Origin of the sequence: Shinella yambaruensis (assembly GCF_022899355.1) — a bacterium.
Classification (GTDB): domain Bacteria; phylum Pseudomonadota; class Alphaproteobacteria; order Rhizobiales; family Rhizobiaceae; genus Shinella; species Shinella yambaruensis.
The window spans coordinates 167222-280628 of the sequence record NZ_JALJCK010000002.1 but is presented as its reverse complement, the minus strand read 5'-3'; the positions used below and the strand labels follow the sequence as shown (position 1 = coordinate 280628).

106 protein-coding genes (2 of these 106 cut by a window edge) are annotated in these 113407 nt (G+C 66.4%); 42 read left to right on the top strand and 64 right to left on the bottom strand.

Annotated features, from left to right (window positions below; all coding sequences use genetic code 11):
• The 3 genes in view from MUU56_RS05255 to MUU56_RS05245 are tightly spaced (at most 7 nt apart) and all read left to right on the top strand, a layout consistent with a single transcriptional unit that may run on beyond the window.
• On the top strand, positions 1-696 hold the 3' portion of the coding sequence (locus tag MUU56_RS05255; RefSeq protein ID WP_244766261.1) for an NAD(P)H-dependent flavin oxidoreductase. It extends 294 nt beyond the left edge of the window; only the last 696 of its 990 coding nucleotides appear in the window; its start codon lies beyond the left edge, outside the window; its stop codon occupies positions 694-696.
• Complete coding sequence (locus MUU56_RS05250; RefSeq protein ID WP_244766260.1) at positions 686-2116, top strand: NAD-dependent succinate-semialdehyde dehydrogenase; 1431 nt, start codon at positions 686-688, stop codon at positions 2114-2116. Before MUU56_RS05255 ends, MUU56_RS05250 begins: the two co-directional genes overlap by 11 nt.
• Positions 2117-2123: 7 nt before the next feature.
• Complete coding sequence (locus MUU56_RS05245) at positions 2124-3704, top strand: GMC family oxidoreductase (RefSeq protein WP_244766259.1); 1581 nt, start codon at positions 2124-2126, stop codon at positions 3702-3704.
• A gap of 12 nt (positions 3705-3716) precedes the next feature.
• Here MUU56_RS05245 and MUU56_RS05240 read toward each other — a convergent pair whose 3' ends face one another.
• The 7 genes from MUU56_RS05240 to MUU56_RS05210 all read right to left on the bottom strand — a co-directional run bounded on the left by MUU56_RS05240 (position 3717) and on the right by MUU56_RS05210 (position 11145).
• The gene (locus tag MUU56_RS05240; protein WP_244766258.1) at positions 3717-4475 is read right to left on the bottom strand and encodes an SDR family NAD(P)-dependent oxidoreductase; all 759 of its coding nucleotides are present in this window, start codon (positions 4473-4475) and stop codon (positions 3717-3719) included.
• A 28-nt stretch (positions 4476-4503) separates the two neighbouring features.
• Entirely contained in the window at positions 4504-6258 is a 1755-nt protein-coding gene (locus MUU56_RS05235; protein ID WP_244766257.1) for a thiamine pyrophosphate-binding protein, read from the bottom strand.
• A 37-nt stretch (positions 6259-6295) separates the two neighbouring features.
• Positions 6296-7573, bottom strand: a complete 1278-nt coding sequence (locus MUU56_RS05230) for an NAD(P)/FAD-dependent oxidoreductase (RefSeq protein WP_244766256.1) — start codon at positions 7571-7573, stop codon at positions 6296-6298.
• A gap of 94 nt (positions 7574-7667) precedes the next feature.
• On the bottom strand, positions 7668-8789 hold the full coding sequence (locus MUU56_RS05225) for an enolase C-terminal domain-like protein (protein WP_244766255.1): 1122 nt from the start codon (positions 8787-8789) through the stop codon (positions 7668-7670).
• Between the two features lie 24 nt (positions 8790-8813).
• Complete coding sequence (locus tag MUU56_RS05220) at positions 8814-9590, bottom strand: amino acid ABC transporter ATP-binding protein (protein ID WP_244766254.1); 777 nt, start codon at positions 9588-9590, stop codon at positions 8814-8816.
• Positions 9587-10246 carry an amino acid ABC transporter permease gene (locus MUU56_RS05215; RefSeq protein WP_244766253.1) on the bottom strand — a complete coding sequence of 220 codons (660 nt, stop codon included), beginning with the start codon at positions 10244-10246 and terminating at the stop codon, positions 9587-9589. Before MUU56_RS05215 ends, MUU56_RS05220 begins: the two co-directional genes overlap by 4 nt.
• Positions 10247-10311: 65 nt before the next feature.
• Positions 10312-11145 carry a transporter substrate-binding domain-containing protein gene (locus MUU56_RS05210; RefSeq protein WP_244766252.1) on the bottom strand — a complete coding sequence of 278 codons (834 nt, stop codon included), beginning with the start codon at positions 11143-11145 and terminating at the stop codon, positions 10312-10314.
• Between the two features lie 169 nt (positions 11146-11314).
• Here MUU56_RS05210 and MUU56_RS05205 point away from each other — a divergent pair, with 169 nt between their 5' ends.
• Complete coding sequence (locus MUU56_RS05205; RefSeq protein WP_244766251.1) at positions 11315-12229, top strand: LysR substrate-binding domain-containing protein; 915 nt, start codon at positions 11315-11317, stop codon at positions 12227-12229.
• 85 nt (positions 12230-12314) lie between these two features.
• On the opposite strand, the gene MUU56_RS05200 is transcribed toward MUU56_RS05205, so the two are convergent.
• Positions 12315-13286 carry a helix-turn-helix transcriptional regulator gene (locus MUU56_RS05200; protein ID WP_244766250.1) on the bottom strand — a complete coding sequence of 324 codons (972 nt, stop codon included), beginning with the start codon at positions 13284-13286 and terminating at the stop codon, positions 12315-12317.
• Positions 13287-13411: 125 nt separating this feature from the next.
• Between MUU56_RS05200 and MUU56_RS05195 the strand changes: the two genes are divergently transcribed.
• On the top strand, positions 13412-13888 hold the full coding sequence (locus MUU56_RS05195) for a RidA family protein (RefSeq protein WP_244766249.1): 477 nt from the start codon (positions 13412-13414) through the stop codon (positions 13886-13888).
• Between the two features lie 57 nt (positions 13889-13945).
• Here MUU56_RS05195 and MUU56_RS05190 read toward each other — a convergent pair whose 3' ends face one another.
• Genes MUU56_RS05190 through MUU56_RS05160 form a run of 7 tightly spaced genes read right to left on the bottom strand, consistent with a single transcriptional unit; the run spans position 13946 to position 21066 of the window.
• The gene (locus MUU56_RS05190) at positions 13946-15238 is read right to left on the bottom strand and encodes an amidase family protein (RefSeq protein ID WP_244766248.1); all 1293 of its coding nucleotides are present in this window, start codon (positions 15236-15238) and stop codon (positions 13946-13948) included.
• Complete coding sequence (locus tag MUU56_RS05185; protein ID WP_244766247.1) at positions 15235-16401, bottom strand: substrate-binding protein; 1167 nt, start codon at positions 16399-16401, stop codon at positions 15235-15237. Before MUU56_RS05185 ends, MUU56_RS05190 begins: the two co-directional genes overlap by 4 nt.
• A 52-nt stretch (positions 16402-16453) precedes the next feature.
• On the bottom strand, positions 16454-17149 hold the full coding sequence (gene urtE, locus MUU56_RS05180) for an urea ABC transporter ATP-binding subunit UrtE (RefSeq protein ID WP_244766246.1): 696 nt from the start codon (positions 17147-17149) through the stop codon (positions 16454-16456).
• The gene (locus tag MUU56_RS05175) at positions 17149-17835 is read right to left on the bottom strand and encodes an ABC transporter ATP-binding protein (RefSeq protein ID WP_244766245.1); all 687 of its coding nucleotides are present in this window, start codon (positions 17833-17835) and stop codon (positions 17149-17151) included. The genes urtE and MUU56_RS05175 overlap by 1 nt, the downstream gene beginning before the upstream one ends.
• A complete protein-coding gene (locus tag MUU56_RS05170; RefSeq protein ID WP_244766244.1) occupies positions 17832-18812 on the bottom strand; it encodes a branched-chain amino acid ABC transporter permease in 981 nt (326 codons plus the stop codon). Before MUU56_RS05170 ends, MUU56_RS05175 begins: the two co-directional genes overlap by 4 nt.
• Positions 18809-19657 carry a branched-chain amino acid ABC transporter permease gene (locus MUU56_RS05165; protein WP_244766243.1) on the bottom strand — a complete coding sequence of 283 codons (849 nt, stop codon included), beginning with the start codon at positions 19655-19657 and terminating at the stop codon, positions 18809-18811. Before MUU56_RS05165 ends, MUU56_RS05170 begins: the two co-directional genes overlap by 4 nt.
• On the bottom strand, positions 19657-21066 hold the full coding sequence (locus tag MUU56_RS05160; RefSeq protein WP_244766242.1) for an amidase: 1410 nt from the start codon (positions 21064-21066) through the stop codon (positions 19657-19659). The genes MUU56_RS05165 and MUU56_RS05160 overlap by 1 nt, the downstream gene beginning before the upstream one ends.
• A 101-nt stretch (positions 21067-21167) precedes the next feature.
• Between MUU56_RS05160 and MUU56_RS05155 the strand changes: the two genes are divergently transcribed.
• On the top strand, positions 21168-22121 hold the full coding sequence (locus MUU56_RS05155; protein WP_244766241.1) for a LysR family transcriptional regulator: 954 nt from the start codon (positions 21168-21170) through the stop codon (positions 22119-22121).
• A gap of 22 nt (positions 22122-22143) precedes the next feature.
• Here MUU56_RS05155 and MUU56_RS05150 read toward each other — a convergent pair whose 3' ends face one another.
• A complete protein-coding gene (locus MUU56_RS05150) occupies positions 22144-22938 on the bottom strand; it encodes a helix-turn-helix domain-containing protein (RefSeq protein ID WP_244766240.1) in 795 nt (264 codons plus the stop codon).
• A gap of 141 nt (positions 22939-23079) precedes the next feature.
• Here MUU56_RS05150 and MUU56_RS05145 point away from each other — a divergent pair, with 141 nt between their 5' ends.
• The 5 genes from MUU56_RS05145 to MUU56_RS05125 all read left to right on the top strand — a co-directional run bounded on the left by MUU56_RS05145 (position 23080) and on the right by MUU56_RS05125 (position 30715).
• The gene (locus MUU56_RS05145) at positions 23080-24663 is read left to right on the top strand and encodes an ABC transporter substrate-binding protein (RefSeq protein ID WP_244766239.1); all 1584 of its coding nucleotides are present in this window, start codon (positions 23080-23082) and stop codon (positions 24661-24663) included.
• Between the two features lie 90 nt (positions 24664-24753).
• Positions 24754-26751, top strand: coding sequence for a CocE/NonD family hydrolase (locus tag MUU56_RS05140; protein WP_244766238.1), 1998 nt, complete (start codon positions 24754-24756; stop codon positions 26749-26751).
• 234 nt (positions 26752-26985) lie between these two features.
• Complete coding sequence (locus MUU56_RS05135) at positions 26986-28308, top strand: caspase family protein (RefSeq protein ID WP_244766237.1); 1323 nt, start codon at positions 26986-26988, stop codon at positions 28306-28308.
• A gap of 23 nt (positions 28309-28331) precedes the next feature.
• Positions 28332-29582, top strand: a complete 1251-nt coding sequence (locus MUU56_RS05130; RefSeq protein ID WP_244766236.1) for a lysozyme inhibitor LprI family protein — start codon at positions 28332-28334, stop codon at positions 29580-29582.
• On the top strand, positions 29579-30715 hold the full coding sequence (locus MUU56_RS05125) for a lysozyme inhibitor LprI family protein (RefSeq protein ID WP_244766235.1): 1137 nt from the start codon (positions 29579-29581) through the stop codon (positions 30713-30715). The genes MUU56_RS05130 and MUU56_RS05125 overlap by 4 nt, the downstream gene beginning before the upstream one ends.
• 97 nt (positions 30716-30812) lie before the next feature.
• On the opposite strand, the gene MUU56_RS05120 is transcribed toward MUU56_RS05125, so the two are convergent.
• Positions 30813-31736, bottom strand: coding sequence for a LysR family transcriptional regulator (locus tag MUU56_RS05120; protein WP_244766234.1), 924 nt, complete (start codon positions 31734-31736; stop codon positions 30813-30815).
• 79 nt (positions 31737-31815) lie between these two features.
• Between MUU56_RS05120 and MUU56_RS05115 the strand changes: the two genes are divergently transcribed.
• The 7 genes from MUU56_RS05115 (at position 31816) to MUU56_RS05085 (ending at position 37992) form a co-directional block, all read left to right on the top strand.
• Positions 31816-32712, top strand: a complete 897-nt coding sequence (locus tag MUU56_RS05115; RefSeq protein WP_244766233.1) for a transporter substrate-binding domain-containing protein — start codon at positions 31816-31818, stop codon at positions 32710-32712.
• A gap of 87 nt (positions 32713-32799) precedes the next feature.
• Positions 32800-33105, top strand: coding sequence for a (2Fe-2S)-binding protein (locus MUU56_RS05110; RefSeq protein WP_244766232.1), 306 nt, complete (start codon positions 32800-32802; stop codon positions 33103-33105).
• Positions 33102-34601 carry an NAD(P)/FAD-dependent oxidoreductase gene (locus MUU56_RS05105; RefSeq protein WP_244766231.1) on the top strand — a complete coding sequence of 500 codons (1500 nt, stop codon included), beginning with the start codon at positions 33102-33104 and terminating at the stop codon, positions 34599-34601. The genes MUU56_RS05110 and MUU56_RS05105 overlap by 4 nt, the downstream gene beginning before the upstream one ends.
• Positions 34594-35754 (top strand): NAD(P)/FAD-dependent oxidoreductase, encoded by a 1161-nt coding sequence (locus tag MUU56_RS05100; RefSeq protein ID WP_244766230.1) that lies wholly within the window; start codon positions 34594-34596, stop codon positions 35752-35754. The genes MUU56_RS05105 and MUU56_RS05100 overlap by 8 nt, the downstream gene beginning before the upstream one ends.
• Positions 35751-36464 (top strand): ABC transporter permease, encoded by a 714-nt coding sequence (locus MUU56_RS05095; RefSeq protein WP_244766229.1) that lies wholly within the window; start codon positions 35751-35753, stop codon positions 36462-36464. The genes MUU56_RS05100 and MUU56_RS05095 overlap by 4 nt, the downstream gene beginning before the upstream one ends.
• Before the next feature lie 2 nt (positions 36465-36466).
• Positions 36467-37159 carry an ABC transporter permease gene (locus tag MUU56_RS05090; RefSeq protein WP_398431016.1) on the top strand — a complete coding sequence of 231 codons (693 nt, stop codon included), beginning with the start codon at positions 36467-36469 and terminating at the stop codon, positions 37157-37159.
• 23 nt (positions 37160-37182) lie between these two features.
• The gene (locus MUU56_RS05085; protein WP_244766227.1) at positions 37183-37992 is read left to right on the top strand and encodes an ABC transporter ATP-binding protein; all 810 of its coding nucleotides are present in this window, start codon (positions 37183-37185) and stop codon (positions 37990-37992) included.
• A gap of 49 nt (positions 37993-38041) precedes the next feature.
• Here the strand turns inward: MUU56_RS05085 and MUU56_RS05080 are convergent, their stop codons facing one another.
• The 6 genes from MUU56_RS05080 to MUU56_RS05055 all read right to left on the bottom strand — a co-directional run bounded on the left by MUU56_RS05080 (position 38042) and on the right by MUU56_RS05055 (position 42643).
• Positions 38042-38716: a 4-carboxy-4-hydroxy-2-oxoadipate aldolase/oxaloacetate decarboxylase gene (locus MUU56_RS05080; protein ID WP_244766226.1), complete on the bottom strand. Its 675-nt coding sequence runs from the start codon at positions 38714-38716 to the stop codon at positions 38042-38044.
• A 94-nt stretch (positions 38717-38810) separates the two neighbouring features.
• Positions 38811-39647 carry an ABC transporter substrate-binding protein gene (locus MUU56_RS05075; RefSeq protein ID WP_244766225.1) on the bottom strand — a complete coding sequence of 279 codons (837 nt, stop codon included), beginning with the start codon at positions 39645-39647 and terminating at the stop codon, positions 38811-38813.
• 26 nt (positions 39648-39673) lie between these two features.
• The gene (locus MUU56_RS05070) at positions 39674-40441 is read right to left on the bottom strand and encodes an amino acid ABC transporter ATP-binding protein (RefSeq protein ID WP_244766224.1); all 768 of its coding nucleotides are present in this window, start codon (positions 40439-40441) and stop codon (positions 39674-39676) included.
• Entirely contained in the window at positions 40438-41190 is a 753-nt protein-coding gene (locus MUU56_RS05065) for an amino acid ABC transporter permease (RefSeq protein ID WP_244766223.1), read from the bottom strand. The genes MUU56_RS05070 and MUU56_RS05065 overlap by 4 nt, the downstream gene beginning before the upstream one ends.
• Complete coding sequence (locus tag MUU56_RS05060) at positions 41187-41894, bottom strand: amino acid ABC transporter permease (RefSeq protein ID WP_244766222.1); 708 nt, start codon at positions 41892-41894, stop codon at positions 41187-41189. Before MUU56_RS05060 ends, MUU56_RS05065 begins: the two co-directional genes overlap by 4 nt.
• The gene (locus tag MUU56_RS05055; protein ID WP_244766221.1) at positions 41891-42643 is read right to left on the bottom strand and encodes an SDR family oxidoreductase; all 753 of its coding nucleotides are present in this window, start codon (positions 42641-42643) and stop codon (positions 41891-41893) included. The genes MUU56_RS05060 and MUU56_RS05055 overlap by 4 nt, the downstream gene beginning before the upstream one ends.
• A 150-nt stretch (positions 42644-42793) precedes the next feature.
• Between MUU56_RS05055 and nac the strand changes: the two genes are divergently transcribed.
• Positions 42794-43705, top strand: a complete 912-nt coding sequence (gene nac, locus MUU56_RS05050) for a nitrogen assimilation transcriptional regulator NAC (RefSeq protein WP_244766220.1) — start codon at positions 42794-42796, stop codon at positions 43703-43705.
• Here nac and MUU56_RS05045 read toward each other — a convergent pair.
• From MUU56_RS05045 to MUU56_RS05010, 8 genes are read right to left on the bottom strand one after another with little or no spacing between them, the layout of a single operon-like run.
• Positions 43702-44904, bottom strand: a complete 1203-nt coding sequence (locus tag MUU56_RS05045; protein WP_244766219.1) for a pyridoxal phosphate-dependent aminotransferase — start codon at positions 44902-44904, stop codon at positions 43702-43704. The genes nac and MUU56_RS05045 overlap by 4 nt on opposite strands.
• A 31-nt stretch (positions 44905-44935) precedes the next feature.
• On the bottom strand, positions 44936-45703 hold the full coding sequence (locus MUU56_RS05040; protein ID WP_244766218.1) for a LamB/YcsF family protein: 768 nt from the start codon (positions 45701-45703) through the stop codon (positions 44936-44938).
• A 9-nt stretch (positions 45704-45712) separates the two neighbouring features.
• The gene (locus MUU56_RS05035) at positions 45713-46705 is read right to left on the bottom strand and encodes a 5-oxoprolinase subunit C family protein (RefSeq protein WP_244766217.1); all 993 of its coding nucleotides are present in this window, start codon (positions 46703-46705) and stop codon (positions 45713-45715) included.
• On the bottom strand, positions 46702-47400 hold the full coding sequence (gene pxpB, locus MUU56_RS05030) for a 5-oxoprolinase subunit PxpB (RefSeq protein ID WP_244766216.1): 699 nt from the start codon (positions 47398-47400) through the stop codon (positions 46702-46704). Before pxpB ends, MUU56_RS05035 begins: the two co-directional genes overlap by 4 nt.
• Positions 47397-47864: a hypothetical protein gene (locus MUU56_RS05025; RefSeq protein ID WP_244766215.1), complete on the bottom strand. Its 468-nt coding sequence runs from the start codon at positions 47862-47864 to the stop codon at positions 47397-47399. The genes pxpB and MUU56_RS05025 overlap by 4 nt, the downstream gene beginning before the upstream one ends.
• Complete coding sequence (locus MUU56_RS05020; RefSeq protein WP_244766214.1) at positions 47851-49218, bottom strand: acetyl-CoA carboxylase biotin carboxylase subunit; 1368 nt, start codon at positions 49216-49218, stop codon at positions 47851-47853. Before MUU56_RS05020 ends, MUU56_RS05025 begins: the two co-directional genes overlap by 14 nt.
• Positions 49218-49697 (bottom strand): acetyl-CoA carboxylase biotin carboxyl carrier protein, encoded by a 480-nt coding sequence (locus tag MUU56_RS05015; protein WP_244766640.1) that lies wholly within the window; start codon positions 49695-49697, stop codon positions 49218-49220. The genes MUU56_RS05020 and MUU56_RS05015 overlap by 1 nt, the downstream gene beginning before the upstream one ends.
• Before the next feature lie 33 nt (positions 49698-49730).
• Entirely contained in the window at positions 49731-49919 is a 189-nt protein-coding gene (locus MUU56_RS05010; RefSeq protein WP_244766213.1) for a hypothetical protein, read from the bottom strand.
• A 219-nt stretch (positions 49920-50138) separates the two neighbouring features.
• On the opposite strand from MUU56_RS05010, the gene MUU56_RS05005 reads away from it, so the two are divergent.
• Positions 50139-51032 carry a helix-turn-helix domain-containing protein gene (locus tag MUU56_RS05005; protein ID WP_244766212.1) on the top strand — a complete coding sequence of 298 codons (894 nt, stop codon included), beginning with the start codon at positions 50139-50141 and terminating at the stop codon, positions 51030-51032.
• Positions 51033-51038: 6 nt separating this feature from the next.
• Here the strand turns inward: MUU56_RS05005 and MUU56_RS05000 are convergent, their stop codons facing one another.
• Positions 51039-53171, bottom strand: a complete 2133-nt coding sequence (locus MUU56_RS05000) for a TonB-dependent siderophore receptor (protein ID WP_244766211.1) — start codon at positions 53169-53171, stop codon at positions 51039-51041.
• A gap of 294 nt (positions 53172-53465) precedes the next feature.
• On the opposite strand from MUU56_RS05000, the gene MUU56_RS04995 reads away from it, so the two are divergent.
• The 5 genes from MUU56_RS04995 to MUU56_RS04975 are packed head-to-tail and all read left to right on the top strand — an operon-like array spanning position 53466 to position 58414.
• The gene (locus MUU56_RS04995) at positions 53466-54458 is read left to right on the top strand and encodes an iron-siderophore ABC transporter substrate-binding protein (protein WP_244766210.1); all 993 of its coding nucleotides are present in this window, start codon (positions 53466-53468) and stop codon (positions 54456-54458) included.
• On the top strand, positions 54455-55498 hold the full coding sequence (locus MUU56_RS04990; RefSeq protein ID WP_244766209.1) for a FecCD family ABC transporter permease: 1044 nt from the start codon (positions 54455-54457) through the stop codon (positions 55496-55498). The genes MUU56_RS04995 and MUU56_RS04990 overlap by 4 nt, the downstream gene beginning before the upstream one ends.
• A gap of 2 nt (positions 55499-55500) precedes the next feature.
• Positions 55501-56535 (top strand): FecCD family ABC transporter permease, encoded by a 1035-nt coding sequence (locus tag MUU56_RS04985; RefSeq protein WP_244766208.1) that lies wholly within the window; start codon positions 55501-55503, stop codon positions 56533-56535.
• Positions 56532-57353 (top strand): ABC transporter ATP-binding protein, encoded by an 822-nt coding sequence (locus MUU56_RS04980; RefSeq protein ID WP_244766207.1) that lies wholly within the window; start codon positions 56532-56534, stop codon positions 57351-57353. The genes MUU56_RS04985 and MUU56_RS04980 overlap by 4 nt, the downstream gene beginning before the upstream one ends.
• Positions 57350-58414: a DUF2218 domain-containing protein gene (locus MUU56_RS04975; RefSeq protein WP_244766206.1), complete on the top strand. Its 1065-nt coding sequence runs from the start codon at positions 57350-57352 to the stop codon at positions 58412-58414. The genes MUU56_RS04980 and MUU56_RS04975 overlap by 4 nt, the downstream gene beginning before the upstream one ends.
• Before the next feature lie 27 nt (positions 58415-58441).
• On the opposite strand, the gene MUU56_RS04970 is transcribed toward MUU56_RS04975, so the two are convergent.
• The 9 genes from MUU56_RS04970 to tauA form a co-directional block, all read right to left on the bottom strand.
• On the bottom strand, positions 58442-58666 hold the full coding sequence (locus MUU56_RS04970) for a hypothetical protein (RefSeq protein ID WP_244766205.1): 225 nt from the start codon (positions 58664-58666) through the stop codon (positions 58442-58444).
• A 179-nt stretch (positions 58667-58845) separates the two neighbouring features.
• A complete protein-coding gene (gene pta, locus MUU56_RS04965) occupies positions 58846-59847 on the bottom strand; it encodes a phosphate acetyltransferase (protein WP_244766204.1) in 1002 nt (333 codons plus the stop codon).
• A complete protein-coding gene (locus MUU56_RS04960; protein ID WP_244766203.1) occupies positions 59847-60884 on the bottom strand; it encodes a YeiH family protein in 1038 nt (345 codons plus the stop codon). The genes pta and MUU56_RS04960 overlap by 1 nt, the downstream gene beginning before the upstream one ends.
• A 72-nt stretch (positions 60885-60956) precedes the next feature.
• Positions 60957-62732, bottom strand: coding sequence for a sulfoacetaldehyde acetyltransferase (gene xsc / locus MUU56_RS04955; protein WP_244766202.1), 1776 nt, complete (start codon positions 62730-62732; stop codon positions 60957-60959).
• A 36-nt stretch (positions 62733-62768) separates the two neighbouring features.
• Positions 62769-64169 carry an NAD(P)/FAD-dependent oxidoreductase gene (locus tag MUU56_RS04950; protein ID WP_244766201.1) on the bottom strand — a complete coding sequence of 467 codons (1401 nt, stop codon included), beginning with the start codon at positions 64167-64169 and terminating at the stop codon, positions 62769-62771.
• Between the two features lie 17 nt (positions 64170-64186).
• Positions 64187-64573 carry a nuclear transport factor 2 family protein gene (locus MUU56_RS04945; RefSeq protein WP_244766200.1) on the bottom strand — a complete coding sequence of 129 codons (387 nt, stop codon included), beginning with the start codon at positions 64571-64573 and terminating at the stop codon, positions 64187-64189.
• A 110-nt stretch (positions 64574-64683) separates the two neighbouring features.
• Positions 64684-65511 carry an ABC transporter permease subunit gene (locus tag MUU56_RS04940; RefSeq protein WP_244766199.1) on the bottom strand — a complete coding sequence of 276 codons (828 nt, stop codon included), beginning with the start codon at positions 65509-65511 and terminating at the stop codon, positions 64684-64686.
• Complete coding sequence (locus MUU56_RS04935) at positions 65504-66316, bottom strand: taurine ABC transporter ATP-binding protein (RefSeq protein WP_244766198.1); 813 nt, start codon at positions 66314-66316, stop codon at positions 65504-65506. Before MUU56_RS04935 ends, MUU56_RS04940 begins: the two co-directional genes overlap by 8 nt.
• Before the next feature lie 84 nt (positions 66317-66400).
• Positions 66401-67420 (bottom strand): taurine ABC transporter substrate-binding protein, encoded by a 1020-nt coding sequence (gene tauA / locus MUU56_RS04930; RefSeq protein ID WP_244766197.1) that lies wholly within the window; start codon positions 67418-67420, stop codon positions 66401-66403.
• Between the two features lie 137 nt (positions 67421-67557).
• On the opposite strand from tauA, the gene pdxR reads away from it, so the two are divergent.
• A complete protein-coding gene (gene pdxR / locus MUU56_RS04925) occupies positions 67558-69036 on the top strand; it encodes a MocR-like pyridoxine biosynthesis transcription factor PdxR (protein WP_244766196.1) in 1479 nt (492 codons plus the stop codon).
• A gap of 36 nt (positions 69037-69072) precedes the next feature.
• On the opposite strand, the gene MUU56_RS04920 is transcribed toward pdxR, so the two are convergent.
• Complete coding sequence (locus MUU56_RS04920; protein ID WP_244766195.1) at positions 69073-70065, bottom strand: AraC-like ligand-binding domain-containing protein; 993 nt, start codon at positions 70063-70065, stop codon at positions 69073-69075.
• Positions 70066-70307: 242 nt separating this feature from the next.
• On the opposite strand from MUU56_RS04920, the gene capB reads away from it, so the two are divergent.
• The 3 genes from capB to MUU56_RS04905 are packed head-to-tail and all read left to right on the top strand — an operon-like array spanning position 70308 to position 75082.
• The gene (capB, locus tag MUU56_RS04915; protein ID WP_244766194.1) at positions 70308-72068 is read left to right on the top strand and encodes a caprolactamase subunit beta; all 1761 of its coding nucleotides are present in this window, start codon (positions 70308-70310) and stop codon (positions 72066-72068) included.
• Complete coding sequence (locus MUU56_RS04910; RefSeq protein ID WP_244766193.1) at positions 71984-73666, top strand: hydantoinase/oxoprolinase family protein; 1683 nt, start codon at positions 71984-71986, stop codon at positions 73664-73666. Before capB ends, MUU56_RS04910 begins: the two co-directional genes overlap by 85 nt.
• Positions 73667-73726: 60 nt before the next feature.
• Positions 73727-75082: a purine-cytosine permease family protein gene (locus MUU56_RS04905; protein WP_244766192.1), complete on the top strand. Its 1356-nt coding sequence runs from the start codon at positions 73727-73729 to the stop codon at positions 75080-75082.
• Between the two features lie 78 nt (positions 75083-75160).
• Here the strand turns inward: MUU56_RS04905 and MUU56_RS04900 are convergent, their stop codons facing one another.
• From MUU56_RS04900 to MUU56_RS04850, 11 genes are all read right to left on the bottom strand, one after another.
• Entirely contained in the window at positions 75161-76462 is a 1302-nt protein-coding gene (locus tag MUU56_RS04900) for an amidohydrolase (protein ID WP_244766191.1), read from the bottom strand.
• Between the two features lie 16 nt (positions 76463-76478).
• Entirely contained in the window at positions 76479-77381 is a 903-nt protein-coding gene (locus tag MUU56_RS04895; RefSeq protein WP_244766190.1) for a DMT family transporter, read from the bottom strand.
• Positions 77378-79168, bottom strand: coding sequence for an adenine deaminase (locus MUU56_RS04890; RefSeq protein WP_244766189.1), 1791 nt, complete (start codon positions 79166-79168; stop codon positions 77378-77380). Before MUU56_RS04890 ends, MUU56_RS04895 begins: the two co-directional genes overlap by 4 nt.
• Complete coding sequence (locus tag MUU56_RS04885; protein WP_244766188.1) at positions 79165-80088, bottom strand: nucleoside hydrolase; 924 nt, start codon at positions 80086-80088, stop codon at positions 79165-79167. The genes MUU56_RS04890 and MUU56_RS04885 overlap by 4 nt, the downstream gene beginning before the upstream one ends.
• 5 nt (positions 80089-80093) lie before the next feature.
• Entirely contained in the window at positions 80094-81122 is a 1029-nt protein-coding gene (locus MUU56_RS04880) for an ABC transporter ATP-binding protein (protein ID WP_244766187.1), read from the bottom strand.
• Positions 81115-81891: an ABC transporter permease gene (locus MUU56_RS04875; protein ID WP_244766186.1), complete on the bottom strand. Its 777-nt coding sequence runs from the start codon at positions 81889-81891 to the stop codon at positions 81115-81117. The genes MUU56_RS04880 and MUU56_RS04875 overlap by 8 nt, the downstream gene beginning before the upstream one ends.
• Positions 81888-82715: an ABC transporter permease gene (locus MUU56_RS04870; RefSeq protein WP_064332813.1), complete on the bottom strand. Its 828-nt coding sequence runs from the start codon at positions 82713-82715 to the stop codon at positions 81888-81890. The genes MUU56_RS04875 and MUU56_RS04870 overlap by 4 nt, the downstream gene beginning before the upstream one ends.
• A 245-nt stretch (positions 82716-82960) precedes the next feature.
• A complete protein-coding gene (locus MUU56_RS04865; RefSeq protein WP_244766185.1) occupies positions 82961-83983 on the bottom strand; it encodes an ABC transporter substrate-binding protein in 1023 nt (340 codons plus the stop codon).
• Positions 83976-85022, bottom strand: a complete 1047-nt coding sequence (locus MUU56_RS04860) for a LacI family DNA-binding transcriptional regulator (protein ID WP_244766184.1) — start codon at positions 85020-85022, stop codon at positions 83976-83978. Before MUU56_RS04860 ends, MUU56_RS04865 begins: the two co-directional genes overlap by 8 nt.
• A gap of 139 nt (positions 85023-85161) precedes the next feature.
• The gene (locus MUU56_RS04855; RefSeq protein ID WP_244766183.1) at positions 85162-86676 is read right to left on the bottom strand and encodes a M81 family metallopeptidase; all 1515 of its coding nucleotides are present in this window, start codon (positions 86674-86676) and stop codon (positions 85162-85164) included.
• Positions 86677-86800: 124 nt separating this feature from the next.
• A complete protein-coding gene (locus tag MUU56_RS04850; RefSeq protein WP_244766182.1) occupies positions 86801-87586 on the bottom strand; it encodes a transporter substrate-binding domain-containing protein in 786 nt (261 codons plus the stop codon).
• Between the two features lie 254 nt (positions 87587-87840).
• Between MUU56_RS04850 and MUU56_RS04845 the strand changes: the two genes are divergently transcribed.
• Entirely contained in the window at positions 87841-88719 is an 879-nt protein-coding gene (locus MUU56_RS04845) for a LysR family transcriptional regulator (protein ID WP_244766181.1), read from the top strand.
• A 2-nt stretch (positions 88720-88721) separates the two neighbouring features.
• On the opposite strand, the gene MUU56_RS04840 is transcribed toward MUU56_RS04845, so the two are convergent.
• The gene (locus MUU56_RS04840; protein ID WP_244766180.1) at positions 88722-89327 is read right to left on the bottom strand and encodes a helix-turn-helix domain-containing protein; all 606 of its coding nucleotides are present in this window, start codon (positions 89325-89327) and stop codon (positions 88722-88724) included.
• A gap of 215 nt (positions 89328-89542) precedes the next feature.
• On the opposite strand from MUU56_RS04840, the gene MUU56_RS04835 reads away from it, so the two are divergent.
• The 11 genes from MUU56_RS04835 to MUU56_RS04785 all read left to right on the top strand — a co-directional run bounded on the left by MUU56_RS04835 (position 89543) and on the right by MUU56_RS04785 (position 100756).
• A complete protein-coding gene (locus tag MUU56_RS04835; protein ID WP_244766179.1) occupies positions 89543-91504 on the top strand; it encodes an oxidoreductase in 1962 nt (653 codons plus the stop codon).
• A 160-nt stretch (positions 91505-91664) separates the two neighbouring features.
• Complete coding sequence (locus tag MUU56_RS04830) at positions 91665-92282, top strand: helix-turn-helix domain-containing protein (RefSeq protein ID WP_064332806.1); 618 nt, start codon at positions 91665-91667, stop codon at positions 92280-92282.
• 42 nt (positions 92283-92324) lie between these two features.
• The gene (locus tag MUU56_RS04825; protein WP_398430802.1) at positions 92325-93398 is read left to right on the top strand and encodes an extracellular solute-binding protein; all 1074 of its coding nucleotides are present in this window, start codon (positions 92325-92327) and stop codon (positions 93396-93398) included.
• A 334-nt stretch (positions 93399-93732) separates the two neighbouring features.
• A complete protein-coding gene (locus MUU56_RS04820; RefSeq protein WP_244766638.1) occupies positions 93733-94590 on the top strand; it encodes an ABC transporter permease in 858 nt (285 codons plus the stop codon).
• A gap of 4 nt (positions 94591-94594) precedes the next feature.
• Positions 94595-95380, top strand: coding sequence for an ABC transporter permease (locus MUU56_RS04815; protein WP_244766178.1), 786 nt, complete (start codon positions 94595-94597; stop codon positions 95378-95380).
• A gap of 3 nt (positions 95381-95383) precedes the next feature.
• Positions 95384-96490, top strand: a complete 1107-nt coding sequence (locus MUU56_RS04810; RefSeq protein ID WP_244766177.1) for an ABC transporter ATP-binding protein — start codon at positions 95384-95386, stop codon at positions 96488-96490.
• A gap of 18 nt (positions 96491-96508) precedes the next feature.
• Complete coding sequence (locus MUU56_RS04805) at positions 96509-97894, top strand: NAD(P)/FAD-dependent oxidoreductase (protein ID WP_244766176.1); 1386 nt, start codon at positions 96509-96511, stop codon at positions 97892-97894.
• A 19-nt stretch (positions 97895-97913) separates the two neighbouring features.
• Positions 97914-98273: a cupin domain-containing protein gene (locus MUU56_RS04800; RefSeq protein WP_244766175.1), complete on the top strand. Its 360-nt coding sequence runs from the start codon at positions 97914-97916 to the stop codon at positions 98271-98273.
• A gap of 95 nt (positions 98274-98368) precedes the next feature.
• Entirely contained in the window at positions 98369-98965 is a 597-nt protein-coding gene (locus MUU56_RS04795; RefSeq protein ID WP_244766174.1) for a DJ-1/PfpI family protein, read from the top strand.
• Positions 98966-98988: 23 nt separating this feature from the next.
• Positions 98989-99339: a ribbon-helix-helix domain-containing protein gene (locus MUU56_RS04790; RefSeq protein WP_244766173.1), complete on the top strand. Its 351-nt coding sequence runs from the start codon at positions 98989-98991 to the stop codon at positions 99337-99339.
• A gap of 394 nt (positions 99340-99733) precedes the next feature.
• A complete protein-coding gene (locus MUU56_RS04785) occupies positions 99734-100756 on the top strand; it encodes an LLM class flavin-dependent oxidoreductase (RefSeq protein ID WP_244766172.1) in 1023 nt (340 codons plus the stop codon).
• Between the two features lie 99 nt (positions 100757-100855).
• Here the strand turns inward: MUU56_RS04785 and MUU56_RS04780 are convergent, their stop codons facing one another.
• The 8 genes from MUU56_RS04780 to MUU56_RS04745 all read right to left on the bottom strand — a co-directional run bounded on the left by MUU56_RS04780 (position 100856) and on the right by MUU56_RS04745 (position 111318).
• On the bottom strand, positions 100856-103051 hold the full coding sequence (locus MUU56_RS04780; protein ID WP_425314243.1) for a TonB-dependent siderophore receptor: 2196 nt from the start codon (positions 103049-103051) through the stop codon (positions 100856-100858).
• A gap of 166 nt (positions 103052-103217) precedes the next feature.
• On the bottom strand, positions 103218-104102 hold the full coding sequence (locus MUU56_RS04775) for an AraC family transcriptional regulator (RefSeq protein WP_244766170.1): 885 nt from the start codon (positions 104100-104102) through the stop codon (positions 103218-103220).
• A 131-nt stretch (positions 104103-104233) separates the two neighbouring features.
• Positions 104234-105739 (bottom strand): tripartite tricarboxylate transporter permease, encoded by a 1506-nt coding sequence (locus tag MUU56_RS04770; RefSeq protein WP_244766169.1) that lies wholly within the window; start codon positions 105737-105739, stop codon positions 104234-104236.
• Between the two features lie 9 nt (positions 105740-105748).
• The gene (locus tag MUU56_RS04765; RefSeq protein WP_244766168.1) at positions 105749-106210 is read right to left on the bottom strand and encodes a tripartite tricarboxylate transporter TctB family protein; all 462 of its coding nucleotides are present in this window, start codon (positions 106208-106210) and stop codon (positions 105749-105751) included.
• A gap of 147 nt (positions 106211-106357) precedes the next feature.
• Complete coding sequence (locus MUU56_RS04760) at positions 106358-107341, bottom strand: tripartite tricarboxylate transporter substrate-binding protein (protein ID WP_244766167.1); 984 nt, start codon at positions 107339-107341, stop codon at positions 106358-106360.
• A gap of 199 nt (positions 107342-107540) precedes the next feature.
• A complete protein-coding gene (locus MUU56_RS04755; RefSeq protein WP_244766166.1) occupies positions 107541-108896 on the bottom strand; it encodes a sigma-54-dependent transcriptional regulator in 1356 nt (451 codons plus the stop codon).
• On the bottom strand, positions 108893-110716 hold the full coding sequence (locus tag MUU56_RS04750) for a sensor histidine kinase (RefSeq protein WP_398430794.1): 1824 nt from the start codon (positions 110714-110716) through the stop codon (positions 108893-108895). Before MUU56_RS04750 ends, MUU56_RS04755 begins: the two co-directional genes overlap by 4 nt.
• 101 nt (positions 110717-110817) lie before the next feature.
• Complete coding sequence (locus MUU56_RS04745) at positions 110818-111318, bottom strand: heme-degrading domain-containing protein (RefSeq protein WP_244766165.1); 501 nt, start codon at positions 111316-111318, stop codon at positions 110818-110820.
• Between the two features lie 147 nt (positions 111319-111465).
• On the opposite strand from MUU56_RS04745, the gene MUU56_RS04740 reads away from it, so the two are divergent.
• On the top strand, positions 111466-112047 hold the full coding sequence (locus MUU56_RS04740) for a LysE family translocator (RefSeq protein ID WP_244766164.1): 582 nt from the start codon (positions 111466-111468) through the stop codon (positions 112045-112047).
• Positions 112048-112049: 2 nt separating this feature from the next.
• Here MUU56_RS04740 and MUU56_RS04735 read toward each other — a convergent pair whose 3' ends face one another.
• Complete coding sequence (locus MUU56_RS04735) at positions 112050-112343, bottom strand: DUF6074 family protein (RefSeq protein WP_244766163.1); 294 nt, start codon at positions 112341-112343, stop codon at positions 112050-112052.
• A 93-nt stretch (positions 112344-112436) separates the two neighbouring features.
• Positions 112437-113407: the 3' portion of a plasmid replication protein RepC gene (gene repC / locus MUU56_RS04730; protein ID WP_244766162.1), read on the bottom strand. Its footprint extends 352 nt past the window's final position; 971 of the gene's 1323 nt are visible here — the last part of the coding sequence; its start codon lies beyond the right edge, outside the window — the gene reads right to left on this strand; its stop codon occupies positions 112437-112439.

Genomic DNA, 113407 nt, shown 5'->3' with positions numbered 1-113407 from the left:
CAGGGCGGGCCGAAGCGCTACCTCGAGCGCTTCAAGGCCATCGGCACCGTCTGCCTGCATGTGGTCGCCGGTGCGGAGCACGCGGCCAAGGCGGCGGCGGCCGGCGTCGACGGCCTCATCGCCGTCGGCGGGGAAGCCGGCGGCCATCCTCCGCCGGATCTCGTCTCCACGCTCGTTCTCGGCCGTGCGATCATAAGAGCCGTGCCCGGCGTGCCGCTCATCCTCAGCGGCGGCTTTGCCGATGGATACGGCCTTGCCGCCGCCCTGGCGCTGGGGGCCGGCGCGGCGCAGTTCGGCACGCGCTTCATGCTGTCCTGCGAGGCGCGCCTGCACGCCGCCTACAGCCAGCGCCTGCTGTCCGCCTCCGTCACCGACACGATGGTGGTCGGCCATGGCCTGGGCATGATCCGCATCCTGCGCAACGACTTTGGCGAACGGATGGGGGCGGCGGAAGCGGAAGGACGGCAATTGGAAGAGCGCAAGGCGCTCTTCGCCGCCGCCTCGCTCAAGGCCGCGGCCTTCGACGGCGATGTCGAGAACGGCAAGGTCGAGGCCGGCCAGAGCGCAGGCCTCGTCGACGACATCCTACCGGCGGCGGACATCGTCGCCGCCATCGCGCGGGACTATGCGGCGGCGCTCGCCGCCCTGCCCCGCCCCATGACACGCTCTCGTGAAGGACTGAGCCATGCTGGATAAACCGCTTCTCATCAACGGCGAATGGCGCGCGCCCGCCGGCAACCGATCGGCCGGGGTTCACAATCCGGCAACCGGCGAGGTGACCGCGCAACTGGCCTTGTGCGAACGCGCCGACCTCGACGCGGCGCTGGAAGCGGCGCAGCAGGGTTTCGAAACCTGGCGCAGGACCACCGCCCTCGACCGCGCGAAGATCCTGCACAAGGCGGCCGCCCTTGTGCGAGAGCGTGCCGAAACCATGGCGCAGCTCATGTCGCGGGAACAGGGAAAGCCGATCGCGGAGGCGCGAGGCGAGGCGAATGCCGCCGCCGAGCACATCGAATGGCATGCCGAGGAGGGCCGGCGTGCCTATGGCCGCGTCATCCCCGCGCGCGTGCCGGGCGCACGCCAGGTTGTCCTGCGCGAGCCCGTAGGCCCCGTCGCCGCGTTCACCCCCTGGAACTTCCCGATCAACCAGCTCGTGCGCAAAATCTCCGCCGCGCTCGCCAGCGGGTGCTCGATCATCGCCAAGCCGCCGGAGGAGGCGCCGTCCACCTGTATCGCGCTTGCCCGCGCCTTCCAGGATGCCGGCCTGCCGCCGGGCGTGCTCGGCATCGTCTTCGGCCCGGCCGCCGAGGTTTCCGAGCACCTCATCGCCTCGCCGGTCATCCGCAAGATCTCGTTCACCGGCTCCGTTCCGGTCGGCAAGAAGCTCGGGGCGATGGCCGCCGCCGGGGTCAAGCGCGCGACGATGGAGCTCGGCGGCCATGCGCCCTACATCGTCGCGAAGGACGCGGATGTCGAGGCCGCCGTCAAGCTCGGCCTGATGCTGAAATACCGCAATGCCGGCCAGGTCTGCGCAGCGCCCACCCGCTTCTATATCGAGGAAGACGTCTACGACGCCTTCCGGTCGGGCTTCGTGGCCGGTGCGCGCGCCATCAAGGTCGGCGACGGCCTGTCGGACGGCGTGCAGATGGGCCCGCTCACGCACGCCCGGCGGCTCGATGCGATGGCGCGCTTCGTGGACGACGCCGTCTCGCATGGCGCCCGGCTGGACTGCGGCGGCAAGCGTATCGGCAACAGCGGCTATTTCTTCGAGCCGACGGTGCTCGGCGACGTGCCGGAAGACGCAGCGGTCATGAATGACGAGCCGTTCGGCCCGCTTGCGGCGCTCGTGCCCGTCTCCGACATCGACGAGGCGATCCGGCGGTCCAACCGCCTGCCCTTCGGCCTCGCCGCCTTCGGCTTCACGCGCTCGCTGGCGACGGCCGACCGGTTTTCGACCGAGCTTGAAGCCGGCATGGTCTCGATCAACCATTTCGGCATCGCCGCCGCGGAAACGCCCTTCGGCGGCCTCAAGGAGAGCGGCTACGGCAGCGAGGGCGGCAGCGAAACGCTCGACGCCTACCTGACGACGAAGTTCGTCAGCCATATCGGCCTGTGAGCGCCCGATGAAAAGCTACGACTACATCATCGCCGGCGGCGGCTCGTCCGGCTGCGTTCTCGCAAACCGGCTCGTGACGGCAGGCAAGAGCGTCCTGCTTCTCGAAGCGGGGCCTGCCGACAACACGCCCTATATCCACATCCCCGCCACCTTCGTGAAGGTTCTCGGCACCCGGCGGACTTTTATGTACGCCACCGAGCCGGAGCCGGGCGCCAACAACCGGGTCCTGCTCGTGCCGCAAGGCAGGACGCTCGGCGGCGGCTCGTCCGTCAACGCGATGATCTACATTCGCGGCCAGGCCGAGGACTATGACACCTGGCGGGACCTCGGCTGCAAGGGCTGGGGATACGAGGACGTGCTGCCGGTCTTCCGCCGTTCGGAGGACAACGAGGTTCTCGCCGACGATTATCACGGCACCGGCGGTCCCCTGAAGGTCTCCGAGCCCCGCTTCCGCCATCCGATCAGCGCGGCCTTCGTGCGGGCCGCGCAGCAGGTCGGCCTTGCCTATTCGCACGATTTCAACGGCGCCCGGCAGGATGGCGTCGGCTTCTACCAGACGACGACAACGAATGCCCGGCGCGGTTCCACGGCGGTGACCTACCTGAAGGCGGTGCGCTGCTCCCCTCTCCTGGACATCAGCACGGAGAGCATCGCAACGAAGATCATCCTGGAGAACGGCGCGGCTGCCGGCCTTGCCTATCGCCGGCGGGACGGCGGCATTTTCGAGGCGCGGGCGAAAGAGGAGGTCATCCTTTGCGCCGGGGCGCTCGCCACGCCGAAAATCCTGATGCTGTCCGGCATCGGCCCGGGCGATATGCTCGCGCGGCATGGCATCCCGGTCATCCGCGACCTTCCCGGTGTCGGCGAAAACTTCCAGGACCATATCGCCGTCTCCGTCTACGGCATCACCGATCGGCCGATCTCGCTGAAGGACCAGGACAAGGGCCTCAAGGCCGTCGCAAACGGGCTTCGCTATCTGTTCGGGCGGTCCGGCCTCTTGTCGTCGAATGTGGTGGAAAGCGGCGGTTTCATCGACACGGGGAGCTGCGGGCGGCCCGATATCCAGATCCACGTCACGCCGACCCTCGTGGGCGATGCCACCCGCGGCCAGATGGAGGGCCATGGCGTCTCGATCAATCCCTGCATCCTGCGCCCTGTCTCGCGCGGCAAGGTTTCGCTGCGCAGCAACCGGGTCGAGGATCCGATCCATTTCGTCGGCAACAACCTGGTCGCCCGGGAAGACGTCGACACCCTGGTGCGCGGCATCAGGCTCTCGCGCGAAATTCTCGCCGCTCCCGCCATGAAGGCCCTCGGCTTCCGGGAACTGGCACCCGGAGACGAGAAGTCGTCCGATGCGGATTTCGAGGCGCATGCGCGGGCCAATGCCAAGACCGTCTACCACCCGGCCGGCACCTGCAGGATGGGCCGCGACCGGCTGTCGGTCGTCGACAACCGGCTGCGGGTGCAGGGTATCCCGCGCCTTCGCATCGCCGACGCCTCGATCATGCCGACACTCGTGAGCGGCAACACGAATGCGCCCTGCATCATGATCGCGGAGCGCTGCGCCGACTTCCTGCTTTCAACGTGAAGAAAGCCGCACCTATGGCAGCAGAAGACCACCGTCGACATGCATGCTTTGCCCGGTGATGTGGCGGGCGTGGGGGGACAGGAGGAATGCGACAAGCGCGGCGATATCGGCATGTTCGCCGAGCGTTCCGTTGGGTGTCACGGCGCGCGCGCTTTCCATGGAGGCGGGGGTGATGGCCCTGTGGCCGTCCCTCGCCTTGCGAACGAATCCCGGCACGACGCAGTTCACCGTCACGCCGTCCGGGGCGAGCTGCGCGGCCAGCGACTTGGCAAGCGCCTCCAGCGCCGCCTTCGCCGCGCCGGTGGCCGGAAAGTGCATGCCGTTGGTGCCGAAGGCATGGGCGACGAAGGAGCTGATCGCCACGACACGGCCTTGCGGCGAGGCGCGCAGGTCCGCAAGGCCGGCCTTCACGAGATGGAAGAACGCCATCGGCATGGTCGCGAAGGCGGCCTGCAGGTCGTCCGCCTCCAGCGTCTCGAAGCGCGCCTGATGCGCCCGTCCGGCGTTGGAGACGATCTGGTCGAGCCCGCCGAAGGCGCCGCGCGCGGCGTCCACCAGCCGCGCCGGCACGGCGGGATCACCGAGGTCGCCCGTCTCCACGGCCACCCTCGCGCCCCTGCCGCGCGCCTCCTCGGCCACGGCCTGCAATCCTTTCCTATTGGCGCCCGTGTGCAGCAGCAGCGCCACGCCCGGCCCGGCGATGTGCCGGACGATTTCCGCCCCGATACCGCCGGCCGCGCCCGTCACGAGGATTGTCGGTCCCTTTGCCATGGTGATCTCCCGTCGTTCGATTTTCGTCTCAGACGTAGCGGACGTCTTCCGCCTCGATGCTGAGCGGGTCCTTGCCGCGCTTGGCCAGCCACGAATAGACCGGCGGAACGCGGTCGGCGATGGATTCGACATGGATGTCGATCAGGCAGGGACCATCCTTATAGGCGAAGGCCTCCGCAAGTGCCGCGTCGAGTTCGCGCGAATTCGTCGCGGTCCAGGCCTTGACGTCGAAGGCCTCGGCGATCGCCTGGCCGCGCGGCGGCAGGAAGTCGACGCCGAAGCACTGGTTGTGCCCCCTGAGGCGATGAAGGCCCTTGATCCAGCCGAAGGTGCCGTTGTTGAACAGCAGCAGGATCGCCGGCACCTGGAGACGGACCAGCGTTTCCAGCTCGCCCACGGACATGCCGAAGGAGCCGTCGCCGAACATGCCGATCGGCCGGCGCTCCTTGTCGGCGAACCACGCGCCGATGGTGGCCGGCAGCGCCGAGCCGAGACCGCCGAAGGCGCGCGGAATGGCAAAGCGGGTGCGCCGGTCCTTCAACTTGAGGAAACGCGTCATATGCGGCGTCGGCGTGCCGGCGTCGGAATAGATGTGCGCCGGCTTGCCATAGGCCTCCAGCGCCTCGTTGAAGCAGCGCACGGCCCGTTCGGGGCGCAGCGGCGCGGCTTCCGAGCCGAGCAGGGTCTCGGCATTCTCCCAGAAGTTCGCCCGCAGCGCATTGAGTTCGTTCACCCAGTCCTGTGTGCGCGCCGCGTCGTTGTCGGCGGGCGCCATGTCGATCAGCCGTTGCAGGACGAACCGCGCGTCGCCCTGCACCGAGACGGCGTTCTCGTAGTTGTTCGCCATGATCTCCGGATCGATGTCGATCTGGGCGACGCGCTTGTTGAGCGTGATCTTCGGGAAGGTCCAGCCGATCGTCACGACCGAGCCCATGCGCGAGCCGACGAAGAGCACGAAATCCGCGTGTTCCAGCGCCCAGTTGGCATGGGGATGGAAACCGTTGTCGCCGATGACGCCGACCGCGAGGCGGTGATCGTCCGGCATCGTGCCCTGCCCCGTCATCGTCGTGCAGACGGGGATGTTGAGGCGCTCGGCAAGGGCGGTGACCTCCGGGCCGGCGCAGGAGCGGTTGACGCCGCCGCCGGACACGATGAGCGGACGCTTGCTGGTCGTGAGCAGCGACAGCACGCTGTCGAGCTTGTCGGCGGGCGGCAGGGTCGGATAGGCCGGGAAGGTCGCGCATTCGGTTTCCACATGCAGGGAAACGCGCGCCGGATCGACCTCGGCGAGCAGCATGTCTTCCGGGATCTGCAGATGCACCGCGCCGGGCTTGCCCGAGCAGGCGGCGCGGAAGGCGCGGCGGATGATCTCGGGCAGCTTTTCCGGCGACTTCACCTGCACGGACATCTTGGTGACCGGATCGAAGAGCCGGGCGCAATCCAGCTCCGTCAGCACGCCGCGCCCTTCGCCGGGCAGCGGAATGTCGATCGTCAGGAGGATGACCGGCACCGAGGACATGTTGGATTCGGCGACCGGGGGCAGGGAATACATGGCGCCCGCGCCCGACGGGCACTCGAAGACGCCCGGCCGGTTGGTGAAGCGCCCGTAGGCATCCGCCATGTAGCCGGCGGACCGCTCGTCGCGGGCCATGACATGGCGGATACTGCCCTCGCGCTGCTGCAACGCTTCGTAGAAGGGAACGTTGGTGTCTCCGGGCACGCCGAAGACGACCTCGACGCCATAGCCTATGAGCATGTCCACAAGGATGTCTGCTCCGCGCATTGCTTTCTCCTGTACTCGTCTGTTCGAAATCGTCGATCTAAGCCCGGCCGAAGCGCCGCGGCGAAAAGGGGGCGAGGTCTCGGCAGCAGGGCCTGCCGCCGATCTGGTCCGCAATCATGCGGCCGGTGACGGGGCCGCTGGCAAAGCCCACATGGCCGTGGCCGAAGGCATGAAGGACATCCGGCGAACGGGTGGACGGGCCGATCACCGGCAGGCCGTCCGGCGTGGAGGGCCGATGCCCCATCCACCGGTCGAGGACGACATCCTCGCGGCCCTTGAGGGACGGATAGGTATGGCGCGCATGCGCGACGAGAATGTCGACGCGGCTCCAGTTCGGCGGCGTGTCGAGCGCGGCAAGCTCCACCTGGCCGGACAGGCGCAACCCGGCGAGCGTCGGCGTGTTGGCCATCTTGCCATCGCTCGGCATGATCGGATGGCGCGGCCCCGCCTGGTCCGATGCGACGATGCCGTGATAGCCGCGCTCGGTCTCGAGCGGAACGCGGTCGCCCACCATGCGCGCAAGCGTTTTCGACCATGCCCCGCAGGCGATGACGGCGCGCTCGCAGGCGATCGCCCCGGCCTCCATCCGCACGGCAGCGAGCCGCCCGCCCACGACATCGAAGCCCGTCGCCTTCGCCCGGACGAGGCTTGCGCCGCGGCTCACGGCCAGCGCGACGATGGCGGCGACATAGGCGCCGGGATCGACGCAATGGGCCCCGTCTTCCGCCAGGACGCCGAACTGGTAATGAGGCGACAATCCGGGCTCGCGCGCTTCGAGTGCGCGCCGGTCGAGCTCCCGCCATGTGAGGCCCGTCATCCGGCGCAGGCGCCAGGCGAGCGCCTCGGCCTCGAAGGCTGCCCTGTCCGGATAGGCGTAGAGCAGGCCCTCCTGGAGAACGAGGTCGGGCCGGCCGATTTCGCCGGCCAGCGCACCGTGCCGCGAAGGGCTGTCCTTCAGGAGGGTTGCGAGCGCGCGCGCCGTGCGCTCCACCCGCGACACCGTCGCGCCGGCCAGCAGGAAGCGGGTGAGCCACGGCAGGAGCTTGAGGATGTACCGCCAGCGAATGACGAGCGGGCCGCACGGATTGAGGAGATAGCCGGGCACCTTCCTCCACAGGCCGGGCACCGACATCGGCACCACGGAGCCGGGGCTGATCCAGCATCCGTGGCCGTAGCTCGCCGCCTGTCGGCCGCCCGGCTCACCGGCATCGACGATCGTCACCCGATGGCCGTCGCGGACGAGTTCGAGCGCGCAGCAGGCACCGACGATGCCCGCCCCGATCACGACCACATGCTTGGCAACTCCGCTTGGCATTTCCCGTCCTCGACAATCTGCACGACGCTCCCGTCACCGGCGCGCGATGCCGCGCCGGAAAGGAACGTCTCCGAATGATGTTTCGTGTTGCCCGCTATCGCTCGCAGAGGATGCGCGCGTTCTCGCGCAGCGATGCCTGCGAGACGATGACGCCGAGGCCCGGCCCGTCCGGGACGACGACCTCGCCGTTGCGGTTCTCGATCTTCGCCTCCAGCACGTCCTCCGTCAGCACGTGATGGGGCATGTAGAATTCGCAGCCGAGCGAGACGCCGGGCGTGGCGGCGATGAACTGGGTTCCGGCGGCAAGCGCCACGCCCCCTTCCCAGAGCGTGCCGCCGTAGCCCGGCACATGCGCCAGGTCGGCGATCGCCATCAGGGCCTGTGCGTTGAACAGGCCACCGACCTTCATCAGCTTGACGGAAATCGCATCGGCGGCCTGCAGCCTGACGATCTCCATCAGGTCGCGGGCATCGAAGCAGCTCTCGTCGGCAAGGATCGGCGTGTCGAGATCGGCGGCGAAGGAGGCCATGGCCGCAAGGCATTCGCGCGGCACCGGCTGCTCGATGAAGGTGGGGCGGAACCGGTCGACGTCCCGCAGGATGGCGATGGCGCCGAAGGGTTCGAGCGCCTGGTTGTAGTCGAGGCGCAGGTCCACCGCGTCGCCGAAGGCGTTGCGGATCGCCTCCAGATGCCTGAGGTCGTCCCGGTGGGACTTCACCCCGGTCTTGACCTTGAAGAGCCGGTGCCCGTTCGGCACCATCTCCTTCATGCGCTCCATGTCCGCCTCGAAGCTCGGATCGGCGATCGAGAAGGAGAGCGGGATGGTGTCGCGCACGCGCCCGCCAAGGAGGTCGGCGATCGACAGGCCGCAGGACTTGCCGAGGATGTCGAACATCGCGGTCTCGATGGCAAGCTTGGCCTCGCCATGGCCGACCAGCGCCTTCTTCATCTTCAGGCCGAGGGCGCGGATGCGGTCGACCGGGGCGCCGATCACCAGCGGCCGGAGATAGACGTCGATGGCGGCGAAGGCGGCTTCGGCCGTGCCGGTGAAGACCTCCCACGGCGCCGCCTCGCCCCAGCCGACGATGCCGGACGAGGAGGTGAGCTCCACCAGGACGCGCTTGACCGTTCCCTTGACGTCGCCGACACCCTGCTGCCGGGCCATCTTGATCGGGCTTTCGATCAGGAAGACCCGAAGTGCGCTGATTGTTTCCATGACCTGTGCCTCGTGCGGGTTGCGCTAGATCGCACCCTTGTGGAAGTGGCTGAGGAAGGTTTTCGTCGCCTCCATCCTCGGTGTATTGATGACCTCGCCCGCCGGGCCCTCCTCGACCACGTAGCCGTCGCGCATGAAGACCACCCGGTCGGCGACGTCGCGGGCGAAGGCGATCTCATGGGTGACGATCACCATGGTCATGCCGTCGGCCGCCAGTTGCTGCATGGTCTGCAGCACCTCGCCGACGAGCTCGGGGTCGAGCGCGGAGGTGGCCTCGTCGAACAGCATGACGCTCGGCTCCATCGCCAGCGCCCGGGCGATCGCCACCCGCTGTTTCTGGCCGCCGGAAAGCGTCTGCGGGCGCTGGCTCGCCCGGTCGGCGAGGCCGACCTTCTCGAGCTGCGACATGCCGAGGTCGATCGCGGTCTTGCGGTCGAGCCTGCGTACATGGATGGGCGCTTCGATCACGTTCTCCAGAACCGTCATGTGCGGGAAGAGGTTGAAGTTCTGGAACACCATGCCGGTGCGCGAGCGGAAGGCGGCAAGCGGCTTCGTCCCGGGCCGTTCGGTCGACGCGCCGAACTGGAACGTGGTGTCCCCGACGCGGATGCGGCCGGCATCGGGCACGACCAGGAGGTTCATGCAGCGCAGCAGCGTCGATTTTCCCGATCCCGAGGGACCGAGGAGCGCGACCACGCCGCCCGCCTTCACCTGAAGATTGATGTCCTTCAGCACCTCCAGGGGGCCGAAGGATTTGCGCAGGCCCGTGATGTCGATCATGGCGGTTTGGGAGGTCGTCATGTCTCTTCGCTCCTGCGCTCGCGCCAGCGGACGAACAAGGTCAGCGGGAAAAGGATGGCGAAATAGGCCGCAGCCACCGCCGTATAGGTCTCCAGCGGCCGGAAGCTGTCATGCGCCGCCATCTGCCCCTGATAGACGAGATCGGGAACCGCCAGCACGGAGACGAGCGAGGTGTTCTTGAACTGGAGGATCGACTGGTTCATCAGCGGCGGCACCATGCGCCGCAGCGCCTGCGGCAGGATGATCCGCCGCATGGCGAGCGCCGGCGTCATGCCCAGCGCCGAGGCGGCCTCGGACTGTCCCGCATCTATGGAGACGATGCCGCCCCGGATGATCTCCGCATAGAAGGCGCCACCATAACACGACAGGGCGAGGAGCGAAGCCGTCACGGGCGTCATTTCGACACCCGCCAGCATCGGCAGGGCGTAGTAGCACCAGATCAGTTGCACGAGCACGGGCGTGCAGCGGAAGATTTCGATGAAGCCCAGCGAGACGCCGCGCAGCACGGCGAAGCGCGACAGGAGGCCGATCGCCGCCGCCAGGCCGACGACCAGGCCGCCGGCGATGATGGCGAGCGTGAAACTCACGGTGACGCCGAGACCCTGCAGGAAAATCCAGCGATAGTCCCACAGGATGGAAAAATCCCATTGATACATGATGCGAACCCGATCTTCGAAAATCCGATGCCGGCGAAGCCGAAGCTTCGCCGGATGAGGGAGGATCAGATCTCGAAATTGGGCGGGAAGTCGCTTTCCTTGACGCCGACGAGGCCCATGTTGCGCACGATCGCATCGCGGACGAAACCGCTCTCGCGGTTGGCGGTGATCCACTGGTCGACGAATTCCTTCCAGGAGCCGTCTTCTTCCCGGCGGAAGCCGGCATTGGAGGTGGTGAAGTCGGGCGGGGTCGGCATGACCAGATCACCGATCGCCGCATTTTTCGCACGCAGCGTCAGAGCCAGGATCAGGACGAGGCATTGCGCGTCGGCGCGGCCGGCCTGAAGGGCGGCCGTGGCGTCGCTCGCCGTCTTCAGCCGGGCGACCTCCGCCTTGGCAGCATGGCGCGAGACCGCCGCATCATGGGAGGAGCCGGCATCGACGGCGATGCGCATCTCGGGCTTGTCGAAGTCCTCCCAGGTCTTCGCCTCCAGCCCCTTGCGCGTGACCATGGTGAAGGCGTTGCGGAAGACGGGGCCGGAGAAATCGATCACCTTCTGGCGCTCGGGGGTAGGGTTCAGGCCGAAGAACACGTCCACCTTGTCCGCCTGCAGGTCGAGGACGGAGTTGCCCCAGGTGGTTTCGAGGATCGACAGCTTCAGGCCGAGGTCGTCCGCCAGCTTCTGGCAGATATCGACATAGAACCCGCGCCAGGAACCGTCCGCCAAACTCTTCTGGTAATAGGGCGCGCCGTCCGCGACGCCGCCGATGCGCAGGACGCCCGACGCCTTGACCCGCTCGAGCGAGGTGTTCGCGCTGGCGCGCAGCGCAGGCAGCGAGGCCGCCGCGGAAATCGCGGCCAGCCCCAGGAATTTGTTGAAGTGTCTTCTGTTGATCATGGCATTCCCCTTTTTATGGAGTTTCAGCCGGCCCGTCCGGTTCGCACGGGCCACCTTGAACTTCCTGTTTGGATTATTCTGGAAAGAACCTGACGCATCCCGGGTCGGATGAAAATCATGGAAAAATTCTCTCTTGCATGAGTTTTAGTCATGATTGATAAAACGGGGCATGCGACGCTACCTCCCCTCCCTCTCCGCGCTCCACGCCTTCGAGGCGGCCGCGCGCTACATGAGCTTCACGCGGGCGGCGGAGGATCTCGGGCTGACCCAGAGCGGGATCAGCCGGCAGATCAGGAACCTGGAGAATTTTCTCGGGGTGCCGCTTTTCCACCGCTCCGGGCCGCGGCTGGTCCTGACCGAGGTGGGGGCCACCTACTATCGCGACCTCGCGCTGTCGCTCGACAGGCTGCAGGAAATCTCGATCGACGCGGTGCGGGGACGCAGCGTGGATTCCTCGCTGATGATTGGCACGCACTATACCTTGGCGTCTCGCTGGCTTCCCGAACGGCTGGGCTCCTTCATCGCGGCCAATCCGGACATACCGCTCGAGATTGCCCCGGCCCTTCCGAGCGTCGATTTCGAAACGACACGGCTCGACATCGCCATATTGCGCGGCGCGGGCACGTGGCTTCATGCGCGCGCCATCGAGCTGTTCACGGAGAAGCTCGCCGTCGTTTCCTCTCCCGGCCTGATCCCGCCGGGGACACGGCTCGATCCGCTGGAATTCTCGAAATTCCCGATGCTGCAGAATGCCAGTCGACCCAGCCTTTGGCTGCACTGGCTGCGGGTCGCCGGGCTCAGCTATAGCGGACGAATCCAGGGAACGCGGTTTTCCCATAACGACATGCTCATCAATGCCGCCGTCCATGGTGTCGGGATCGCGGTGATCCCGATCTCGTTCATCGAGCCTGAACTTGCCCAGGGCAAGCTGCATATGCCTTTCGGCGACGCCATCCCCTCAGGCGACTCGTACTTCGTGGTCTACCCGGAACGCAAAGCCCACCAGCCGAGCATCATTCTGTTTCGGGACTGGCTGGTGCGGCAGACACGAAAGTATGACCGGTACGGAGCATCGCGGAAATAGGGCGTTGCGCGAAGCCGCCGATCCGTCCGCCCCCCATGGTCAGCCTGATGCTTGAGACCCGGTCCGGAACGAGAGCGGCAAGGTCTTACCCCGGATCCTCACCGGCATAGACCTGCGCCAGAGTGCCGACGATCTCCGCCATTTTGGCGCGAAGCTCCGGCGGCCCGATCACTTCTGCGTCCGCTCCAAAGCGCAGGATCTCCACCGCGGCGTGAGCGATGGAACCGACCGAAAGGATTACCCGTCGCCAGCCCCGCGCGTCGGCCTCCTCGGAAACAACGGCGCCGGTGCGGACATAGGGGGGCAGAAGCTCCTCCATCATGCCCATAGCCCAGGGCGACAGCCGGATTTCAGCGCGATTGGGATGAAGGTCCACCTCGTAACGCCTGATGCTCTCGGTCCAATATGCTTCGAGGTCGAACCCTTCCGGATAGTCAAAGCGTTCATCAAGCACCTCCATCTTCCCGACCCGGGAGAGGCGGAAGGTGCGGACAGCGTTGTCGGCGCGAGCGACCAGATACCAGGCGCCGCCTTTCAGGACGATTCCAAGAGGCTCGACGCGCCGCTCCCTGTCAGCCTTCCGGCTTTGGTAGCGCATGCGGATAGGACGCTGGTTCCACACGGCATCGGCAACGGCGGGCAGGTGGTCCAGGGCCTCGGCCTCGGCGAACCAGGCCGGCGCATCGAAGTGGAATCGCGCCCTCATCGCCCCGGATCGCATGCTCTCCGGCAAGGCGGCCAGAAGCTTTGTGCGCGCGCTCGCTGCAACGGCGCCCAACCCCAGATCAGCCGCCTGGCGCGTAAGGCCGGCCAGGAACAGCGCCTCGGCTTCGGTCGAGGACAAGCCGTTCAGGCGGACCCGGTAGCCCTCGAGCAGCCGATAGCCTCCGCTGCTGCCCTGCACGCTGTAGACCGGGATTCCCGCTGCGCTGAGCGCATCCACATCTCGATAGATCGTGCGCAGCGAAACCTCGCACTCGGCGGCCAGCGCCTGGGCGGTGACATGTCCCTTCGCTTGCAGGGTCGTCAGAATGGACAGAAGGCGGCTTGCACGCATCGAAAAAGCGTAATCCAACCTGACAGAAATTGACAGGTATGGCCGCTTAGAATGCGTCGTCGGCCACGAGCAGACGACACGCCGATGCTCGCTCCGACCTGTCTTAGACCCCAAGGACCAAAATCATGCCACGTGCAACCAAGCATCTGCTCATTGGAGGGCTCATCATCATGGCAACCGGAATCTCCGCTGCGGCGGCCGCGAACGAGCTGAGCATCGTCAACCCGCCGACCCTCGGCGACCCGACGCCGAACGGCTACAGCACGGCGGTCATCGTCCCTGCAGGCGCCAGGCTTGCCTATGTCTCCGGACAGGGCGGCCAGGACAGCACGGGGGCCTTGTCACCCGACTTCGCGGCCCAGGTGAAACAAGCCTACGCAAATTTGCGCGCTGCCCTGGATGCGCTCGGGGCAAGGCCGGATCAGGTCGCCAAGCTCACCGTATTCGTGGTCGATCACGACATGGCGAAGCTTGGGGTGCTGACCCAGAGCGTTAAGGAAATGTTCGGTGAAGCGCTGCCGGCGCAGACCCTCGTTCCCGTTCCCAGGCTTGCGATCGACCCCATGCTTTTCGAGGTGGAAGCCGTGGTCGTCATGAACTAGCGGTCCTGCCGCGGGGCCGCGCAAGCGGCCCAAGCAGGGGGTTGATCGTCGCCTTCATCACACGCCGGTGCTGGAAGAGAGGCCGTTCTCCAGCAGCGCGAGAGTCGAGCGGTCGGCGTCGCGGGCGGCAACGACCTGCAGGCTGCCACCTGCGGCCGGCAGAGCCGCGGCGGGGTGGCCCGTGTGGTCGAAGAGGCAGGTCAGCCGTACCAATCCATAGGTGAAATCCCGTTCCGTCCCCCCGACCGCAAGGCTTTGCGCGTCTTTCGGCGCACGCGCCACCGCGGTCGTCGGGCTCACGATCACCGTGCCGTCCGCAAGGATCGCATCGACGGCGGCCCGCATCTGCTGGCGATCGCGGCAGGCAGCCAGATAAGCCGCCATGGTGATCGAATCCGCATGGTTGACGGCACCTTGCCCCTCGCGCGGCAACTCGACGCCGGGCGCGACGAAGCTGCGATAGAAGGCGGCCGTCTCGACGCAGAAGATCGTGCCGTGCACCGCCGCCACCCGATCGAGCGCGGGCAGGCGCGCTTCGGACACCGCCACACCCTTGCGCGTCAGCGCCGTCAGCGTCTGCCCGAAGGCTGCCTGCACGTCGCCATCGCACTCGGCGACCCAGGCCGGGTCGAAAGCGACACGGCGCGCGGCCGGGCGCGCCGGCATGTCGGGGTCTAGGGCCTCTGCCAGGAGCAGCAGGTCCTCGCCCGTGCGCGCCATCGGTCCGACGTGGTCGAGCGAGGGCACGAGCGGCCATACGCCCGCAAGGGACCATCGGCCGGCGCTCGGCTTCAGGCCCGCCACGCCGCACAGCGCGGCCGGCACCCGGATGGAGCCTCCGGTATCGGTGCCGATCGCCGCATGGCAAAGCCCCGCCGCCAGCGCCGCACCCGAACCGCCCGAAGAACCGCCGACGGAGAGCGTCGTATCCCCAGGATGCACCACCTCGGCGGTCCGTACCCCGAAGGCGCCCGGATCGCTGATCGTCGTGCCGACGATCGTCGCGCCGAGCGCACGCAATCTCGCGGTGATCCAGCTGTCCTTTACCGCCCTCCGGTCGCGAAGGAATCGCATGCCGGCACTTGCCTGTGCCGGCACGGTATCGATGTTTTCCTTCACCGCCACGCAGAGCCCGGCAAGCGGCCCGGGATCGCGGCCCGCCATCCTGGCGGCATCCGCGGCACGCGCCTCGGCGAGCGCCGTGCTTTCCAGCACCTCGCGATAGGCATTGAGGCGGGGATTGTCCCGGGCGATGCCCGCCAGCATCGCCCGGGCCATCTCCTCGGCGCCTGCCGTGCCGAACAGGAAAGCGGCACGTGCCGCTTTCGCCGAGGTGAGGATGTCGTTCAAAGGGTGCATCCAGGCACGTCCGGGTCGATCTGGCCGAAGTTCTCGACGGTTTCCCAATGGCCGTCCGGCGTGCCGCGAGCGAGGATGGAGTTGGTGCGCAGGCAATTGTTGGCGGCGAAGTTGACCTTGCCCTGCGGCGCATCGAACTCCACCTCGCGCAATGCCTTGATGACCGCGTCGGTTTCCGTCGATCCGGCTTTCTCCACGGCGGCGGCATAGAGATGGACGCCGTCATAGGCCGCCTCGCCGATGGCGTTGATGGGCTTGTCCGCGCCGTACTTCTTCGCGAAGGCCTCCGTGAAGGTCTTGTTGCGCGGCGTGTCCAGCTTCATGAAGTAGGCCTGGTTGGACAGCGTGCCGGCCGTCAGTTCCGGATGGGCGAAGGAGAACAGCTCGTCCAGCGCATTTGAGAAGAGCTGCTGCTTGAAGCCGAAGGACTGGTACTGCTTCAGGGCCGTGATGACGTCGGCGCCCGCCACCATCATCCAGATGAAATCCGGATTGGCCGCCCTCGCACGGTCGAAGATCGGCGCGAAGTCCTGCGTGCCGAACGGGGCGAATTCCGCGCCGAGCAGCTTGCCGCCGAGCTTTTCGATCTCCGTTTTGATGACTTCCGTCGAGGCGCGCGGCCAGATGTAGTCGGAGCCGATGACGTAGACGGTCTTGCCGGTGTTCTTCGTCAACCAGCCGAGCGAGGGCACGATCTGCTGGTTCGGCACCTGCCCGGTCGAGAAGAAGCTCTTCTCGCAGACCCCGCCCTCGTAATAGGTCGAGTACATCAGGATATGGTTCGCCGGGCTGGTGACGGAGCGGGCGGCGACGTGCTCCAGCGAAGCGATCATGCCCATGGTCGCGACGACCTCGTCCTCGAACACCAGCTTGCGCGCCTTTTCGATGGCGCCGCGGGTGGTCGTCTGGTCGTCCTCGACGACATATTCGATCTTGCGGCCGCCGATACCGTTGGCCGCGTTCAGCTCTTCCACCGCAAGCTCGAAGCAGTGCAGTTGCGTTTCGCCGAGAATGGTTTCAAGGCCGGTGAGGCCCGACAGGAAGCCGAGCTTGATCGTGTCGGCTGCACGCAGGATGGACGGCGCGCCGAGCGCCGAGACGGCGGCAATGCCGGCAAGGCCCTGGAGCGTGCGGCGGCGGGTGATAAGCGTCATTTCAGTTCCCCTTTTGGTTCGCCTTGATGCAAGCCCGGCCATCCGGGCGTGTTCAGATGGCCAGGTACCGGTGAAGCGTCTCCTCCTCGAGCGTCCGGGGCGTGCTTTCGTGAACGATGCGCCCCTTCTCCATGAACAGCACCCGATCGGCCGCCGAGAGGCCGAGGTCGAGATTCTGTTCCACCAGGAGCACGCCCAGGCCCTTTTCGGCCGCGAGCTTGCGCAGGATGTCGCCGATCATCTGGACGATGTTCGGCTGGATGCCCTCGGAGGGCTCGTCGAGCAGCAGGAAATCCGGCGCCGAGGCGAGCGCCCGGCCAAGCGCCAGCTGCTGCTGCTGCCCGCCTGAAAGCGTTCCGCCCAGCTGGTGGCGACGCTCGGCAAGGATCGGGAACATTTCGAAGATCTCGGCTGGAACCGTCGCGCTGCCGTCGCGGCGCGCACGCGTGCCCATGGTCAGGTTCTCGATGACGGAGAGCTTGTGGAAGATGCCCCGTCCCTGCGGCACATAGGCAAGGCCCGCCCGCGCGATCCTTTCCGGCGGCAGGCCCGCGGCGGCCTTGCCGTTCAGCGCGACTTGCCCGGCCCAGGGCCTGATGAGGCCGATCAGCGCCTTCATCAGCGTCGTCTTTCCGACGCCGTTGCGGCCGAGGATCGACACGACCTCGCCCTTTCGGACCGACAGGGTGACGCCTTGCAGGACCTCGGTGCTGCCATAACCTGCGCGCAGATCGTTCACGTCCAGCATCACGCCCGCCCCAGATAGATGTCGCGCACCATCGGGTCGCGCTCGATGGCCGAAAAATCGCCTTCCGCAACGAGCCGGCCCTGGTGCATCACCACGGTGCGGGCCGACAGCGCCCGCACGAAATGCATGTCGTGGTCGATCACCACCACCGTGCATGTGCCGCGCAGCGACAGGAGGAGGTCGGCCACCGCCTGGGTCTCCTCCGGCGAGAGGCCGGCCGTCGGCTCGTCGAGCAGCAGGAGGCGTGGCCTGCGGATCAGTCCCATGGCGATTTCCAGCCATTGCTTCTTGCCGTGGGCGAGCACGTCGGCGCGGGTATCGCGCTCGGCCGCAAGCCCGGTGCGCGCCATCACCGCCTCCGCATCGCCACCGCCCGCCACCGCCAGGTTTTCCGCAACCGTCAGCGAACCGAAGACGGAGGGGACCTGGAACTTGCGGGCGATGCCGGCACGGGCGATCGCGTGGCGCGAGAGGCCTTCGACAGGCTTGCCGTCGAACAGGATCCGGCCGGCGCTCGGCGCTATGGCGCCGCAGATCATGTTGAGAAGCGTCGATTTGCCGGCGCCGTTCGGCCCGATCACGCAGGAGACCTCCCCCGCCGCAAAGGTCACGCTGACATCCTCGACGGCAACCAATCCGCCGAAACGACGGCCGAGGCCTTCCGTGCGCAGTTCGCCGCCCGTCATGCCGCGCCCCCTTCCTTCACGCCCTTCCAGCGCGTCCAGAGCTTCTGCGCGGCGGCCGGCAGGCCGTCAGGGAAGAAGAACACCATGGCGAGGAAGAAAGCGCCGATGAACAGCGGCCAGGCTGAAGCGCTGAGCGTGGAAACCTCCTGCTGCAGCCGCCAGACGATCATCGTGCCCGCGACCGCGCCGATGAGCGAGCCGCGCCCGCCGACCGCGACCCACATGATGACCTCGGTGGAGAGCAGGAGCGCGATCATGTCCGGCGCGACGAAACCCGTTCCGGTCACATAGAGCGCGCCGGCAAGCCCGGCGATCAGGCCCGAAAGCACGAAGACGGCGAGCAGGTGAAGCGGCGTGTTGTAGCCGAGCGTCTGGGCCTTGCGCTCGTCGTCCTCGATTGCCCGAAGGACGAGGCCACGCTGGCCGCGCAGGCCCGCCCAGAGCGCGAGCACGATGCCGAACAGCACGGCGACCACAAGATAATAGAAGACCTTGCCGGTGATCGAGAGGCCGAGCGTGAGCGGCGGAACGCCGATCAGGCCCGCATCCCCGCCGGTGACGGAGGACCAGCCGATGGCGATCTGCTGCGCGATCAGGGTCAAGGCCAGGGTGACGATGGTGAAATAGGCCCCGCGCACGCCGCCGAAGATCACGAAGTAGCCGACCGCAAGGGCGATCACGCCGGCAAGGCCGACACCGAAGGCAAGCCCCGCGAGGCTGCTCCAGGCGGCGCCCGGCGCCAGGTGGATCGTCATCACCGCCATGCCGTAGGCACCGGCACCGAAGAAGGTGGCGTGGCCGAAGGAGAGGATGCCGGTGCGTCCCCAGAAGAGATCGAGCGAGACGGCGAAGAGCGCGAAAAGCAGGATGTCGCGAAGGCCGGAGACGCCGGAATAGGAGCCGAAGGCCGGATAGAGGGCGAGCGCCGCCAGGATGGCGAGGGTGATGAAAAGCCAGGTCTTCTCCCGTTGCGTCATGCCGGCACCAGCCCCTGCGGACGGAACCGCACGATGACGACCGCGAGGATCAGCACGCTGGCCTGCGCCACGGTGATCGGCACGGTGGTGGAGAGCAACGATTCCAACCCGCCCACGAAGGCCGAGCCGGCGACGACACCGGGGATGGAACCCGCGCCGCCGACGAGGACGACGAAGAAGGAGCGCGCCAGATAGTTGACGCCCATCAGCGCCGTCACGGCGACGAGCGGCGCGATGAGGACGCCGGCGAGGGCGGCGAGCGCCGCGCCGCTGGCGAACGCCCGGCGATAGACCCTTTCGGCATTCACGCCGAGCGCCCGCGCCATGCCCGCATTCTGGATCACCGCCCTGACATCGAGCCCGAACGGCGTCTTGCGGAAGACCAGCACGCAGCCGGCCATCACGGCGAAGGCAAAGACGATCAGGAAGAGCCGGTAGGCCGGATATGTGATGCCGAGCACCTGGACAGACGCCTCGAACGGCGCCGTCACCGGCCGCGGCGCGGCGCCATAGGCCAGGATGATCGCTTGCTGCAGGATGAGGCTCAGCCCCCAGGTGGCGAGGATGGTGGAGATGGGCCTGTCGTAGAGGCGCCGGATCACCGTGATTTCAAGCACCGTGCCCAGGAGATAGCCGACGACCGGCGCCACCACGAGCGCCAGCCAGAACGAGCCGCCGGCCGCCTGTACCGTGAACAGCGTATAGGCGCCGATGGTCACGAACTCGCCATGGCTGAGATTGATGATGCCCATCAATCCGTAGATGATCGCAAGACCGAGCGCGACGAGCATGAGAATGCTCATCAGCGTCAGCGCGTTAAGGGAAAGGGAGACGATATCCGGCATCACGGTGCTCCCAGCAAGCGGTCGACCGCCTCGGCGGCATCAAGCACGAAGCCGTCTTCCCCACGCGGGCCGACGATCTGCAAGCCGACCGGCAAGCCGTCGGCCAGGCCGCAGAACAGGGTGCAGGCCGGCTGCTGTGACAGGTTGATCGGATAGCTGAACCCGGCCCATTCGGTCCAGCGCGACAGGCTGGAGTCCTCTGGCACCTCCCGTCCGGCCGCAAACGGCAGGCAGGCGGTGGCGGGAGAAAGAAGGAGATCATAGTCCGCAAGCAACTGGTCCATTGCGGCGCCGAAGCGGGCACGGGCCTGTTGCGCCGAGATATAGTCCATCAGGCTGAAGCGGCTCCCCTCCCCGGCCGCCTCGATGAAGCCGGGATCCATCGCTTCGCGTGCCGACGAGGGTACGGACGAAAGGCGGCTTGCGGCTCCGGTCATCCAGTGGGCGCAGAACAGGTCGTGCAGGCGTTCGCCGGGCAGCTGGATCGCTTCAACGCGCGCGCCCGCCGCCTCGGTCCGCCGGGCCGCATCCAACACCGCGCGCTCGATCGCCGGGTCGAGCGAACCCGTCGGCGGCGACATCCAGAGACCGACCTTGCGCCCCTTCCAGCCGAAGGGCTGCGCATCGAGCGCCGGCACCGCCCCCCATGGCTGGCTCCAGTCCCGAAGGCTCCGTCCGCCCATCGCGGCGAGCATCGCCCGTGCATCGGCCGGGCTGCGGGTCATCGGGCCGATATGGGCAACCGTGCCGAAGACGCTCGGCGGATCGGCCGGAACACGGCCGAAGGTCGGCTTCAGGCCGAAGGTCCCGGTGAAGGCGGCAGGGATCCGGATCGATCCGCCGCCATCGGTGCCGAGATGAAGAACGCCCGCGCCGGTGGCCGAGGCGACCGCCGCCCCGCCCGAGGAGCCGCCGGGCGTGCAGTCCGGGTTCCATGGATTGCGGGTGATGCCGAAGGCGGGGCTGTCCGTCACCGCCTTCCAGCCGAACTCCGGCGTCGTGGTCTGGCCGATGAAGACCGCGCCGGCAGCGCGAAGGCCCGCGACGGCGGGCGCGTCCTGCTTCATCGGCGCGGCATCGGTGACCCGGCTTCCGTAGCGCACGGTCCAGCCCTCGACATGCACGATGTCCTTGAGGGTCGCGGGCACGCCGTCGATCGCCGAGAGCGCCGAGCCCGCCCGCCAGCGCGCCTCGGCGGCGCGCGCCGCTTCCAGCGCGCCGGCGTGATCGATGAAGGTAAAGGCGTTGAAACGCGGCTGGACGGCCTCGGCGCGATCAAGTGCCGCCTGGACGGCCTCCACCGGAGAAAGCGCGCCGGACCGGAAGGCCGCGGTGAGGGCCGCGACATCCATGCGGCACAGGTCCGGCGCATCGGAGATTGGCGAGATGGACTGGCGGCTGTCGTTCACGGCGTCTTCCCACTGCTGAAAACCAGTGAAGACAGCATCGCGCAAACGTTGAATTATATAAAATGCAAAATATGATGCTGCTTGTTACATGGAATAGATGAATGAATCTGACCCTTCGCCAGCTTCGTTACCTCGTGCTCGTCGCAGAGACGGGATCGATATCGGCTGCGGCGGGCACCTGCCGCATCGCGCAATCCTCCATTCTGGCCGCGATGGGCCAGGCGGAAGGCGAAATGCGTTCCAGGCTCTTCGAGCGCCGGCCGTCCAAGGGCGTCACGCTTACGCCGGCAGGCGAGCGGTTCGTCGCGTCGGCCCGCCGCCTGCTCGCGGCGGAGGCCGAGTTCGAGCGCACGATGGACAAGTTCACCGCCGGCATGCCCCCGGTCCTGAAGATCGGCTGCTTCGAGCCGTTCGGCGCCCTGTTCATGCCGGAGCTCCTGCACCGGTTCGTTGCAGCGAGCGGCACCGAGATCCAGCTCTTCGAGGGCGAGCAACCGCAACTGCTGACATGGCTGGAATCGAACATGGTCGATGCGATCGTGGCCTATGACATCGGCCCGGGCCTTCCCTCGGACGCCGTGACCCTCGCCCATGTGCCGGCACATGCGCTGCTTCATGCGAACGATCCGCTTGCGCAAAAGCAATGCCTCAGCCTCGCGGAACTGGTGACGCGGCCGCTGGTGCTGCTCGACCTGCCGCAGACCTCGGGCTACCTGGTCACGCTTTTCGATCTCGCGGGCCAGCGACCGAAAATCTCGTTCCGGACGCGGGGCTACGATACCGTTCGCGCCGCAGTGGCTTGCGGCTTCGGCATGTCGATCCTCAACATGCGCCCCATCGGGCTTGGAAGCCCGGACAGCGATCGTCTGGTGCGCCGCCCCCTGCTCGAAATCCTGCCGACACCCCGCCTGATGATCGCCGACCGGTATGGAAGCGCAAAACCGGCCTTCCTGCGGCGTTTCATCGAGGTGGCGCGGGAATTTTTCGCGGAGATCGGGCCGGAGCGATTTGCGGTTGCCTTGCCGGAACGGCATGCAAGCCTGGTCGCCGTCTAGCCGGACGCAGATCCCAAGATGCTCAGACCTCGCTGAACGGGATGGAAATGGCGGGATTTTCGCTCGCGTCGAGGAATTCGCGCACCGTCGGGGGAAGCTGCCGCGAGCCTGGCGGCAACACGCCGCAGCGGGACAGCAGCTGGCGCCGGTCGGTATCCGTGCCGAGATGGCGCCAGATGACGCGCGAGGCATAGGGAAGGTTCTGCTTCCGCCAGGAAACACCCATCGTCATGCCCCTCAGATAGATGCGCTGGTGCGTTTCGAAGGGCGTCAGGATCGTCTGCGCGATCATCGGTTCAGGCCCGGTGCTCCGCTCGACGACGAAGATGCGGTTGCGGAGAAACGAGGCGAGGCCGAGATATTTCGAGAACTGGCGGATTTCATGCGGCCGGTCCTGGATGCGTTCGATGGATTTCACGCGCACCGCACCTTCGTGCTCGTCCAGCCGGGCACAGGAGCAGACGATCATGCCCGGCCACGAGAGCGAGACGTGGTAGGTCTGGTAATAGCCGAGATGCCGGCGAAGCGACGGCAGGTTGCCGGGAAAGCAGGTATGCAGCACGTCCGTGCCGAAGGCCCCGCCGGCCGCGCTCACGAGGCGCAGCTCGAACAGGGCCGGGTCGAGCGAGAAGTCGGCCGGCCTGACGCCGAAGAAGGCCGCGATCCGCGCCAGATTGTGCGGCGAGGGGATCGCCTCGCCGTTCACATAGCGGTTGAATTGCTGGCGGTTGACGCCGAGCTGGCGGCAGATTTCCGACACCGACCTGCGGGTGCTGCAGGCATGCCGGAGATTGATCGGGAAAGACGTCGGCTGCATGGTTCACTCCAGGGAACAAGAGCGTAAAGCAGCGTAAAAACGCGTCAAGTCGTGAAATTCTCTCCCGCCCCCATGTTCGCTACGATTTCCTCGAAAGCTCCGGTGGATGTCCGGAGCCCGCACAAATGGGGAACCGACGACATGACGCGCATCTGGAAGCCTGATGTAAATTCCACCGGCGGCCTCAAACGCCGCGAGTTCCTCGGCGGCGCAGCCGCCCTCGGCGTGCTCGCCGCAACGGCGACAGGCTTTGCGCCGGGGCGCGCGCTCGCGCAGGAACCGAAGCGCGGCGGGCACCTGAAGCTCGGCCTGAAGGGCGGCGCTGCGACGGATACGCTTGATCCGGCAGGCTACAGCGCCGGCGTTGCCTTCGTGACGGGCCGCTGCTGGGGAGATACGCTGGTCGAATCCCATCCCGATACCGGCGTCGCCGTCCCGGCCCTTGCCGAATCCTGGGAAGCCTCCGCCGATGCCGCGACCTGGACCTTCAAGATCCGCAAGGGCGTCACGTTCCACGACGGCAGCCCGATGACCATCGCCGACGTGCTCGCCACGCTGAAGCGGCACTCCGATGCCGGCTCCAAGTCGGGCGCGCTCGGGCTTCTCGGCTCGATCAGGTCCTTCGAGGACAAGGCCGGCGACCTGGTGATCACGCTCGCCGAAGGGAACGCGGACCTGCCGCTGATCCTCTCGGACTACCACCTGATCATCCAGCCGGGCGGCGGCGTGGAAAACCCCGATGCGGCGGTCGGCACCGGCCCCTACAAGCTGGTCTCCTTCGAGGCGGGCGTGCGCACGACCTTCGAGAAGAACGCGAACGACTGGCGCTCCGACCGCGGCTTCGTCGATAGCGTCGAGATCATCGTCATGAACGACACCACCGCGCGCATCGCGGCGCTGTCCTCCGGCCAGGTCCACTTCATCAGCGCGGTGGAGCCCAAGACCGTCGAACTCCTGAAGCGCGCGCCGATCGTCGAGATCCTCCAGACCGGCGGCAAGGGCTTCTACAGCTTCCTGATGCATTGCGACACGGCACCGTTCGACAACAACGATCTGCGCCTCGCGCTCAAATACGCCATCGACCGCCAGGAGATCCTCGACCGGGTGCTCAGCGGCTACGGCACCCTCGGCAACGACTATCCTGTCAACATGGCCTATGCCCTCGCCCCGGACGGTATCGAGCAGCGCGCCTTCGACCCGGACAAGGCCGCCTTCCACTACAAGAAATCCGGCCATTCCGGCCCGGTTCTCCTGCGCACTGCCGAAGCCGCCTTCCCCGGCGCGGTCGATGCCGCCGTGCTCTTCCAGGAGAGCGCCAAGAAGGCGGGCATCGCCATCGACGTCAAGCGCGAGCCGGATGACGGCTACTGGACGAACGTCTGGAACGTCCAGCCCTTCTCCGCATCCTACTGGGGCGGGCGCCCGACGCAGGATTCGCGCTATTCCACCTCCTATGTCTCCAACGCCGAATGGAACGACACGCGCTTCAAGCGGCCGGATTTCGACAAGCTGGTTCTCCAGGCAAGGGCCGAGCTCGACGAAACCAAGCGCCGCGCGCTCTACAAGACCATGGCGCTCATCGTGCGCGACGAGGGCGGCCTGATCCTGCCGGTCTTCAACGACTACCTCAATGCCTGCTCCAAGCAGGTGAAGGGCTATGTCCACGACATCGGCAACGACGTCTCCAACGGCTATGTCGCAAGCCGGGTCTGGCTCGACGCCTGACGTTATGCCTCTATATCCATGACCGGATGCAGCGCCACGCGCTGCATCCGGTCAGTCAAATCCGCCTCTCCCGCCAAACGGACGCCCGCCATGCCTCGCCCCTTCACCGTCATCGAAAACCAGTGGATCACGCTTGCCGACGGCACCCGGCTTGCCGCGCGCATCTGGATGCCGGACGGGGCCGAGGCGGACCCCGTGCCCGCCGTCTTCGAATTCCTGCCCTACCGCAAGCGCGACGGCACGTGCATGCGCGATGAATCGACCTATCCCGTCTTCGCCGCCGCCGGCATTGCCGGCGTGCGTGTCGATATCCGCGGCTCGGGCGAATCCGACGGCGTCATCGACGGGGAATATACGCCGCTGGAGCTGGCGAACGCCTGTGAGCTCATCGCCTGGATCGCGGCACAGCCCTGGTCGAACGGCGCGGTCGGCATGATGGGCATCTCCTGGGGCGGCTTCAACTGCCTGCAGGTCGCCGCGCTGAAGCCGCCGGCGCTGAAGGCCGTCATCTCCATCGCCTCCACCGTCGACCGGTACAACGACGACATCCACTACAAGAACGGCACCCATCTTTCCGCCCAGTTGTCCTGGGCCGCCACCATGCTCGCCTACCAGTCGCGCTCGCCCGACCCCGATATCGTCGGCGAGCGCTGGAAGGCGATGTGGCTGGAGCGGCTGGAAAACGAGCCCTTCTTCATGGAGGAATGGCTGCAGCACCAGCGCCGCGACGCCTTCTGGAAACACGGTTCCATCTGCGAGGATTTCGCCGGCTTCCCCGTCCCCGCCCTCGTCATCGCCGGCTGGGCGGACGGCTATCGCAGCACGCCGCTCAAGGCCGTCGAAGGCCTTGGCGACAAGGCGAAGGCGCTGATCGGCCCCTGGGTTCACAAATACCCGCATTTCGCCTGGCCGAAGCCGCGCATGGATTTCCACACGGAAGCCATCGCTTGGTGGAACCGCTGGCTGCGCGGTGAGGAGAATGGCGCGGAGAAGACGCCGCAGGTGCGCGCCTATATCCAGGACGCCGCCCGCCCGGCGCTGCGCCGCGAGGCCGATCCCGGCTTCTGGGTCGCCAAGGATCGCTGGGAGGCGCCCGACATGGCGACCTTCTACGTCGAGCAATACGGCACGCTGGCGCCCGGCATGCCGATTGCCGGCGCCACCGGGCACGACCGCACCCTGAAGTCGCCGCTCGACACCGGCATCATGGCCGGCGAGTGGTTCACGCTGAAGCCGGACGCGGAAATGGCGCTCGACCAGCGCCTCGACGATGCCGGCTCGCTTGTCGTCGAGACGCCGCCGCTCTCGGAAGCGCAGGACTTCCTCGGCCAGCCGGTGCTGGAGCTCGACCTCTCGACGGAGGCTGATATCGCCAATCTCTGTGCCCGCCTCGTCGATATCCATCCCGATGGCACGGCGACCCGCGTGACCTTCGGCGTCCTCAACCTCGCCCATCGCGACGGCAATGCCGAACCGAAGGCGATGCCCAGAGGGGAGAAGGTCCGTGTCCGCCTCGTGCTCGACGCCATGGGCTATCGCTTCCGCGCCGGCCACCGCATCCGTCTGTCGCTCTCGACATCCTACTGGCCGATCATCCTGCCGCCGCCGGTGGATGCCGGCGTGACGGTCGACCTCGCCTCGCTCGGCCTTTCCCTGCCGAAACTCGGCGCGCACCGGGTCGTCTCTCTTCCCGAGCCGGCCAATCCCGACCCGTTGCCGAAATATACGGAGCTCGCTCCGGGCGAAACGGCGCGCGGCGTGGAACGGAGCCTGACGAACGGCCTGACCGAATATTCGATCTACGAGGATACCGGCCTCAACGAGCATCCCGGCACGGGCCTCGCCACCCGCCAGGTCCGCGACGAACTCTGGTCGATCGCCGAAAACGACCCGCTCTCGATGACGGGCACGGCCGTCTGGACCTGCGACATGCAGCGCCCCGGCTGGTTCGTGCGCACCGTCTCGACCGCCACCATCGCCTGCACCGCGACGCACTGGCTGATCTCGGCCAATGTCCGCGCCTTCGAGGGCGAGGCGAAGATCTTCGAGAGGACGTTCGAAAAAGCGGTTCCGCGCGACTTCATGTAGCCTTCCATCCGCTTCCAACCACCCCGCAGGTCGCTTGGTTGCCTCTTTGCGGCTTTTCGGTTTGAATGAAACCAATTCTGGTGAACGGCGACGAACGGCGGGAATAGAACATCCGCGATGTTCAGGCGTGCAAGGCGGAGTTGAGGCATGCGGGCTGTTCCTGGAAGAAATGCAATCCGGCATTTTCTCGCCGCGCTCGTCTGCCTGCTTTTTCTTCCTGCCGGATCGCCGGCCATGGCACAGGTGTCAGCATCGCACGGTGCCTTCGACGGGGTTGCCCTGGTGATCGGAAACGCGGACTACCGGTCGGTGGCCCGGCTCGCCAATCCGGCGAACGATGCGCGGGCCATGGCGGAAAAACTGGGCGGCCTCGGCTTTCGCCTCCATGTCGCCATCGACCAGCCGACAAGCGCCTTGCAGGAGACGATCCGGCGGTTCGCCGGCGACGTGTCCGGTGCGGACGTGATCTTCGTCTTCTATGCAGGCCACGGCCTTCAACTCGACGGCCGCAACTTCCTCGTTCCGGTCGACCTCGCGAAAGGCGGGCAGCGGGACGACCTGATCGCGGTCGACCTGATCCTTTCGGCCATCGAGGAAAAGGCCAAGCCGGATGCCGCCAAGATCATCGTGCTCGATGCCTGCCGGAACAATCCGTTCAGCGACCTCTTCCACGGCGCGGACGGATCGCGCGGTCTTGCGCGCATCGACCTGCCCAAGCCGGCCGGCGCTGAGGCGAGTGCCGGTTATTATCGCCTGGTCGCCTTCGCCACGGCTGCCGGCCAAGTGGCATCCGATGGCGAAAGGGAGCACAGCCCCTATACGGAAAGCCTGCTGCGCTTCATCGATCAGCCCGGGCTCGAAGTGTCCGAAATGTTTCGCCTTGCGGCAGGCGACGTGCTTGCCAGCACGAACGGCATGCAGAAGCCCGAATATCTGGTTCAGACGAGCCGCACGCTCTTCTTTCGTCCACCCAACATAACCGAATGCGACCGGCTCGCCGTCGACGCGCGTAATTTCATCGGCGTGAAGGGCATCGCCTTCGAGGACATCGACGCCGTGAAGGCCGTGCCCGCCTGCCTTGATGCGGTCGCGGCCGAGCCGGAAAGCGCCCGGCTCAAGCACAACCTTGCCCGCAGCCTCGAAAAGGCCGAGCGGCTTTCCGAAGCGCTGGAACAATACCAGGCGGCGGCGGACAAAGGCCATCCGGCCGCTATCAATGCGCTCGGCATCATGTATCTGGCCGGATGCGGCATGGCCGGGCCCGATGTCGCCCGCGCGCTGCAGCTCATCTCGCGGGCGCGCGACCTCGGCGATCTCGAAGCGGCATCCACGCTTACCGCCCACGACTTGCTGCCCTACCTTTCGGACGGCGGCAAGGCAACGCTGGCCCAGGCACTTGGACAAGCGGGCGTGACCGTCCCCGGCCCGGACGGGCTTTCGGCCGCGGTCGGCGTGTTTCAGCAGCAGGCCCGGCTGAAGGCCGGCGGACTGACGCTCGAGACGGTCCATGCCCTGAAAATCTACGATACCGTGCCGGCGGGCTTCCGCTGCCACTGACGGCATCACGGGAAGGGAAGAGGATGAAACGCCTTTTTATCGCTGCGCTGCTGGGCATCCTGCCGGAAACGGCGGCTGCCGGCGGGATCGTCGAGAATTTCGAGACGCCGGCCGAATGCACGGACAGGGGTGACCTGAAGATCGAAGCCTGCCTCGCAGCCCTTGGCGGAGGGCTGGACGGCGAGGTGGAAAGCCGGCTTGCGGCCGTGCTGGCCGCCTCCGCGCAGCCTGATGCGGTGCGCGCCGCCCAGGACGCCTGGCTTTCCTATCGCAAGGCGACCTGCGATTATTTTGCCGGGCAGGAGGGCATCGTCGGCGTCATCCAGGGCCTTCAATGCCTGCGCTGGACATCGTGGCGCCGGATGAAGGAACTCGACGCGCTGCTGGGCGTCGCTCCATCGGAGGACGGCGACGAAAGCCAGGCCGAGGGCGGGCTCGAACCGGATTTCAACACGCTCGCCGATTCGCACTATTCCATGCGCGCCTTCGCCTTCGGCGATTACAGCTGGTACATCAAGAAACGCTATGGCGCCGCCCTGATCGAGAAGGCGCTGGCGGCACGCGGCTTCGAGGCGGAAACGGCAAAGGCCATTTCGGCGGATTGGGACGCCTGGCGATATCACCCGGAAAATGGCCAGCCCCTGCTGGAGAGCACGCCCATGAGCGCCAGCGATGCCGACATGCAGTTGCTTGCGGCCCGTTTTCCTGCCTGCATGCGCGATCTCGGCACGGCGAATTGCCGCATGGCCTATTCGATCGAGCTCGGCTGCCGGCTGGACCCGCCTGTCGCGAAGGCATGCCAGGGCGTCTTCGATATCAGCCGGTCCATCGCTGCCGGCTATCGGCGCGACGGCCGCACCGCCTCGCCCTTTTCCGGTTTCCAGGGCAATTCGGTATACACCATGGCCGGCTGCATCGCGGAAGGCGGCAAGGGGGCGGGCCTCGCGGTCTTCGCGCCGGACAATGCCGAGACCGTCACCAAGCTCACCTTCATCGCGCAGCCGGCAGGCGGCAGCGCCGTCGCCCAACCGGTCGATATCGAGACGCTTCCCGAGCGGCAGGCGGAGCTTTGCAGCGCGCTCATCGGCTGGACGTTCGACGAGAGCGGCAATCCGATCGCCGCGGGCGGCACGATCGAGCTTTATGCCGTTTCCCCCGAAAGCGTGCTCGCACAGTACCGGGAGGATGCGCAGACGACCGACCCGGCACGCGATCCCGACTACGCCGACCACCTGCGACGCGTGGCCAACGCACTCGATGAGGCCGCACAATGAGCCGTCTTGCATTAAGTCTCCTCTCCGTGGCCGTCTTGTCGGGCACCGCGACATTCGCCGAAGCGCAGGACCAAGCCGGCTGCGCGCGAAACGCGCTGACGCCCGGCCTCTGCCAGGCATGGCGGATCGCGGTGCAAACGGAATCGCTTTCGCAAACCCTCCGGCTGCTCGACGGCGAGATCGAGGCCCGCGCCGCAGCAGGCGGGATCGCGCAGGAGAAGGCGGCGGACCAGCGGGCACGGCTTGCCGCATCGCAAGCCGCCTGGGAGACCTTCCGCGATCGCCAATGCGCCCTTGCCGGCGCCCACCCGGACGGTACCGAGGCATGCCGCCAGTCGATGGCGGAGGAGCGGCTCGCCGAGCTGCAGAACCCCGATGTTGCGGAAGCCGGCGCGGAGGGCGAGAGCTGGTCCGAACGGCGGGTCCAGCAAAGCGCCTCCGAGACGGATGCCTGGGTCATGCTGCGGCTCGAGGGGCCGCCGATGCGCACCGTTGCCGACCGTGTGGCCCTCGCGACCGGGCCGCGCCAGGCGCAGGACTGGAGCTTTCGCAAATGGGTCAGCGATTTCCAGGCGAAGATCCGTGCGGCAAGCGGCTACGGCCCGCTGACCTCCGGCTTCGTCGCCGCCGAATGGGACATGCTGCGCTATGATCCCGAAAGCGGCGTGCGGCTGCATGCGGCGCCGGAAACGATTGCGGGCAGCCCCGCCGACAACAGCTGGGACAAGGACGAGGCCGGAGCCTTTGCCGCGCGCCTGCCCTCCTGCCTGAAGAACCTCGCGGATCCTCAATGCCGCGTGCAGTACTCCACCGAACTGGGTTGCCGCTATGACGCCGACATGGCGGCGTTCTGCCAGCAAAAACTCGATGGATTGCGCGGCGTCTTCCAATCCTATGCCCTGGACGATCCGCGGCACCGGGACGATTTCTACAAGGCGGTCGCCTGCCTGACGCCGGTTCCCATCGACACCACTTTCTCCCAGACCTTCCTTGCCGGCAAGAACCTGGCCTCGAACCCCGCAGGTGCCGAAGGCAGGCCCTGTTCGGAGCTGGGCTTTACGGCCGACGGCAAAGGCTGGTCCGCCCGGGACGTGCCGCTTTTCGGCACGAGGATGGATCTGGAAATTCGCTAGACATGTCGTTCCAGCGGCAACACCGCATCCATTATCCTGAACCTCGGGAAGATGATGCCCGGTCGGCCCTACCGCCTGCCGCCGGCGGCGCTCATGGTCATCGACCATCCTCCGCGCCGGCAGGCTGGGCGCCGATACGCATCGACGCATGCGCCGCCTCCTGTAGAGCACGCTCCAATCGTCCGACGGAGGGGCGTTGCGGCCTGTCCTGTGGCTGTTCGAGATAGTAGTTTCCCGGACCCGGCGTTCTCGGCACGAACGGGCAAACGACGAGGCCGAGGGCGGCGGCAATCGGGCCGCAAACCGGCAGGTGGCCGATCGCAAGGCCAAGCCCCTGGCTGACCATCATCAGGGACAGCGGCGTCGTGTCAACGGTTTCGAGCTTGAGGTGCCGGCCCGGCTGCGGGCCGAAATTGTGATTGAGAAGGGCAGTCCAGCCAATGGCGTGGGACGCCACGTCATAGAGGCGAAACGACAGCAGGTCCTCCAGGCTGCCGATGCGCGCCGTGTCCTCCTTCCGGCACATGACGACATGGGACATGCCCATCAGCCAGGTAGGGTGCCGCACGAGGTGCGGCTCCTCTCCGAACCGGATCACCAGGTCCGGATCCACCTTGCGCTGTGTGCCCTCCACCAGAAGGTCGACGCGGATCGCCGGGTTCGCCGCTTCGAAATCCGCCAGCACGCGCGGCAGCCAGCTCATCGCCATCAACTGGCTCGCCAACAGCGTAACGCGGTCGATCCGCTGCCGCGCGAAGAGGGACTCGGCCTTGCTTTCGATCGCCCCGAGGGACGCCTGGACCGTCGGAAGGAAATCGCCTCCTTCCGACGTCAGGTTGATCCGGTTTGCGGCGCGTTCGAACAGCGGACGTCCCAGATGTGTCTCGAGCGCAAGGATCTGCTGACTGACGGCGGCAGCGGACATGCTTAGTTCTTTTCCGGCCCGGGCGAAGCTCTGGTGCCGCGCGGCTGCCTCGAACACGCGGAGCCAGTTCAACGATGGGATTTTCGCGATACGCATTGCATCAGGCTAAGCTCAGCTTAGCCTCAGGTCAATTAGATACCGTATCCAAACATGCTTCGCTCTTTGGCATAGTCGCATGACGGGTTGCTCAAAACCCGATGAACAACACCAAGGGAACGAAGATATGCTCAGACGCCATATGCTGCTTGCTCTCGCCCTGACGCCGCTTCTGGCTGGCGCGGCGACCGCTCAGAACCTGCCCGACCACATCACCGTCGCGACCGAGGGCGCCTATCCTCCGTGGAATTTCAGCAATGCCGATGGTTCCCTGGGCGGCTACGAAATCGAGCTGACGCAGGCGCTCTGTGAGCGCATGAAGATCAAATGCGATCTCATCGCCCAGGAGTGGAACGGCATCATCCCGGGCCTCACGGTCGGCAAGTATGATGCCATCATCGCGTCGATGGGCGTGACTGAAGAGCGCAAGAAAGTCATCGGCTTCTCGAAGCCCTACGCGAAGGCGCCCAACGGGTTCCTCACGGCGGGCGACAACGCGCTCAAGGATCTTCCGGAAGCCGGCCGCTCCTTCGACCTCGCAAAGGCTCCGCAGGAGTCCGAGGCGGCGCTCGCAGCCCTGAAGGAAAAGCTCTCCGGCAAGACCATCGGCGTTCAGACCGGTTCCACCGCGGCCACCTTCGCCGGCGAATACTTCAAGGGTCTCGATATCCGCGAGTATCCCTCCTTCGAACAGCTCGGCCTGGAGCTCACCGCCGGGCGCATCGACCTCGCCGTGGCCAATGTGACGGCCTTCAAGGCGGTGATCGACGCGAACCCGGCAGGGACGCTGGTCTTTACCGGCCCCACCTTCGCCGGCGGCGTGCTTGGGCTCGGCACCATCAACGTCGCCCTGCGTCCGGGCGACGAGGCGCTGCGGGCAGCCTTTGACGCAGCCATCACGGACATCAACAAGGACGGGACCAACAAGGCCCTGACTGAAAAGTGGTTCGGCGTGGATATCTCCATCCATGAATAGCCCGCTCCCCCTCCCTCGTCGGGAGGGGGCAATCGCCGCGCGGCCCTCTTCCCGAACCAGCCGTTTCAACGATGCACAGGTAGCACCATGTTCGCGCCCATCGGCTCCACCGAGGCAACGATGACCATTTATCTGGATGGCCGGGCGATACCGGCGCGGGCCGGCGAAACCATCGCGGCCTGCCTTTTGCGCGCCGGTGTCGGCCACTTCCGCACGACCCCGGTCAGCGGCGCGAGACGACTGCCCTATTGCATGATCGGACACTGTTTCGACTGCCTGATCGAGATCGACGGCGTCGGAAGCCGCCAGGCCTGCCTGAGCGAGGTCGAGGATGGCATGAGGCTTCACACCCAGGATGGGCCTGCCGCCATCGCCGGCATGGAATTCCAATGACCCCGGCTCCCGATGCAGACGTGATCGTCATAGGGGCAGGTCCTGCCGGAATGTCGTCCGCAATCGAACTGGCGTCTGCGGGATGCAGGGTAATCGTGCTCGACATGCAGCCCTTACCCGGCGGGCAGATCTTTCGTTCGCTGGAAGCCAACATGCAGGCACGCCCCCGGACGGACGCGCTGCTCTCGGCCCTCGGGCCGGCCTACAGGGCCGGCCTTGCCCTGATCGAGCGGTTTCGGGCAGCGCCCGGCATCGATTTCCGGCCCGGTACCACGGTCTGGGATCTGCGGGCAGACGGTACGGTCGGCTGGCTCAGGGGCAACGCGGCCGGCTACCTGCGTGCGCCGCATGTCGTGCTCGCCAGCGGCGCGATGGAGCGCCCGACGCCGTTTCCGGGATGGACGCTGCCCGGCGTGATGACCGCCGGGGCGGTTCAGACCCTGATGAAGGCCGGACGCCTCAAGCCGGAGGGAAGGATCGTCCTGGCCGGAACCGGCCCGCTGATCTTTCTGCTCGCCGACCAGCTGCGGCGTCTCGGCGTCAAGCCGGCGCTGATTGCCCGCACGGACCGGCTCGGGGACAAGCTTGCCGCTCTCAAACGGGTTCGTCCGGCCGGGATCCCGGCCCTCGCCAAGGGGGTGGGCTGGCTTGCCCGGTTGCGGCTTGCGGGCATCCCGATGCGGACCGGCATATCCGGGCTTCAGGCGCTGGGCGGCGAGCATCTCGAATCCGTCCGCCTGCTTGCCGGCGGAAAAAACATGGATATTCCCTGCGACCTCCTCGTGGTGCACGACGGCATCGTACCGTCAACGGACCTGGCGCATGCCGCCGGGCTTGCTCTCGAGTGGAAACGGGACGATGCGAGCTGGCGCCCCAGGACGGCGCGCGATGGTCGGGCGCGGATGGCGCCCTGCCCATCGTTCACGACGGGTCCCTGCAGGATACGGATCACAGGCGACGCGCGCCGGATCGGCGGCGCCGACGCCGCGGCCGCGCACGGACGCCATGCCGCGCGAGCCATCCTCGCCGACCTCGGTCGCATCGCGCGGAAACAGGGGGGGCCGGATCGGACCGAAGCCGAGGTGCGGCGCACCCTGGCAGCACGCCCCTTCCTCGACGCAGCGTTTCCGCCCGGCCTGGCGGCACGGCTGCCCGATGACGCGACCATCGTCTGTCGCTGCGAAGAAATCACGGCGGGTTCGCTACGTGTCGCGATCCGGAACGGGGCTGCCGACATGAACCTGATCCGCGGGCTCCTGCGCTGCGGCATGGGGCCCTGCCAGGGCCGAAGCTGCGCGACGACGCTGGCCCGGCTTCTCGCGGAAGCAGAGCCCGGCCGACCGATGCCGCCGAGCCCGTTCCGCGCAAGGCCACCGCTGCGGCCCCTTCCGCTCGGCGCGCTGGCCGGCATGACGGGGCTCGATCCGGCGCTGGCGCAGGTCGAGTCGCTGGACGACAAGCCGGAAGAGATCGCCGGAGACGACGTCCATGCATAGGAACGGCTGCGATGCCCTCATTGTCGGCGGCGGCTTGCAGGGATGCTCGATTGCCCTGTTTCTCGCGCGTGCCGGTTGGCAGGTCACCCTGGTCGAGAAGAACCTGGCGGGGCGGCATGCCTCGGGTGTCAATGCGGGTGGCCTTCGGTCGCTGATGCGCGATGTCCGCGAATATCCGCTTTCCCTGCGGGCCATGGAGATGTGGGCCAATCTTGCGGACTTCGTGGGGCAGGACGCGGCCGAAGCCTGCGAGGTCCGGCTCGGCACATCGCAGATTGCGCTGGCGATGGATGCGGCCGAGCTGCAATGGTGCGGGGCACGGGCGCGGACGATGCGCGGCCGTGGAATAGAATCCGAAGAGCTGATCGCGCCTGACGAGCTTCACCGGCTCCTGCCCGGCCTTGCCGGCTCCGCACATGGTGGCCTGATTTCCCGGCGCGACGGGCACGCAAACCCCGCCAATTCCGCACGCGCTTTCCGCAAGGCTGCGGAAGGTGCCGGCGTCCGGATTCTTGAGCGGTGCACCGTGCGCGACCTCTCCGCCAAACCCCTCGGCGGATGGCGCGTCGACACGGATGCGGGCAGGATCGAGGCGGAATGGTTGCTCAACTGCGCCGGCGCCTGGGGGTCGGACATCGCGGCACGCCTCGGCGAGACGCTGCCGATCACGGTCCTGGCCCTTTCCATGATGGTGACGGCGCGGGTGAAACCATTCATCGCCCCTGTCGTCATCGGCATCGACCAGCCCCTCTCCTTCAAGCAGAGCGCGGTCGGCTCGCTGGTCATCGGCGGCGGGATACTCGGCAAGCCCTGCCTGAGCGAAGACACCTCGTTCACCGTCATGGACCGGATGGCATCGAGCGCCGCGGCCACGGTTGCGGCCTTTCCGGGCCTGGCGGGCGTGCCCGTCGTGCGGACCTGGACCGGCCTCGAAGGGGCAACCGACGACGGAATACCCTTCATCGGCCCCAGCCGCCTGCATCCCGGCCTCTGGCATGTGTTTGGCTTCTGCGGCCACGGTTTCCAGCTTGCCCCCGCGGTTGGGGAAGCGGTGGCGCGTTCGCTTGTCTCCGGAAGCCTGGAGGCGACGCTCGCTCCCTTCGCGGTCGACCGCGTGCACCGGCCGCAGCGCAAAGACGAGGCTGTTCCATGACGTCGGGCATGTTCGAATTGCTGGGATTCGGGCCGCAAGGCTGGGGATTGCCGCTGCTCAAGGCCGCAGGCGTCACGATCGCCGCCGCCCTTTGCGGCTTCCTGCTGGGAAGCATTTTCGGAATTGGCGGCGCGACCCTCAAGCTCGCCCGGCCGCGCGCCCTGCGCCTGATCGGCCAGGCCTATACCACGGTCTTCCGCGGCGTGCCCGAGATTCTCGTGGTGTATCTCTTCTATTTCGGCGGCAGCGTCATCCTGACGACGCTCATGAACACGGGAGGATTTCCCGGCTTCTATTCTCTGCCGTCCTTCGTCATCGGCGTCCTTGCGATCGGGATCGTATCCGGTGCCTACCAGACGGAAGCCTATCGGTCCGCATATCTTCGGCTGGACCGCGGCCAGATCGAGGCGGGCACCGCGTGCGGCATGTCGAAACTCCTGCTCCTGCGCCGCATCGTCGCTCCCCAGACGCTGCGTTTCGCCCTGCCTGCGCTCGGCAACATCTGGCAGTCCGCGCTCAAGGAAACATCGCTCCTGTCGGTCATCGGGCTGACGGAGCTGCTGCGCCAGGCCGGTACCGCCGCGGGTTCGACCCGCCAGCCTCTCCTGTTCTACGCCATTGCGGCCGCGGTGTTCCTGGTCATCGGGCGCGCCACGGGCGCCGGGCTGAACCGGATGGAAAGCCACCTCGCCAAACCCTGGAGACGCTGATGCTGGATTGGCCCTTTCTGACGGATGTCCTCGGCCAGCTGCTGTCGGGTTTGCCGCTGACGCTCCAGCTTGCGGCACTGTCCCTCTCGATCGGCTTCGCCCTCGCCGTCTTCGTCGCCGGCGCCGCCGGCAGCGCCTTCGCGCCGCTGCGATGGGCCGCGAAGGCCCATGTCGAACTCTTTCGTGGAACCCCTCTCCTGCTGCAGATCTTCCTGATCTACTACGGCCTGGGTCAGATCGCCCCGCTGCGCCACTCGGCCCTCTGGCCCTTCCTTCGCGAACCCTATTGGTGCGCCATCCTCGCCCTTGCGCTCAACACCTCGGCCTATACGGCCGAGATCATCCGCGGCGCGATCCAGGCCGTGCCGGCGCACGAGATCGAGGCGGGGCGCGCCTGCGGCATGTCGGGCCTCCTGCTGCGCCGTCGCATCATCTGGCCCATCGCCCTCCGCCAGGGCCTGGCCGTCTACGGCAGCGAAGCCATCCTGATGATCAAGGCGACCTCGCTGGCAAGCATCATCACCCTGACGGAGCTGACCGGCATCGCGCACAAGCTGATTTCCTCGACCTATCGCATCTTCGAGATCTTCATCGTCACCGGGGCGATCTATCTCGCCCTGACCTTCCTGATGAGCGCGGCCTTCGCGCTTCTCGAACGGCAACTCCAGGCCCACCACGCCCATCGTCGCGCCTGACCTCGTCCACACGGAGAAACCAGATGGCTTCCGCCTCCCGCCCGGCTGCTGCCGACAATGCTTCCACGGTTCCCGCCATCGCGGTCGATGGCCTCCACAAGCGCTATGGCGCGATCGAGGTGCTGAAAGGCATCGACTTCCGCGCCCATGAGGGCGAGGTCATCTCCATCCTGGGTGCATCCGGCTCGGGCAAGTCGACTTTCCTGCGCTGTCTCAACCTCCTGGAGCTTCCGTCAGCGGGGCGGCTGCAGATCTTCGGCGAACAGGTCGATCTGCGGCAAAGCGGCGACGCCCTCCATATCGGCAATCGCAGGCAGGTGGATCGCCTGCGAACCCAGGTGGCGATGGTGTTCCAGAATTTCTGCCTCTGGAGCCACATGACCGTGCTCGAAAACCTGATGGAGGCGCCCATCCATGTCCAACGGCGCGGTCGCGGCGAGGTGCGCGAGGAGGCGGAAGCCATGTTGCGGCGCGTCGGCTTGATCGATCGGGCAAAAGCCTATCCGGCCCAGCTGTCCGGCGGCCAGCAGCAGAGGGCGGCCATAGCGCGCGCCCTGGTCATGAAGCCCCGGGGCCTCCTCTTCGACGAACCCACCTCCGCGCTCGATCCCGAGCTCGTTGGCGAAGTGCTGAAAGTCATGCGGGATCTGGCGGCGGAAGGACGCACGATGCTGATCGTGACGCACGAAATGGCCTTCGCCCGAGACGTATCGAGCCGGATCGTGTTCCTGGAGCAGGGCCGGATCAAAGCCGAAGGCCTGCCGCTGGACTTGTTCCGCGGCGGCGTCAACGAGCGCTTTGACCAGTTCATCTCGCGGTTCAACCAGGCTTGAGGAATGCACGCGGCCGGGTATAGCCCGGCCTGCAGCCGCTCGATCCCGCTCACGCCTCGACGGTCAGGCCCTTGGCCTTCAGCACGGCTTCGAGCTTGCTGACCTCGATGACCGACTTGCCGGCCTTGTAGTCGGCGATGTATCCGGCTTCGGCGTCTTCGCGGGCCTGCGAGAGCCTTGCCACCTCAAGCGCCTCCCCGCGGCGCACGACGACCACGCCGTCGGCGTCGCCGACGATGATGTCGCCGGGATGAATGAGTTCGCCGCCGACGACGATCGGGTCGTTGGTGGAGGTCAGCGTCTCCTTGACGGTGCCCTTGATGCAGACGCTGAGCGAGAACACCGGGAAGCCCAGCTCACGCAGCTGCAGCGAGTCGCGCACGCCGCTGTCGGTCACAAGGCCGCCGATGCCCTTCGCGAGGCAGGCATTGGCGAGCACGTCGCCGAAGGAGCCGGCCTCCTCGTATTCGCCGCCCGAAACCACGATGACATCGCCGGGCTGAGCGTAGTTGATCGCGAGCTGCAGCATGATGTTGTCGCGCGGCGCACACCGCACGGTAAAGGCCGGGCCGCAAAGCTTCATGCGGTAGTCGACCGGCTTGATGCGCGAGGAAAGCGCCCCGCGGCGACCCTGCGCCTCGTGAATGGTCGCCGGCGAGAATTTCGCAAGCGCCTCGATCTCGGCGGCGCTCGGGCGAGCGGGCATTTTCTTGATATGCGTCATGATTTTTCCCATGGGTAATCGTTGCGGCGGGCGCGGCGCCCGCCGCCGGGTTGCTCGATTCATGCCGGAAAGGAGGCCGCTTGCGTGCGAACCCTTACGGGATCTGGTCGAACTTCAGTTCGGAAAGCGGCACGACCTTGTCGGTGCGGGTCATCTTGTATTCGGTGTCCGGGCCGAGCCACTTGTCCCAGATCTTGTTGAGCTCGCCGCTTTCGTCCAGCTTGCGCAGGACCTCGTTGATCTTGGCCGTCAATGCCGGCTGGTCCTGCTGCATGCCGATGCCGATCGGCTGGAACAGCATGGGCTCTTCGATCATGCGCATCTCGCGGCCCTTGGTCTTGGACTCGTTGACCAGTTTGGTCGTCGTCATGGTGTTGGCGACCATGCCGCGCGCCTTGCCCTGCTGGGCGGCGAGATAGGCGGATGCCGTGTCCTGGAACGTCAGCGGCTCGGACTTGTTGAGCTTGATCGACATTTCCGAGGTCGAGCCCTTGGTGGAGGCGATGCGCTGGCCGACATAGTCGGCTTTCGACGTGCCGGGATCATCGGCCGGAACGATCAGCATTTCCTTGGCGAGGTAATAGGGATCGCTGAACTGGATCTGCTCGGCACGGCTCTGGGTATAGGCGAGGTTCGCAACGGTGATGTCGACGCGGCCGAGCTTGACCTCCGGCACGCGGGCCTCCACCGAAACCGGCTTGATCTCGGCCTTCACGCCAAGTTCGCGGGCGATGGCGCCGCACAGGTCGACGTCGAAGCCGACCATTTCGCGGGTCTGCGTATCCGGCGCGGCAAAAGGCGGCACGTCGGCGAAGGTCGCGCAGCGCAGCGTCTTGTTGGCGAGGATGTCGTCGAGCTGATCGGCCCTGGCGGGGCCGGCAAGCGCGGCGGCCGCGACGGTCGCTGCGAGGATGAGATGCTGATACGTCATTGGCTGTTCTCCTTCGTTGCTTGGTATTAGTGGCGCAGGTCCGCGAGGAAGCGCTGCGCGCGGGGATGCTTCGGGTTCTTGAAGAATTCGTCCGGCGTCGCCGTCTCGATGATCCGGCCGCCGTCGATGAACCAGATGCGGTCGGCGACGTCGCGGGCAAAACCCATTTCGTGCGTCACGCACATCATGGTCATGCCCTCGGCCGCCAGCGACTTCATGACGCTCAGCACCTCGCCGACCATTTCCGGATCGAGCGCGCTGGTCGGCTCGTCGAAGAGCATGACGGGCGGCTCCATGGCGAGCGCCCGGGCGATGGCGACGCGCTGCTGCTGGCCGCCGGAAAGCTGCGCGGGATAGGAATTGGCCTTTTCGCGCAGGCCCACCCGGTCGAGCAGCTTCAACGCCTTCTCATGCGCCTCGGCCGCGGGCACGCCCTTCACCCGGATCGGCGACATGGCGACATTGTCGACCGCCGACAGATGCGGGAAGAGGTTGAAGCTCTGGAAGACGAAGCCGATACGGCTGCGCAGGCGGTTCAGCTCGCGGCCCTTGAGCGGCGCGTGGATATCCTGGCCCTCGAAGAAGATCGAGCCGCTGTTGATCTCCTCCAGCCGGTTGACGGTGCGGATGAGCGTCGATTTTCCCGAGCCGGAGGGGCCGCAGATGACGACCACCTCGCCGCGCGAGACCGTGGCGTCGATGCCCTTCAGCACGTCGAAGTCTCCATAGCTCTTGCGGACATCGGCAAGCCGGATCGTCTGATCCTTCGCGGGGGCGGATACTGAAGCGGTCATGGCTGCTCCGTGGCGTTGGTGATCAGGGAAAGCTGGCGCCGCGGGGCGGCGAGGCCGGCGCGGCGGCGGGTGATGCGCCGCTCCACGACATTGGTGAGCGCGGTCAGCGACCAGCAGATCACGTAGTAGGTGAGCGCGAGGATCAGGAAGACCTGGAAGGGCTGGGTGAGCAGCTGGTTATTGACCTGGCTGGCGGCGAAGGTGAGGTCCGGCACGTTGATGACATAGCCGAGCGTCGTGTCCTTGATGGTCGCGACGAAGGTCGACAGCATGCTCGGGATCATGTTGTAGAGCGCCTGCGGCAGGATGACGTAGCGCATGGCACCGAACCAGCCGTGGCCGAGGGCACGGGCCGCATCCATCTGCCCCGGTCCGAGCGCCACGATGCCGGCGCGGATGATCTCGCTGAGGAACGCCCCCTGGTAGACGACCAGCGTCGTCAGCATGGTCAGGAAGCTCGGCACGTCCGCGCCGGTCAGCAGCGGCACGAGGAAATAGCTCCACAGCACCAGCATCAGCAGCGGCACGCCGCGCGTCACATAGACCAGGACCGTGACCGGCCAGCGCAGCACGCGGTATTTCGAAAGCCGCGCGAAGGCGAGCAGGATGGCGAAGGGGAAGGCGATGACGATGCTGAGCGCCGAGAGGATCAGCGTGTTGGCAAGGCCGCCGAGCGGACCGTTCGGATATTGGCCGATGAGGAGCAGCAGCCAGTATTCGTCGATGATGGCTATGATGTCGTGGATCATCGTGCGGCTCCGTTCAGCGGGTCTGCGCGCCAGGTGAGCCAGGCTCCCCCGGCCATGATGATCAGGGAGAAGACGAGGTAGAGGACCGTGCCGACCAGGTAGATCTCGAAGGTGCGGAAGGAGAGGTTCTCGATCTCCTTGACCGCGTGGCTGAGCTCCGGCGCGCCGATGACGATGGCAAGGCTCGAATTCTTGAACAGCGAGACACTGTGGTTGACGAGCGCCGGCAGCGCGTTGCGCACCCCCTGCGGGATCAGCACGTTGCGCATGGCCGAGATATAGCCGTGGCCGAGCGCCCGGGCCGCTTCCATCTGGCCGGGGCTGATCGAGCGCAGGCCGGAGCGCAGGTCCTCGCTGAAATAGGCCGCCTGGCAGAGGCCGAGGCCGACGATCGCGAAGATCATTTCCGCCGAATGGGCCGTCAGCCAGTCTGACAAGGCCGAGGGCAGGATCGTGAAGATGCCGAAATACCAGAGCATGAGCTGCACCAGCGTCGGCACGTTGCGGTGATACGAAACGTAAGCCGCCACGATCGAATTGCCGATGCGGCCCGGCGAGAAGCGGATGGCGAGCAGCACGAGCGCAAGGCTCATCGCCAGCAGCCAGGAGCAGATCGCGATGATGAAGGTCATCTCGATGCCGTGCGCCAGCATGGCCATGTATTCGGGGTTGCCGAGGATGGCGGTGAGGTCGAAGCCCTTCACGGCTGGCGCTCCTGCGGGCGGGCCGTCTGGAGTCCCCCCATCACCTGGAGCGTCGGGGTGATTTCCATATGGCCGATATTGACGGCGACGGGGGCGGCGATGGCGAAGGCGATGGCATCGGCGATGTCGGAAGCCTGGGGCAGCTCGAAGCCGTCGATGAAGCGCTCGCGGATCGACGGATCATCGCCATGCACATGGTTGAAGATGTCGGTCGCCACACGGCCGGGGCAGATCTCCGTCACCCGCACGCGCTTGCCGAAGGTGTCGAGGCGCAGCTGGTTGGAGAGCATGGCGACGCCGGCCTTGGTGGCGTGATAGATGGAATTGCCGCCGAAATTGTAGTTGCCGGCGATCGAGGTGATGTTGACGACATGGCCGCGGTCGCGCGCCGCCATGCCGGGAGCGATCAGCCGGCAGAGGTGGAGGACGGCACGCAGGTTGACGTCGACGAGAAGGTCGATGTCGCCATCCTCCGCCTCCAGGAATTTCTTCGGCCGGTCGACGCCGGCATTGTTGACGAGGATGTCGAACTCGACCTCGCCGCAGAGCCTTGCGAGCGCCGCGCGGTCCGTGACGTCGATGGCATGGGAAATGCAGCCCGTGCGCGCGGCAAGGTCCTGCAGGGCACCCGCGCTGCGGGCGACGGCATGCACTTCGAGGCCCTCGCGACGGAGCCGTTCGACGACCGCAGCGCCGATCCCGGAGGAAGCACCGGTCACGAGCGCGGTTCTGTAGTCGGAAAAGGACATTGTGGTTCCCCTGTTGTTGAAAGCGAGAGTAGCGAAGCTTTCCGGCTCTGGATAAGACCGTTTGAATCTGGATGGATAAGGAAGCCTTATGGGCTTGCTCCCGCCCCTCGGGCCTGTAACATGCGGCACCATTCGTCACAGGCTCGGCATATGGATATCAGGCGTCTCAGATCCTTCATTGTCATCGTCGATACCGGCAGCATCACGCGCGCCGCCGACGTGCTGCACATCGCCCAACCCGCGCTCAGCCAGCAGCTTGCCGCGCTGGAGGATCATTTCCGCCAGAAGCTCCTGATCCGCAGCCAGCAGGGCGTCTCCATGACGGAGGCGGGCAAGGCGGTCTATCGCCATGCCCAGATCATCCTGCGCCAGATGGACCAGGCGCAGGCGGACGTGACGGCGGCCGGCTCCACATTGGTCGGGCGCGTCTCGGTCGGCCTGGTGCCGTTTTCGAGTGCGGCGACGCTCTCCGTCGATCTTCTCACCGAAACGCGCAAACGCCATCCCGGCATCCTCCTGCACCTTACCGAAAGCGTCGGCCAGACCTACAGCCAGATGATCATGAACGGCCGGCTGGAAATGGCGTTGATCCACGGCACCGGGCCGATCAAGGGCGTCCGTTTCGAGCCGGTCTTCACGGAGGAATTCCATCTCGTCGCCCACAGCGATTTCGGCATGGAACCGGGTGAAACGCCGCTGCCGGTGAGCGCGCTGAACGACCTCCCCCTCCTTCTGCCGCCGCCCTACAATTTCGTGCGCCGCGCCATCGACCTCGCCTTCACCCGCGGCCGCCTGTCGCTGAACGTCGTGGCGGAAGTGGAGATCGTGCGCACGCTGGGCCGTGCCGTCAGCCGGGGCGTCGGGGCAACGATCATGCCGCGCGCCATTGCCGAGCGCATCGTCGCCGAATCCTCCGAGCCGATCGTCTCGCGCGTGTTGACGCCGCGGATCGAGGAGACGCTTTCCCTGTGCGTTTCCGACCAGAGCGAACTCTCCGAGCCCGCCCTGGCGGTGCGGTCGATCCTCATGGAGCTGACCGCACGCCTCAAGAGCCAGGGTTAGCGCAGACCCCTGCAGAATTCCGCGATGCGCCCGCAGGCCTCGTCGAGCTGCTCCATGCCGGTGGCATAGGAGATGCGGAAGAACGGGCTCATGCCATAGGCCGCGCCCTGCACGGTCGTGACGTGGTGCTCGTCGAGCAGGGCCAGCACGAAATCCGTGTCCGTCTCGATCCTGCGCCCGCCCTTGCTCGTCCTGCCGATGAGTTCGGCGATGTTCGGGAAGACGTAGAAGGCCCCTTCCGGCTTGTGGCAGCGGATGCCCTCGATCTCGCCGAGCCGTTCCACGACGAAGTCGCGCCGTGTCTTGTAGATCGCCGCCCGCTCCTTCAGGAGATCCTGCGGCCCGTCGAGCACGGCCGCGACGGCAGCCTGCGTGATGGTCGAGGTGCCGCCGCTGTTCTGGCCGTTGACATTGCTGATCGCCCTGATGAGATCCTTCGGCCCGCCGCAGAAGCCGAGGCGCCAGCCGGTCATCGCATAGGCCTTGGACGCGCCGTTGACCGTCAGCACGCGATCCTTCAGCCGCGGCTCCACCTCGGCGATGGTGCAGAACTCGAAGCCGTCATAGATCAGGTGCTCGTACATGTCGTCGGTCATGATCCAGACATGCGGGTGCTTCAGCATCACCTCGGCAATGGCCTTCATTTCCGCCCGCGAGCAGGCGGCGCCCGTCGGATTGTTCGGGAAATTGAGGAACAGCCATTTGGTGCGCGGCGTGATCGCGGCGTCAAGGTCCTCGGCGCGCAGCTTGAAGCCGTTCTGCTGCGGGCAGTCGACCGGCACCGGCACGCCGCCGGAAAATTTCACGATATCCGCGTAGCTAATCCAGGAGGGCGACGGGATGACGACTTCGTCACCCGGATTGCAGGTGGCCATGACGGCATTGAAGATGATCTGCTTGCCGCCGCCGGCAACGACGATCTCCGAGGGGTCGTAGTCGAGATTGTTGTCCCGCTTGAACTTGCGTGAGATCGCCTGGCGCAGCGCCGGCGTGCCGTCGAGCGGCGGGTACTTCGTATCGCCGGCCAGCGCCGCAGCATGGCCCGCCTCGATGGCGTTGGCGGGGGTCGCGAAATCCGGCTCGCCGGAGGACAGGCTGATGACCCTGACACCCTTGGCCGCGAGGTCGCGGGCGCGCTGGGTCATGGCGGCGGAGGCGGAGACGGAAACGTTCTTCAGACGGTCGGCAATGGCGGGCATGGCAGTTGCTTTCGATGGAGCGGAGAAAAGATCAGCGCAGAAGCTTCGAGACGGGCGTTACAGTGCCGCCGGCCGCCTCGATTTCGCTGCGCACGGTGCGGGCAAGCTCGAGCGAGCCGGGCGTATCGCTGTGGACGAGGATGGACCGCGCCCGCATGGGAATGACGGTCCCGTCGATGGCCATGACGGTGCCATGAAGGAGGAATTGCCGCACGCGGGCGCGAACCGAAGCCTCGTCCTTGACGAGCGCGCCGGGCTGGCCTCGCGGCACGAGTGCGCCTTTCGCGTCATAGGCGCGGTCGGCGAGGAAGAGGGTCAGCGTCTTCAGCCCGGCCTCGATGGCCGCACCCTCGATCACGCTGCCCGCCGTGGCGAAGACGATGAGGTCGCCGTCGACCATGCGGATCGCCTGCATCATCGCGGCGGCGAGCGCCGGGTCGCGGTTGACCATGTTTCCCATGGCCGCATGGAAGCTGACATGGGAGACCGTAACGCCCTCGGCCTTGGCGATCGCGGTCAGCGCACCGAGCTGGTAGAGCATCTGCTGGCGCAGCTCGTCCGGCCCGAAGGGCAGTTCCCGGCGGCCGAATCCTTGACGATCCGGCAGGCCGGGATGGGCACCGACATCGACGCCCCTTTCCCGTGCCAGACGCACCATGCGCACCATCGTGTCGGGATCGCCGGCATGGAAGCCGCAGGCGATGTTGGCGGAGGTGACGACATCCATCATCGCCGCGTCGTCGCAGAGCCGGTAGGGGCCGAAGCCCTCGCCCATGTCGGAATTGAGGTCGACCTGCATGTTTATCTCCTAAGCCATGCCTGCAAGCGCCTGGCGCACCAGCCGGGCAGTCTTGTGCACATCCGCGATATAGGCCGCGAGCGCCTGTTCCGCGGCCCTTGCTTCCGCATGCGTCGCCGGGACGAAGCGCAGCAGCGAGCCGATGCGCGCCTGCCCGAGCCGCCACAGATCGGCTTCGATGACGCCCGCGATCTTGGGATAGCCGCCCGCCGTGTTGGCGTCGCTCATCTGGACGATGGGCTCGCCCGCCGGCGGCACCTGGATGACGCCGGGCACGACGCCGTGCGAGCGCATCTCCATCACCTCGGTGGGATGGATCGGGTCGCCGCTCAGCCGATAGCCGGTGCGGTCGCTGCGCGCGGAAATCTTCCACAGCTGGCTCCAGAAGCGCTGCGCGTCCGCGCCGAACAGATCATGCTCGCCGGCAGGCAACGCACGAATGAGCAATGCACCGCCCTCCGCGACGGGGAAGGCATCCTTCAGCGCCACTGCCGGCGGCACGACCCCGAAGCCGCCCTTGGGCAGGAAGCCATCGGCGGCCCTGTCCGTCGCGACATGGTCGCCCGTTGCAAGCACCCGGCCCTGAAGCCCGCCGAAGCCGCCGCGCAGCGACGTGCTGCGCGAGCCCATGACCGGTGCCACAGCCACCCCGCCGGCAAGGCAGAGATAGGCCCGCGCATCCTTCAGCGGCGGGAAGAGCTCCAGCATCTGGCCCGGCGCCGCCCCGGCCGTCCACCAGGGCGGCAGCGGCACGCCATCGAGCGTCGCGCGGCAGTCCGCGCCGGTGATGGCAAAGGCACCGCCCTCCGAAAAGCGCACCTGGAAGGGAAAGGTCTGCACTTCGATGCCGGCTGCGCCGGGCGCGTTGCCGAGAAGCACATTGCCGATCCTGAGCGCGAGCGGGTCCATTGCACCTGAGGCCGTGACGCCGATGTTGCGGTAACCGGGCCGGCCGAGGTCCTGGACCGTGTTCAACGGTCCCGTTGCGACGATCTCGATCACAGCTCGATCCTTTCGGGGCGGAAACGCACGGTATCGCCGGGGGCCATGACCGCCGGGGCCGCGGCCATGGGATCGAACATCTGGAGCTCGGCAAAGCCGATGGAATTCCAGCCGTTCGGCCCGGTCAGCACGGCAACGCCCGTCTGCATGCCGCCGATGGTCACCGAGCCGCGCGCCATGTGGAGCGACGGCACGGTCTTGCGCGGCATGTGGATGCGCGGATCGAGCCCGTGCAGGTAGCCGAAGCCCGGCGCGCTGCCGAGCGCGAAGACACGGTAGGTGCCCTCATGGTGGATGCGCACCACCTCCCGGTCGGAAAGGCCCGAAAGGTCGCACAAGGCCGGCAGGTCGCCCGCATGCTCGCCGCCATAGGTGACGGCGATCTCGATTTCGCGGCCCGCAAGATCGACGCCCCGCGCACGCCGCCATTCCTCCTGCAACGCATGGACGACCGCCTCCGGCGTTTCCGGCGTCTCCTTGAGGATGACCAGCAGGTTCGTCATGCCCGGCACGATCTCGGCTATCTCCGGACGGGTTTCGAGCGCATGGGAGAGCGCCCAGATGCGCCGCTGGGTCGGCAGGTCGAAGGCGCCGGGCGCCTCGATGAGGAAGGCGCGCGTGCCGATGAAGGAGATTCTTGCCAGTTCGTCCGTATCCGGCACGATGGACGCGGGTGCGGCTTGCTGAAAGCTCATCGGGAAGGCTCCATCGTCAGGACGGCGTCGCCGTAGCCGATCAGGCCTTCGGCACGGGCATGGATTTCGCCGACCATCCCGGCCTTGGAGGCGATCACCGGCAACAATACCGGGCCGACCTCGACAAAGCCGGCAATGGCGCCGGCTTCGAGCGCCCTGCCCGCACCGGCAAGCGGCCCGGTCTCCATGGCGGCCGGATGCCTGTCGCGGAAGAGGCCCGCCATCGGCGCCCTGACGGCATGGCCTTCCGGGCGAACCGCCGGCGCTTCGGGCACAGTTTCGGCAATACGCACGGCGCGCGCGCCGGCAGCAAGAACGATCTTCAGCCCGCCGCCATCCGGCGTGGTGATTTCCAGCGCGTTCGCGCCGGAGCCTTCCAGCCAGCCGGCCAGGGTGGAGATAAGGGCGGGATCGGAGAGATCGCCGATCGTGTTCCGACCCGTCGAGCGGTCACGCCTCGCCACGGGGTTCCTCCCTCAGCCGCTTTTCAAGATGATGGATATCGACGCAGCCGCGCACGAAATCGGGATCGGCAAAGATCCGTTCGTGCAGCGGAAGATTGGTCGCGATGCCTTCGATGCGGGTCTGGGACAGGGCCATCTGCATGCGGCGGACGGCATCTTCACGGGTCGGCGCATGGACGATCACCTTGGCGATCAGCGAATCGTAATAGGGCGAAACGCGATATCCTGCGGAGACATGCGTATCGACGCGGATGCCCGGACCGCTCGGGAAGCGCACCGCGGTGATGCGCCCCGGCGCGGCGAGGAAGGTTTCAGGGTCCTCGGCATTGACGCGGCACTCGAAGGCATGGCCGCGCGCCGTGCCGGCAAAGCGGCTTGCCTCCAGCACCGCGCCCTGTGCCACGCGCAGCTGCTCGTGCACGAGATCGACGCCCGCCGTCATCTCGGTGACGGGATGCTCGACCTGCAGGCGGGTGTTCATTTCGATGAAGTAGAATTCACCGTTCTCGTAGAGAAACTCGAAGGTGCCGACACCGCGATAGCCGATCTGCCGGCAGGCCTCCGCGCAGCGCGCACCGATCCGCTCGGCAAGCTCGGGCGCGATGCCCGGCGCCGGCGCTTCCTCCACCACCTTCTGGTGTCGGCGCTGGACGGAGCAGTCGCGATGGCCGACCCAGACGGCATTGCCGTGATTGTCGCAGAGCACCTGGAATTCGACGTGGCGCGGATGCTCCAGGAATTTCTCCATGTAGAGTTCGGGCCTGCCGAAGGCGCGCCGCGCTTCCTCGCGGGTGATGGCGACGGCATCGGCCACCTCGGCGCTCTCGCGCACGACACGCATGCCCCGCCCGCCTCCCCCGCCGGCAGCCTTGATGATGACCGGATAGCCGATCTCCCCGGCAATCGCCCGCACCGTCTCGACACGCTCCGGCAACGGCTCCCCCGGCCCGGGCACGCAGGGCACGCCGGCCGCCATCATCGCCCGCTTGGCGGCGATCTTGTCGCCCATGATGCGGATCGCGGAAGCCGGCGGGCCGACGAAGGTGAGCCCCGCCGCTTCCACCGCCTCGGCGAAGTCGGCATTCTCCGACAGGAACCCGTAGCCCGGATGGACCGCCTCGGCGCCCGTCACACGGGCTGCGAGCAGAATGGCCGCCTGGTTGAGATAGCTGCGCGACGGCGCGGAGGGCCCGATGGCCAGCGGCCCGCCCTCGTCCGGCCTGGCGCGGCCCGCCCTGTCCGCCTCGGAAGCGATGAGGACCGGCCGCAGCCCGAGTTCCAGGCAGGCGCGCTCGACGCGCACGGCGATCTCGCCGCGATTGGCGATGAGAACGGAGGTGAAGGGCGCGCCCATCAGACGATCTCCACGAGCGGATCGCCGAAGCCGACATCCTGCCCGTCTTCGAAAAAGATGCGCTTGACCTTTCCCCCGAAGGGCGCACTCACCGTGGTGAAGACCTTCATCGCCTCGACGATACAGAGCGGCTGGCCCGCCCCGACCGCGTCGCCGACGACGATCAGCGGCGCAGCACCGGGATTCGCGGCCTGATGGAGGACGCCGGCCATGGCCGAACGCACGATCCGCGCATCCTCCTCATCGTATTTCTCGGCCGGCTCTGCCGAGATGGAGGCGGACGATGCCTGCGGTTCCAGCACCCCAGGCACATGATCGGCCGCCGCCGTCTGCGAAGCGTTCCGAATGACGACCGTCGTGCCTGCCTCACTGACCGTCAGTTCCGAGATACGCGAGCGACCGACGAAATCGAGAAGCGTCTTGATCTTTTCAAGATCCATGGTTTTCCCCAGGGCACGGCAGAACCGGCACATGGCCACAGCGGCCAACCCTCCGGTCCGATTGGGAAAACCTTACACAGCATCGCGATTGATGGGGGCAGACAAACTTTCAATATCGATGCGAATGAACTCGACCGCCGCACCGGCATCCACAACCGGGCGCACAAGGCGCAAGGCAAGAAGGACAAATGGGCCAGCGTCATGGCCCACCTCAAATTTGCGCTGCCGTTGCGGATGGTTCACCGGGCCGGGCATCATCATTGCCCGCCCCTGCATTCTGCTCTAAGCATGTTTCAAGCGCGCAAACGGCTCTGGCAGCCCGACCGCTGCCTTGGCGTCTTGCCCTGCCCAAAAAACATGATAGTTTTAATCATCTTTTTTAAGGGGCACAGCGCGCCCAGCAGCGGGGTCGTCGCGCTCCGCCCGATCCAAACGCATGGAGACATGCGAGGACTGCTCGAACATGGGTGGCTTTGAACGGTGAACTACCAGCACGCGATGACTTGCCATACAGAGGGCATCAAGGTGCTCGCGCCGGTGAAATGGCGCAGCCTCGATGGGCTGGTGGGCGTCTTCTGGGATGCGGAGGGCTATTCCGGCGCGCGAGGCTACTACCTTTCGCCCGATCCGCGCATCGTGATCTTCTTCAACGACGTGTCGCCGCACATCAAGATGACCAACCGCGAAGGCGGCATGATCGAGCATTCCCGCCCGATGACCCGGGCCGTCTATGTGCCGGCCGGCGTGCCGCTCTGGACGAGCTTCACCTCCGCGCACCGCTTCTCCCATCTCGACCTGCACCTCCACAAGGACCGCATGCTGCGCTTCCTGTCGCCCGCGGTCGGCACGTCGGCGGCACTCGCCGCCTTGCGCCGCCCGGTGGAGATCCAGGATGTGGGGGCGATCGAGACGCTGGCGGGCCTCCTGGTCGACGAAGTGTCGAACCCGGCGAAACACGCGCTCTATGCCGAGAGCCTGGTCGGCACGATCGTCAGCGGCCTGCTCGATATCCAGGACCTCGGCGGCGAGCCGCAGAACGGCCGGCTCACCCAGGCGCAGATGAACCGGCTGGTCACCCGCGTCAACGCCCGCAGCGACGGCCGGCTGACCGTCGCGGAAATGGCCGAGACGGTCGGCCTCTCGGAGAGCTGGTTCGCCAATGTCTTCAAGCAGACGACCGGCAAGACGCCGCTGCAGTGGCAGCTCGGCAAGCGCATCGACCTTGCGCAGAAACTGCTGGTCGAAAGTGAGCTCACCATCGCCGACATCGCCGCCCAGCTCGGCTTTTCCGATCAGGCGCACCTCACCAAGGCTTTCCGGCAGATCGCCGGCGAGACACCCGCCGCCTGGCGGCGGGTGCAGCAGGGCCGCTGACCTGTTTCACCAGGTCTGGCGCAGCGTTGCCGAGATCGAGCGGCCCGGATTGTAGAAGTCTGCGCCGAAGCCGCCGTAATCGACATGCTTGCGGTCGAAGAGGTTGGAGACGTTCACTTCGAGGGAGGTGTTCTCGAACACCTTGTAGGTGAAGGCCGCGTCGACGACGAAGTTGCTGCCCGTCTTCACCGTGTTCGCGTCGTTGAAGTAGTAGGAGCCGGTATAGCGGCCGCCGAGGCCGAAGGTCATGTCGCCGCGCTTGCCGTCGCCTTCGAGCAGGTAGTTGACCCAGAGCGAGGCGGTATGCTTGGGCACATGATAAGGCCGGTTGCCCTCGTTGCCGGCCGTGCCGTTCTCGACGATCTCGGCGTCGAGATAGGAGTAGCCGGCCGTCAGGCTCCAGTTCGGCGTCAGCTCCGCCTTCGCCTCAAGATCGAAGCCCCGCACCCGCACCTCGCCGATCGTCTCCTGCAGGTTCGTCGCCCGGTTGGTGCGCGTGATGTTGTTCTTCGTCAGGTCGTAGATCGAGGCCGTGATGAGCGCCGGGAAGGCGTTCGGCTGGTATTTCACCCCAAGCTCGATCTGTTCGCCGCGCTCCGGCTCGATGCCGATGGAGGGCGCCGCGACGGATTCGGCATAGCTGACGAAGGGCGCGATCTCGTCGGTGACGCGATAGGTGAGGCCGATGCGCTTCGTCAGCTCGCTGAAGTCGCCCTCGCTCTCCACGCCCGTCAGCCTGTTCGTCTCGCTGAGATCGAGCCAGTCGTTTCGAAGGCCCGCCGTGACGATGAACTTGTCCCAGAAGGTCAGTTCCTGCTGGATATAGAGCGCCTTGCCCGTCTGGTCGCTGCGCGTGCTGGCGATCAGCGGCAGGTCGGTCGGCCGGCCCGTATAGGTCGGGTTCGTCCAGTCGATGCCGGGCGCCGGCCCCCACCAGGTGTCGTTGTCGCCCTTCATGTCGTTGTATTCGACGCCGACCAGGGTGCGGCTGTCCACCGCGTCGAAACTCGCCTCGTATTGCAGATGCGCGTCGATGATGAACTGCCGGTTCGTGGCCTCGTTGCCGAAGAAGGCGCGCGACGCCGTCGTCGAGCCGTCCGTCGGCGTCGCGGAAATATAGGCGTAGCCGAAATCGGTGTCGGACTTGCTGTAGCGTGCATTCGCGCCGAAGGTCAGGCCCGAGCCGAAATCATGATCGAACATCACGCTGACCGTGTCGCGGTTCGTGCCGCGATAATTGTAGTCCGGCTCGCCGAAGAAGCGGCTGCGGTCGAAATCCGTGCCGACCGGATGACCGCCGCTGCCGGGCACGCCGTCCTTGTTCAGATGATCGTAGACGATGGTGAGGCTGGTCGCGTCCGTCGGCCGCCAGGTGAGCCCGCCCATGAAGAACTTCTCGTCGTCCCGCGAGTGGTCGTATTCCGCGTCCGCATCGCGCAGCTTGCCGGTGAAGCGATAGGAAAGCGTGTCGTCGGCCGTTAGGTTGTCGCCGAAGTCGAAGCCCACTTCCTTGCGGTCGAACGAGCCGCCGGTGACATAGGCCTCGCCGAATTTCTCGCTTCTCGGACGCTTCGTCACATAGTTCACGGCGCCGCCGGGATCGGAGACGCCGAAGGTCGTGGAGTTCGCGCCCTTCAGCACCTCGACCCGTTCGAAGGCATAGGCCTCCTCCCGCACGCCGCCGAAGGGACGGCCGAGAATGAGCCCGTCGCGGTAGGTCGTCGCGTCGAAGCCGCGGATCTTGAAGAAATCGTAGCGGTCGTCCGAACCATAGAAGTCCGTGGTGACGCCGGCCGTATATTGCAGCACTTCCTCGACGGTCTCGGCGCCGCGCAGCTGGATTTCCTTGGCCGTGATGACGGAAACCGTCGCCGGCGTGTTCAGGATCTCCGTCGCCATCCGCCCGCCCGCGGTCGTCTTCTTCGCGACGATCGACTTGGCATCATTGTCGACGCCCGCCGCGGAGCCGTCGCCATCGACGGTGATCGTCTCGAGAACCGTGGTGGAGCCCGCCTCCGCCTGCTGGGCTAACGAAACGGAAGGCGCAAGGGCGACGAGCGCGGTGCAGCCAAGAAGGACCGCGGTCCTCAAGCGGGTGAGAGGCTGTCGATTGGCGGCGCCGGTCGTCTTGATGTCCATCATCGTGTTCCAGAAATTGAAGTTGCGCTCGCCGGCGCACGGCAGGTCATGCCGGACACCAGCCGGAACAAGGATAAACCCCGCGCATCCAGAACCCCCTCAGGTCGATGCGACTGTCCCTTGGAAAGCGGCAATAACTTGAGACGTATTATCCAGTATTGTAGATTTCCATGGTTTTGTACGAAACCCCGGAAACTTCGCCGCTCTCCCGCCGCAAGGTACGCGTTCGCCTTGACGCCGCCCGATGAACCTGAAACGGAAACTCCACTTTAAACGCCCTGGAGGGTTTCGCCAATGTCGCGGCTTTCGCGCTTTCCCCTGATCCTTCTCGCCGCCTGCCTCTGGATCGTGACGACAGTGCGGGCCGCGGACGAAACCACCTATCCGATCGTCATAGAACATGCCTTCGGAACGACGACGATCGCCAGGAAGCCGGAGCGCGTGGCGACCGTCGCCTGGGCGAACCATGAAGTGCCGCTGGCGCTCGGCGTCGTGCCCGTCGGCTTTGCCGCGGCCAATTTCGGCGACGACGACGGCGACGGCCTGCTGCCTTGGGTGGCGGAGAAGCTGAAGGAACTCGGCGGCGAAAAACCCGTCCTGTTCGACGAAGGCGACGGCATCGATTTCGAGGCTGTCGCCGCCACAAGGCCGGACGTCATCCTTGCCGCCTATTCCGGCCTCAGCCAGGCGGATTACGAGACGCTGAGCCAGATCGCCCCCGTCGTCGCCTATCCGCAATCGGCCTGGTCGACCGACTGGCGCGAGATGATCCGGCTCAACAGCACCGGGCTCGGCATGGCGAAGGACGGCGAGGCGCTGATCGCACGCATCGAGAAGGAGATCGCCGATACGGTCGCGGGCTACCCGGTCCTCAAGGGCAAGTCGGCGATCTTCGTCACCCATCTCGATGCGACCGACCTCAGCACCGTGAATTTCTACACCGCCAACGACACGCGCATAAAATTCTTCGGCGATCTCGGGCTCGTCTCCCCGAAAAGCGTGCTGGCTGCAACGAAGCCGGGGCAGTTCGCCGCCAGCGTCAGCGCCGAACAGGTCGACACCTTCGACGATGTCGATATCGTGGTGAGCTATGGCGGCATGCCGCTGCTCGACGCCGTGAAGGCCGATCTCCTGCTCTCGCGCATGCCGGCCGTCAGCAAGGATGCGCTCGTCATGCTCGGCCGCGACCCGGTCGGCACCGCGGCCAACCCGACGCCGCTGTCGATCTCCTGGGTGCTGAAGGACTATGTCGCGCTTCTTGCCGAAGCCGCCGGGAAGGCGAAATGAGGCCTGCCGCCGCCACGGCGCGCAGCGTGACGGCGCCCGCCGGGCGCCTCCGCCGACTGCGCGCCCTGTGGCTGCTGCTGGTCGCCGCCGCGCTCCTCGTGCTCGTCGCGCTGTCCGTCGCGATCGGCACGCGGGACGTTGGCCTCGGCGATATTACCTCGGCGCTCGGCGGCAAGGTCGAGACGATCGGCGAGGCGGCGGTGGCGATGCGCATTCCCCGCACGTTCCTGGCGCTTCTCGCCGGGGCGGCGCTCGGCCTCGCCGGCGCGATCATGCAGGGCGTCACGCGCAATCCGCTTGCCGATCCCGGTATCCTGGGCGTCAACATGGGCGCGTCGCTCGCGGTGGTGGTCGGCGTCGCGTGGTTCCACATCGAAACCGCCCATGCCTATATCGTCACCGCCATCCTAGGCGCGGGGGCGGCAGCGATCTTCGTCTACATCATCGGCTCGCTCGGGCGCGGCGGCGCAACGCCGCTGAAACTGGCGCTTGCCGGCGCCGCGACGTCCGTCGCCTTCTCCTCGCTGGTCATCGCGGTCGTGCTGCCGCGAGCCGACATCGCCGGCGGCGTGCGTGCCTGGCAGATCGGCGGCGTCGGCGGGGCGACCTTCGAGCGGATCTATCCGATCCTGCCGTTCCTTGCGGCCGGCTTCGTCATCAGCCTCCTCTCCGCCCGCAAGCTGAACGCGCTCGCGCTCGGCGACGAGCTCGCCGCCGGCCTCGGCGAACACGTCGCAACGACCCGCGCCGTCGCCGCCTTCGGCGCGATCCTACTGTGCGGCGCGACGACGGCGGTCTGCGGGCCGATCGGCTTCCTCGGCCTTGTCGTACCGCATCTCGCCCGGCTTCTGACCGGCAGCGACCATCGCTGGCTGCTGCCCTTTTCCGCCCTCGGCGGCGCCTGCCTGCTGATCGCCGCCGATATCGTCGGGCGCATCGTGGCGCGGCCGGCCGAACTCGACGTCGGCATCGTGACGGCCCTTCTCGGCGCGCCGTTCTTCATCTGGATCGTTCGCCGCCAGCGGGTGCGGGACCTTTGACCATGCTTGCGCCCCTCGTCGATTCCATCGTCCTGAACCGCCGCCGCCGCGCCCGCCGGCATCGGCTCGTCATCGGCCTTCTCCTTGTGCTGGTCGCCGCGACCTTCGTGCTGACCCTGCTGCTCGGCCAGTCCTTCACCCCGCCGCGGGACATTCTTCGCACGCTGATGGGCGAGGACGTGCCGGGCGTCGCCTTCACGGTCGGCCAGCTCCGGCTGCCGCGCGCCATCCTCACCATCCTCGCCGGCCTCAGCTTCGGCCTCGGCGGCGTCGCCTTCCAGATCATGCTGCGCAATCCGCTGGCCAGCCCCGACATCATCGGCATCAGCTGGGGCGCGAGCGCCGCGGCGGTGTTCGCGATCGTCGTGCTCGGCCTTTCGGGGCCGATCGTATCGATCCTCGCCGTTTCCGCCGGGCTCGGCGTGGCGCTCCTGGTCTACGCCCTTTCCTTCCGCAACGGCGTTGCCGGCACGCGGCTCATCCTCGTCGGCATCGGCGTCTCGGCCATGCTGGAGAGCGTCATCGCCTACATCCTCTCCACCGCCCCCGCCTGGACCCTGCAGGAAGCCCTGCGCTGGCTGACGGGCAGCGTCAACGGCGCGCAGCTCGGCCAGACGCTGCCGCTCCTCGTCGCGCTCGCCCTCTTCGGCGGCCTGCTGCTCTCCCGCGCCCGCGATCTCGAAGCCCTGCGGCTCGGCGACGACACGGCCGCCGCGCTCGGCGTCCGGGTCGGCCGCACCCGCGTGCTGATCATCATCGCCGCCGTCGGCATGATCGCAAGCGCCACCGCCATTTCGGGGCCGATCGCCTTCGTCGCCTTCCTCTCCGGGCCGATCGCCGCCCGTATCGTCGGCAACAACGGTTCGCTGCTCGTTCCCGCCGCGCTCACTGGTGCGGCGCTGGTGCTGGTCGGGGACTACTGCGGCCAGTTCCTGCTGCCGAGCCGCTATCCCGTCGGCGTCGTCACCGGCGCGCTCGGCGCGCCCTACCTGATTTTCCTGATCGTGCGCGTCAACCGGTCCGGAGGTTCCCTATGAAACCGCACACCCTGCTCGCCAACGGCCTTTCGGCCGGCTATGGCGAAACCCTCATCCTCGACGGGCTGGATCTTGCCGTGCCGCCGGGTAGGATCACCGTCATCGTCGGGGCGAACGCCTGCGGCAAGTCCACGCTGCTGCGCACCCTGTCGCGCCTGCTGCCGGCCAGGAAGGGCCAGGTGCTGCTCGACGGCAAGTCGATCCACCGCATCCCCTCCCGCGACCTTGCCCGCACGCTCGGCCTCCTGCCGCAATCGCCGATCGCGCCGGAGGGCATCACCGTCGCCGACCTCGTCAGCCGCGGGCGGCATCCGCACCAGGGCGTCTTCTCCCGCTGGACGCGCGAGGACGACGAGGCGGTGGCCGCCGCGCTTGCGGCAACGAAGACCGACGACCTTTCGGAACGGCCGATCGACGAGCTTTCCGGCGGCCAGCGCCAGCGCGTCTGGATCGCCATGGCGCTTGCCCAGCAGACGGACCTTCTACTGCTCGACGAACCCACCACCTTCCTCGACATCAGCCACCAGATCGAGGTGCTGGACCTTTTGACCGACCTCAACCAGACGCGCGGCACGACCATCGTCATGGTGCTGCACGACCTCAACCTCGCCGCCCGCTACGCCGACCATCTCGTCGCGATGACGAAGGGCCGGCTGCATGTCGCCGGCCCGCCGGAGGCCGTGCTGACCGAAGACCATGTGCGGCAGGTTTTCGGCCTTGAAAGCCGCATCATCACCGACCCGACCTCGGGCCGCCCGACCATGCTGCCGATCGGCCGTCACCGCATGATCGCCCCAGCCATCAAGGAGCCCCTATGAACGCCCTCCCGGAATTCAAGCTCACCGGTGTCGCGCTGCCGAAGGATGCGCCCAAGATGCTCGACGAGGTGTGCGAACATTTCGTCGAACATGCCGAGGTGCGACGCACGGAAAACGCCGCGACGCTGACAAGCGAGATCGGCGTCGCCCATATGCGCCTCGACGGCGGCCGGCTCTTCATCGACCTCGCCTGCCCGAGCGACGGGGCGCTCCAGATGAGCCGCACGGTCATCGCCGAGCATCTCTTCTATTTCGCCGGCGAGGACCCGCTGGAACTCACCTGGTCCGAGCCGGCGACGCGCACGCGGCTCGCCAATCTCCATGAGGTGACGGTCGTCTCCGCCGAGGACGTGACGCCGCATATGCGGCGCGTCGTGTTCGCCTGCGCGGACGTCAACCCCTTCATCGGCGGCGGCATGCATGTGCGCCTGCTCGTTCCGCCGAAAGGCCGGACGCCGGTCTGGCCGGGATTGCGCGACGACGGCCGCATCGCCTGGCCGGAAGGCGAGGACGCGCTTCTCGTGCGCGTCTACACGATCCGCGCCGTCGACGCCGAGCGCGGCGAACTCTGGATCGACTTTCTCCAGCATCCCCTGCCCAGCGTTCCGACGCCCGGCGCCGATTTTGCCCGCGATGCGCAGCCGGGGGACAGGCTCGCCCTGCTCGGCCCCGGCGGCGGTGACCTGCCGCAGGCCGGGACCATCTTCCTTGCCGGCGACGAAAGCGCCCTGCCCGCCATCGCCCGCATCGCCGCCGAAGTTCCGGCAGGCACCCGCATGCAGGCGATCATCGAGGTGGCGGATGCCGCGGAGGAACAGCCGCTGCCCACCGCCGGAACGCTCGACGTGCGCTGGCTGCATCGCACGACCTATGCCGCGGGCGCCAGAAACGTGCTCGCGCGGACGACGATAGAAGCACTCTCCGCCGTCGACGGCGACACCTTCGTCTGGGTCGCCTGCGAGCGGGAGGACGTCCGGCTCGTCCGCGCCTTCCTCAAGGGCCGCGAACACGACCGCAAGCGCATCTACGCCGCATGGTACTGGGAGCGCGACAACACCTGACGGCGGGCCTTCTTCCTGCCGGCCACGCTATTCGTCTTCCTCCTCCTCGTCGGAAGACAGCAGATCGACGAGCATGGCCACCCTGCCCGACGGCAGATGCCGGCCCTCTCCCATGAAGGCCTCGTCATTGTTGATCCACGCCCATGCCTCGGCAAGCTCGGCTTGCGTGGCTCCCGTCGCAACGACCTCGGTCACGAGCGTTTGATCGACCGGACCAAGGACGGCGGCGACGTCCTGCGAAGTCATCGTCATTTCCCGTTCTCCCTTGTCGCATCGCGATACCTGTCGAATATGGCGCCGCCAGCCCGAAAGTCCATTTTCTCGCGCCTGGAAATTCGGCCGCGATGCCGAGCGCTGCGGTCGGCTCGCCGAGGAAGATCAGCTTGATGGGCGACGCCCTGGCGCTGGGGCAAAAGCATCCGCCTAGCGCGTTACGGGCTGGAGCCGGCCTGCACCACCGTGACGGCGATCATGTGGAAGACGTCGTCGGTATTGCAGCCGCGCGAAAGGTCGTTGGCGGGCTTGGCAAGGCCCTGCAGGATCGGGCCGATGGCGGTGGCACCGCCGATGCGCTGGGCGATCTTGTAGCCGATATTGGCAGCATCGAGGTTCGGAAAGACGAAGACATTGGCCTCGCCGTTGAGCGCCGACCGCGGCGCCTTGGCGGCGCTGACGGCCTCGACGAAGGCGGTGTCGAACTGCAATTCGCCGTCGATGACGAGGCCCGGCGCGGTTTCCTGCGCGAGCCGCGTCGCCTCCACCACCTTGGAGACGCGCTCATGCGCGGCGCTGCCGGCCGTCGAGAAGGAAAGCATCGCCACCTTCGCCGGCTTGCCGGCCAGCGCCTCGAAGGAGCGCGCCGAGCTGACGGCGATATCGGCAAGGCCCGCGGCATCTGGATCGACCACGAGGCCGCAATCGGCAAAGACGAAAGCGCCCTTCTTCACATGGTGCGAGGCGCACAGCATCATCAGGAAGAAACTCGACACCAGACCGACACCGGGCGCACGCCCGATGGTCTGGAGCGCGGCACGCACCGTATCGGCGGTGGTCGCGACCGCCCCGCCCACCGTGCCGTCCGCCTCATCCTCGCGCACCATCATGGCGGCGAAGACGAGTGGCGTGCGCACCGCCGCGGCCGCCGCCGCTTCGTCCACGCCCTTGCTTCTGCGGAGCGCGTGATAGGCGGCGGCAAGACGCGGCGTGAGCGCGGACGATGCCGGGTCCTCGATACGGATCTCCTCCGTTCCGGCGCCGGCCGCCGCCAGCCGCTCTTCGACGGTTTTCCGATTGCCGACGAGCGTGATCGCGGCAATGCCGGCGCGCACGGCACGCCGGGCCGCCTCGACGACGCGCGGATCCTCCCCCTCGGCGAGCACGATGTGGCGCGGCGCGGCTTTCGCGGCTTCGAGAATGCGGTCGAGCGGTTTCATCAGGCGTGCCCCAGATAGTGAATGCCGACGAGGATGAAGAAGGCAATGAAGACGGTCTCGGCGACGATGAGCGCGACGGCATCGCCGCCGACATCCAGCACCCGGCGCAGCGACGTGCGCATGCCGACCGCCACGATGCCGGCGAGCAGCGCCCAGCGCGAGGTCTCCATGCCGGCCGTCGCGACCAGTTCGGGAACGAGGCCGAAGGAGTTGAGCGCGGCGAAGACCAGGAAGGCAACGACGAAGCCGGGCAAGAGCGGCGGGCGTTTTCCCGCCTCGCCCTCCGGCTGCGGCACGCCGCGCAGCGAGAGCGAATAGACCAGCACGACCGGCGCCAGCATGGTGACGCGGATCAGCTTGACCAGCGTCGCCGTCTCCCCCGCTTCCGGCGAGACGGAAAAGCCGGCACCGACGACCTGCGCCACGTCATGGATCGTGCCGCCGAAGAAGATGCCGGTCGCCCGCGCGTCGAGCCCCATGGTCTGGGCGATGATCGGATAGGCGATCATGGCGAGCGTCGAGAGCACGGTGACGGAGAGCACGGTGAAGATCAGGTTGCGCTCGGAGAACTCGTTCTTCGGCAGCACGGCGGCGATCGCCATCGCCGCGGAGGCGCCACAGATGGCGACGGATCCGCTGGTGAGCAAGGCAAGCCGCCAGCCGCGGCCGAGCAGTTTCGCCGCAAGCAGGCCGAAGCCGATGGTGGCGATGAGCGCCGAGACGAGCAGCAGGATGGTGCCGGCGCCGAGTCCGATCAGGAGATCGACGCTGATGCGCATGCCGAGCAGCGCGACGCCGATGCGCAGCACATGCTTGGCGCAAAAATCGATGCCGGCGACGCAGCGCCCCTCTTCCGAGAGGAAGTGAAAGGCGATGCCGAGCAGGAGCGCCATCAGCATGGCCGGCGCGCCGTAGTGATCGGAGAGGAACTGGGCGGCGACGGCCACGGCGGCGGTGACGGCAAAGCCCGGCCAGTAGGTGGCAAAGCCGGCGGGCATGCCGCGGAAACGGTCTTGGACGGAGGCGGCGAAGGTCATGGTGTCGTTCCGTTCGCTTGCGGAAACCTCACCCGCCCGGATTTCCCGGGCGGGACATGGATCATGGGGCGATCAGGCCCGCTTCTGCGGGCGCATGTCGGCGCGGTCGATGCCGGCGACCGGCACCGGCTTCTTCATGGCGTCGCGGCGGAAGGGTTCGCCGAGTTCCTGGTTGAGGATGACCTCGACGAAGGTCGTCACGCCGTTCTTCTGGTCGGCGATGGCATTCGCCAGCGCCTCGGTGAGGGCCGCCGGCGTATCGACGGCGACGCCCTTCAGCCCGCAGCCCTCGGCCACCTTGGCGTAGCTGAGATTGGGGTTGAGCTCCGTGCCGACGAAGTTGTTGGCGTACCACAGCGTCGTGTTGCGCTTTTCCGCACCCCACTGGTAGTTGCGGAAGATCACCATGGTGATCGCCGGCCAGCCCTCGCGGCCGATCGAGCCCATCTCGTTCATCGAGATGCCGAAGGCGCCGTCGCCGGCGAAGCCGACGACCGGCACGTCCGGGCAGCCGATCTTGGCGCCGACGATCGACGGGAAACCGTAGCCGCAGGGACCGAACATGCCGGGCGCGAGATATTTCCGTCCCTGTTCGAAGGTCGGGTAGGCATTGCCGATCGCGCAATTGTTGCCGATGTCGGTGGAGATGATCGCCTCCTTCGGCAGCGCCGCCTGGATCGCCCGCCAGGCCTGGCGCGGCGACATGCGGTTCGGCTCGCGGTTGCGGGCGCTCTCGTTCCATTCCGTGCCGACGTCGTCGTCCTCATGGTCCATCGAGGAGAGCTGCTGCTGCCAGGCCGAGCGGGTCTGATGGATCGCCGCCTTGCGCTCCTCGCGGCCGGCATCGCCGGCAGAGGGGGAGAGCTGTTCGAGGATCTGGCCGGCGACCTGTTTCGCGTCGCCGCAGATGCCGACCGTCACCTTCTTGGTGAGGCCGATGCGGTCGGCGTTGATGTCGACCTGGATGATCGCGGCATCCTTCGGCCAGTAGTCGATGCCGTAGCCCGGCAGGGTGGAGAAGGGATTGAGGCGCGTGCCGAGCGCCAGCACGACGTCGGCCTTCGAGATCAGCTCCATCGCCGCCTTCGAGCCGTTGTAGCCGAGCGGGCCGACCGCAAGGCGATGGCTGCCCGGGAAGGCGTCGTTGTGCTGGTAGCCGCAGCAGACCGGCGCATCGAGCCGTTCGGCAAGCTTCATCGACGCGCCGATCGCCCCGCCGATGACGACGCCGGCCCCATTGAGGATGACCGGGAACTTCGCCTCCGAAAGCAGCTTCGCCGCTTCGGCGATCGCCTGCGGGCCGCCGGCCGGGCGCTCGAAGCGCACGATGGCCGGCAGGTCGACATCGATCACCTGGGTCCAGTAGTCGCGCGGAATGTTGATCTGCGCCGGGGCACAGCCGCGCCAGGCCTTCTCGATGACGCGGTTCAGCACTTCGGGAATGCGCGAGGGGTCGCGCACCTCTTCCTGGTAGCAGACCATCTCCTTGAACATCGCCATCTGGTCGACCTCCTGGAAGCCGCCCTGGCCGATCGTCTTGTTTGCGGCCTGGGGCGTCACCATCAGCAGCGGCGTGTGGTTCCAGTAGGCGGTCTTGATGGCCGTGATGAAGCCGGTGACGCCGGGGCCGTTCTGGCCGATGGCGATCGACATCGTGCCCGTCGCACGGCTGAAGCCGTCGGCCATCATGCCGGCATTGGTCTCGTGCGCGCAGTCCCAGAATGTGATGCCGGCCTTGGGAAACAGGTCCGACACCGGCATCATGGCCGAGCCGATGATGCCGAAGGCATGTTCGAGCCCATGCATCTGGAGGACTTTGACGAAGGCTTCCTCGGTGGTCATTTTCATGGCTGCTTCCTTTCCTTCGGAATTGGTTTCAATGGGTTAGAGGATTTCGTCGCGCAGGTAGTACCAGCGGTACATGCCCCACTGGCCGAGCCGGCGGAACGGCGTCAGGAGCCCGTGGCTCGGCAGCGGCGAGGTGAAGATGGGAAGGTCGAGGCCGGCACCCTTGCCGGCGACCATTTGCGCCATGCGGCGTCCGGCCTGCGCCGAATACATGACGCCGTTGCCGCCATAGCCCATGGCGTAGAACAGTTTCTGCGCGGGGTCCGGCTGGAAGATGCGGGGCATCATGTCGTGGCTGACATCCACCCAGCCCCACCAGGAGTAATCGATCCCGATGCCGCGCAGGATCGGGAACTTGCGGTAGAGCCCCTCCAGCAGCAGCGCGAGGTGTTTCGGGTTTGCGGCGTCGCGCCCGGTGATGGCGCTGCGGCTGCCGATCTGCACCCGGCCGTCCGGCAGCATGCGGTAATAGTGGCGGAGCGTGCGCGTGTCGGTGAGCGGAATGCGCGCCCTGAAGTTCAGCGCCTGCTGCTCGCTCTCCGTCAGCGGCCGGGTGACGACCGAGTTCGACAGGATCGGCATCAGTCGGCGCCGGGTCAGCACGTTCATGCCGGGGGACGTGTAGCCGGCCGTGGCGATGCAGACGGCGCGGGCGCGCACCGTGCCGCCGGGCGTGCGGAGATAATGCACGCCGCCCTTCGCCGTGCAGTCGAGCACCGGGCTCGACGTGTGCACCCTCGCGCCGAGCCGCCGCGCCAGGCGGAGATAGCCGAAGGCCAGCTTTGCGGCGTGGATGCCCATGCCATCCGGCTCGTACATGGCGCCGCGCGCCTCCGCATCGCGCACGAAATCGCTGTGGATCTCCCCGCGCGAGACCATGCGGGCGCGGTAACCGAAGGTCTCGTTGAGGACGCGGACCTCGCTTTCCAGCGCCGGCAGCACCTTGTCGCGATGGGCGATATAGAGATGGCCGCCGTCCTGCGGGTCGCAGTCGATCCCGGGTTCACGGATCAGCGACCGGAACAGGTCGAACCCTTCGGCGATTTCCGCATGCATCCTGCGGGCGACATCGACGCCCCAGCGGGCGATCCATTGCGAGCGCTTCAGGCGGCCGGCGGAAATCTGCGCCTGCCCGCCATTGCGGGTGCTGCATCCCCAGGCAACCCCGTTGGCCTCCAGCACCGTCGCCTTGATGCCGTGCTCGCGGGCGAGATGGATGGCGCAGGAAAGGCCGGTATAGCCGGAGCCGATGATCGCGACGTCGACGTCCATGTCGCGCGTGACGGGGCCGTCGTCCTCCGGCTCGGGGCCAGCCGTGCCGATCCAGTAGGTCGGCGCGTAGTCCTTGCCGGTGCCCGGGGTCGGAGCCGTTTCCGGATCATAGGCGGGATCGAACGGCGCCCTGCCGGTCTTGGGAGGAATGGTGCGCAATTGCATGGCCGTGCTCCGAGCGTTCAGTACCGGGGTTGCAGGACCGGCCGGTTCTTCCGGAACGCCTGCTTGCGGACGATCTTGCCGTTCGCGAAGGTGAAGAGGTCGCAGCCTTCCGCCTCGATGCGGCTGCCGTCGGCCGCCGTGCCGCGGAAGGTCCACTCGGAGACACCCCGGTCGCCGGCCGTAAAATGGCTGTGACCGGCCCATTCGGCATCCGGCATCGCCGTCCAGACGCCGCTGAAGGCCTCGGCGATCGCCCTGGCGCCCTCGATGCGATTGCCGTGGACGTCCGGGCCACCGACCGCGTTGAACACGCAGTCCTCGGCGAAGAATTGCATGACCCCATCGATGTCATGCCGGTTGAAGGCGTCGAACAGGGTTTTGAGATCGGTTGCGCTGAGTGTCATCGTGCAGTCCTCTGGCTTGTCGCAAGGCATGGCTCCGCCGGAGACGGGAAAGGCCGTCTTCAAAGGCCGCCGGGGCCGGGTCGTTGGAGTGTCGGGCTGTCCGCCGCCGGTTAGATGCGCCCCTTCCAGGGGATCAGCGTCTTTTCGAGGTAGCGGATCAGGAGATCGAAGGCGAAGGCGAAGAGGCCGATGATGAAGATGCCCATGATCACCGTATCGCTTTCGAGGTTTTCGGCGGCGTTCAGCACCATGAAGCCGAGACCGCGGTTGGCGGCGACCATTTCGGCTGCCACCAGCGTCGTCCAGCCGACGCCGATGCCGATGCGCATGCCGGTGAAGATCTCCGGCAGGGCCGCCTTCATGATCACCTGGCCGATGACCTGGCCGCGGGTGGCGCCCATCGCATAGGCGGCGTGGATCTGCTCCGTCGAGACCGAACGCACGCCGGCCCTCGCGGCGATCGCCATCGGCGCGAAGATCGCCAGATAGATCAGGAACACCTTCGGGAACTCGCCGATGCCGAGCCAGATGATGACGAGCGGCAGGTAGGCGAGCGGCGGCAGCGGGCGGTAGAACTCGATGATGGGATCGAAAAGGCCCCGCACGAAACGGTTGACGCCCATCAGGATGCCGATCGGCACCGCCGTGACCAGGGCCAGCAGGAAGGCGCCGAAGACGCGGCCGATACTGGCGAGCGTGTGCTGCATCAGCGTGGAGTTCGAGACCCCTTCCGTCATCGCCAGCCAGAACTTCTCCCAGACCGAGAGCGGCGAGGGCAGGAAGAGCGGCTTGACCCAGCCGGATTCCGTCACGAGGAACCACAGTGCGACGAGCACGGCCGCCGTCACGAAGCTGATCAGGCCGCTGCTGCCATCGCCCGGGGCGCCGAAGATCTTGCCGGCCTTGGCGGGCTTGGCGCGTGTCACTCTGTCAAGCATGGGCCACCTCCGGGTTGCCGGACGCACGTTCGTCGCCATAGATGATGCCGAGCACTTCCTCGCGCATGCGGATGAATTCCGGGCTCGACTTGATCGCGCGGGCATTGCCTTCGGCAAGGAAGCGGCGGTTGAAGTCGAGTTCGTAGGTATGGGTGATGCGGCCGGGGCGCGGCGACATGACGATCAGCCGCGAGCCGAGGAACAGCGCCTCCTCGACGCTGTGCGTGATGAAGAAGAACATCTTGTTGGTGAGCTGCCAGACCTCCAGCAGGAGTTCCTGGATGGTTTCGCGCGTCAGCGCGTCGAGTGCCGCCATCGGCTCGTCCATCAGAAGCATGGCGGGGTCGCAGGTCAGCGCCCGCGCGATGCCGACGCGCTGTTGCATGCCGCCCGACAGGTGATAGATCATGTGGCGGTGGAAATCCTGCAGGCCGACGAGGGCAAGGTTCTTGGTCGCGATCTCCCGCCGCGTCGCCTTGTCGACGCCGCGCAGCTTCAGGCCGAATTCGGTGTTCTCGATGACGTTGAGCCAGGGCAGCAGCGCATGCTTCTGGAAGACCACGCCGCGCTCGGCGCCCGGCCCGTTGACCCGGTGGTTGCCGAGCGAGATATCGCCTTCCGAGGGGGCCATGAAGCCCGCCATGAGGTTGAGCAGCGTGGTCTTCCCGCAGCCCGAAGCGCCGAGCGCGACGACGAAATCCCCGCTCTTGATGGTAAGGTTGACGCCTTTCAGGGCGATCACCGCCTGGTCCGAGTACAAGCCCGGATAGGTCAGACTGATGTTCCTGACGCTGAGTGTTTCCATGAGAAATGCCTCCCTGCACCTCGGTCACGGGTCTGGTGGACACACCGGCCGCGAAAGGCGGCCGGTGCAAGCGGCAAGACTATGCTATTTCGCAGCCGCCCCGGCGAAGCTCCCATTCACGTAGGGCGCATAGTCGTCCAGCGACTTGCCGATCTGCTTCTGCTCGACGAGGAACTTCGCGCTCTCGGTAAGCGCGCGGGTCGCCCCGCCGCCGAGCCATGTGTCCGAGGCCTGCTCGTCCGCGTTCGGGAAGGAGAGCAGCTCCAGCGCCTCCACCGTGCTCGGACCGTCGCCGCCGATGAGCTTGACGATACCCTGCACCTGCGGCGAATCCACCGTCCAGGCGGCCTTGTTGGCATTGTAGTCGGCGTAGGATTCGGCAAGAACCCTGGTGAAGGCCTCCATCAGCTTGGGGTTCTCCGCGGCCCAGGCCTTATCGACCACCAGCCCGTCGAAGGTCGGCACGCTGGCAGCGCCGATGACCTCGGAATCGGAGATCACCTTGCCGGTCTTCAGGATTTCCGACAGGGCCGGCGGCCAGACATAGGCGGCGTCGATATCGCCGCGCTGCCAGGCCGCGACGATCTGCGGCGGCTTCAGGTTGAGGATCTCCACCTCGCGCGGATCGATGTTCCACACCTTGTTCATGCCGACGAGCAGGTGGAAATGCGAGGTCGAGACGAAGGGCACGGCGACCTTCTTGCCCTTGAGATCCGCCGGCGTCTCGATGCCCGAGCCGTCACGGGCGACCAGCGCCTCGGACTTGCCGATATTGTCGAGGATCCAGAAAAGCTGGAGCTCGACGCCGCGCGTGGCCGCCGCCGCCGTGCCGGTCGAGCCGATCACGCCGATCGGCACGTCGCCCGAGGCGAGCGCCGTCGTGATGTCACCGGCCGACGAGAACTGGCGCCAGTCGATCGTATAACCCGCCTCCTTGGCGGCCGCGTCGAAGCGGCCATCGGCGATGGCGGCGACGAACGGGCCGACGATCTGCTGATAGCCGACGACCAGACTGGTTTGTGCGTAAGCGGCGCCTGACGCAAGAAGGCCTGCCAGAAGGCCGGCAGTGGTGGCCAGGCGATTGAAATTCTTGAAAAGCATCATCGTTCTCCTCATCGATTGGTGCTTGAGCCGGCTGCCCCGGTCTTCTTGACAAAAGTGATAAATGCCGCACCCCGCTTGCGTTATATCCAGTTTGGAAGTTGAATAAATCCAGATTGCCTCCTCGCAGCACGGACGCCATGCGCACCAACGTTTCCGAGACGATCTTCTTCATCGACCGGGAGAGCGGGCTGGGCCTCCAGGCGCAGTTGCGGGAAACGGTGGTCTCCGCCGTGCTTGCGGGCCGCGTCCAGCCCGGCGCGCACCTGCCCTCGACCCGCAAGCTCGCCGACTACCTCCATATCTCGCGCATCACGATAACGCTCGCCTATCAGGAGCTGGTGTCGCAGGGTTATGTGGAGGCCGCCAACCGCAGCTCCTACCGCATCGCGAGCAATCCGCCGGGCAAGGGCCTGGAAAACGACCGCCCGTCGTCCGGTTCGTCCCCGGTGGACTGGGCGGGTAAGATGAAGATGGGTTTTGCAGTCGTACGCCAGGTGTCGAAACCGCTCGACTGGCGGCGCTACCCCTATCCTTTCCTCTATGGCCAGATGGACCCATCGCTGTTCGACCTCAACGCCTGGCGCGATTGCGCCCGCCGGGCGCTGGCGCGCGAGGATTTCATCCTGATGGCAAGCGATTTCGCCGCCGCCGACGATGTCAGGCTCGTCAACTACATCTGCTCGCGCACCCTGCCCCGGCGGGGCATCCATGCGAACCCGGACGAAGTCCTCATCACCGTCGGCGCGCAGAACGCCTTGTGGATCGTCACCCGCCTTATCCTGGACAAGGGGTCCAGGGCGGTCTGTGAAAACCCCTGCCATCCCGATATCAGCGCCTCGCTGCTGCTCAGCGGCGCCAGGGTCACGACCGTGGACGTCGACGGCGAGGGCCTGCCGCCGGACGACCTGCCGGAGGATACCGACGCGGTCTTCGTCACGCCGAGCCACCATTCGCCGACGGGCGCGACCATGCCGATCGACCGGCGCACGCGGCTGCTGCAGGCCGCGGCGGAAAAGGATTTCGTCATCGTCGAGGACGACTACGAGTTCGAGATCAGCTATCTTGCCCCGCCCTCGCCGGCGCTGAAGGCCTTCGATTCCACCGGGCGCGTGCTCTATATCGGCAGCTTCTCGAAATCGCTGTTTCCCGGCCTGCGGCTGGGCTACCTCGTCGCGCCCGCCTCGTTCATCCGCGAGGCGCGCGCGCTCCGCTCCCTGATGCTGCGCCACCCGCCCGGCCACCTGCAACGCACCAGCGCCTATTTCCTCGCGCTCGGCCATTACGACGCCGTGCTGCACCGCATGCGCACGGAATACCACAAGCGCCACGTCCTCATGGCCGAGGCGCTGCGGCGGGAGGGACTGACGATCGCCGGGTCCTCCGCCTTCGGCGGCACGTCCTTCTGGATGGAGGGGCCGGAAGGACTGGACGCCGACCGGCTGGTGCACGAACTGCGCCAGGACGGCGTGCTCGTCGAATCCGGCTCGCCGTTCTTTCCGGAGAGCGACAGGCCCTGCCGCTATTTCCGCATGGGCTATTCCTCGATCCCGCGCGCCAACATCGTCGAGGGCGTTTCGCGCGTGCGGGCCTGCATCGACCGCCTTGCAGGCGGGTAAGCCGCCGGCCCGGCAGACGCTTGCCCACCGGAGTTCCTATGAAAGCGCGGACTTGGCCGGCCCCGCGGCACCCTGCTGGCCGGCCCGGGCCTTCTCGCGGAATTCGCCCGGCGGCACGCCGAACTCGGCCTTGAAGACGCGGGAGAACTGCGTCTGGTCGCCGAAACCCCAGCGATAGGCGATCTCCGCCGCCGTCTGGAAATTGCCCGGATCTTCCAGCGCTTCCCGGCAAGCCATCAGCCTCTGGTCGCGGATCCAGCTGCGGACCGTCTGGCCCGTATCGCGGAACAGTTCGTGCAGGTAGCGGGTGGAAATGCCGCAGGCCCGCGCGATGCGCTCCGGGTCGAGGCGGAAATCCTGGAGATTGGCGCGCATATAGGCCTCGATGCGGGCGAGATGCGCGCCGCGCACGGTGGAATTGCCCGAGGTCAGCACCCGGTCGTCCGCCTTGATCGCCAGCACGAGCAGATCGACGAGCTGGCGGCCGACGGTCACGCGCGCCTCCTGCGTCATGCCGTCGAAACGGGCGGGCAGGAGATGCAGCATGTCGGTGAAGAGGCCGCCCGCCCCGTTGTTCGCCTCGAATTGCAGGGTGCAGAAACGGTCGGGCGCGCGCATGCGGCCGGCCAGCGCATCGGCCTCCACCTTCAGCACCCACATGTCCGCCGGCTCGGCATGGCTGAACTGGTAGGGCTCGCTGCTGCGCTCCAGGAAGAAGCCGCCGGGCGGGCACTTGATGTCCTTGCCGCACTGGGAAAAGAACACTTCCGCCTTGGCCGGCACCGTGACGAGAAATTCCTCGTCACGCGCGGCGCGGAAATGATGCGGCAGGCGATGATACTGCAAGGCGTCTGACGTGAGGCGCGAGATCGAGACGTCGCCGAACTGCCAGGTCGTCAGGTCGCCGGAAAACCGGTCAGCGTCGCGAAAGCGCAGGTCGAGCGGAAAATAGGCCGAGGCGATGGCCTCGTGCCAGTGGCGGCTACGGTCCGGCGCGCGTGTCGCGCTTGTGGTGATGCTCGTCTTCATGCGGCTTGCCCTCTTCGAACAAAGGTATGCACATGATTTTCGCCAGGCAACGAAAATGACAGCTTGTGCGCCCGCGCGCAATTCGTCGTTCCCGCGCTGCAAAGACCGGAGCGGAAAACTCTGCCTAGATTGACCCCGGCTTCAACGGTGCGACAGATACCGGCGGCTCAAGGGAACAGTCACATCAGCACTTCCAACGGTTTCCAGGCCGTCGATTCTCGCCCTCAACCAGCGTGAACACGATGAACCATACCCAGACTTCAAAGGTAGACCCGATCACCCTTTCGGTCGTGCGCGGCATGCTCGAGACCACCCAGCGCGAAATGACGCTCGCGCTCGAAAAGACGGCGCGCTCGTCGGTCTTCAACCTGGCGCACGATTATTCGACGGCGCTGTTCAACGCCCAGCCGGAGATGATCCTGCAGGGCCAGGACATCCCGATCCATCTCGGCTCGCTCATCCCCGCCATGAAGGCGGTGGCCGCCTTCTTCGGCGACGACATCCACGAGGGCGACCTGTTCCTGCACAACGACCCGGCCTTCGGCGGCAGCCACGCCATCGACACCTGCATGTACAAGCCGGTCTTCTACAAGGGCGAGCTGGTCTACTGGACCGTCTGCAAGGGGCATCTCACCGACATCGGCGGGCCCGTTCCCGCCGGCTACAACCCCAACGCCACCGAGATCTACGCCGAGTGCCTGCGCATTCCGCCGGTCAAGATCTGGGACCGCGGCATGCCACGCAACGACGTGCTCAACATGATCCTCACCAACATGCGCGCCCGCCGCGACCAGGAGGGCGACTTCCGGGCGCTGATCGGCGCCTGCCAGGTCGGCGAGCGCAACCTCATCGCCATGCTCGACAAATACGGCAAGGAGCAGGTCGACGCCTGCGTCGATACCTTGCTCGACATGGCCGACCGGCACATGCGCGCGTTGATCGCGACCGTGCCCGACGGCACCTACGAGGGCTCAGCCATCCTGGAGGATGCCGGCCACGGTTTCGGCGATTTCGAGATCAAGGCGACGGTGACGGTCACGGGCGATAGCTGCCACATCGCCATCGCCAGCCCGCCGCAGGTCCCCTATTTCATCAATTCCTACGAGGGCAATTCCCATTCCGGCGTCTATCTCGGCCTGATGATGTTCGCCGCCCTGCCGCCGCCCTACAACGAGGGCCTCTATCGCTGCGTCAGCCTCGATTTCGGGCCGAAGGGTACGCTCTGCAATGCTGAGGAACCCGCCCCGCACATGAACTGCACGACGACGCCGATGGAAACGCTGACCGACGCGGTGCGCCTCGCCTTCGAGAAGGCCATGCCGTCGAAGGTCTCCGCCTCCTGGGGCCACGCCAACGGCCTCAACATCGCCGGCCGCGATTCCCGCACCAACGAGGAATTCGTCACCATGGTGCTCGCCACCATCATCTCCGGCGGCGGCGCGACGCCCAAGCAGGACGGCTGGCATGCCGTCGGCCCGGAATGCTGCTTCGGCGCGCTCACCTCCGGCGACGTCGAGCTTCTGGAATATTCCTACCCTATCGTCATCCACCGCTATTCGCTGATGACCGATTCCGGCGGCGCCGGAAAATTCCGCGGCGGCTCCGGCACCGCCTGGGAGGTCGAGCCGCTCAACGGCGACATGCTGTGCATCGGTTTCGGCGAAGGCCGGCGCATTCCCGCCATGGGCGCGGCAGGCGCAAGATCGGCGATGGTCGACACCAAGGTCGGCCGCGTGGAGCTGCGCCGCGGCGGCAAGGTCGAGGTGGAGCGCAAGAACATCATTGAGACCATCAAGCCGGGCGAGACCATCACCAACCTCAATCCGGGCGGCGGCGGCTACGGCAATCCCTTCGAGCGGCCGGTTGAGAAGGTCGTGTGGGACGTGCGCAACGGCCTCGTCTCCATCGAAGGCGCGGCGTGCGCGAGCGCATCCTGTCCGACGGCTCGGTGCGCACCCCGCTGCACGAGGAGGACGTGCGCGAGGCCTGCCGCCTGTTCCTAAAGGAGGGTGTCGAGACCGTCGCCATTTCCTTCGTCTGGTCGGTGCTCGACCCGAGCCATGAGCGGCGCGCGGCGGAAATCGTGCGCGAGATGATGCCGGAGGCGATCCTCACCGTCGGCGGCGAGCTTTACCCGCAGGTGCGCGAATACACCCGCACCTCCACAGCCGTCACTAACGCCTATCTCGCCCCCGTCATGCGCCGCTACGTCGCCGCCGTCGACACCTATTTCCGCACGCTCGGCGCCAAGCAGCCGGTGCGCTACTTCCAGTCGAACGGAGGGCTCGCGGTCGGCCAGGTGATGACCGACCGCTCCGTCTACGCCATCAATTCCGGCCCGGCCTCCGCGCCGCAGGCGGGGCTCTATGCCGGCGCGCCCTTCGACCACAAGAACGTCATCACCGTCGACATGGGCGGCACCTCCTTCGACATCACGCTGACCCGCAACGGCCAGACCAACCTCAACAAGAACATCGATTTCCTGCGCTACCGCATCGGCGTGCCGATGATCCAGGTCGAGACGCTGGGCGCAGGCGGCGGCTCCATCGGCTGGATCGATCCGCTCGGCCTCTTGCAGGTCGGCCCGCAATCGGCGGGCTCCGAGCCCGGCCCCGCCTGCTACGGCCGCGGCGGCACGGAGCCGACGACCTCCGACGCCAATCTCGTGCTCGGCTACCTCAACCCGGAGGGCCTGCTCGGCGGCAAGCTGCCGCTCGATATCGAGAAGGCACGCGCGGCGGTGGCGCGCGTCGCCGAACCGCTCGGCATCTCCGTCGAGCAGGCGGCCTACGGCATGTTCGCCATCGTCAACAACAGCATGGTCAACGGCATCCGCCGCGTCTCCGTCGAGCGCGGCTATGATCCGCGCGATTTCGTGCTGGTCGGCGCGGGCGGAGCGACGGCGGCGCATATCACGGCGCTGGCGGGCGAGATGGGCATCGACACGATCATCCTGCCGAAACTTGCCTCCGGCCTCTGCGCCTTCGGCCAGATCATCTCCGACGTCAAATACAACTACATGGCTCCCGCCCCGGTGCGGCTCGACAATGCGAGAGCCTACCAGCGCATCGACAGCCTGTTCCGCGAGATCGAGGAGAAGGGCGTCGCGCATCTGAAGGCGGACGGTTTTGCCGACGACGCGATCGCCATCAAGCGCTCCATCGACATGCGCTATGTCGGCCAGGTGCATGAATGCACGGTCGATATCGGCACGTTCCCGATCGACGAGACGACCATCGAAAAGGTCAAGGACGCCTTCCACGCCCGCCACGAGGAACTCTACACCTATGCCGAACGCCACAGCGCGGTCGAAGTCGTGAACCTCGAATCCACCGTCTACGGCCTCATCGAGAAGGTCCGCCCGCCGAAACTCGCCGAAGGCGGCGATGCGAAGGCGGCGCTCAAGGGCTACCGCGAGGCGATCTTCGACCAGTCCGGCAAGGCGGTCTCCACGCCGATCTATGACGGCGCGAAACTTGGCGCGGGCGCCCGCATCGCGGGGCCGGCGATCATCGAGGAGGTGACGACGACCATCGTCATCGAGCCCGGCTGGACGAGCGTGCTGCATGAAAGCGGCAGCTACCTGCTGACGCGCACCTGAGCCAATGGCCCCGCCGCCACCGGCAGGGCCGCATCACCTGCAACAATCGAGGGGAACAAGATGGCAGGCAACCTATCGGCCACCGAAGCCGACAATTCGGATTTTTCCAACGTGGCGGTCCCGCCACATGCCCGCATGCCCAGGGGCGCCTTGACCATGGCCTGGTGGGCGGTGTGCAGCGCCGTCTTCTATATCGTCGTCGGCGCGGCGATGGCGCTGAATTTCGGCACGCGCAACGCCATCATCGGCATCGTGCTGTCGGTCATCGCCTATGGCGTTGTCAATGCGGTGCTGAGCCGCTTCGCCATCCGCACCGGACTTTCCGTGGCGCTGTTCTCGCGCGTCCTCTTCGGCAATGTCGGGGCGGGGCTGGCGACGCTGATCTTCTGCGCCACGGCGATCTACTACGCCGTCTTCGAGGGCTCGGTCATCGCCGTCGGCATCAACACCGTGCTGCCGTCGATCTCCTATCCGCTCGCAGCCCTGATCGTCGTGCTCTACAGCGTGCCCCTGATCTTCGGCAGCATCCAGACCTGGCTCGACAAGTTCAACGGCGTGCTGCTGCCCTTCTACATCCTCGGCCTGATCGTCGCCGTCGCGCTCGCCATCGGCGAATACGGCTACAGCGACAAGTGGCTGAACCTCGGCCCGGAAACCGGCGCGCCGGCCGGCGGCTGGTGGTCCTGCTTCGTCTATTACATGGGCGTCTGGGTGCTGATGATGTTCACCTTCGACTATGCCCGCTTCGGCCGGCAGGAGGACGCCGGCTATCACGCCTGGTTCAACTTCGGCACGCCCTTCTATGCCGTCGCCTTCCTGGTCAGCGGGCTTTTCGGCATGTTCATGATCGGCACCGTACCGGATCTCGGCGCGCTCTCGGAGGTCAGCGTGCTGCTGGCGCTCCTGAAGCTCATGGGCATCTGGGGCCTCGCCTTCGTCTGGGTCACCCAGACGCGCATCAACACGGCGAACTACTACCTTGCCGCCGTCAACCTCGAAGCGCTGGTGCAACTCTTCGGCCGCCTGCCCTTCGGACGCGTCGGCTGGGCGATCGCGGTCGGCGTCATCGTCTATCTCCTGATGCTGGCCGACGTCTTCGCCTACCTGCTCCAGGCCCTCGCCTACCAGGGCATCTTCGTCGTCGCCTGGGTCGCCGTCGCCATGGCGCACATCCTGATCGACCGCTACAGCACGCTGGTGGGGCCTGCCATCGAATACCGCTCCAGCCATGTGCCGGCCTTCAACCCGCTCGGCATCAGCGCCTGGTTCATCGCCGCAGCGGCCGGCATCGCGCTGCATGTCTGGGGTGGCACCTATGCGGAGCTCTCGGCGCCGGCGACCGCGGTCCTCGCCTTCTCCATCTATGCCGCGGGGCTGATGCAGGCGCGCCGCTCCTGGTTCCTGGTGGCGGGCTGAACCCAACGGCCGTGCCTCCTTCTTGCGGGGCACGGTCCCTTATTCGCCCGGCCGGCTGCCGGACGCTGCAGCGACCTGCTACCGGCCGCCCTGCGGCCCCAGCAGCCGCTGCGCAACGCCTGCGAACAGCGACACGCCGGTTTCCAGCGATGCCTCGTCGATATCGAAATCGGCGGCGTGGTGTACGGCGGGAATGTCGCTGCCGATGATGCAATAGGCGGCCGAACCGCCGTTCTCCCGCACGCGGCGGATCATCAGGCAGGCATCGTCGCCGCCGCCGATCGACCATTCCGGCAGCACCTCGGTGACGCCGGGCAGGCCCCGCGCGACCGCGGCGATGAGCTCGGCAGCGTCCCGGCTGTTCTCGTTTCCGGGCATATGGCTCTTGCGCACGATCTCCACGTCGCACTGCTGCATGGCGGCGGCACCCTCGATGACCGCGCGGAGCCGCTCGACCATGTAGTCATGCGCCGCGCGGTCGTCGGCCCGCACCTCCACCAGCATCTCGCAGGTATCGGCAACGATGTTGAAGGCCGTGCCGGCCGTAAGCATGCCGACATTGACGAAGGTCTCTGCACCGGCAAAACGCGAAACGCCGTGCAGGCCGAGCGCTGCCGCAGCGCCCGCCAGCAGCGCGTTGCGCCCCTCCTGCGGGCCCATCGCCGCATGGGCGACGGCGCCGCGGAACGTGACGACGAAGCGGCTCGAGAACAGGAAGCCGACGGCGCTGGCGCCGATCTTGCCGGAGGGCAGCAGGCAGCCGAGATGACCGACGAAGAGATGATCGACCCCTTCGACCGCGCCGCCCGCCACCATGGGCGCGGCGCCGCGCGCACTCTCCTCGGCCGGCTGGAAGATCAGGCGCAGGGTGCCGGAAAGCCCCTTTTCCCGGCTGAGCCGTCGGGCAAGGGCAAGGCCGATGCCGACATGCCCGTCATGGCCGCAGGCATGCATGCGCCCGGCAAAGCGGGAACGGTAGTCCTCCGCGTTCGGCCGGTGCTCCGCCGCCTCGGTCTCGCTGACCGGCAAGGCATCCATGTCGAAGCGGAAGGCGACGACAGGACCTTCGCCAAAACGGTAGTCGGCGACGATGCCCGTCAGGCCGTCCGGCATGCGCTCCATCCAGGCGGGGTCCCCGCCCGCGGCGAGCGCCGCCCGCCTCGCATCCGCCACCTGCCCGGCCGGCGGCGGATCGATGACGGCATCGTAGTCCATCACCTCGCGGCCGGTGCGCACGGCAAAACCGAGATGATCGAGATAGGCCGCGATGCGCGAGGCGGTGCGGTATTCGAGGAAGGCGGTTTCCGGATGGCGATGCAGGTCGCGGCGCACGAGCACGGCGGGCGCATTGCTGGCGGCGATCATCTCGGCAAGGGTCATGGTGGTTCCTGTCGGTTTAGCCGCGGCTGGCGAGGGAGACGCCGAGCGTCGCGATGGAAAGACCGGCGATCTGGACGATGGTCAGGCTTTCGCCGAAACCGATCCAGGCCATCAGGGCCGAGACGCCGGGCACGAGGAAGAAGAGCGAGGACACTTTCGACAGCGCCCCGCGGCGGATCATGTGCAGGAGCAGGAGGATCGCCCCGAGCGACATGCCGAAGACCGACCAGGCAAGGCCGATCCACAATGACACCGCCGCCGTATCGAAGCCCGGGCCGCCGACGAAGGGCACGAGGACGGCCGTCGGAACCAGCGCGCCGATATACTGCACGGCCGTGTTGGTCAGCGGATCGGCGGTGATCTTCGTGCGTTTCACCAGAATGGAGCCGGTGGTGATGGCAAGAACCCCGGCAAGGCAGACGAGAAGCGGCACGAGGGGGATGCCGCCGGCATCCGTCGCGCCGAGCTTCGGCGCCAGCGTGACCAGCGTGCCGACGGCGCCAATGACGACGCCGACGGCACCGCGCCGCGACATGCGCTCGCCGAGCACCCGCCCCGCAAGAAGCGTCACGAGCAGCGGCTGCATGCCCGCCATCAGCGCGGAGATCGCCGTCGGCAGGCCGTTCGCCACCGACCAGAAGACGCCGCCGAGATAGACGCCGTGGATCAGCACGCCGGCCAGCAGCGCCTGCCGCCATTCATGATGCGAGCGCGGCCAGGCCGCGCCCTTCCAGAGCGCGATGGCGGCAAGCGCCAGGAATGCGAGGAAGAAGCGCACGGCAAGGAAGGTCAACGGCTCCGCATGGGGCGCGACGAGCCGCGCCAGCACGAAGCCGCTCGACCAGAGCGGCACGAAGACCGCCGGCAGCAGCAGGCCGGTGCTGGCCGATGGGACGATGGCGTTGGCAGGCGTGCTCACGAGAGGCCCCGGATGCTCAGGACCGGGCTTTCGAGCAGCGCGCCGGTCGTGCCGTCGGCAATGCCGCGGTCGGTCTGGTGCGGGCCGGCATTGCAGGCGAGCGTCGCGCCGAAGACGGCCTTGAACACCAGATAGGGCGGCTGCCAGTCGACGATGCCGTCTGCCGCGGCGCGCAGCGCCGAGAAGGCGCCGGCCACATCCTCGAGCGGCGCATCCGAGATCAGGCCGGAAAGCGGCAGCGCGAGCAGCGCCAAAACCCTCCCATCGGCCGCGACGGCCATGCCGCCGCCAGCCGCGATCACCGCATTGGCGGCAACGGCCATGTCCCGCGCATTGCCGCCGAAGACCGTAAGGTTGTGGCTGTCATGCGAGACCGTGGTGGCAAGCGCGCCGCGCCATTCGCCCCAGCCCGAGAGGAAGCCGACACGCGGGCGCGCATCCGCCTTGCCGTGCCGGTGCGCCACGGCGATGAGCGTGGTGCCGACGGGGGGGACGACGAAACCGTTCTCGACCCGTGCGACGGCCTCGGCCCATTCGGTGAAGCGCGGTCTTGCGATGACGGCGACGGTCGCCTCGCTGCCCGCGCAGGGAATGCGGAAATCATTTTCCGCAAGCGGCGAGAGATGCATGGAGCCGCGGAGCGGCGCCGCATCGACTTCCTCCGCCGCTTCGATGAGCGCACCATCGCGGGCGACGAGACGGCCGCTGCAAAAGACCAGTTTCGCGTGGAAATCGGCAAGGTCCCGGAAAAGCACGATGTCGGCGCGGCGGCCGGGGGCGATGAGGCCGAGGTCGGTGCGGCCGATGCGGCGGGCGGCGTTCAGCGTTGCGGCCTGCAGAGCCGATTCCGGCTTCATTCCGTAGCGCACGAGGCGGCGCACCACGTCGTCGAGGCCGCCGGCATGGAAAAGATCGTCCGGGAAGACGTCGTCGGTGCACAGCGTCACCGTCTGCGGGAATTGCGGCAGCACATTGAGGGCGGCGACGCATTCGGGCAGCAGGTGATCGTGCGAGCCGCGCAGCTCGATGGTGAGGCCGGCACGCAGCTTCTGCAGGAGGTCCTCGCCCGAGACGATCTCGTGATCGGAGCTGATGCCCGACGTGACGAAGGCCTGCAGGTCGGCGCCTTCCAGGCTGCGGGCATGGCCGTGGATCGGCTTGCCGGAGCGGCGGCCGGCGGCGAGGATGGCGCTCATGCGCGCCCGCCCCTCGATGACGGCGCGCATGTCCATGACCTCGGCGATGCCGCCGATCTCCGGGCGGGCGAGCAGCGCGGCGATGGTTTCGGCCGGAAGATCGGCGCCGGCCAGTTCCAGGCCCGGCGCCGACGGCACGCAGGAGGGCGCGAGCAGCACATGGCGCTGCGCCAGCACGCGCGCCGCCTCCGCCGCCCAGTCGACGCCGGCGACGCCGTGCACATTGCCGAGCTCGTGCGGATCCCAGACGAGCATCGTGACGCCGCGCGGCAGGGTCGCCGCGGCATAGCGAGCGGGCGTGATCATCGAGCTTTCGACATGCATATGCGTGTCGATGAGGCCGGGCGAGACGAAAAGCCCGTCGGCATCGATCGTTTCCGCGGCATCCCGGCGGGCATCCGGCACATGGACGCTGGCGATCAGCGGGCCGACGAGGCCGATATCGGCGGGGCGCCGCTCGCCCGTCACCACGTCGACCAGCATGCCGCCGCGGATGAGGATGTCGAAGGCGCGGTCGCCGCGGGCGGCCGCGACGGCGTTTTTCCTCAAGGTTTCGTCGTCGAGATCGCGGGCGTCGGTCCGGCCGGTCATCGCCGCGCCTCCGCGATCAGCGCGCCGAGGATGACGGCACGGGCAGCGTCCACGTCGATATCGGAGGCGAAGGCGGCGTTGCGCCTTTCCTCGGGCGCGCGGACATCCACCACGGTGCGGCCCCGGGTCAGCGCGCCGGAAAGCTCGGCGTCGATGCGGGCCGCGGTGAAGGTCACGGTCTCCGGCCGCACGAAGGCGACAGCGGCGCACGGATCGTAGATCGCCATGCCGGCGCGGCCGCGGCTCGTCCCTATGGAGATGTAGCCGGCGAGAAGGTCGGCCAGCAGCTCGGCATTCCGGCCGCCCGCGGCACGGATGGGCGCGGCGTCGTCCGGATAGGCGATGACCTTGCGGCAGAGGTCGAGATCGACCATGCGGAGCGGCAGGCCATGGGCGAGCACGATAGCGAGCGCTTCCGGGTCGGCGAAGGCATTGAATTCGGCAGAGGCCGTGTGGTTGCCCGCGGTGACGCCGCCGCCCATCCAGGTGAGATCGCCGATCCTCCCCGCGAGGTCCGGCCGCGCGAGCGCCAGGGCGGCGATGTTGGTGAGCGGGCCGAGGGCGAGGATGCGGCGCGGGCTTTCCGCCGTCTCCAGCCAATGGCAGAGGGCGGTGAAGGCATCGCTTTCCGGCAACAACGGGGCGGCGGGCAGGCTGCGGCCGGCGGTCAGCATGCCGGCTTCGGAGAGAATGTTCTCCGCGGTTTCGAGACGGCCCAGGACAGGCAGGGCGCGGCCGTCGTGGATGGGAAAGGTCCAGCCGAAGGCGGCGGCAGCCGAGGCCGCGTTCTGGCGCACCCGCGCAAAACCGGAATTGCCGAAGACCAGCGAAACGCCGTCGATGGGCTCCTTCGCGTGCGCGACCACGAGGATGGCGGCGATGTCGTCGAAGCCCATATCCGTATCGATCCAGACGCCCATGGCGGTCACGCGAAGCGCTGGAGCGGAGCGGCCGCCTTCAGCGGCAGGTCGAAGGAAAGTTCCGTGCCGAGTTCATGGACCGGCAGCGCGGCGCTGACCTCGGCGGTGATGGGCCCGAGCGGCGTGTCGAGCAGGTATTCGCGCAGATTCCCGGTGAAGGAAACGCTCTTCACCCGGCCCTTGAACGGGCCCGTATCCAGCGCCACGCCGGCGGGACGCCAGGCGAAGCCGGCGGCGTTCCGGGGCAGGGTTTCGTGGAGGGCGACCGCGCCGGCGGGGGTGGCGAGCTTGCCCTCCTTCAGCGCGAAGACGTTCTCGAAGCCGACGAAATCGGCGACGAAGGAGGAGACGGGGTTGTTGTAGATCTCCTCCGGCGTGCCTATCTGCTCGATCAGGCCCTCGCGCATGACGACGATGCGGTCGGCGAGCGACAGGGCCTCGGCCTGGTCGTGGGTGACGAAGATCATGGTGACGCCGGTCTCCTTCTGCACGCGCTGCAGTTCGGCGCGCATTTCCACGCGCAGGCGCGCATCGAGATTGGAGAGCGGTTCGTCGAGCAAGAGCACCTTCGGCTCCATCACCATGGAGCGGGCGAGCGCCACGCGCTGCTGCTGGCCGCCGGAGAGTTCGGCGGGCTTGCGACCGGAGAAGGCGGAAAGGCCGACGGATTTCAAGCCGGCGGTGACGCGCGCCTCGATATCGGCGGCCGGCATGCGCTTCAACCGCAAGCCGAAGGCGACGTTCTCTAAGACCGTCAGATGCGGGAAGAGCGCGTAGGACTGGAAGACCAGCCCGACATTGCGCTTGTTGGCGGAGACGCGGGTGATGTCCGTGCCGTCGAGCGTGATGCGGCCGGAGGTCGGCGTGAGAAGGCCGGCGATCGAGCGCATGGTCGTCGTCTTGCCGCAGCCGGAGGGGCCGAGGAAGGCGACGAGCTCGCCCTTCCGGATATCCAGGTTGAATTTATCGACGGCGATCGAGCTGCCGTAGGAGAGCGTCAGGTTTTCAAGCGAGAGGAAGGCGCGATCAGACATAGCGGGAGAATCCAAGGAAGCGTTCTGCGAGGAAGACGATGCCGATCGACATCAGGGCGAGAAGCGCCGACAGCGCAGCAACGGAGGGATCGTAGGTGGTTTCCATGTAGGAGAGCATGTCGATGGGCAGCGTGCGAACGCCGGGACCCGAGAGGAACAGCGAGACGGGCACCTGGTTGAAGCTCGTCACGAAGCCGAGGATGAAGGCGGCGAGGATGCCCGCGCGGATATTCGGCAGCACGACCATGAAGAACGCGCCGAGGCGGGTGGCGCCGAGCAGCACCGCCGCCTCTTCCATGTCGGAGCGCAGGTTGTTGAAGGAAGAGGAGACGACGCGCACCGTATAGGGCAGCACGAGGGCCGTATGGGCAAGGAACAGCGCGACCCCGATCGAGAAGCTGAAGGGCACGACGAGGTAACGCAGGAGCGCGAGGCCCACGATGATGCCCGGCACGATGATCGGCAGGGTGACGACGGTGCTCACCGCCTCGCCGAAGGGCAGCTTGTAGCGCGACAGCGCATAGGCCGCCGGCACGCCGAGCAGGAGCGCGACGAAGGTTCCGCCGACCGCAAGGATCATCGACATGATGAAGCTGTCGCGGAAGCTCTCGACGGTGAAGACCTTGACGATCCATCGCAGCGACAGGCCCTGCGGCGGGAAGGCGAGCGTATCGCCGGCCGAAAGCGAGGCCGCCACGATGATCAGGAACGGGCCGATCAGGAAGACGATCAGCGCGGTGAGGATGGAGAAGGAAAGCGTGCGGTTCATCGCTTGTTCCTCGCGGTGGCGAGCCGTTTCAGGAGAAGGTTCGCGGCAAAGCACATGGCGATCAGGATGAAGGCGATGACGCTTGCGGAGACGAAATCGTTGGCGACGGTGACGCGCTGGAAGAGCAGCGTCTCCAGCATCAGCACCTTGGAGCCGCCGAGGATGGCAGGCGTGATATAGGCCGTCAGCGAGCCGGTGAAGACCAGCGTGCCGCCGACGACGAGGCCTTCGCGCGTCAAGGGCAGGATGACCTTCCAGAACACCTGGAACCAGTTGGCCCCGAGCACCCGGGCCGCGAGGATGGCATCCTTCGGCATGTTTTCCAGCGCGCTGATCAGCGACAGGATCATTAGCGGCAGGAAGAGCTGCAGGAGGCCGATGAAGACCGCCGTCTCGGTGAAGAGCAGGCGGATCGGCTCGTCGCTGAGGCCGACGGCCTGCAGCGCCTGGTTGACGATGCCGGTGCGGCCGAGGATAACGATCCAGGCATAGGTGCGCGCGACCGGCGAGATCATCAGCGGCAGCGAGATGAGGCCGATCATGCGGCCCTTGCCGGACGCGCTGAGATTGACGATGGCGAAGGCGGCGGCATAGCCGATGATGGCGGACACCACCGTCACGGCGATGCCGAGCTTGAACGTGCGCACCAGCACGAGCCGGTTCAGCGGCTCGGAGAAGAAGTTGGTGTAGGCGGAAAACGTCCAGCCGGCCGGGCTGCGGAAGCCCTCTGCCAGCACGATGACGACCGGCACCAGGAAGATGACGGTGGCGAAGACGGCGGCCGGCAAGGCCAGCGCCAGGGCTTCAGCGCGATTTTGAAACATGCGTGCTCCTGCCGAAAGGGGGCAGCGTTCGGGGTGGTGGGAAGCGCAGGAACGATCGCATGTGGAGATTGCCCCTCATCCGGCCTGCCGGCCACCTTCTCCCCGCAGGCGGGGCGAAGGAGATATGCCGTACCGGTTTCCCCAGTTCCTCAACGGTTCGTGGGACAAGTCCCCTCTTCCCGCTTGCGGGGAGAGGGTTGGGGTGAGGGGCAATTTAATGCGATCGCCTTCGGTTCAGGACGCCTTTACTGCGCGACCGCCGTGTTCCACTCGGCGAGCCACTTCTCGCGGTAGTCGAGGGTCGTCGCGGCCGGCAGGAAGGTCAGCTTGTTGGCGACGTCGGCGCCGTAGGTGAGCTTCTCGGCGATTTCCGGCGCGACCACGACTTCCTTGTTCGCCGGGCTGTCGATCAGCATTTCGGCGATCTTCGTCTGCATCGGCGTCGAGAGCCAGAAGTCCATGAACTTCAGCGCCAGTTCCTGGTTCTTCGAGCCCTTGACGAGCACCATGGCGTTCATGTCGCCCGCGTCGCCTTCCTTGGTGGCGGCCCAGCCGATCGGCAGGTCCAGCTTGGAAATGCCGGCCCAGGAGAAGTGGCCCATCGGCGCGGCCCAGATCTCTTCCTGCTGCATGAGCTGCACGAGCTGCGAGCTCTTGACGTAGAAGGTGACGAACGCGTCGCGCTTCTCGCCGACGGCGGCCATGGCGTCCTTGAGGTCGGGCGAATCCTTGCCGAGCGCCTTGCCGATCATGTTCAGCACCGGCCCGCCCTGGTTGGTGGTGATGTTCGGCAGGGCGACGTGATCGGCATACTCGTCCTTCAGCAGGTCCGCCCAGGATTCGACCGTCATCTTGTCGGTGCGATAGGCGATGCCGGTCTTGTAGATGGTGTAGCCGACGCTCATGCCGTCGCCGTTCGGGTCCTTGGCGAAATCGTAGAGCTTGTCGTAGTTGGAGAGCTTCGCCGTATCGATCTTGTCGGTCAGGCCCTTGCGCGCGGCGGAAAGCGCGTCGGCGAGCGAGAAGACGGCCATGTCGATGACCGGGGCATCCTTGTTGGCTTCGAGCTTGGCAAGGCGCTCGATGCTGTTGCCGGTCTCCACGACCAGCTTGCAGCCGCATTCCGCCTCGAAGGGCTTGTAGAGCGCTTCGGTGAATTCCTCCTGGACGAAGCCATAGACGGAAATGGTCAGCGTCTGCTCCTCGGCGGATGCGAGCGCACCGCTCATGAGCCAGAAGACGCTGGCGGCCAGTACTTTCTTATGCATGCTTGGACTCCTCCTGGGAAAAACCGGCAGATGGCGCGGGACCACTGGAACGGCGGATGACAAGCTCCATCGGCACGGCGGCCTTTCGAGCGGTGACGGGCGGGCTCGGCGTGTCGTCCGAGGTCTCGCGGGACTGGATCGCCTCGACCAGCGCATCGAGCGCCAGCGTCGCGATTTCCGGCATGTTCATCTTCAAGGTCGTCAGCGGCGGCGAGATGAAGGACGACCATTGCAGATTGTCGAATCCGGTGATGCTGGCCTCCGCCGGAATGGCGATGCCGGCCGATTGCAGCTCCGTGAGCGCGCGCAGCGCATGGGGATCGGAAACGCAGGCGAAGGCGGTAAAGCCCCGCTTCCGCCAGTCCGCGAGCCCGAGCGCGCAGCCCTTGCCGTGCCGGGCCTCGAGTTCGACGATCCAGATGGTTTCCGTCTCGACGCCCGACAGCTTCGAGCGCATGCCGCTGATGCGGGCGTTCTGCACATTCGAGCTCGGATCGTCGCCGATCAGAAGGACCCTGCCGTGCCCGAGCGCCGCAAGGTGGCCGGCGACCTCGGCGCCGCCGGCGAAATGGTCCGCCGAGACGGTGTTGCGCGGCGTCGTCGGCGTGTCGATGATGGCGATGGGGCAGCGCGTTTCCGGCACCGTCGTGCCGCGGCGGGGAACGATGACGATGCCGTCGACGCCGCGCTCGATGAGCTGGAAGATCGCCTTGTCCTGCGCGGCGATCTCGTCGCGCGAATTGGCGATCAGCACGCCGTAGCCCGCCCCCGTCGCCACGCGCTCGATCTCCTGTGCGATCTCCGGATAGAGCGGATTGCCGATATCGGGCAGGACGAGGCCGAGCACGCCGCTGCGGCCGGTGCGTAGCGCCCTGCCCGCCTGGCTCGGCACATAGCCGAGCTTATCCGCCGCATCGCGGATACGCCTTGCGAGTTCCGGCGACAGGCGCCCCTTGCCCGACAGCGCATTCGATACCGTCGCGATCGACACCCCGAGGTGGCGCGCCAGTTCCGAAAGGTTGGGTCGCGAAGGCTTCACGGCTGCTCATCGATATGATTAAACGTTTAATCACATTAGCACAGTTTAAAACATTGTCAATCGCCGCTGGTTTCCGCCGGTGGAAAACAGTCTTCGCTTGCGCCCCGTCCGACGCGGGCCACCGGCGGATGGCCGGGGCTCAGACTGCCCCCGTCACCGCAAGGCCTTCAGAATCCAGCGGAAAAACCGGGCGGCGAAGATGCGTATAGGTCCGGCGTGCAAGATCCGGCGAACTCAGCCCGCCGGCATCCGTCACGATCATGCGCTCGGCGATCGGCCCGAACGCGCCTTTGAAGTGCTGCATGGATTTCACCGCGAGGATCGCCCTTTCGGTCGGCTCGATGCCGACGGCGCGGAAGATGTTCTTGTCCAGCATCTGCATGCGCTCGGAAACGATCATGATGTCGAGCCCGCCAACGCGCAGGCAAACGCTCCTGCCGCAGGTGCCGGGCAGGCCGGTGAACATCGGCCCCTCGAAGACGAACCTGCCGTCGGTAACCGCCATCACCGTGCCGGTCACCGTCAGGGGACCGCCGCCGACCGCCGGATCCGTGCGCCCGCCGATCGTCACCGTGACCTCGGCCCCGATACCGGCCGCCGCGATCTCGCGCACCGCTTCCGGATCGAGCAGCGCCCCGGCCGCGGCATTGGTGAGCCGCGCCTCCAGCATGGCGGCGATCAGCGCCGTGCAGTCGCTGTAGGCGCCCGACCCGGGATTGTCGGAAAAATCCGCCACCACGACGATGCCGTCCCTGGGATCGGCGGCCTTCAGCGCCGCGATGCATTCGGCCAGCGGCACCGGCTGCATCCATTCGTTGCGGAAGGACCAGATGGCCGCGCAGAGCCTTTCGCCGACGCCCTCGGCCGCCGCAGCGGACACAATGGCGCTGTCATAGGTGACGACGACGCTCGGCCCGGCGGCCCAGACATCGGCATCGGTGAAGCCGGCATTGATCGAGACGGCGAGCATGCCCGGCGCGGCCGCTTCCGCCGCGGCCCTTTCCAGGAGGCGGCACATCGGCCCGTTGTCCGTCGTGCGCCCGTCGTCGCAGCCGAGCAGCATGGGCGGGCGGCGGATGGCGAGCTTCGGCGCGATCTCGCCGGCCATCGCCCGGTGCAGCAGGTCGCAGGCCTCGACGCCGACCTCCCGCATGTCGATATGCGGATAGGTGCGGAAGGAGACGGAGATCTGCGCGAGATCGGCCAGCTCGTCGAAGACATTGGCGTGCAGGTCCAGCGTGATGGCGACCGGCACCGCATACCCGACCACCGCACGGATTTCGCGCAGGAACTGGCAGTCGCCGTCCTCGTCCGTCTCCGTCACCATCGCACCGTGCAGCGCCACGAAGATCCCGTCGAACGGTCCGCTTTCCTTAAGCCGACGCAGGCATTCCTGCGTAATCTCGGTGCGCGCCGCTTCAAGGATGATGCCGTTCGGCTCGGCATGGGCGGCGACGATGTAGACCGGCGTCCAGCCCCTCGCACGCGCAACCTCGATCGCCCCGCCCACTTCCGATCCCGTACCCTCGAATTTCAGCGGGATCTCGCCGCCCTTGAAATAATGCGAGGCATGGAAATCGCCGATCCCGGTCCGCTTCCGCGTGAAGGTGTTGGATTCGTTGATGAACTCGATGATGGCGACACGATAGGACATGAATATCCTTCCCGCCCTCGCCGGGCGGGCAATGAAAGAGATAAGAGAGCGGATCATGCCCCGATCCGGGCAGGCAGCGACGGCAGACGAGGCCCGCTGGCGGACCTCGTCCCGTCAGAGCCGGTTATCCGCCGAAGAGCGCGCTCGCATTCTTCGGCTTCTCGCGGATGTCAAAGTCGAAATACGTCTTGCGGATCGTCTCATAGGTGCCGTTGCGCACCAGTTCGGCAAGGGCGGCATTCACCCGCTCGCGCAGGGCATCGTCGTCCTTGCGGAAAGCGAGGCCCGCGCCGAGCGTACCGTCCTGCAGGAACTCCTCCCCGACGAAGACACAGCAATCCTCGCCATCGGCCAGCCAGTCGGCGATGGCGATCTTCGATTCGACCAGGAGATCGAGGCGGCTGGTCTTCATGTCGAGGAAGGCTTCGCCGAGCGTCGGATAGAGTTTGACCTCGTTGTCCGGGAAGAAGTCCTTCAGCATGTCGGTGGCGATCGAGCCGGATTGCGTGCCGATCACCAGGTCCTTGACGGCATCGGGCTTGACCTCCTGGAGGTTCAGCTCCTTCAGAGCGACGAAACGCATGGCGTTGAAATAGTAGGGATCGGAAAAGCTCACCTGCTCCATGCGCGCCTTGGTGATCGCCATGGAGGAGGCGATGATATCGAACTTGCCGGCCTGGAGCGCCGGTATGATGCCGTCCCACTCGTTGGTGCTCCATTCGCATTCGGCCTTCAGCTCGGCGCAGATCGCATTGCCGATATCGATGTCGAAGCCCTTGAGTTGGCCATCCTCGGCGACGTAGTTGAAGGGCGGATAGGCCCCCTCCGCGCCCATGCGGATCGTCTCGGCCGCGGCCGACGCCACTCCCGACAGGATGATCGCGACCGCCGTGCACGCATGGAGCGCCATTTTTCTCATCATCGTTCCCTCATCGTGTTTGTGTCGCCGGCTTGCTTCGCCCACAGCCCCGCCCTCCGGCGCAAAACGCCAAGGCAAAAGAAACAACCTGAATTTCGTGGGTCTTGGCGAACGATGCATCCGGTCGGTTTCGTTCTGCCCGTGTAGGATTACCGTTGAGCCGGCGGCGCAACAATGCAAAAGATATATTCCAAATCATTAGTTTTCCTCATGGTTCGATGACAGACCGGCACCATCGGCGACACTTGGCCAATCTGCGCGCGCTGCGTGCCTTCGAGGCCGTGGGCCATCACCGGAGCTTCACGGCGGCGGCGAGCGAGCTCGCCGTCAGCCAGGGCGCCGTCAGCCATCAGGTCAAGCAGCTCGAGGAACGGCTCGGCCGGCGCCTCTTGGAGCGCAATTCGCGGGGCGTCAGCCTCACTGCGGAAGGCAGTCTGCTGCTCGACGCCTGCGCCCGCGCCTTCGATGATGTCGCCAATGTGCTCTCGCTCATCGGCCAGGAGACCGAGGCGAAGGTCCTGCGCATCCGCACCGGCCCCTTCTTCGCCATGGAGGTGCTGGTGCCCCGCATGGCCGGCTTCCTGGAGCAGAACCCCGGCATCCAGCTCCATCTCAGCAATCTGGAGGCGCGCAGCGGCGCGGTCGAGCGCGAGGACGCGCAGATCAAGTACTGCATCCATCCGCCGGCGGGAGACTACGCCGTCGAGGTGCTGCGCGAGCGCCTCGTCCCGGTATGCAGCCCGGCGCTGCTCGCCAGCGTGAAACAGGCCAGCGACCTGCTCTTCAGCCGCAGCGTCGCGCGCCTGCACTATCGCAATGCCGATGACTGGAAGAACTGGCTGGCCCACAACAACCTGCAGGAAACGCAGACGAACGCCAACCTGTTCTTCGACGACCAGCACACGCTGCTTGCCGCCGCGCGCTCCGGCCATGGCATCGGCTTCTCGCACCGCGCCTTCGTCGAGGCGGACATTGCGCGTGGCACCCTGTGCGTGCTTTCGGAAGAAACCTTCCAGCCGGAGGAATCCTACAAGTTCATCTGCCCGAAGGAGAGCATGGAGGCAAACCCCGCCCTCGCCCGCTTCCGCGACTGGCTGCTCCGGGAAATCGAAACCGTTCGCTGACGTCAGAAGCTGGGCGGGCTGATCGCCCAGAGCACGACGGCATCGCGGCTTCCCGGATTGCGATAGCGATGCGGCTCGCCGGCGGAGTAGGAGAAGCTGTCGCCCTCGCGCAGGTGGAAGTGCCGCGCGCCCACCCATATTTCCAGCTCGCCGGCCATGATGAACCCCACGGCATCGCCGGCATGGCTATAGCTCTCCGCGCTCTCGCTGCCCGGCGGCAGGCGCGTGTGGATCATCTCGACCTGAAGGCTCATCTTCGGCGTCAGCAGCTCGTCGACGATGCCGCCGTCATACTGGATACGCAGGCGATTGCCGTGGCGGATGACATAGCCCTGCTCGGCCTGCGGCACCGGCGCCGCGCCGCCGAAGAACCATTGCACGGTGACCCCGAGGCTGCGGGCGATGCCGACCAGCGCGGGAATGGACGGATAGGCAAGGTTGCGTTCGATCTGGCTGATATAGCCGGTCGAGAGGTCGCAGCTTTCGGCCAGCTGGGCGAGCGTCATCCCGCGCCGCTTGCGCAGGCCGCGGATGCGCTCGCCGAGCACCGGATCCTCGCCGGCCGCCGCCCCGCCGCCATGCGCCCCCGAAACGTTCTCGTCCACCATCGCCGCCTTCCTTCCCGCACCGCGCCGGCGCATCGGCTCACAAGGTTGTCCAGAATGCGCTTCATGGCAACATATTTTGCCTTCAGTAAAAAAATGCGTCGATTTTTTACTTTAAATAAAATATAAGCACCTCGTTTCGCTCGCTCGGGATGGGAGGACTGAATGATCGGGATCGTGCATACCATGCGCCGCTGTCGCAACACCGGGAGCGCCGCATGAGCGCGCCCGCCGCCTTCCCGCACCTGTTCCAGCCCCTCACGATCCGCGGCGTGCGGCTGAAGAACCGCATCATGTCGACCGGCCACGACACGACGCTGCCGACGGACGGGCGCGTCAACGAGGCCCTTGTCGCCTATCACGCGGCGCGGGCGAAGGGCGGCGTCGGCCTCATCGTCAGCCAGGTGGCCGGCGTGCACGAGACGGCCCGCTACACCTCGCACATGCTGATGGCGACGGACGACGGCTGCATCGACGGCTACCGCAGGCTGGCGGAGACCTGCCATGCCCATGGCTGTGCGCTCTTCTCGCAGCTCTTCCATCCGGGCCGGGAGATCATGGAGGGCGGCGACGGGCTGCTGACGGTCGCCTATGCGCCCTCCGTCACGCCCAACGAGCGGTTTCGCGTCATGCCGCGCGCGCTCGACCAGGCGATGATCGACGAGATCGTCGCCGGCTACGGCGCGGCGGCCCGGCGCATGCATGAAGCCGGTGTCGACGGCGTGGAGCTGGTGGCGAGCCACGGCTACCTTCCGGCCCAATTCCTGAACCCGCGCGTCAACCGGCGGACGGACGGCTATGGTGGATCGCTGGAGAACCGGCTGCGTTTTGCCGCGGAAGCGCTGAAGGCGATCCGTGCGGCGACATCGGAGGATTTCGTCGTCGGCCTGCGCATCAGCGCCGGGGACCGCGACGAGAACGGCCTGACGCCCGATGAGGCGCTGGAGGGCTGCCGCCTGCTCGAACCGCTGGTCGACTATGTCAACGTCACGGCCGGCACCTCCGCCTCGCTCGGCGGCGCGGTGCATATCGTGCCGCCCATGGCCTATCGCAACGCCTACCTTTCCAGCGACGCCGCCCGCTTCCGCCAAGCGCTGAAGGTTCCGGTCTTCGTCGCCGGCCGCATCAACCAGCCGCACGAGGCCGAGGCGGTCATCGCCGCGGGCGCGGCTGATGTCTGCGGCATGACGCGCGCGCTGATCTGCGATCCCGAGATGCCGGCAAAGGCCGAGGAAGGCCGCACCGACGATATCCGCGCCTGCATCGCCTGCAACCAGGCCTGCATCGGCCATTTTCACCGCGGCGTGCCGATCTCCTGCATCCAGCACCCGGAGACCGGCCGCGAGCTGGCCTTCGGCACGCTGGTGCCGGCGGCCGCGCCGAAAAAGATCATGGTGATCGGCGGCGGGCCGGGCGGCATGAAGGCGGCCGCGATCGCCGCCGCCCGCGGCCATCAGGTCACGCTCTATGAAGCCGCGAACCAGCTCGGCGGCCAGGCGCTGCTCGCCCAGCAATTGCCGCGCCGCGCCGAATTCGGCGGCATCATCACCAATCTTTCGCGTGAGCTGGAACTGGCGCAGGTGCGCGTGGTCAAGGGCGTTCGCGTCGATGCGGCCTTGGTCGAGCGCGAAAAGCCCGATGCCGTCGTGCTCGCGACCGGTGCCACGCCCTACATGCCCGAAATCCCCGCCGACGACAGCGTCCAGGTGGTCGATGCCTGGCAGGTGCTGCGCCGGGAGGTCAAGACCGGCGGCCGCGTCGTCGTCGCCGACTGGCGCTGCGACTGGATCGGCCCCGGCATCGCCGAGCTGCTCGTCGACAACGGCTGCAGCGTCGAGCTCACCGTCAACGGCACCCATCCCGGCGAGATGCTGCCGCTCTACGTGCGCGACAACATCGCCGCCGAACTGCACAGGAAGGGTGTCGGCATCACGCCCTATGCCCGGCTCTACGGCTGCGACAGCGGCACCGTCTACCTGCAGCACACCGTCAGCGAGCAGCCGATCGTCTTCGAAGGTATCGATACGCTCGTGCTCTGTCTCGGGCATACGCCGGCGGACGAACTGCGGGCGATGCTTGCCGGGCTGGTGCCGGAGGTTCATCTCATCGGCGACTGTCTGGCGCCACGCACCGCGGAAGAAGCGGTCTATGACGGGCTGAAGGTGGGCACCGCCCTGTAAGGCGCCGTTTTCACGATATTTCGCTATCCCTCGGCCTTCCGTCAGGCAAGTGCCTGACGGAGACGGATCCGGCGCGCCTACAGAAAAATCGTCGACCGTCGATTTTAGCGGTTGCCAAAATGTCGTTCACTTAATACCTTGTTAAGTGAGGAGCGAGGCCATGGACGACATCGCGGTTGCGACGAAGAATCAGGCTGCCGTCGGCGAGAAGGTGAAGGCCTTCCGCACCGCCCGCCGCATGTCTTTGCGCACGCTGGGCGAGGCCACCGGCACGACCGCGAGCTTTCTGAGCCAGCTGGAACGCGGGCTCAGCGGGGTCAATATCAGCACGCTGATGCGCATTGCCGGCGCGCTCGGCATCAGCCTGACGGACCTCTTCGAGGAAGCGGCCCCGCCCGTCGGCCGCGTGCTGCGCAAGCATGAACGCCCGGCGCTGCCGCCGGCCGAGGGCTATCGAAAGATGCTGTTGTCGCGGCGGCCGATCCGCGACATGGAAGTCTATATCGGCGAATTCGATCCGGGCGGCTCGACGGGGGAAAAACCCTACAGCCACGGGGATTCGCATGAACTCTTCTTCGTCCTGCGCGGTGAGGTGGAACTCACGCTCGGCGAGGAGCGCCATGTGCTGTCGGCCGGCGACAGCATCGAATATCCGACCTCGGTTCCGCACAAGACCGTGAATATCGGCGCGGAACCGGCCGAAGTCCTGTGGATGATCGCGCCGCCGACCAGCGTCGCCGACGACCTCGACAAATACCTGCCACGGGCGGGCTCGTAACCGCGGCAGGAACAACGCACGCGAGCGCTACTGGGAGTATCGATGATGAGAAAATTTGCGGGGGCTTTCGCCCTGACGATGACGTGCGCCCTGGCCTTGCCGGTATTCGCACAGGAAAAGCCGGTCGCCGGCGCGGTGGAGGAAGGCTCGCTCAAGGGCAAGACGCTGACCTTCGTCTCCTATGGCGGCATCTACCAGGACGGCCAGGTGGCCGCCCTCCAGGAATTCGTGGAGAAATCCGGCGTGACGCTGCTCAATGACGGCCCGACGGAGATCGCCAAGCTGAAGGCGCAGGTCGATGCCGGCAACGTCACCTGGGACGTGGTCGACACCGCCGACCTGCCGCCCTACGTCCATTGCGGCACGCTGTTCCAGAAGCTCGACTTCTCCAAGCTCGACGTCTCGAAGATCCCGCCCGGACAGGTCGGCGAGTGCTCGGTTCCGGCGATGAACTATGGCGTCATCTTCATGTACAAGACCGAGACCTACAAGGACAATCCGCCGCAGAACTGGGTGGACTTCTTCGATACGGAGAAATTCCCGGGCTCGCGCGCCATCGACGGCAGCGGCGATCCGACCGGCGGCCTGATCGAGCAGGCCTTCAGGGCGACGGGCGGCGACCCGAAGGCGATGACGCCGGACGACATCGAGAAGGGCATCCAGAAGCTGCGCGACCTCGGCCCCGACACGATCTACTGGAAGACCGGCGCCGAATCCCAGCAGCTCGCCGAATCCGGCGAGGCCGACATGATCATGATGTGGACCGGCCGCGCGATGACCGCCGCGAAGAACGGCGCGGCCTATACCCCCGTCTGGCAGGACTGGCTGGTCGTCATGGACCAGATGACCATCCCGGTCGGCGTCAAGGACACGGATGCGGCCTATGCGCTGCTCAACGCCTATCTCGGCCAGCGTTCGCAGGAGATCCTGACCGAAAAGACCTCCTACACGCCGATCCACATGGACGCCAAACCGCAGGTCGACGAGATCACCGCGTCGTTCCTCACCTCGACGCCCGAGCGCATTGCGCAGGGCTACCAGCAGAACATCCCGTTCTGGGTGAAGAATTTCGACCTCGCCGCCGAGAAGTGGAACGCGCTGCTTTCCGGCAATTGAGGCGTCTTCCGAAAGGGGGAAGGAAGGCAAGACGTCGCCTTCCTGTCCCTTTCCCCTCTGGTCTCCCGCCGGAGGCTAGGGCAACCGCATATGAAATTCGACGTCGCCGTTTCTCCCTTCTCCCCCGCGGGGAGAAGGTGGCCCGAAGGGTCGGATGAGGGGGTTGTGCGGATGGATCATTTCGATCTTTTGCGCCTTCGACCTCCCCCTCATCCGCCTGCCGGCACCTTCTCCCCGCGGGGGAGAAGGGAACGTGGCAACGGCGAATTCCAAATGCGACGCCCTGCGCAAATGCCAGAACCCAACCGAACCACAGGAGACGACCGTGACCGACATGCCTGACAGGCCCGCTCTCCTCACGCGATGGCGACCTCGCGGTGCGGTTTGGCTCGCCGCCCCCGCCGTGCTGGTGCTGCTCCTCGCGCTTGCCTATCCGCTGGCGATCGTCGTGGTGCGCAGCTTCACCGATCCCGCCCCCGGCCTCGACAACTACGTCTGGTTCTTCCAGTCCGCGGTAAACCGCACCGTCCTGCAACGCACCTTCGTCGTCGCCGCCTGGGTGACGCTCGTCTCGCTCATCTGCGCCTACCCCTACGCCTATGCCATGACCATCGTCGGCAGGAACCTGCGGCTGGCGCTCATCCTTTGCGTTCTCGTGCCCTTCTGGCTGAGCGGCGTGGTGCGCACGCTCGCCTGGGTCATCCTGCTGCAGGATTCCGGCGTTATCAACTCGTTCCTCCGCGGCCTCGGCCTCCCCCCGGTCAAGCTGATCCGCACGCTTCCCGGCGTCGTCATCGGCATGACGCAGGTGCTGCTGCCCTTCATGATCCTGCCGATCTATTCCGTGATGAAGGGCATCGACACGCGCCTGCTCCAGGCCGCCCGCAGCCTCGGCGCGAAACCCTGGAAAGCCTTCCTGCAGATCTACGTTCCGCTGTCGCTGCCCGGCGTCTATGCCGGCGCGATCATCGTCTTCATCCTGTCGCTCGGCTTCTACATCACGCCGGCCCTTCTCGGCGGCCCGCGCAGCATCCTGCTCTCCTCGCTGGTGCAGAACCAGGTGCTGAGCCTGCTCAACTGGGGGCGCGGCGGCGCGATGGGCGTCGTCCTCCTCGTCACCACCTTCGTGCTTCTCGCCATCGCCGCCCCGCTGATGCGCCAGAACCATTCCTCGACCCGCAGGGAGGCGTGAGCCGATGCCCTCCTTCCCCCGCGTCCTCCTCGGCCTGTTCTGCCTGCTCGTCGCGGTGCTGCTCCTGGCGCCGACGCTCGTCGTCATCCCGATGTCGTTCAACGGCAACAAGTCGCTCGCCTTCCCGCCGGTCGGCTTCTCCTGGCAATGGTACGACAACTTCTTCCGCAATCCGGACTGGACGACGAGCTTTTCCAATTCGCTGATCATCGCGCTGATCGTCGCGGTGGTGGCGACGGTGGTCGGCACGCTCGCCGCCTTCGGCGTCTCCCGCGCGGCGGCGCGCACCGGCGGCCTGCTGCGCGCCCTCCTCATCACGCCGATGGTCGTGCCGGGCGTGGTGCTGGCGATCGGCATCTACGCGGTCTACCTCGATACGCATCTGGTGGGCACGGTCACCGGCTTCGTGCTGGCGCACACCATGCTCGCCATTCCCTTCGTGCTGATCGCCGTGCAGGCAAGCCTCGAAGTCTTCGACCGGCGGCTCGAAACCGCCGCCGCCAGCCTCGGCGCCGGCCGGCTGACCGTCTTCCGCACCGTGACGCTGCCGCTCATCCTGCCCGGCATCCTCTCCGGCGCACTCTTCGCCTTCATCACCTCGTTCGACGAGATCATCGTCGCGCTGTTCATCACCAGCCCCTATCTCAAGACGCTGCCGGTGCAGATCTACACCTCGATCACCCGCGACGCCGACCCGACCGTCGCGGCCGTCGGCACGCTGCTCTTCCTCGCGACCTCGCTCATCATCATCGCCGGCCTGCTTCTCGGCATGCGCCGCGCAAGGACCTGACCCATGACCGCATCCGCTGGCGCCGCCATCGAAATCCGCAAGGCATCGAAACGCTACGGCGCGTTCACCGCCCTCAACGACATCGACCTCCATATCCGCCCCGGCGAATTCATGACGCTGCTCGGCCCCTCCGGCTCCGGCAAGACGACGACGCTGAACCTCATTGCGGGCTTCACCGACATCAGCTCCGGCACGCTTGAGATCGGCGGAAAAAGCGTCACCGGCCTGCCGTCGCACAAGCGCAACATCGGCGTCGTCTTCCAGCACTACGCCCTCTTCCCGCACATGACGGTCGGCAGGAACGTCGCCTATCCGCTGACGCTGCGCGGCATAAGGGGCGAGGAACGCGACCGCCGGGTGAAACGCGCCCTCGACATGGTGAAGATGGCCGATTTCGCCCATCGCTACCCGAACGAACTCTCCGGCGGCCAGCAGCAGCGCGTGGCGCTCGCCCGCGCCCTCGTCTTCGATCCGCCGCTGCTCCTGATGGACGAACCGCTCGGCGCGCTCGACAAGAAGCTGCGCGAATGGCTGCAACTCGAAATCAAGCGCATCCACCGCGAACTCGGCACCACCTTCGTCTACGTCACCCACGACCAGGAAGAGGCGCTCGTCCTCTCCGACCGCATCGCCGTCTTCAACGGCGGGCGCATCGAGCAGATCGGCACGGGCCGCGAACTCTACGATCATCCCGCGACGCTCTTCGTCGGCCGCTTCATCGGCGAATCCACCGTCCTGCGCGGCATGGCCGAAACCACCGGCGACGGCACGACGATGATCATCGGCGGCCAGAGGATCTTCGCCCAGGGCCGCCTTCCCGGCGAGGCCCGCCCGGTCATCCTGCTCCGGCCCGAGCGCGTGGGGCTGAAGCGCGCCGGCGCGGACGCCGTGACGGGCGAAAACCGCCTTTCCGGCACGGTCACCGAGGCGATCTATCTCGGCTCCGGCTCGAAATACGAGGTGCGGCTGGCGGACGGAACGGTCGCCGTGGTGCGCAGCCCCCTCGGCGCGGCCGATTTTGCCATCGGCGATACCGTCGACATCGCCTTCCTGCCCACCGACCTCACCCTTCTCCCCGATGATGCCAGCGCCGACGTGACGCTGACCTGAACCCCGAAAGCCTTTCCCATGGACGTCAAGACCAACGGTGACATTTCCTTCTGGTATGCCGATATCGGCGGCATCCCGCAAAAGCGCCCTCCCCTGCCCGGCGATCGCGAGGCCGATGTCTGCATCATCGGCGCTGGCTATACCGGCCTGTGGACGGCCTACTACCTGAAGAAGGCCGACCCCTCGCTCAACATCGTCGTGCTCGAACGGGAGTTCGCCGGCTTCGGCGCCTCCGGGCGCAACGGCGGCTGGCTTTCCGGCGGCTTCAGCTGGTCGCGGGAAAAATACGAGAAGACCTCCAGCCGCAGCGCGGTCGTCGATCTGCAGAACGCCATGGCGGGCACGGTCGACGAGGTCGAGCGCGTCACCAAGGCCGAAGGCATCGACGCGGACCTCATCCGCGTCGACAAACTCGTCGTCGCCACCAATGCGGCCCAACTCGAACGGGTGCGCGAGGAATACCGGTTCGGCCTCGACTGGCAGATCCCGCCGGAGCGCCTGCAACTGCTCTCGGCGGAGGATGCCGCAAAACGCATCCGCATCGCCGATCTCAAGGGCGCCGTGCTCTACCGCAACATGGCGCGCGTGCAGCCGGCCAAACTGGTGCGCGGCCTCGCCAAGGTGGTCGAAAGCCTCGGCGTGTCGATCTGCGAGGGCACGACCGTCACCCGCTTCGAACAGGGCCGCGTTACGACCGACCGCGGCACGGTGCGTGCGCCCAAAATCATCCGCGCCACGGAGGGGTTTTCCGCCGGCCTGCCCGGCTTCGAGCGCACCTGGCTGGCGCTGAACAGCGCGCAGATCGTCACCGAGCCCGTGCCGGACGCATTGTGGAAGGAGATCGGCTGGGAAGGCCATGAACTGCTCGGCGATGCGGCGCATGCCTATTGCTACGCCCAGCGCACCCGCGAAGGCCGCATCACCATGGGCGGACGCGGCGTGCCCTATCGCTACGGCTCGGCGACCGACGTCAACGGCCAGACGCAGCAGGCGACCATCGACGCGTTGCACGGCATCCTGACCCGCCTCCTGCCGCAGACGAAAGCGCTGAAGATCGATCATGCCTGGTGCGGCGTGCTCGGCGTGCCGCGCGACTGGTGCACGACGGCGGGCTTCGACCGAACGACGGGCATCGGCTGGGCCGGCGGCTATGTCGGCCTCGGCGTCTCCAGCTCGAACCTTGCCGGCCGCACGCTCTGCGACTTGGTGCTGGACCGCAAGACGGAGCTGACCGGCCTGCCCTGGGTCAACCGCACGGTGCGCAAATGGGAGCCGGAGCCCTTCCGCTGGCTCGGCGTGCATTCGATGTACCAGCTCTACCGCATGGCGGACGACCGGGAGTTTTCCGGCCTGTCGCGCACCTCCAAACTCGCGGCGCTCGCCGACAGCATCACCGGCCACTGAGCCAGATACGGGACAGACCATGATCAGCTTCGAAAACTTCGGCGACCTCCTCCAGCGCGATATCGGCGCCTTCACGCCCAAGCCGACCTCCATCGAGGGCGAGCAGCAGGAGGCCACCCTGCCCCTCTGGACGAGCCCGGACGGCAAGATGGAAACCGGCATATGGGAATGCACGCCCGGCCGCTTCACCGCCGACCGCAGCGAGATCGCGGAGATCTGCCATATCCTTTCCGGCCGCGTGACGCTGCACAACGGCGACGGCACGAGCCGTCAGATCGGCCCGGGCGAGATGTTCGTCCTGCCGCTCGGCTGGCGCGGCGAATGGACGATCCACGAGCGGACCCGCAAGATCTATACGATGGTGGCAAGGGGCGTCTGAAGGCGCCTGCCCTGAATTTTCACTGTAGTATCCCCTTAGTACCCGCTCGCATGCCGTCCTTGCTAAACTCCTCCCATTGGTTTTGGGAGGAACAGATGCCAGCTTCGAAAATTCTGATGATCACCGGCGACTTCACCGAGGACTATGAAACCATGGTCCCGTTCCAGACGCTGCTTGCCTGCGGCTATACCGTGCATGCCGCCTGCCCCGGCAAGAATGCAGGCCAGACGGTCGCGACCGCCATCCATGATTTCGAGGGCGACCAGACCTATTCCGAAAAGCGCGGCCACAATTTCACGCTCAACGCCACCTTCTCCAGCATCCGCGCCGAGGACTACGACGCGCTTGTCATCCCCGGCGGCCGGGCGCCCGAATATCTGCGCCTCAACCCCGATGTCATCAAGGCCGTGCGGCACTTCTTCGAGGCCGGCAAGCCGGTGGCGGCCATCTGCCACGGCGCGCAGCTTCTCGCGGCGGCCGGCGTCCTCACGGGCCGCACCTGCTCGGCCTATCCCGCCTGCCGCCCGGAAGTGGAGCTTGCCGGCGGCATCTATGCGGATATCGCGATCGATGACGCGGTCTCGGACGGCAATCTCGTCACCGCGCCCGCATGGCCGGCGCACCCCTCCTGGCTGCGCCAGTTCATGGCTGTGCTGAACGCCGCGTCCCTGCTACAAACGGACGCCGCCTGAGGAGACGGGCAAGGGAGGCCGGGATGTGCGAACTGTTCATCAAGGCGGATGCGAGGCTCTGGGAGAGCACCACGCGTTCGCTGCGGATCGACGGCATGGTGACGAGCGTGCGGCTGGAGAATTTCTTCTGGTCGAAGCTTGAGGAGATCGCGCGCCGCGATCGCATGAACGTCACGCAGCTGATCACCAGGCTGCACCATGAATCGATCGACGCAGGCCACGACCTCGGCAACTTCACGTCCTTCCTGCGGGTGTGCTGCGCGCGTTATCTCGATCTCCAGCTGACCGGCGACATTCCGGCGGACGTCAACCAACCGATCGCCGGGCTGAACGCACCGGCGATCCTCGTGCGCGAGCGGGAAAAGTACCACTGACGCCCCTTCCCGTTCCCGCGGCAATTTCACCCGCCATGGCCTCGATTGCATCCGCCCGGCCGCGTGAAGAGAGCCGGGACATGGGGCGCCACAAGGAGCGGCTCCCAACCATCACGGATCCGCCAGCGTGCGGTTATATACCCATACGATCAAAAAACCGCACAGGGCGCAGAGAGTTTCTTTGGAACGTTGAGGGCAAGGCCATCCTTCCTGAAATGCAAATAACCATCCATGCAGACCACAGGGCATAGCGCGCCGCAGCCTCGACCGGCGTGAAAGCGCCAAACGGTGAACGCTGCGTTCTCGTTCCACACCTTTCCAAGCCCTGTCCGATACCCCATCTTCGCCGGCGACACCCATCCCAACGGACGCCCCGGCGTCGAGGTAAAGATCCATGAAGAAAATCGGTTTCCTTTCCTTCGGGCATTGGACCCCCTCCCCGCAATCGGAGACCCGCTCGGCCGGTGATACGCTGCTCCAGTCGATCGACCTTGCCGTCGCGGCAGAAGAGCTCGGCGCCGACGGCGCCTATTTCCGGGTGCATCATTTCGCCCGGCAGCTCGCCTCCCCCTTCCCGCTTCTCGCCGCCACCGGCGCCAGGACGAAGACGATCGAGATCGGCACGGCCGTCATCGACATGCGCTATGAGAACCCGCTCTACATGGCCGAGGATGCCGGCGCCGCGGACCTCATTTCCGGCGGACGCCTGCAGCTCGGCATCAGCCGCGGCTCGCCCGAGCAGGTCATCGACGGCTGGCGCTACTTCGGCTACCAGCCGCAGGAGGGCATGAACGACGCCGACATGGGCCGCCGGCATGCCGAGGTGTTCCTGGACATCCTGAAGGGCGAAGGCTTCGCGCAGCCGAACCCGCGACCGATGTTCCCCAACCCGCCCGGCCTCCTGCGCCTCGAACCCCATTCGGAGGGCCTGCGCGAGCGCATCTGGTGGGGCGCGAGCTCCAACGCCACGGCCGTCTGGGCCGCGAAGCTCGGCATGAACCTGCAGAGCTCGACGCTGAAGAACGACGAGACGGGCGAGCCGTTCCATATCCAGCAGGCCGCGCAGATCCGCGCCTACCGCGAGGCCTGGAAGGAGGCCGGCCACAGCCGCACGCCGCGTGTTTCGGTCAGCCGCAGCATCTTCGCGCTCGTCGACGATCGCGACCGGGCCTATTTCGGCCGCGGCGGCAAGGAAGCGGATTCGATCGGCTTCATCGATGACAGAACGCGGGCGATCTTCGGCCGTTCCTATGCCGACGAGCCGGACAAGCTCATCGAGCAGCTTGCCGCCGACGAGGCGATCCGGGAAGCCGATACGCTGCTTCTGACCGTACCGAACCAGTTGGGCGTCGAATACAACGCCCATGTCATCGAGGCGATTCTGAAACACGTCGCACCGGCCCTGGGCTGGCGCTAGGCGCGCTTTCCATTGTGAGCGCCAGGATACCGCTGAAAACGAAGAAAGCGCGCTAGGGACGCCCTGGCGCGCTTTTTTGTCTTTGCTCCTCAGGCAGGATCAAAAGGACGTGCTTGCTTTCAGCATGAACGTACGCCCGGCGCCGTAGCCGCAGGAGTTCGCGCCCTGGCAGGTCGCAACATATTCCTTGTCGAACAGGTTGGAGACGTTCAGCGCAACACCCCAGTTGTCCTTCTCGTAGCGGATGGCCGCATCGACCAGCGTGGCGGAAGGAACGCGGAGCGTGTTTTCGCGGTCCGCCCAGGACTTGCCGATATGGCGTACGCCCGCTGCAACGCTCACGCCCTGAAGCATATCGTTCTGGAACGAATAGTCCGCCCAGAGCGAAGCCGTCAGCTCCGGAACCTGGATCGGCGTGTTGCCGGCAGGCGTGCCGTCGAACGCGCCGCCGGTCGCCTTGGTGACTTCCATGTCGAGATAGGTCAGCGCACCGATGAGCTTCAGCCCCTCCGTGACATTTGCCTGGATCGACGTTTCGAAGCCGCGGGCCTCCACCTCGCCGATAGCGGCCGTCTGGGGAATGCCGTTGACCGTGATCGTGCTGGGCACGTTCTCGCGCGTTATGTCGAAATAGGCTGCCGTGATGAGGGCATCCATGAAGTCCGGCTGATACTTGACGCCGACTTCCCACTGCTTTGCCGTTTCCGACTTCAAGAGGTTGCCGTCATTGTCCGTCGAGGTCGTCGGGTTGAACGAGGTCGAGTAACTGACATAGGGCGTCAGGCCGTTTGCGAATTCATAGGCGAGCGCCGCGCGCCAGGTGAACTCGCCTTCGTCGCTCTCGGTGGAGTTGGCTGCATTGATATTGTCGTCAAGCTCGGTCTTCACGAAATCGTAACGGCCGTTGAGCGTGGCGATCCATCCGCCGCCGAACTTGATCTGGTCCTGCGCATAAATGCCGAGCTGGTCGCGGCGCAGGTTCTGATCCAGGTACGGATTTCCGAGCGCCGGAATATCGACACCGTAAACCGGGTTAAGCGGGTCCAGATCCAGGTTGCCGAAGCCGACGGCCTGGGCCTGGTCGATCGAGTAGTACCGGTAGTCCAATCCAAGAAGAAGATTGTGATCCAGCGCGCCTGTCGCAAATTCCCCTTCGAGCTGGTTGTCGACCGTGAAGATATCGACATCCGTGTCATGCGCGAAGCGATAACGGGCCAGCTTCGTGGGATCGGCCAGCGACCACCCGTTGGCATAGAGCGCGTCTTCCTTGAGCGAGACGCTCGCGTAGCGCAGGTTCTGGCGAACCGTCCAGTTGTTGTCGAACGTATGTTCGAACTCGTAGCCGATCATGGCTTGCTGGCGATCGTATTCGTCAAGGCTCTTGTCGCCGTAGAACAGGTCGGTCGGGATCCGTCCCACGCCGGGCGCATCGACCACCGTGCCGAGATACGGCAGGAAACCCGTGCTGGTGTGCGTCAGGTCGATATGCTGGTAGGAGCTGAGGAAGGTAAGGCTCGTTCCCTCATCCGGCTTCCATGTGAAGCTGGGCGCGATCGTGCCGCGGAAATCCTCCGACTTGTCCGTCTCCCAGCCGCCGCCGGAGATTTTCCCGGTCAGGCGGTAGCGCAGGACGTCGTCGCTGCCGAGCTTGTCGCTGAAATCCACGCCCAGATAGCCGTTGCCGAAGCTGTTGATGCCCGTCTCGACGTAACGCAGCGGCTCATCGGTGGGGCGCTTGCTGACGAAATTGACGAAGCCGCCCGGATTGGCGCCACCGTAGAGCGCGGAGCTCGGTCCCTTGATGACTTCGATGCGCTCCAGGAAGAACGGATCGACGAGGAACGTGCCGAAGCCGGTCTGGAACAGCGAAAGCCCGTCGAGGAAGACGCCGGTCTGCTCGGCCTGGAAGCCGCGGATGAAGAGCCAGTCGGTGTCGGAATCGGTTCCGTAGGTGGATGCATTCACCCCGGCGACGTAGCGCAGCGCCTCATCGATCTTCTGGGGGCTCTGATCGTCCATCTGCTCGCGCCCGACGACGGAGACCGACTGCGGGATCTCGTTGAGGTCCGTCGCCGCCTTGCTGCCGGTACGCGTCGATTTTGCGACGATGCCACGCACGGGTTCGACACCGGTGTCAGCAACCGCGTTGGGATCGCCCTGCTCGACCCGGACCTCTTCCAGCCGTGTCGTGCCTTCCGCGTCCTGTGCGAACGTGGAAAGCGGCGCCAACAGGCCGATTGCCGCCGTGCCGCACGCAAGCGTCAACCTCAGCCGCCGCTGGTTCTTCGACTTCATCATCATCTGCGCATACCCCACTCGTCCCGCTCGCCTGCCTGAGCGGCCTTCCAACAATAAGATGAGTGCTTAACTCAGTTTTAACGATCGGGCTTGTCGCATTCCGCGAAAATTGTACGTTCTTGGGCAATTTTCCGTACGATGAACAATCGCCCGTTCGCCGGCGTCAGGCGAGCTGCGCCTTCTGCCAATGGGCGGGCGTCGTGCCGAAATTCTTGCGGAAGACGCGGGTGAAATGCGCCTGGTCGGCAAATCCGGTCTCGGCGGCGATCTCGGTCAGAGGATGGTTGCCCTGCAAAAGCAATTGCTTGGCACGGCGCAGGCGGGCATTCACCTGCCATTGATGGGGCGCGACGCCGGTCGAGGCCTTGAAGGCGTGGCTGAAATGGGATTGCGACAGGCCGATAAGGTTGGCGAGCTCCTCGAGGCGGATGTTGCGCAAGCAGTTTTCTTCAATGAAATCGGTCGCGCGGCGCAACTGCCAGGCGGCCAGCTTGCCGCGCTTGCGGCCTGGCGCCTTGCCGAGCTTCATGACGTCGATGATCAGCGCCAGCGCCAGCCCGTCGCCATAGAGATCGTGCAGCGGCTGCGGATTGGTGCACTCGGCGGCGATCAGCTGCGCCAGCGAGAGCAGGCGGCTATCGGAGAAGAACAGCTGCGGGGTGGCAAGCCGCTCCGGGTCGAGGTCCTCCGCCAGCCGCCGGCTGACCGTCTCCACGTCGAAATGCAGATCGAGATGGCGCAGGAACTGATGATCGGCCAGGTCCGCCCAGAGCTCGAAATTCGCGGGGATATAGGCAATCGGGCAATGCCGCCAGTCCTCGACGGACTCCGCCCCGCCCGGTGCCAGGCGGATGCGGGAATCGCCCGGTCCCCGCTTGTCGAGCAGGATGAAGAGCCGCGGGTCCCGCCCGACATAATAACCGCCGGCACGGGCCGCGCATTCCACGTCCCAGACATCGGCGACAATGCCGTTCCAGTGCCGGCGGTTGAGACCGCCGACGACGGAGAAGCCCTCGATCCTGTTCTGCATGCGCGGCTGGAACGTCATCTTGCCCTGCGACTATTCCTTCTATTTTTTGTCAAGTTTTACCCCGGTTTCCGCCGCAATGCAATATCACTAAAATAAAGGGAGGAGCAGTTCGTCGCCGCTCCTCCCCTCCCCCGCAGGTTTTCCTGTTTTCAGTCTTCTTCTTGGAAAACCTCTTCACGCTTCTTCTTGACCGAAGGCAGGAAGACGATGATGAGGACCGCCAGCGCCAGTGCCAGCAGGAACGCGCTGATCGGACGCGTGATGAAGGTGCTCGGATCGCCGCGCGACAGGATCATGGCGCGGCGCAGGTTCTCCTCCAGCAGCGGCCCGAGCACGAAGCCGAGCAGTAGCGGCGCCGGCTCGCAGCGCAGCTTCACCAGCAGGTAACCGCCGAGGCCGAACAGCGCGACCGCATAGAGGTCGTAGACATTCGAGTTCACGCTGTAGACGCCGATCGAGCAGAAGGCCATGATGATCGGGAAGAGCACGTAATAGGGCACCGTCAGCAGCTTCACCCAGAGGCCGATCAGCGGCAGGTTCAGCACGACGAGCATCAGGTTGCCGATCCACATCGAGGCGATGATGCCCCAGAACAGCGTCGGCTGTTCGGTCGCGACATTCGGTCCGGGCACGATGCCCTGGATGATCATCGCCCCCACCATCAGCGCCATGACCGGATTGGCCGGGATGCCGAGCGTCAACAGCGGGATGAACGAGGTCTGCGCGCCCGCATTGTTGGCCGATTCCGGCCCCGCGACACCGGCGACCGCGCCCTGGCCGAACTCCCGGGGGTTATCCGAGACACGCTTCTCCACCGTGTAGGAGGCGAAGGCGGCAAGGATAGCCCCTCCCCCCGGCAGAATGCCGAGCGCCGAGCCGATGGCCGTACCGCGCAGCACCGGTCCCATCATGCGCCGGAAATCGTCCTTCGTCGGCCAGAGGCCGGAGACCTTGGCCATCAGCAGGCTGCGCGTCTTCTCGCCCTCGAGGTTGCGCAGGATCTCGGCGATGCCGAAGACGCCGACGGCGACAGCGACGAAGTTGAGCCCGTCGGCATATTCGCGGATGCCGAGGGTGAAGCGCGGCGTACCGGTATAGATATCCGTGCCGACGAGGCCGAGCAAGAGCCCCAGCGCCACCATGGCCAGTGCCTTGACGATCGAGCCATGCGCCAGCGCGATGGACGAGACGAGGCCGACGACCATCAGCGAGAAATATTCGGCGGCGCCGAATTCGAGCGCGATGGCCGTCAGGGGAATGGCGAAGATCGCGACGAGGAAGGTCGAGACCGTGCCGGCGAAGAAGGAGCCGAGCGCGGCAATGGAAAGCGCCGCCCCCGCCCTGCCCTTGCGCGCCATCTGGTAGCCGTCGATGGCGGTCACGGCGGACGAGGATTCGCCCGGCATGTTGATCAGGATCGCCGTGGTCGAGCCGCCATATTGCGCGCCGTAATAGATGCCGGCGAGCATGATCAGCGAGGAGACCGGCTCCAGCTTGAAGGTGATCGGCAGGAGCATGGCGATGGTCGCCGTCGCGCCGATACCGGGCAGAACGCCGATCAGCGTTCCGAGCAGCACGCCGATGAGGCAGAAGGCAAGGTTCTCCGGCGAAAGCGCCGTGGAGAAGCCGAGCGCTAGATTACTGACAAGATCCATGCGCGCCTCCTAAAGCCGGGTCCAGGGACCGAAGCGCTCGAACGGCAGCCCGAGGGCATAGCTGAACACCAGGACGGAAAAGAGCGTGATCGCCCCGGCCAGCAGCACCGCCAAGAACGGCTTCATGCGCGAGGAGGCGAAGGCGGCGATGAGCGCGGCGAAGAACAGCGACGGCACAAAGCCGAGGCCGCGCACCGTCAGCCCGAAGAAGACCGGAGCCGGCAGGATGAACAGCATGCCGCGCAGCGCCAGCGGCCCCATGGGCTCGCCCTGCACCCGCGTCGCCTGCACCAGCACGACGACGCCGAGCAGCGTCAGGATCGCGGCGAGGATCAGCGGGAAATAGCCCGGCCCCATGCGGAAAGCCGTGCCGAGGTCGAGGTCAAGGCATTGATAGATAAAGAAGCCGCCGAGCCCGATAAAGGTCAGGCCGCAGATCGCATTGGTGCTGTCGAACTGTAGTTGTTTCATGGGTTCCCCTCTTCCAGCGGCCGGAACGGCCGCGCGGGCGGTCAGGGCACATGGCGGCAGCCGATGCCGCCATGTGCCGGTCCGTGCGCCGGCAGGCCGTTTCCGCCATTATCGACGGAAACGCCGCGCGGCATTTGCGGGTTGACCTCAGTCAGCGTACTGGCCGGCGGCCTCGATGACGGGCTTCCAGCGCGTGATCTCGCCTTCGAGCTTCGCCTTGAGGGCGGTCGGCGTCGCCTCCTCTTCCGCTGACGGCGCCGTGCCGAGCTCGGCAAAGCGGGCAACGACGTTGGGATCCTTCAGGGCGACCTGCAGCGACTTGGAAAGCCGCTCCGTCACGTCTGCCGGCGTGCCCTTCGGCGCATAGATGCCATGCCAGATGCCGACCTGGAAGCCGGACAGGCCGGCTTCCTCCGCCGTCGGAACGTCCGGCAGGTTGTCGAGGCGGGCAGGGGACGTCACCGCATAGGCCTTGATCGTGCCGCCCTGGATCTGCTTCGTCGTATTGGTCGTCTGGTCGCACATGACGTCGACCTGTCCGCCGAGCAGGTCGGTCATCGCCGGGCCGGTGCCCTTGTAGGGAACGGTGACGAACTGCGTTTCCATGGCGCTCATCAAGAGCATGCCGCACAGATGCGAGGCCGCGCCGATGCCGGCATTGGCCACGGTCACCGTGTCCTTGTTCGCCTTCATGTAATCGATCAGGCCCTTGAGGTCCGTCGGCTCGAGGTCCTTGCGGGCGACGATGGTCATCGGCACGTCGGTGACGAGACCGACATATTCGAAGGCATTCAGCGTGTCATAGGCAAGCTTGCGGTAGAGCGTCGCGCTGGTCGCCATGCCGATATGGTGGAGCAGCAGCGTGTAGCCGTCCGGGTCGGCGCTCGCCACGCGGCCTGCGCCCAGCGTGCCGCCGGCGCCGCCGACATTCTCCACGACGATCTGCTGGCCGAGGTCCTTCGACATGGCTTCGGCGACGAGGCGGGTCACCGTATCGGTCGGGCCGCCGGCGGAGAAGGGCACCACCATGGTGATGGTACGCTCCGGATAGGTCTGGCCGAGCGCAGACGTGGCGAGCAGCGATACGGCGAGTGCGGCCGAAACGCCGAACAGGGCTTTCAAGGTCTTCATCAAATCCTCCCGATGAGATGCCCGGCCGGCGTGGCTCCTCCCGCGCCGGTCCTGGATGGCCTAGAAGGGCCTCCGCGGCGGCGAGTCGGCAAGCGGCGAGGGGACTTTCCGGGCGAGTTTACGGCGGTAAACTCGGTTCGATGGGTGGAGACGGGAACAAAGTGGCGCAGCGGTGGGTGGAATTCCACCCATCTGCCCCTCAAAAGTCGTCCTGAAGCAGGCCGGAACCCAGGTTTTTATCCAGTCCGTACTTCTGCATCTTCTCGTAAAGCGTCTTGCGGGAGACACCAAGCTGCTCGTAAACCGGCTTCAAGCTGCCGCCGTGGGCCGCCAGCGCCGAGGCAATCAGCCCCCGCTCATAGGCCGCAACCTTGTCCGCGAGGCGTTGCGGGCCGGCTTCAGGAGCGGCTTCATCCGGCGCGGTGTCCAGCCCCAGAACGAGGCGATCGGCGAAATTGCGCAGCTCCCGCACATTGCCCGGCCAGCTCCGGCCGGCAATGTCCGCCGTCAACTCCGGCGGCACGTCGATATCGCTGCGGCCGTAACGCGCCGCCGCCTCGCGCACGAGCTGGAGGAAGAGCAGGGGGATGTCGGCCCGGCGCTGCGCCAGCGAAGGCACATGCAGCGTCGCGACATTGAGCCGGTAGAGGAGGTCCGCCCGGAAGCGCCCGGCCGCCACCTCCGCCGCCAGGTCCACCTTGCTGGTTGCGATGAAGCGCACATCGAGCGGCACGGGCTCGTTGGAGCCGAGGCGGGTGATGACGCGCTCCTGCAGCACGCGCAGGAACTTCGCCTGCAGGTCGAAGGGCATGGAGCCGATCTCGTCCAGCAGGATCGTGCCGCCGCGCCCGTGCTCGAACTTGCCGAACCGCGGCCGCAGGGCGCCGGGAAACGCCCCCGCCTCGTGGCCGAAAAGCTCGCTCTCGATCAGGTTCTCCGGCAGGGCCGCACAGTTGATGGCGATGAAGGGACGGTTCGCCCGGGCGCTGATATCGTGCAGCGCGCGCGCCACCACCTCCTTGCCCACGCCGGTCTCGCCGATGATGAGCGTGTCGGCATCCGTCGCGCCGATCGCCCGCAGCCTGTAGCGCAGGTCCACCATGACCTGCGTCCGCCCCGGCAGCCGGGCCTCGATATCGTCCCGCTTGCCGGCGACCGCGCGCAGGCGGCGGTTCTCCAGCACCAGGCTGCGGCGGTCCATCGCACGGCGGATGATGCCGGCGAGATGCTGCGCCGTGAACGGTTTTTCCAGGAAGTCGTAGACGCCGGCCCGCATGGCGCTGACCGCAAGCTGCACATCCGCATGCCCGGTCACCAGAATGACCGGCACTTCCGGGTCCACCTCGCGGATGCGCTGCAGCAGCGTCATGCCGTCCATGCCCGGCATGCGGATATCGCTGACCACCACGCCATCGAAAGCATAGCCGATGAGCTCCAGCACCGGCTCCGCACTGGCGAAGGTATCCACCGTCAGGTCGAACAGCTCCAGGGCCTGCGCCGAGGACCGCCGCATCTCCTCTTCGTCGTCGATCAGCAGGATGCGCGGCCCGTTCATTCGGCCGCCTCCTGCGCACGGGCCGCCACGTCGAGCACGATGCGGAAGACGGCGCCACCGTCGGGATGGTTCGTGACGGAGAGATTTCCGCCGAAGTCCTTGATAATATTATAGGAAATCGAAAGGCCCAGGCCGAGTCCCTTGCCCACGCCCTTGGTCGTGAAGAAGGGATCGAAGATGCGGTCGGCGATTGCGGCCGGGACGCCCGGCCCGTGATCACGCACCTCGATGACGACCAGGTCGCCCTCCCGCCGCGCGGAAAGCCGGATCCGCCGATCATCCAGCCCCTCGACGGCGTCGGCCGCGTTGCTGATGATGTTGACAAGCACCTGCTGCAGGCGGACCGGTCCGGCGCGGACGATGAAGGCCTGTTCGTCGAGCTCGATCGCCAGATCCGCATCCGCCGCCTTCAGCCGCGGTGTGACGATCTCCATCGTGTCCGCGATGACGTCGGGCAGGGGGACCGCTCCGAGTTTCTCATTCGGCTTGCGGGCGAAATTGCGTAAGTGGCGGCTTATGAAAGCCATGCGGTCGACGAGGGCGGAGATGCGGCGCACATTGTCCTGCGCCTCCGGCACGCGGCCGCGATCGATCAGCAGGGCCGCGCTGTCCGCATAGGTTTTCGCCGCGGCGAGCGGCTGGTTGAACTCGTGGGAGAGGGCGGCCGACATCTGGCCGAGGCCGGCAAGCTTTCCGGCCTGGATGAGGTCGGCCTGGGTCTTGCGCAGTTCCTGTTCGGTCAGCCGCCGCTCGGCGATTTCGAGCTCGATCTGTTCATTGACACGGGCGAGGTCGGCGGTGCGCTCCGCGACACGATGCTCCAGCTCGTTGCGGGCTTCCTCCTGCAAGCGCAGCCGCTCCACGACGCGGGCGCGGCGCTGCCAGAGCACGGCAAGGCCCAGGCCGGCTAGGCAAATGAACAGCAGGATGGCGATGAGGGTGGTGCGGGCCTGCGCGCGCACCGAGGCCGTGTCGAGCAGCACGTTCACGGTCCAATCCGCCTCGGGCATGTAGTGCGAGAGCCGGAGATATTCCCGCGTCGTGCCTTCGCTAGCGATCCGCATCAGATGTTGACCGTAGTAAACACTCTCGGCAACGGGCAGCGGCTTCAATTCGGCCTCGGCATAGCGCCGAGAGGCCTGGGTGCGGGCGAGGCGAGGGGCATCGAGCGGGAGAATGCCGTTATAGAGCCATGTCTCGTTTCCCGTCATGAAGATGATGCCCTCGGGATCGGCGACGAAGATCTCGTATTCACCGCCGCGCCATGAGGCCTCGATGGTGTCGATGTCGACCTTGAAGACGATGACGCCAAGGATCGTGCCGCCGACTTCCACCGGCGAGGAGAAATAGTAGCCCCGCTTCAGCGATGTCGTGCCGAGCGCGTAGAACCGCGCCTGCTGGCCAGCGATCGCCTCCTGGAAATAGGGACGATAGTCGAAATTCTGGCCGATGAAGGTGCCGGGCGCTTCGTAATTGCTGGCAGCGATCGTATTGCCGTCCGGTGTCATGACATAGATGTCGGACGACTCCAGCAGACCATTGATTTCCTTAAGATATTGATTGGCAGTTCGGCGCAGGTCCGGGTCGGCCGGCGATTGGAGCAGGGCTTCGATGTCGTCGTGATCGGCGATCAGCGCGGGCAGGGGCTCGTAACGGCTGAGGTGCCCGCCGAGCGCTGCAACCGCAAGACGAAGCGTCGTGCCGGCCTGCAAGGAGGCTTCGTTCATATAGCTGCGGGTCAGCAGCGCGCCGCCTTGTAGGATGGTGAGCACCACGAGGATCGGCAGGATCACGAAGGCCAGGGCATGACGCAATTTCACGGAACGACGGCTCCTCTCCGCTTCCCTGCGGCCGAATGGCCGCGGCCCATCCTACTGAGCCGGGCGCGTCTTTCCTAGAGGGGAGGGGAGGGGAGGGGTCGCTAGTCCGGCAACCGGCTGTCGCCAAGGTCGATGTTCAGTAAGCCGGCGATCGCATCGGTGACGATGGAATGGTCGATGCGCTGCGGCACGCCGGAAACGGTGACCGCGCCGACGCAGCCGAGATCGGCGACGAAGATCGGAAAGCCGCCGCCATGCACCGCAAAGTCGGCGAGGGAAAGATTGTGCGCATCCCCCTGGTCCCGTCCGGACAGGGCCAGCCGCCGCCCGACGAGATAGGAGGAATGCCAGAGCCGCAGCACGGTGTTGCGCTTGCGGCGGATCCACTCGGCGTTATCTGTCGAGGTGCCGGGAAGGGCGCAATGGAACAGCGCCCGGTCACGCAGGGAAATGTCGATAGCGATGCCCGCGCCGCGCGCAAGCGCCGTTTCGCGCAGCCGGTTGCCGAGCGCCCAGGCGTCGTCCGGGCTGAACCGGCTGAATCGAAGAAGACGTTCCTGCTCCTCCAGCCGGCGAATGTCGTCCGCGATCGTCTCCGTCATCGTCCTCTCCCTCACATGGTTGCGGGACGATCCTTACCCGGACTTCGTCCGCCGGGAAAGATGTCCCGCTCTTGACGGAGATCAAGGCCACGGTGCAGGAAGACCCTAGGGTGGAACGACCAGACCATTCCTGCCCGTGGGATTCTCATGCCGGACAGCTTTTTCGTCTTCGCCATTCTCGCGCTCCTGCTCACGCCCGGGCCGACCAATACATTGCTGACGGTCGGCGCCGCCGCCCGGGGGTTCCGGTCAAGCCTTCCGCTGCTCGTCGGGGAGCTTGCGGGCTATCTCGTGGTCGTCGTGCCGCTGGCGACCATTGCCGCTTCGCTCCTGGAGGGAAGGCCGGCTCTTGCCAATGCTCTCCGCCTTGCGGCCGCTTTGTGGGTGCTGTTCCTCGCCGTCCGGCTTTGGCGCGTTTCGGCTGTTCAGGAGGACCGCAGTACGTCGTCACCGGTGACGGTCGGCCAGGTTTTCCTGACGACGGTTCTCAATCCGAAGGCGCCGATCATCGGTCTCGTCATCATGCCGCATGGTACGCTCGCGCAGATCGCGCCGGCCATCGGGCTGTTCAGCCTCCTGGTCGCCGGCGCCGGCACGAGCTTCCTCGTTCTCGGCAGTCTTATCGGCCGCGCGCCCGTCCTGTCGCCGCAGCTGGTCTACCGCGTTGCGGCGGTCTGCCTCGGCGTCTTCTCGCTCGGCCTTGCCGGAACCGCTTCCGGGCTTATCTAAAATCAGGCCTCGTCGGCCTGGTGCAGGCGCATGAGCTCCTGCTGCACCTCGTCCTGGAAGGCGAAGACGGCGGCCCGGGCCTGGTTTTCGCTCGATCCGAGCTTTTGCAGTTCGACCGCAAGTTCACGGCATACCTTCAGCCAGTAGAGCCGTGCCTCCTCGCCATGCAGGCCGTCCAGTTCTCCGGCGCAGCGGCGAACATGCGCCGTACGGCGTTCGACAGGAAACGGGACGACCGGTCCATTCTCATTGGCAACGGAACGGCGGCGCGGCTGGATCGCGGCAACTGGGGGCATTGATTCGGGCTTCCTTGTCTTCCCCCCATGATTAGGGAGGCCATGGTTAATGCCCGGTTTCCAAAGTGAATTTCCTGTGCCGCCATGACATCGTCACCCCGCCTGCCGCGCCGGTTTCTCATTTGCCCGGACGAGCGCCATCAGCATCGGCCCGAGGGAAAACTCGCCGCGTTCCGCCCGGCGGGTGAGGTCGCGCAGATAACCGCCCGCCGAGTTGATATGCCCGGCCCGCTCGAGAATGCAGGCGATGACCGTCGCCGCATTCTCCGGCCCGAGGATCGCGCAGGCATTCTCATAGGCCGAGGCGCTGACCGCCAGCATCGAGCGCACCACCACGGCCGCCGTCATCAGATCACGCCAGCTTGAAATCGCGCCGGCCGGGCCGAAAGCCACGATTTCCGGGCAGGCTTGCAGCACAAGGCCCAGCGGATAGGGTTTGAGCGCATCCGAAACATTCGCCGGCTGTGGATGAACCCCTTTTGCCGGGGTCGGCAGGTCCACGGGCCATTGCGAATAGCGCCCGTTCGTCTTTTCATCCCCACTGCCGTCGTCCCCAGCCAGCTCTTCCCGTTTAGCCTCGCCATCGCGACCCTGCTTCGTTTTGAAGCTAGGTTCAAAATCAGAGGATGAGTCGGGTTTTGAATTCTGTTTGTGCCGCTCAGTTTGGCCGGCATTGCCCACCGGTTTTTGCAGAATAATCTGTTGTTCCAGATGCTTGACGATTTCCGCACGCAGCGCTTCGAGGGAAGAAAGGGCCGGTGTCAGATTTTCCGGCGTCGGCACGCGCGGCAGGGCGGTGACAAGCGCGCGGAAATCCGCCTCATACCGCATCCAGTCGCCTGGAAGGCTGTCTTCCAGCGCAGTCTCGATCAGTTTGGCGATGTCCCGGCGCACGAGCGTCACGCGTTCGCGCAGCCGCTGCAGCAACAGGCGGTCGGCGACCACCTCGGCGGCAAGCTGCTCGAATTCCTCGGCACGGGCAAGCAGCGGGGCCAGCGAAAAGCCGAAGGCCTCGTCGATCGATCCCTGCTGGTCGCGCCGCACGTAGCGCTTGCCGTTCGGGC

Bases quoted from the DNA above. Each gene is read 5' to 3' on its own strand.
- MUU56_RS05250 (WP_244766260.1), top strand. From the start codon at position 686: ATGCTGGATAAACCGCTTCTCATCAACGGCGAATGGCGCGCGCCCGCC.
- MUU56_RS05245 (WP_244766259.1), top strand. From the start codon at position 2,124: ATGAAAAGCTACGACTACATCATCGCCGGCGGCGGCTCGTCCGGCTGC.
- MUU56_RS05240 (WP_244766258.1), bottom strand. From the start codon at position 4,475: ATGGCAAAGGGACCGACAATCCTCGTGACGGGCGCGGCCGGCGGTATC.
- MUU56_RS05235 (WP_244766257.1), bottom strand. From the start codon at position 6,258: ATGCGCGGAGCAGACATCCTTGTGGACATGCTCATAGGCTATGGCGTC.
- MUU56_RS05230 (WP_244766256.1), bottom strand. From the start codon at position 7,573: ATGCCAAGCGGAGTTGCCAAGCATGTGGTCGTGATCGGGGCGGGCATC.
- MUU56_RS05225 (WP_244766255.1), bottom strand. From the start codon at position 8,789: ATGGAAACAATCAGCGCACTTCGGGTCTTCCTGATCGAAAGCCCGATC.
- MUU56_RS05220 (WP_244766254.1), bottom strand. From the start codon at position 9,590: ATGACGACCTCCCAAACCGCCATGATCGACATCACGGGCCTGCGCAAA.
- MUU56_RS05215 (WP_244766253.1), bottom strand. From the start codon at position 10,246: ATGTATCAATGGGATTTTTCCATCCTGTGGGACTATCGCTGGATTTTC.
- MUU56_RS05210 (WP_244766252.1), bottom strand. From the start codon at position 11,145: ATGATCAACAGAAGACACTTCAACAAATTCCTGGGGCTGGCCGCGATT.
- MUU56_RS05205 (WP_244766251.1), top strand. From the start codon at position 11,315: ATGCGACGCTACCTCCCCTCCCTCTCCGCGCTCCACGCCTTCGAGGCG.
- MUU56_RS05200 (WP_244766250.1), bottom strand. From the start codon at position 13,286: ATGCGTGCAAGCCGCCTTCTGTCCATTCTGACGACCCTGCAAGCGAAG.
- MUU56_RS05195 (WP_244766249.1), top strand. From the start codon at position 13,412: ATGCCACGTGCAACCAAGCATCTGCTCATTGGAGGGCTCATCATCATG.
- MUU56_RS05185 (WP_244766247.1), bottom strand. From the start codon at position 16,401: ATGACGCTTATCACCCGCCGCCGCACGCTCCAGGGCCTTGCCGGCATT.
- urtE (WP_244766246.1), bottom strand. From the start codon at position 17,149: ATGCTGGACGTGAACGATCTGCGCGCAGGTTATGGCAGCACCGAGGTC.
- MUU56_RS05175 (WP_244766245.1), bottom strand. From the start codon at position 17,835: ATGACGGGCGGCGAACTGCGCACGGAAGGCCTCGGCCGTCGTTTCGGC.
- MUU56_RS05170 (WP_244766244.1), bottom strand. From the start codon at position 18,812: ATGACGCAACGGGAGAAGACCTGGCTTTTCATCACCCTCGCCATCCTG.
- MUU56_RS05165 (WP_244766243.1), bottom strand. From the start codon at position 19,657: ATGCCGGATATCGTCTCCCTTTCCCTTAACGCGCTGACGCTGATGAGC.
- MUU56_RS05155 (WP_244766241.1), top strand. From the start codon at position 21,168: ATGAATCTGACCCTTCGCCAGCTTCGTTACCTCGTGCTCGTCGCAGAG.
- MUU56_RS05150 (WP_244766240.1), bottom strand. From the start codon at position 22,938: ATGCAGCCGACGTCTTTCCCGATCAATCTCCGGCATGCCTGCAGCACC.
- MUU56_RS05145 (WP_244766239.1), top strand. From the start codon at position 23,080: ATGACGCGCATCTGGAAGCCTGATGTAAATTCCACCGGCGGCCTCAAA.
- MUU56_RS05140 (WP_244766238.1), top strand. From the start codon at position 24,754: ATGCCTCGCCCCTTCACCGTCATCGAAAACCAGTGGATCACGCTTGCC.
- MUU56_RS05135 (WP_244766237.1), top strand. From the start codon at position 26,986: ATGGCACAGGTGTCAGCATCGCACGGTGCCTTCGACGGGGTTGCCCTG.
- MUU56_RS05130 (WP_244766236.1), top strand. From the start codon at position 28,332: ATGAAACGCCTTTTTATCGCTGCGCTGCTGGGCATCCTGCCGGAAACG.
- MUU56_RS05125 (WP_244766235.1), top strand. From the start codon at position 29,579: ATGAGCCGTCTTGCATTAAGTCTCCTCTCCGTGGCCGTCTTGTCGGGC.
- MUU56_RS05120 (WP_244766234.1), bottom strand. From the start codon at position 31,736: ATGCGTATCGCGAAAATCCCATCGTTGAACTGGCTCCGCGTGTTCGAG.
- MUU56_RS05115 (WP_244766233.1), top strand. From the start codon at position 31,816: ATGACGGGTTGCTCAAAACCCGATGAACAACACCAAGGGAACGAAGAT.
- MUU56_RS05110 (WP_244766232.1), top strand. From the start codon at position 32,800: ATGTTCGCGCCCATCGGCTCCACCGAGGCAACGATGACCATTTATCTG.
- MUU56_RS05105 (WP_244766231.1), top strand. From the start codon at position 33,102: ATGACCCCGGCTCCCGATGCAGACGTGATCGTCATAGGGGCAGGTCCT.
- MUU56_RS05100 (WP_244766230.1), top strand. From the start codon at position 34,594: ATGCATAGGAACGGCTGCGATGCCCTCATTGTCGGCGGCGGCTTGCAG.
- MUU56_RS05095 (WP_244766229.1), top strand. From the start codon at position 35,751: ATGACGTCGGGCATGTTCGAATTGCTGGGATTCGGGCCGCAAGGCTGG.
- MUU56_RS05085 (WP_244766227.1), top strand. From the start codon at position 37,183: ATGGCTTCCGCCTCCCGCCCGGCTGCTGCCGACAATGCTTCCACGGTT.
- MUU56_RS05080 (WP_244766226.1), bottom strand. From the start codon at position 38,716: ATGACGCATATCAAGAAAATGCCCGCTCGCCCGAGCGCCGCCGAGATC.
- MUU56_RS05075 (WP_244766225.1), bottom strand. From the start codon at position 39,647: ATGACGTATCAGCATCTCATCCTCGCAGCGACCGTCGCGGCCGCCGCG.
- MUU56_RS05070 (WP_244766224.1), bottom strand. From the start codon at position 40,441: ATGACCGCTTCAGTATCCGCCCCCGCGAAGGATCAGACGATCCGGCTT.
- MUU56_RS05065 (WP_244766223.1), bottom strand. From the start codon at position 41,190: ATGATCCACGACATCATAGCCATCATCGACGAATACTGGCTGCTGCTC.
- MUU56_RS05055 (WP_244766221.1), bottom strand. From the start codon at position 42,643: ATGTCCTTTTCCGACTACAGAACCGCGCTCGTGACCGGTGCTTCCTCC.
- nac (WP_244766220.1), top strand. From the start codon at position 42,794: ATGGATATCAGGCGTCTCAGATCCTTCATTGTCATCGTCGATACCGGC.
- MUU56_RS05045 (WP_244766219.1), bottom strand. From the start codon at position 44,904: ATGCCCGCCATTGCCGACCGTCTGAAGAACGTTTCCGTCTCCGCCTCC.
- MUU56_RS05040 (WP_244766218.1), bottom strand. From the start codon at position 45,703: ATGCAGGTCGACCTCAATTCCGACATGGGCGAGGGCTTCGGCCCCTAC.
- pxpB (WP_244766216.1), bottom strand. From the start codon at position 47,400: ATGAGCTTTCAGCAAGCCGCACCCGCGTCCATCGTGCCGGATACGGAC.
- MUU56_RS05020 (WP_244766214.1), bottom strand. From the start codon at position 49,218: ATGGGCGCGCCCTTCACCTCCGTTCTCATCGCCAATCGCGGCGAGATC.
- MUU56_RS05010 (WP_244766213.1), bottom strand. From the start codon at position 49,919: ATGATGATGCCCGGCCCGGTGAACCATCCGCAACGGCAGCGCAAATTT.
- MUU56_RS05000 (WP_244766211.1), bottom strand. From the start codon at position 53,171: ATGGACATCAAGACGACCGGCGCCGCCAATCGACAGCCTCTCACCCGC.
- MUU56_RS04995 (WP_244766210.1), top strand. From the start codon at position 53,466: ATGTCGCGGCTTTCGCGCTTTCCCCTGATCCTTCTCGCCGCCTGCCTC.
- MUU56_RS04990 (WP_244766209.1), top strand. From the start codon at position 54,455: ATGAGGCCTGCCGCCGCCACGGCGCGCAGCGTGACGGCGCCCGCCGGG.
- MUU56_RS04985 (WP_244766208.1), top strand. From the start codon at position 55,501: ATGCTTGCGCCCCTCGTCGATTCCATCGTCCTGAACCGCCGCCGCCGC.
- MUU56_RS04980 (WP_244766207.1), top strand. From the start codon at position 56,532: ATGAAACCGCACACCCTGCTCGCCAACGGCCTTTCGGCCGGCTATGGC.
- MUU56_RS04975 (WP_244766206.1), top strand. From the start codon at position 57,350: ATGAACGCCCTCCCGGAATTCAAGCTCACCGGTGTCGCGCTGCCGAAG.
- MUU56_RS04970 (WP_244766205.1), bottom strand. From the start codon at position 58,666: ATGACGATGACTTCGCAGGACGTCGCCGCCGTCCTTGGTCCGGTCGAT.
- pta (WP_244766204.1), bottom strand. From the start codon at position 59,847: ATGAAACCGCTCGACCGCATTCTCGAAGCCGCGAAAGCCGCGCCGCGC.
- MUU56_RS04960 (WP_244766203.1), bottom strand. From the start codon at position 60,884: ATGACCTTCGCCGCCTCCGTCCAAGACCGTTTCCGCGGCATGCCCGCC.
- xsc (WP_244766202.1), bottom strand. From the start codon at position 62,732: ATGAAAATGACCACCGAGGAAGCCTTCGTCAAAGTCCTCCAGATGCAT.
- MUU56_RS04950 (WP_244766201.1), bottom strand. From the start codon at position 64,169: ATGCAATTGCGCACCATTCCTCCCAAGACCGGCAGGGCGCCGTTCGAT.
- MUU56_RS04945 (WP_244766200.1), bottom strand. From the start codon at position 64,573: ATGACACTCAGCGCAACCGATCTCAAAACCCTGTTCGACGCCTTCAAC.
- MUU56_RS04940 (WP_244766199.1), bottom strand. From the start codon at position 65,511: ATGCTTGACAGAGTGACACGCGCCAAGCCCGCCAAGGCCGGCAAGATC.
- MUU56_RS04935 (WP_244766198.1), bottom strand. From the start codon at position 66,316: ATGGAAACACTCAGCGTCAGGAACATCAGTCTGACCTATCCGGGCTTG.
- tauA (WP_244766197.1), bottom strand. From the start codon at position 67,420: ATGATGCTTTTCAAGAATTTCAATCGCCTGGCCACCACTGCCGGCCTT.
- pdxR (WP_244766196.1), top strand. From the start codon at position 67,558: ATGCGCACCAACGTTTCCGAGACGATCTTCTTCATCGACCGGGAGAGC.
- MUU56_RS04920 (WP_244766195.1), bottom strand. From the start codon at position 70,065: ATGAAGACGAGCATCACCACAAGCGCGACACGCGCGCCGGACCGTAGC.
- capB (WP_244766194.1), top strand. From the start codon at position 70,308: ATGAACCATACCCAGACTTCAAAGGTAGACCCGATCACCCTTTCGGTC.
- MUU56_RS04905 (WP_244766192.1), top strand. From the start codon at position 73,727: ATGGCAGGCAACCTATCGGCCACCGAAGCCGACAATTCGGATTTTTCC.
- MUU56_RS04900 (WP_244766191.1), bottom strand. From the start codon at position 76,462: ATGACCCTTGCCGAGATGATCGCCGCCAGCAATGCGCCCGCCGTGCTC.
- MUU56_RS04890 (WP_244766189.1), bottom strand. From the start codon at position 79,168: ATGACCGGCCGGACCGACGCCCGCGATCTCGACGACGAAACCTTGAGG.
- MUU56_RS04885 (WP_244766188.1), bottom strand. From the start codon at position 80,088: ATGGGCGTCTGGATCGATACGGATATGGGCTTCGACGACATCGCCGCC.
- MUU56_RS04880 (WP_244766187.1), bottom strand. From the start codon at position 81,122: ATGTCTGATCGCGCCTTCCTCTCGCTTGAAAACCTGACGCTCTCCTAC.
- MUU56_RS04875 (WP_244766186.1), bottom strand. From the start codon at position 81,891: ATGAACCGCACGCTTTCCTTCTCCATCCTCACCGCGCTGATCGTCTTC.
- MUU56_RS04870 (WP_064332813.1), bottom strand. From the start codon at position 82,715: ATGTTTCAAAATCGCGCTGAAGCCCTGGCGCTGGCCTTGCCGGCCGCC.
- MUU56_RS04865 (WP_244766185.1), bottom strand. From the start codon at position 83,983: ATGCATAAGAAAGTACTGGCCGCCAGCGTCTTCTGGCTCATGAGCGGT.
- MUU56_RS04855 (WP_244766183.1), bottom strand. From the start codon at position 86,676: ATGTCCTATCGTGTCGCCATCATCGAGTTCATCAACGAATCCAACACC.
- MUU56_RS04850 (WP_244766182.1), bottom strand. From the start codon at position 87,586: ATGGCGCTCCATGCGTGCACGGCGGTCGCGATCATCCTGTCGGGAGTG.
- MUU56_RS04840 (WP_244766180.1), bottom strand. From the start codon at position 89,327: ATGGTGGACGAGAACGTTTCGGGGGCGCATGGCGGCGGGGCGGCGGCC.
- MUU56_RS04835 (WP_244766179.1), top strand. From the start codon at position 89,543: ATGAGCGCGCCCGCCGCCTTCCCGCACCTGTTCCAGCCCCTCACGATC.
- MUU56_RS04830 (WP_064332806.1), top strand. From the start codon at position 91,665: ATGGACGACATCGCGGTTGCGACGAAGAATCAGGCTGCCGTCGGCGAG.
- MUU56_RS04825 (WP_398430802.1), top strand. From the start codon at position 92,325: ATGATGAGAAAATTTGCGGGGGCTTTCGCCCTGACGATGACGTGCGCC.
- MUU56_RS04820 (WP_244766638.1), top strand. From the start codon at position 93,733: ATGCCTGACAGGCCCGCTCTCCTCACGCGATGGCGACCTCGCGGTGCG.
- MUU56_RS04815 (WP_244766178.1), top strand. From the start codon at position 94,595: ATGCCCTCCTTCCCCCGCGTCCTCCTCGGCCTGTTCTGCCTGCTCGTC.
- MUU56_RS04810 (WP_244766177.1), top strand. From the start codon at position 95,384: ATGACCGCATCCGCTGGCGCCGCCATCGAAATCCGCAAGGCATCGAAA.
- MUU56_RS04805 (WP_244766176.1), top strand. From the start codon at position 96,509: ATGGACGTCAAGACCAACGGTGACATTTCCTTCTGGTATGCCGATATC.
- MUU56_RS04800 (WP_244766175.1), top strand. From the start codon at position 97,914: ATGATCAGCTTCGAAAACTTCGGCGACCTCCTCCAGCGCGATATCGGC.
- MUU56_RS04795 (WP_244766174.1), top strand. From the start codon at position 98,369: ATGCCAGCTTCGAAAATTCTGATGATCACCGGCGACTTCACCGAGGAC.
- MUU56_RS04790 (WP_244766173.1), top strand. From the start codon at position 98,989: ATGTGCGAACTGTTCATCAAGGCGGATGCGAGGCTCTGGGAGAGCACC.
- MUU56_RS04785 (WP_244766172.1), top strand. From the start codon at position 99,734: ATGAAGAAAATCGGTTTCCTTTCCTTCGGGCATTGGACCCCCTCCCCG.
- MUU56_RS04780 (WP_425314243.1), bottom strand. From the start codon at position 103,051: ATGAAGTCGAAGAACCAGCGGCGGCTGAGGTTGACGCTTGCGTGCGGC.
- MUU56_RS04775 (WP_244766170.1), bottom strand. From the start codon at position 104,102: ATGACGTTCCAGCCGCGCATGCAGAACAGGATCGAGGGCTTCTCCGTC.
- MUU56_RS04770 (WP_244766169.1), bottom strand. From the start codon at position 105,739: ATGGATCTTGTCAGTAATCTAGCGCTCGGCTTCTCCACGGCGCTTTCG.
- MUU56_RS04765 (WP_244766168.1), bottom strand. From the start codon at position 106,210: ATGAAACAACTACAGTTCGACAGCACCAATGCGATCTGCGGCCTGACC.
- MUU56_RS04760 (WP_244766167.1), bottom strand. From the start codon at position 107,341: ATGAAGACCTTGAAAGCCCTGTTCGGCGTTTCGGCCGCACTCGCCGTA.
- MUU56_RS04755 (WP_244766166.1), bottom strand. From the start codon at position 108,896: ATGAACGGGCCGCGCATCCTGCTGATCGACGACGAAGAGGAGATGCGG.
- MUU56_RS04745 (WP_244766165.1), bottom strand. From the start codon at position 111,318: ATGACGGAGACGATCGCGGACGACATTCGCCGGCTGGAGGAGCAGGAA.
- MUU56_RS04740 (WP_244766164.1), top strand. From the start codon at position 111,466: ATGCCGGACAGCTTTTTCGTCTTCGCCATTCTCGCGCTCCTGCTCACG.
- MUU56_RS04735 (WP_244766163.1), bottom strand. From the start codon at position 112,343: ATGCCCCCAGTTGCCGCGATCCAGCCGCGCCGCCGTTCCGTTGCCAAT.